General features: G+C 67.5%; 117 protein-coding genes, 2 tRNA genes, 3 pseudogenes and 1 riboswitch (2 of these 123 only partly in view). Of the genes and pseudogenes, 78 read left to right on the top strand and 44 right to left on the bottom strand.

Going from position 1 to position 108720, the window contains the following annotated elements:
- Both GON01_RS01580 and GON01_RS01575 read right to left on the bottom strand, forming a co-directional pair.
- On the bottom strand, positions 1-1365 hold the 5' portion of the coding sequence (locus tag GON01_RS01580) for an anthranilate synthase component I family protein (RefSeq protein WP_181600167.1). Its footprint begins 129 nt before the window's first position; the window shows 1365 of its 1494 coding nt (coding positions 1-1365); the start codon lies at positions 1363-1365; its stop codon lies beyond the left edge, outside the window.
- Positions 1362-3305: a peptidyl-prolyl cis-trans isomerase gene (locus tag GON01_RS01575; RefSeq protein ID WP_157025338.1), complete on the bottom strand. Its 1944-nt coding sequence runs from the start codon at positions 3303-3305 to the stop codon at positions 1362-1364. The genes GON01_RS01580 and GON01_RS01575 overlap by 4 nt, the downstream gene beginning before the upstream one ends.
- 118 nt (positions 3306-3423) lie before the next feature.
- Between GON01_RS01575 and tpiA the strand changes: the two genes are divergently transcribed.
- Positions 3424-4167: a triose-phosphate isomerase gene (tpiA, locus tag GON01_RS01570; RefSeq protein WP_157025336.1), complete on the top strand. Its 744-nt coding sequence runs from the start codon at positions 3424-3426 to the stop codon at positions 4165-4167.
- A gap of 152 nt (positions 4168-4319) precedes the next feature.
- Here tpiA and GON01_RS01565 read toward each other — a convergent pair whose 3' ends face one another.
- The gene (locus tag GON01_RS01565) at positions 4320-4775 is read right to left on the bottom strand and encodes a vgr related protein (RefSeq protein ID WP_157025333.1); all 456 of its coding nucleotides are present in this window, start codon (positions 4773-4775) and stop codon (positions 4320-4322) included.
- A gap of 18 nt (positions 4776-4793) precedes the next feature.
- Positions 4794-5246 carry a copper chaperone PCu(A)C gene (locus GON01_RS01560; protein WP_157025331.1) on the bottom strand — a complete coding sequence of 151 codons (453 nt, stop codon included), beginning with the start codon at positions 5244-5246 and terminating at the stop codon, positions 4794-4796.
- A 154-nt stretch (positions 5247-5400) separates the two neighbouring features.
- Between GON01_RS01560 and dnaK the strand changes: the two genes are divergently transcribed.
- On the top strand, positions 5401-7323 hold the full coding sequence (gene dnaK, locus GON01_RS01555; protein ID WP_157025329.1) for a molecular chaperone DnaK: 1923 nt from the start codon (positions 5401-5403) through the stop codon (positions 7321-7323).
- 143 nt (positions 7324-7466) lie between these two features.
- Positions 7467-8579 carry a molecular chaperone DnaJ gene (gene dnaJ / locus GON01_RS01550; protein WP_157025327.1) on the top strand — a complete coding sequence of 371 codons (1113 nt, stop codon included), beginning with the start codon at positions 7467-7469 and terminating at the stop codon, positions 8577-8579.
- Here the strand turns inward: dnaJ and GON01_RS01545 are convergent.
- Positions 8557-9228, bottom strand: coding sequence for a DUF2306 domain-containing protein (locus tag GON01_RS01545; RefSeq protein ID WP_157025325.1), 672 nt, complete (start codon positions 9226-9228; stop codon positions 8557-8559). The two genes, dnaJ and GON01_RS01545, sit on opposite strands and share 23 nt — an antisense overlap.
- Before the next feature lie 208 nt (positions 9229-9436).
- Between GON01_RS01545 and GON01_RS01540 the strand changes: the two genes are divergently transcribed.
- Entirely contained in the window at positions 9437-9862 is a 426-nt protein-coding gene (locus tag GON01_RS01540; RefSeq protein ID WP_157025323.1) for a globin family protein, read from the top strand.
- Between the two features lie 11 nt (positions 9863-9873).
- Here GON01_RS01540 and purB read toward each other — a convergent pair whose 3' ends face one another.
- The gene (gene purB, locus GON01_RS01535; protein ID WP_157025321.1) at positions 9874-11190 is read right to left on the bottom strand and encodes an adenylosuccinate lyase; all 1317 of its coding nucleotides are present in this window, start codon (positions 11188-11190) and stop codon (positions 9874-9876) included.
- 183 nt (positions 11191-11373) lie between these two features.
- On the opposite strand from purB, the gene GON01_RS01530 reads away from it, so the two are divergent.
- Positions 11374-11880 carry an EF-hand domain-containing protein gene (locus GON01_RS01530; RefSeq protein WP_157025319.1) on the top strand — a complete coding sequence of 169 codons (507 nt, stop codon included), beginning with the start codon at positions 11374-11376 and terminating at the stop codon, positions 11878-11880.
- 41 nt (positions 11881-11921) lie between these two features.
- On the opposite strand, the gene argC is transcribed toward GON01_RS01530, so the two are convergent.
- The 4 genes from argC to GON01_RS01510 form a co-directional block, all read right to left on the bottom strand.
- Positions 11922-12860, bottom strand: a complete 939-nt coding sequence (gene argC / locus GON01_RS01525; RefSeq protein ID WP_157025317.1) for an N-acetyl-gamma-glutamyl-phosphate reductase — start codon at positions 12858-12860, stop codon at positions 11922-11924.
- Entirely contained in the window at positions 12857-13795 is a 939-nt protein-coding gene (locus GON01_RS01520) for a C40 family peptidase (protein ID WP_181600200.1), read from the bottom strand. Before GON01_RS01520 ends, argC begins: the two co-directional genes overlap by 4 nt.
- Positions 13698-14051, bottom strand: coding sequence for a MarR family transcriptional regulator (locus GON01_RS01515; protein ID WP_157025715.1), 354 nt, complete (start codon positions 14049-14051; stop codon positions 13698-13700). The genes GON01_RS01520 and GON01_RS01515 overlap by 98 nt, the downstream gene beginning before the upstream one ends.
- 137 nt (positions 14052-14188) lie before the next feature.
- Positions 14189-15589 carry a leucyl aminopeptidase family protein gene (locus tag GON01_RS01510; RefSeq protein WP_181600166.1) on the bottom strand — a complete coding sequence of 467 codons (1401 nt, stop codon included), beginning with the start codon at positions 15587-15589 and terminating at the stop codon, positions 14189-14191.
- A gap of 84 nt (positions 15590-15673) precedes the next feature.
- Here GON01_RS01510 and GON01_RS01505 point away from each other — a divergent pair, with 84 nt between their 5' ends.
- On the top strand, positions 15674-16111 hold the full coding sequence (locus GON01_RS01505) for a hypothetical protein (protein ID WP_157025313.1): 438 nt from the start codon (positions 15674-15676) through the stop codon (positions 16109-16111).
- 151 nt (positions 16112-16262) lie between these two features.
- Here GON01_RS01505 and GON01_RS01500 read toward each other — a convergent pair whose 3' ends face one another.
- Positions 16263-16721, bottom strand: coding sequence for a PA2169 family four-helix-bundle protein (locus GON01_RS01500; protein WP_157025311.1), 459 nt, complete (start codon positions 16719-16721; stop codon positions 16263-16265).
- A 66-nt stretch (positions 16722-16787) separates the two neighbouring features.
- Between GON01_RS01500 and GON01_RS01495 the strand changes: the two genes are divergently transcribed.
- On the top strand, positions 16788-17306 hold the full coding sequence (locus GON01_RS01495) for a DUF1697 domain-containing protein (RefSeq protein WP_157025310.1): 519 nt from the start codon (positions 16788-16790) through the stop codon (positions 17304-17306).
- A gap of 37 nt (positions 17307-17343) precedes the next feature.
- Here the strand turns inward: GON01_RS01495 and GON01_RS01490 are convergent, their stop codons facing one another.
- From GON01_RS01490 to GON01_RS01480, 3 genes are all read right to left on the bottom strand, one after another.
- Positions 17344-17919: a PEPxxWA-CTERM sorting domain-containing protein gene (locus GON01_RS01490; protein WP_309503718.1), complete on the bottom strand. Its 576-nt coding sequence runs from the start codon at positions 17917-17919 to the stop codon at positions 17344-17346.
- A gap of 109 nt (positions 17920-18028) precedes the next feature.
- On the bottom strand, positions 18029-19366 hold the full coding sequence (gene rimO, locus GON01_RS01485; protein WP_157025308.1) for a 30S ribosomal protein S12 methylthiotransferase RimO: 1338 nt from the start codon (positions 19364-19366) through the stop codon (positions 18029-18031).
- A 53-nt stretch (positions 19367-19419) separates the two neighbouring features.
- Complete coding sequence (locus tag GON01_RS01480) at positions 19420-20460, bottom strand: proline racemase family protein (RefSeq protein ID WP_198159749.1); 1041 nt, start codon at positions 20458-20460, stop codon at positions 19420-19422.
- A 135-nt stretch (positions 20461-20595) separates the two neighbouring features.
- Between GON01_RS01480 and GON01_RS01475 the strand changes: the two genes are divergently transcribed.
- From GON01_RS01475 to GON01_RS01465, 3 genes are all read left to right on the top strand, one after another.
- Positions 20596-22455 carry a gamma-glutamyltransferase family protein gene (locus tag GON01_RS01475; protein ID WP_157025306.1) on the top strand — a complete coding sequence of 620 codons (1860 nt, stop codon included), beginning with the start codon at positions 20596-20598 and terminating at the stop codon, positions 22453-22455.
- Between the two features lie 197 nt (positions 22456-22652).
- Entirely contained in the window at positions 22653-25625 is a 2973-nt protein-coding gene (locus tag GON01_RS01470; protein ID WP_157025304.1) for a TonB-dependent receptor, read from the top strand.
- A 104-nt stretch (positions 25626-25729) separates the two neighbouring features.
- Positions 25730-26623: a LysR family transcriptional regulator gene (locus GON01_RS01465; protein WP_157025302.1), complete on the top strand. Its 894-nt coding sequence runs from the start codon at positions 25730-25732 to the stop codon at positions 26621-26623.
- Here GON01_RS01465 and GON01_RS01460 read toward each other — a convergent pair.
- A complete protein-coding gene (locus GON01_RS01460) occupies positions 26586-27479 on the bottom strand; it encodes a LysR family transcriptional regulator (RefSeq protein ID WP_157025300.1) in 894 nt (297 codons plus the stop codon). The genes GON01_RS01465 and GON01_RS01460 overlap by 38 nt on opposite strands.
- 94 nt (positions 27480-27573) lie before the next feature.
- Here GON01_RS01460 and GON01_RS01455 point away from each other — a divergent pair, with 94 nt between their 5' ends.
- Positions 27574-28623 carry an NAD(P)-dependent alcohol dehydrogenase gene (locus tag GON01_RS01455; protein ID WP_157025298.1) on the top strand — a complete coding sequence of 350 codons (1050 nt, stop codon included), beginning with the start codon at positions 27574-27576 and terminating at the stop codon, positions 28621-28623.
- 227 nt (positions 28624-28850) lie between these two features.
- Positions 28851-29234, top strand: coding sequence for a hypothetical protein (locus GON01_RS01450; RefSeq protein WP_157025296.1), 384 nt, complete (start codon positions 28851-28853; stop codon positions 29232-29234).
- 47 nt (positions 29235-29281) lie between these two features.
- Here GON01_RS01450 and GON01_RS01445 read toward each other — a convergent pair whose 3' ends face one another.
- The 5 genes and pseudogenes from GON01_RS01445 to serS all read right to left on the bottom strand — a co-directional run bounded on the left by GON01_RS01445 (position 29282) and on the right by serS (position 33110).
- Entirely contained in the window at positions 29282-29737 is a 456-nt protein-coding gene (locus GON01_RS01445) for a PilZ domain-containing protein (RefSeq protein ID WP_157025294.1), read from the bottom strand.
- A 70-nt stretch (positions 29738-29807) separates the two neighbouring features.
- Positions 29808-30581: a 5'/3'-nucleotidase SurE gene (gene surE, locus GON01_RS01440; RefSeq protein WP_157025292.1), complete on the bottom strand. Its 774-nt coding sequence runs from the start codon at positions 30579-30581 to the stop codon at positions 29808-29810.
- A gap of 54 nt (positions 30582-30635) precedes the next feature.
- Positions 30636-30752, bottom strand: a pseudogene (locus GON01_RS17385) (PEPxxWA-CTERM sorting domain-containing protein); the annotation flags it as partial.
- Positions 30753-31484: 732 nt separating this feature from the next.
- Positions 31485-31736 (bottom strand): annotated as a pseudogene (locus GON01_RS17380) (FG-GAP repeat domain-containing protein); the annotation flags it as partial.
- 105 nt (positions 31737-31841) lie between these two features.
- The gene (gene serS, locus GON01_RS01430) at positions 31842-33110 is read right to left on the bottom strand and encodes a serine--tRNA ligase (RefSeq protein ID WP_157025290.1); all 1269 of its coding nucleotides are present in this window, start codon (positions 33108-33110) and stop codon (positions 31842-31844) included.
- An 88-nt stretch (positions 33111-33198) separates the two neighbouring features.
- On the opposite strand from serS, the gene GON01_RS01425 reads away from it, so the two are divergent.
- The 3 genes from GON01_RS01425 (at position 33199) to GON01_RS01415 (ending at position 34774) form a co-directional block, all read left to right on the top strand.
- Positions 33199-33666 (top strand): host attachment family protein, encoded by a 468-nt coding sequence (locus tag GON01_RS01425; protein ID WP_157025288.1) that lies wholly within the window; start codon positions 33199-33201, stop codon positions 33664-33666.
- Between the two features lie 175 nt (positions 33667-33841).
- Complete coding sequence (gene dksA / locus GON01_RS01420) at positions 33842-34300, top strand: RNA polymerase-binding protein DksA (protein ID WP_157025286.1); 459 nt, start codon at positions 33842-33844, stop codon at positions 34298-34300.
- 63 nt (positions 34301-34363) lie between these two features.
- Positions 34364-34774 carry a PilZ domain-containing protein gene (locus tag GON01_RS01415; RefSeq protein ID WP_157025284.1) on the top strand — a complete coding sequence of 137 codons (411 nt, stop codon included), beginning with the start codon at positions 34364-34366 and terminating at the stop codon, positions 34772-34774.
- A 21-nt stretch (positions 34775-34795) separates the two neighbouring features.
- On the opposite strand, the gene GON01_RS01410 is transcribed toward GON01_RS01415, so the two are convergent.
- Complete coding sequence (locus tag GON01_RS01410) at positions 34796-34951, bottom strand: YdcH family protein (protein WP_157025282.1); 156 nt, start codon at positions 34949-34951, stop codon at positions 34796-34798.
- 172 nt (positions 34952-35123) lie between these two features.
- On the opposite strand from GON01_RS01410, the gene GON01_RS01405 reads away from it, so the two are divergent.
- Both GON01_RS01405 and GON01_RS01400 read left to right on the top strand, forming a co-directional pair.
- Positions 35124-35303: a YdcH family protein gene (locus tag GON01_RS01405; protein ID WP_232328571.1), complete on the top strand. Its 180-nt coding sequence runs from the start codon at positions 35124-35126 to the stop codon at positions 35301-35303.
- A 71-nt stretch (positions 35304-35374) separates the two neighbouring features.
- Complete coding sequence (locus GON01_RS01400) at positions 35375-35833, top strand: DUF1465 family protein (protein ID WP_181600165.1); 459 nt, start codon at positions 35375-35377, stop codon at positions 35831-35833.
- A 12-nt stretch (positions 35834-35845) separates the two neighbouring features.
- Here the strand turns inward: GON01_RS01400 and GON01_RS01395 are convergent, their stop codons facing one another.
- Together GON01_RS01395 and GON01_RS01390 are read right to left on the bottom strand one after the other, a co-directional pair.
- On the bottom strand, positions 35846-36814 hold the full coding sequence (locus GON01_RS01395) for an NAD(P)H-dependent flavin oxidoreductase (protein WP_157025277.1): 969 nt from the start codon (positions 36812-36814) through the stop codon (positions 35846-35848).
- A 78-nt stretch (positions 36815-36892) separates the two neighbouring features.
- The gene (locus GON01_RS01390; RefSeq protein ID WP_157025275.1) at positions 36893-37330 is read right to left on the bottom strand and encodes an RrF2 family transcriptional regulator; all 438 of its coding nucleotides are present in this window, start codon (positions 37328-37330) and stop codon (positions 36893-36895) included.
- 172 nt (positions 37331-37502) lie between these two features.
- Here GON01_RS01390 and GON01_RS01385 point away from each other — a divergent pair, with 172 nt between their 5' ends.
- From GON01_RS01385 to rpmD, 25 genes are all read left to right on the top strand, one after another.
- Positions 37503-37661 carry a hypothetical protein gene (locus GON01_RS01385; protein ID WP_157025274.1) on the top strand — a complete coding sequence of 53 codons (159 nt, stop codon included), beginning with the start codon at positions 37503-37505 and terminating at the stop codon, positions 37659-37661.
- 242 nt (positions 37662-37903) lie between these two features.
- Positions 37904-38275, top strand: coding sequence for a 30S ribosomal protein S12 (gene rpsL / locus GON01_RS01380; RefSeq protein WP_157025272.1), 372 nt, complete (start codon positions 37904-37906; stop codon positions 38273-38275).
- A gap of 59 nt (positions 38276-38334) precedes the next feature.
- Positions 38335-38805: a 30S ribosomal protein S7 gene (gene rpsG, locus GON01_RS01375; protein WP_157025270.1), complete on the top strand. Its 471-nt coding sequence runs from the start codon at positions 38335-38337 to the stop codon at positions 38803-38805.
- 69 nt (positions 38806-38874) lie between these two features.
- Positions 38875-40947 (top strand): elongation factor G, encoded by a 2073-nt coding sequence (gene fusA, locus GON01_RS01370; protein ID WP_157025268.1) that lies wholly within the window; start codon positions 38875-38877, stop codon positions 40945-40947.
- Between the two features lie 80 nt (positions 40948-41027).
- Complete coding sequence (gene tuf / locus GON01_RS01365; protein ID WP_157025266.1) at positions 41028-42218, top strand: elongation factor Tu; 1191 nt, start codon at positions 41028-41030, stop codon at positions 42216-42218.
- Positions 42219-42325: 107 nt separating this feature from the next.
- The gene (rpsJ, locus tag GON01_RS01360) at positions 42326-42637 is read left to right on the top strand and encodes a 30S ribosomal protein S10 (protein WP_046347132.1); all 312 of its coding nucleotides are present in this window, start codon (positions 42326-42328) and stop codon (positions 42635-42637) included.
- 287 nt (positions 42638-42924) lie between these two features.
- Positions 42925-43785, top strand: coding sequence for a 50S ribosomal protein L3 (gene rplC / locus GON01_RS01355; RefSeq protein WP_157025265.1), 861 nt, complete (start codon positions 42925-42927; stop codon positions 43783-43785).
- Positions 43786-43787: 2 nt separating this feature from the next.
- On the top strand, positions 43788-44414 hold the full coding sequence (gene rplD / locus GON01_RS01350) for a 50S ribosomal protein L4 (RefSeq protein WP_181600164.1): 627 nt from the start codon (positions 43788-43790) through the stop codon (positions 44412-44414).
- Entirely contained in the window at positions 44407-44724 is a 318-nt protein-coding gene (locus tag GON01_RS01345) for a 50S ribosomal protein L23 (RefSeq protein WP_157025260.1), read from the top strand. The genes rplD and GON01_RS01345 overlap by 8 nt, the downstream gene beginning before the upstream one ends.
- 4 nt (positions 44725-44728) lie before the next feature.
- Positions 44729-45565 (top strand): 50S ribosomal protein L2, encoded by an 837-nt coding sequence (gene rplB, locus GON01_RS01340; RefSeq protein ID WP_157025258.1) that lies wholly within the window; start codon positions 44729-44731, stop codon positions 45563-45565.
- A gap of 3 nt (positions 45566-45568) precedes the next feature.
- Positions 45569-45847 (top strand): 30S ribosomal protein S19, encoded by a 279-nt coding sequence (rpsS, locus tag GON01_RS01335; protein WP_046347137.1) that lies wholly within the window; start codon positions 45569-45571, stop codon positions 45845-45847.
- Positions 45847-46224: a 50S ribosomal protein L22 gene (rplV, locus tag GON01_RS01330; protein ID WP_157025256.1), complete on the top strand. Its 378-nt coding sequence runs from the start codon at positions 45847-45849 to the stop codon at positions 46222-46224. Before rpsS ends, rplV begins: the two co-directional genes overlap by 1 nt.
- Entirely contained in the window at positions 46224-46931 is a 708-nt protein-coding gene (gene rpsC / locus GON01_RS01325; protein ID WP_157025254.1) for a 30S ribosomal protein S3, read from the top strand. Before rplV ends, rpsC begins: the two co-directional genes overlap by 1 nt.
- Positions 46932-46943: 12 nt before the next feature.
- Positions 46944-47381, top strand: coding sequence for a 50S ribosomal protein L16 (gene rplP, locus GON01_RS01320; protein WP_157025253.1), 438 nt, complete (start codon positions 46944-46946; stop codon positions 47379-47381).
- A complete protein-coding gene (gene rpmC / locus GON01_RS01315; RefSeq protein WP_181600163.1) occupies positions 47378-47608 on the top strand; it encodes a 50S ribosomal protein L29 in 231 nt (76 codons plus the stop codon). Before rplP ends, rpmC begins: the two co-directional genes overlap by 4 nt.
- A gap of 12 nt (positions 47609-47620) precedes the next feature.
- Positions 47621-47893 carry a 30S ribosomal protein S17 gene (gene rpsQ, locus GON01_RS01310; RefSeq protein WP_157025250.1) on the top strand — a complete coding sequence of 91 codons (273 nt, stop codon included), beginning with the start codon at positions 47621-47623 and terminating at the stop codon, positions 47891-47893.
- Between the two features lie 12 nt (positions 47894-47905).
- On the top strand, positions 47906-48274 hold the full coding sequence (gene rplN / locus GON01_RS01305; protein ID WP_157025248.1) for a 50S ribosomal protein L14: 369 nt from the start codon (positions 47906-47908) through the stop codon (positions 48272-48274).
- 2 nt (positions 48275-48276) lie between these two features.
- The gene (rplX, locus tag GON01_RS01300; RefSeq protein WP_157025246.1) at positions 48277-48597 is read left to right on the top strand and encodes a 50S ribosomal protein L24; all 321 of its coding nucleotides are present in this window, start codon (positions 48277-48279) and stop codon (positions 48595-48597) included.
- Positions 48590-49171 (top strand): 50S ribosomal protein L5, encoded by a 582-nt coding sequence (rplE, locus tag GON01_RS01295; RefSeq protein WP_157025244.1) that lies wholly within the window; start codon positions 48590-48592, stop codon positions 49169-49171. Before rplX ends, rplE begins: the two co-directional genes overlap by 8 nt.
- Before the next feature lie 20 nt (positions 49172-49191).
- Positions 49192-49497 (top strand): 30S ribosomal protein S14, encoded by a 306-nt coding sequence (gene rpsN / locus GON01_RS01290; protein WP_157025242.1) that lies wholly within the window; start codon positions 49192-49194, stop codon positions 49495-49497.
- Positions 49498-49509: 12 nt separating this feature from the next.
- Entirely contained in the window at positions 49510-49905 is a 396-nt protein-coding gene (rpsH, locus tag GON01_RS01285) for a 30S ribosomal protein S8 (RefSeq protein WP_157025241.1), read from the top strand.
- Between the two features lie 2 nt (positions 49906-49907).
- The gene (gene rplF / locus GON01_RS01280) at positions 49908-50441 is read left to right on the top strand and encodes a 50S ribosomal protein L6 (RefSeq protein ID WP_157025240.1); all 534 of its coding nucleotides are present in this window, start codon (positions 49908-49910) and stop codon (positions 50439-50441) included.
- Positions 50441-50794 (top strand): 50S ribosomal protein L18, encoded by a 354-nt coding sequence (gene rplR / locus GON01_RS01275; protein ID WP_157025238.1) that lies wholly within the window; start codon positions 50441-50443, stop codon positions 50792-50794. Before rplF ends, rplR begins: the two co-directional genes overlap by 1 nt.
- Positions 50795-51511 (top strand): 30S ribosomal protein S5, encoded by a 717-nt coding sequence (gene rpsE / locus GON01_RS01270; RefSeq protein WP_157025236.1) that lies wholly within the window; start codon positions 50795-50797, stop codon positions 51509-51511.
- A 6-nt stretch (positions 51512-51517) separates the two neighbouring features.
- Positions 51518-51697 (top strand): 50S ribosomal protein L30, encoded by a 180-nt coding sequence (gene rpmD / locus GON01_RS01265; RefSeq protein WP_157025235.1) that lies wholly within the window; start codon positions 51518-51520, stop codon positions 51695-51697.
- Between the two features lie 324 nt (positions 51698-52021).
- On the opposite strand, the pseudogene GON01_RS01260 reads toward rpmD, so the two are convergent.
- A pseudogene (locus tag GON01_RS01260) lies at positions 52022-52246 on the bottom strand (type II toxin-antitoxin system ParD family antitoxin); the annotation flags it as partial.
- A 493-nt stretch (positions 52247-52739) separates the two neighbouring features.
- Here GON01_RS01260 and GON01_RS01255 point away from each other — a divergent pair.
- The 5 genes from GON01_RS01255 to GON01_RS01235 all read left to right on the top strand — a co-directional run bounded on the left by GON01_RS01255 (position 52740) and on the right by GON01_RS01235 (position 56667).
- Positions 52740-53039, top strand: a complete 300-nt coding sequence (locus tag GON01_RS01255; protein WP_157025233.1) for a GIY-YIG nuclease family protein — start codon at positions 52740-52742, stop codon at positions 53037-53039.
- Between the two features lie 395 nt (positions 53040-53434).
- Entirely contained in the window at positions 53435-53965 is a 531-nt protein-coding gene (gene rplO / locus GON01_RS01250; protein WP_157025231.1) for a 50S ribosomal protein L15, read from the top strand.
- 113 nt (positions 53966-54078) lie between these two features.
- The gene (gene secY, locus GON01_RS01245; RefSeq protein ID WP_157025229.1) at positions 54079-55446 is read left to right on the top strand and encodes a preprotein translocase subunit SecY; all 1368 of its coding nucleotides are present in this window, start codon (positions 54079-54081) and stop codon (positions 55444-55446) included.
- 23 nt (positions 55447-55469) lie between these two features.
- Positions 55470-56117: an adenylate kinase gene (locus GON01_RS01240; protein WP_157025227.1), complete on the top strand. Its 648-nt coding sequence runs from the start codon at positions 55470-55472 to the stop codon at positions 56115-56117.
- Between the two features lie 22 nt (positions 56118-56139).
- Positions 56140-56667, top strand: coding sequence for an SRPBCC family protein (locus GON01_RS01235; RefSeq protein ID WP_157025226.1), 528 nt, complete (start codon positions 56140-56142; stop codon positions 56665-56667).
- On the opposite strand, the gene GON01_RS01230 is transcribed toward GON01_RS01235, so the two are convergent.
- A complete protein-coding gene (locus tag GON01_RS01230) occupies positions 56664-57551 on the bottom strand; it encodes a hypothetical protein (protein WP_157025224.1) in 888 nt (295 codons plus the stop codon). The two genes, GON01_RS01235 and GON01_RS01230, sit on opposite strands and share 4 nt — an antisense overlap.
- Before the next feature lie 47 nt (positions 57552-57598).
- Between GON01_RS01230 and GON01_RS01225 the strand changes: the two genes are divergently transcribed.
- The 6 genes from GON01_RS01225 to GON01_RS01200 all read left to right on the top strand — a co-directional run bounded on the left by GON01_RS01225 (position 57599) and on the right by GON01_RS01200 (position 64196).
- Positions 57599-58903 (top strand): SLC13 family permease, encoded by a 1305-nt coding sequence (locus tag GON01_RS01225; RefSeq protein ID WP_181600161.1) that lies wholly within the window; start codon positions 57599-57601, stop codon positions 58901-58903.
- A 152-nt stretch (positions 58904-59055) separates the two neighbouring features.
- Positions 59056-60411, top strand: a complete 1356-nt coding sequence (gene gdhA / locus GON01_RS01220) for an NADP-specific glutamate dehydrogenase (RefSeq protein WP_157025222.1) — start codon at positions 59056-59058, stop codon at positions 60409-60411.
- A gap of 186 nt (positions 60412-60597) precedes the next feature.
- The gene (rpsM, locus tag GON01_RS01215; RefSeq protein ID WP_157025220.1) at positions 60598-60966 is read left to right on the top strand and encodes a 30S ribosomal protein S13; all 369 of its coding nucleotides are present in this window, start codon (positions 60598-60600) and stop codon (positions 60964-60966) included.
- A 63-nt stretch (positions 60967-61029) separates the two neighbouring features.
- Positions 61030-61419, top strand: coding sequence for a 30S ribosomal protein S11 (rpsK, locus tag GON01_RS01210; RefSeq protein WP_157025218.1), 390 nt, complete (start codon positions 61030-61032; stop codon positions 61417-61419).
- A gap of 89 nt (positions 61420-61508) precedes the next feature.
- Complete coding sequence (locus tag GON01_RS01205; RefSeq protein ID WP_181600160.1) at positions 61509-62576, top strand: DNA-directed RNA polymerase subunit alpha; 1068 nt, start codon at positions 61509-61511, stop codon at positions 62574-62576.
- A gap of 267 nt (positions 62577-62843) precedes the next feature.
- Positions 62844-64196, top strand: a complete 1353-nt coding sequence (locus GON01_RS01200; protein WP_198159748.1) for a patatin-like phospholipase family protein — start codon at positions 62844-62846, stop codon at positions 64194-64196.
- Between the two features lie 10 nt (positions 64197-64206).
- Here the strand turns inward: GON01_RS01200 and GON01_RS01195 are convergent, their stop codons facing one another.
- The 3 genes from GON01_RS01195 to GON01_RS01185 all read right to left on the bottom strand — a co-directional run bounded on the left by GON01_RS01195 (position 64207) and on the right by GON01_RS01185 (position 67483).
- Positions 64207-65478, bottom strand: a complete 1272-nt coding sequence (locus GON01_RS01195) for a M20/M25/M40 family metallo-hydrolase (protein ID WP_157025212.1) — start codon at positions 65476-65478, stop codon at positions 64207-64209.
- A gap of 81 nt (positions 65479-65559) precedes the next feature.
- Positions 65560-66465, bottom strand: coding sequence for an RNA polymerase sigma factor RpoH (gene rpoH / locus GON01_RS01190; protein ID WP_157025210.1), 906 nt, complete (start codon positions 66463-66465; stop codon positions 65560-65562).
- 64 nt (positions 66466-66529) lie between these two features.
- Positions 66530-67483 carry an RluA family pseudouridine synthase gene (locus GON01_RS01185; protein WP_157025209.1) on the bottom strand — a complete coding sequence of 318 codons (954 nt, stop codon included), beginning with the start codon at positions 67481-67483 and terminating at the stop codon, positions 66530-66532.
- Between the two features lie 18 nt (positions 67484-67501).
- Between GON01_RS01185 and GON01_RS01180 the strand changes: the two genes are divergently transcribed.
- The 9 genes from GON01_RS01180 to GON01_RS01140 all read left to right on the top strand — a co-directional run bounded on the left by GON01_RS01180 (position 67502) and on the right by GON01_RS01140 (position 75601).
- Positions 67502-67891, top strand: a complete 390-nt coding sequence (locus GON01_RS01180) for a Mov34/MPN/PAD-1 family protein (RefSeq protein ID WP_157025207.1) — start codon at positions 67502-67504, stop codon at positions 67889-67891.
- A 240-nt stretch (positions 67892-68131) separates the two neighbouring features.
- Positions 68132-68776: a histidine phosphotransferase family protein gene (locus GON01_RS01175; protein ID WP_157025205.1), complete on the top strand. Its 645-nt coding sequence runs from the start codon at positions 68132-68134 to the stop codon at positions 68774-68776.
- Positions 68777-68832: 56 nt separating this feature from the next.
- Positions 68833-71172, top strand: a complete 2340-nt coding sequence (locus tag GON01_RS01170) for a chemotaxis protein CheA (protein WP_157025203.1) — start codon at positions 68833-68835, stop codon at positions 71170-71172.
- Positions 71172-71606 carry a chemotaxis protein CheW gene (locus tag GON01_RS01165; protein WP_157025201.1) on the top strand — a complete coding sequence of 145 codons (435 nt, stop codon included), beginning with the start codon at positions 71172-71174 and terminating at the stop codon, positions 71604-71606. Before GON01_RS01170 ends, GON01_RS01165 begins: the two co-directional genes overlap by 1 nt.
- A 77-nt stretch (positions 71607-71683) precedes the next feature.
- Complete coding sequence (locus GON01_RS01160) at positions 71684-72049, top strand: response regulator (RefSeq protein WP_046347172.1); 366 nt, start codon at positions 71684-71686, stop codon at positions 72047-72049.
- 16 nt (positions 72050-72065) lie between these two features.
- Positions 72066-73160, top strand: coding sequence for a chemotaxis-specific protein-glutamate methyltransferase CheB (cheB, locus tag GON01_RS01155; RefSeq protein WP_157025199.1), 1095 nt, complete (start codon positions 72066-72068; stop codon positions 73158-73160).
- On the top strand, positions 73157-73990 hold the full coding sequence (locus GON01_RS01150) for a CheR family methyltransferase (protein ID WP_157025197.1): 834 nt from the start codon (positions 73157-73159) through the stop codon (positions 73988-73990). Before cheB ends, GON01_RS01150 begins: the two co-directional genes overlap by 4 nt.
- Before the next feature lie 31 nt (positions 73991-74021).
- Positions 74022-74912 (top strand): DMT family transporter, encoded by an 891-nt coding sequence (locus GON01_RS01145; RefSeq protein ID WP_157025195.1) that lies wholly within the window; start codon positions 74022-74024, stop codon positions 74910-74912.
- 56 nt (positions 74913-74968) lie between these two features.
- A complete protein-coding gene (locus tag GON01_RS01140) occupies positions 74969-75601 on the top strand; it encodes an N-acetylmuramoyl-L-alanine amidase (protein ID WP_157025701.1) in 633 nt (210 codons plus the stop codon).
- On the opposite strand, the gene GON01_RS01135 is transcribed toward GON01_RS01140, so the two are convergent.
- Positions 75598-75975 (bottom strand): group III truncated hemoglobin, encoded by a 378-nt coding sequence (locus GON01_RS01135; RefSeq protein WP_157025194.1) that lies wholly within the window; start codon positions 75973-75975, stop codon positions 75598-75600. The genes GON01_RS01140 and GON01_RS01135 overlap by 4 nt on opposite strands.
- A gap of 85 nt (positions 75976-76060) precedes the next feature.
- Positions 76061-77164: an alanine dehydrogenase gene (ald, locus tag GON01_RS01130; RefSeq protein ID WP_157025192.1), complete on the bottom strand. Its 1104-nt coding sequence runs from the start codon at positions 77162-77164 to the stop codon at positions 76061-76063.
- A 142-nt stretch (positions 77165-77306) separates the two neighbouring features.
- Here ald and GON01_RS01125 point away from each other — a divergent pair, with 142 nt between their 5' ends.
- Both GON01_RS01125 and GON01_RS01120 read left to right on the top strand, forming a co-directional pair.
- Positions 77307-77774, top strand: coding sequence for an Lrp/AsnC family transcriptional regulator (locus GON01_RS01125; protein WP_157025190.1), 468 nt, complete (start codon positions 77307-77309; stop codon positions 77772-77774).
- Between the two features lie 148 nt (positions 77775-77922).
- The gene (locus GON01_RS01120) at positions 77923-79860 is read left to right on the top strand and encodes a potassium transporter Kup (RefSeq protein WP_181600195.1); all 1938 of its coding nucleotides are present in this window, start codon (positions 77923-77925) and stop codon (positions 79858-79860) included.
- A 179-nt stretch (positions 79861-80039) separates the two neighbouring features.
- On the opposite strand, the gene GON01_RS01115 is transcribed toward GON01_RS01120, so the two are convergent.
- Positions 80040-80705: a glutathione S-transferase family protein gene (locus GON01_RS01115; RefSeq protein ID WP_157025188.1), complete on the bottom strand. Its 666-nt coding sequence runs from the start codon at positions 80703-80705 to the stop codon at positions 80040-80042.
- A gap of 20 nt (positions 80706-80725) precedes the next feature.
- On the opposite strand from GON01_RS01115, the gene GON01_RS01110 reads away from it, so the two are divergent.
- Positions 80726-81226 (top strand): 2'-5' RNA ligase family protein, encoded by a 501-nt coding sequence (locus GON01_RS01110; protein WP_157025698.1) that lies wholly within the window; start codon positions 80726-80728, stop codon positions 81224-81226.
- Here the strand turns inward: GON01_RS01110 and GON01_RS01105 are convergent.
- Positions 81223-82446: an NAD(P)/FAD-dependent oxidoreductase gene (locus GON01_RS01105; RefSeq protein ID WP_157025187.1), complete on the bottom strand. Its 1224-nt coding sequence runs from the start codon at positions 82444-82446 to the stop codon at positions 81223-81225. The two genes, GON01_RS01110 and GON01_RS01105, sit on opposite strands and share 4 nt — an antisense overlap.
- Before the next feature lie 155 nt (positions 82447-82601).
- Between GON01_RS01105 and GON01_RS01100 the strand changes: the two genes are divergently transcribed.
- A tRNA-Met gene (locus GON01_RS01100) sits at positions 82602-82678 on the top strand.
- A gap of 10 nt (positions 82679-82688) precedes the next feature.
- On the opposite strand, the gene GON01_RS01095 is transcribed toward GON01_RS01100, so the two are convergent.
- On the bottom strand, positions 82689-83093 hold the full coding sequence (locus tag GON01_RS01095; protein WP_157025185.1) for a hypothetical protein: 405 nt from the start codon (positions 83091-83093) through the stop codon (positions 82689-82691).
- A gap of 55 nt (positions 83094-83148) precedes the next feature.
- A complete protein-coding gene (locus tag GON01_RS01090) occupies positions 83149-84906 on the bottom strand; it encodes an AI-2E family transporter (RefSeq protein ID WP_181600159.1) in 1758 nt (585 codons plus the stop codon).
- A 131-nt stretch (positions 84907-85037) separates the two neighbouring features.
- Between GON01_RS01090 and GON01_RS01085 the strand changes: the two genes are divergently transcribed.
- From GON01_RS01085 to GON01_RS01070, 4 genes are read left to right on the top strand one after another with little or no spacing between them, the layout of a single operon-like run.
- On the top strand, positions 85038-86114 hold the full coding sequence (locus GON01_RS01085; RefSeq protein ID WP_157025182.1) for a YeiH family protein: 1077 nt from the start codon (positions 85038-85040) through the stop codon (positions 86112-86114).
- A gap of 13 nt (positions 86115-86127) precedes the next feature.
- Positions 86128-86592: a MaoC family dehydratase gene (locus GON01_RS01080; RefSeq protein WP_157025179.1), complete on the top strand. Its 465-nt coding sequence runs from the start codon at positions 86128-86130 to the stop codon at positions 86590-86592.
- Positions 86589-87428, top strand: a complete 840-nt coding sequence (locus GON01_RS01075; protein ID WP_157025178.1) for an HpcH/HpaI aldolase/citrate lyase family protein — start codon at positions 86589-86591, stop codon at positions 87426-87428. Before GON01_RS01080 ends, GON01_RS01075 begins: the two co-directional genes overlap by 4 nt.
- Positions 87425-88588: an isovaleryl-CoA dehydrogenase gene (locus GON01_RS01070; protein WP_157025176.1), complete on the top strand. Its 1164-nt coding sequence runs from the start codon at positions 87425-87427 to the stop codon at positions 88586-88588. Before GON01_RS01075 ends, GON01_RS01070 begins: the two co-directional genes overlap by 4 nt.
- A gap of 167 nt (positions 88589-88755) precedes the next feature.
- Here GON01_RS01070 and GON01_RS01065 read toward each other — a convergent pair whose 3' ends face one another.
- Positions 88756-90801, bottom strand: a complete 2046-nt coding sequence (locus GON01_RS01065) for a M13 family metallopeptidase (protein ID WP_309503700.1) — start codon at positions 90799-90801, stop codon at positions 88756-88758.
- A 103-nt stretch (positions 90802-90904) separates the two neighbouring features.
- Here GON01_RS01065 and GON01_RS01060 point away from each other — a divergent pair, with 103 nt between their 5' ends.
- Positions 90905-92503 (top strand): carboxyl transferase domain-containing protein, encoded by a 1599-nt coding sequence (locus GON01_RS01060; RefSeq protein ID WP_157025172.1) that lies wholly within the window; start codon positions 90905-90907, stop codon positions 92501-92503.
- 14 nt (positions 92504-92517) lie between these two features.
- On the opposite strand, the gene GON01_RS01055 is transcribed toward GON01_RS01060, so the two are convergent.
- Complete coding sequence (locus GON01_RS01055; RefSeq protein ID WP_181600158.1) at positions 92518-92931, bottom strand: endonuclease domain-containing protein; 414 nt, start codon at positions 92929-92931, stop codon at positions 92518-92520.
- Positions 92932-93026: 95 nt separating this feature from the next.
- Here GON01_RS01055 and GON01_RS01050 point away from each other — a divergent pair, with 95 nt between their 5' ends.
- On the top strand, positions 93027-94883 hold the full coding sequence (locus GON01_RS01050; RefSeq protein WP_157025171.1) for an acetyl/propionyl/methylcrotonyl-CoA carboxylase subunit alpha: 1857 nt from the start codon (positions 93027-93029) through the stop codon (positions 94881-94883).
- Between the two features lie 282 nt (positions 94884-95165).
- Here the strand turns inward: GON01_RS01050 and GON01_RS01045 are convergent, their stop codons facing one another.
- Complete coding sequence (locus tag GON01_RS01045) at positions 95166-96044, bottom strand: HpcH/HpaI aldolase/citrate lyase family protein (RefSeq protein ID WP_157025169.1); 879 nt, start codon at positions 96042-96044, stop codon at positions 95166-95168.
- A 25-nt stretch (positions 96045-96069) separates the two neighbouring features.
- Here GON01_RS01045 and GON01_RS01040 point away from each other — a divergent pair, with 25 nt between their 5' ends.
- Together GON01_RS01040 and GON01_RS01035 are read left to right on the top strand one after the other, a co-directional pair.
- Positions 96070-96672, top strand: coding sequence for an NADPH-dependent FMN reductase (locus GON01_RS01040; protein WP_157025167.1), 603 nt, complete (start codon positions 96070-96072; stop codon positions 96670-96672).
- Positions 96669-97391 carry a 3'(2'),5'-bisphosphate nucleotidase CysQ gene (locus GON01_RS01035; RefSeq protein ID WP_157025165.1) on the top strand — a complete coding sequence of 241 codons (723 nt, stop codon included), beginning with the start codon at positions 96669-96671 and terminating at the stop codon, positions 97389-97391. Before GON01_RS01040 ends, GON01_RS01035 begins: the two co-directional genes overlap by 4 nt.
- On the opposite strand, the gene GON01_RS01030 is transcribed toward GON01_RS01035, so the two are convergent.
- The 4 genes from GON01_RS01030 to GON01_RS01015 are packed head-to-tail and all read right to left on the bottom strand — an operon-like array spanning position 97342 to position 101779.
- Entirely contained in the window at positions 97342-98127 is a 786-nt protein-coding gene (locus tag GON01_RS01030; RefSeq protein ID WP_157025163.1) for an ABC transporter ATP-binding protein, read from the bottom strand. The genes GON01_RS01035 and GON01_RS01030 overlap by 50 nt on opposite strands.
- A complete protein-coding gene (locus GON01_RS01025) occupies positions 98118-99092 on the bottom strand; it encodes a FecCD family ABC transporter permease (protein WP_157025160.1) in 975 nt (324 codons plus the stop codon). Before GON01_RS01025 ends, GON01_RS01030 begins: the two co-directional genes overlap by 10 nt.
- Complete coding sequence (locus tag GON01_RS01020; protein WP_157025158.1) at positions 99089-99934, bottom strand: ABC transporter substrate-binding protein; 846 nt, start codon at positions 99932-99934, stop codon at positions 99089-99091. The genes GON01_RS01025 and GON01_RS01020 overlap by 4 nt, the downstream gene beginning before the upstream one ends.
- The gene (locus tag GON01_RS01015) at positions 99935-101779 is read right to left on the bottom strand and encodes a TonB-dependent receptor plug domain-containing protein (protein ID WP_157025156.1); all 1845 of its coding nucleotides are present in this window, start codon (positions 101777-101779) and stop codon (positions 99935-99937) included.
- Positions 101780-101868: 89 nt separating this feature from the next.
- A riboswitch (cobalamin riboswitch) is annotated at positions 101869-102058 on the bottom strand.
- 65 nt (positions 102059-102123) lie between these two features.
- On the opposite strand from GON01_RS01015, the gene GON01_RS01010 reads away from it, so the two are divergent.
- Both GON01_RS01010 and GON01_RS01005 read left to right on the top strand, forming a co-directional pair.
- Positions 102124-103200, top strand: coding sequence for a CaiB/BaiF CoA transferase family protein (locus tag GON01_RS01010; protein WP_157025154.1), 1077 nt, complete (start codon positions 102124-102126; stop codon positions 103198-103200).
- A 42-nt stretch (positions 103201-103242) separates the two neighbouring features.
- The gene (locus tag GON01_RS01005; protein WP_157025152.1) at positions 103243-104316 is read left to right on the top strand and encodes a PA0069 family radical SAM protein; all 1074 of its coding nucleotides are present in this window, start codon (positions 103243-103245) and stop codon (positions 104314-104316) included.
- Positions 104317-104355: 39 nt separating this feature from the next.
- Here the strand turns inward: GON01_RS01005 and GON01_RS01000 are convergent, their stop codons facing one another.
- Both GON01_RS01000 and GON01_RS00995 read right to left on the bottom strand, forming a co-directional pair.
- Positions 104356-104922 (bottom strand): hypothetical protein, encoded by a 567-nt coding sequence (locus tag GON01_RS01000; RefSeq protein WP_157025150.1) that lies wholly within the window; start codon positions 104920-104922, stop codon positions 104356-104358.
- Positions 104923-105283: 361 nt separating this feature from the next.
- Entirely contained in the window at positions 105284-106870 is a 1587-nt protein-coding gene (locus tag GON01_RS00995; protein ID WP_157025694.1) for a long-chain fatty acid--CoA ligase, read from the bottom strand.
- 130 nt (positions 106871-107000) lie between these two features.
- Between GON01_RS00995 and GON01_RS00990 the strand changes: the two genes are divergently transcribed.
- Positions 107001-107076, top strand: a tRNA-Lys gene (locus GON01_RS00990).
- Between the two features lie 60 nt (positions 107077-107136).
- Here the strand turns inward: GON01_RS00990 and GON01_RS00985 are convergent.
- Positions 107137-107775 carry a DsbA family protein gene (locus GON01_RS00985; RefSeq protein WP_157025149.1) on the bottom strand — a complete coding sequence of 213 codons (639 nt, stop codon included), beginning with the start codon at positions 107773-107775 and terminating at the stop codon, positions 107137-107139.
- Between the two features lie 443 nt (positions 107776-108218).
- On the opposite strand from GON01_RS00985, the gene GON01_RS00980 reads away from it, so the two are divergent.
- Positions 108219-108720: the 5' portion of a ShlB/FhaC/HecB family hemolysin secretion/activation protein gene (locus GON01_RS00980; protein ID WP_309503697.1), read on the top strand. Its footprint extends 1151 nt past the window's final position; 502 of the gene's 1653 nt are visible here — the first part of the coding sequence; the start codon lies at positions 108219-108221; its stop codon lies beyond the right edge, outside the window.

Below are 108720 nucleotides of genomic sequence, written 5' to 3'. Positions count from 1 at the left end.
GGCCTGCACGTGCATCGTGCCGTCCTTCACCACGGCCGTTCTGAGCACGATGCAGCTGTCCATCGATCCGTCGGGCGAGAAGTAGCCGACGCCGCCGGCATAGGCGCCGCGCGTCTCCGCCTCCAGCTCGGCGATGATCTCGCAGGCGCGGACCTTGGGCGCGCCGGATACGGTGCCGGCGGGGAAGCCGGCAAACAGGGCGTCCAGCGCGTCGCGGTCCTTCGGCAGGCGGCCGACCACGTTCGAGACGATGTGCATCACATGGCTGTAGAGCTCGACCGCGTAGCTGTCGGTGACGCGCACCGATCCCGCTTCCGCGACGCGGCCGACATCGTTGCGGCCGAGATCGAGCAGCATCAAATGCTCGGCCCGCTCCTTCGGGTCGGCGAGCAGGGAGTCGCGATTCTCCGCGTCCTCGGCCGCCGATCGCCCGCGCGGTCGCGTGCCGGCGATCGGGCGGATGGTCACTTCGCCGTCGCGCGCGCGGACCAGAATCTCCGGGCTGGACCCGATCAGCGCGAAGCCGGGCAGGTCAAGGAAATAGAGGAATGGGGATGGATTGATCCGCCGAAGCGCGCGGTAGAGATCGAACGGGGGCAGCGCGAAGGGTGCGGTGAAGCGCTGCGCCAGCACGACCTGGAAGATGTCGCCGGCGAGGATATAGTCCTTCGCGCGGGCGACCATCGTCTCGTACTGCCCCTCAGCAAGTGCAGGATTGTGCTCCGGCGACGGCCGGAGCGCTGCGTCCAGAGCTCCGGCCTTCGCCGGAGCACGTTGATGCAGCCGCGCCGCCGCGGCGTCGATCCGTTCCCACGCATCCGCGACACGCGTCGCCGGGTCACCGGCGCCGGGCCAGAGCGGCGCCACGAGGAACAGCTCGTCCGCCAGCCGGTCGAACACCAGGATCAGCGTCGGCCGCACGAACAGCATGTCGGGCAGGTCGATTGGATTGGCGGGCGGGCGGGGAAGGCGCTCGATCAGGCCGATCGTCTCATAACCGAAATAGCCGACCAGGCAGGCCAGCGCCGGCGGCAGCTCGGGCGGGACCTCGGCACGGCAACGCTCGACCAGCGCGCGCAGCGCGGCGATCGCGCCGCCCTCGACCGGCGCCCCGTTGATCTCGGCCGCGTCGCCGCGGGCGCGAAAGATCAGGTCGGGGGCAAGGCCGATCAGGCTGTGCCGGCCGCGCGTCTGGCCCCCTTCGACCGATTCGAGCAGGAAGTCGCCGCGCCCGCTTTCGATCAGCGCCAGCGCGGCCGAGACGGGCGTGTCGGTGTCCGCGATCTGGCGCCGCCAGGCGAAGGCGGCGCGGCCCGCGGCGAGCGCCCCGACCGTTTCGTCGTCGTCGCTGCGATCGCGCGTCACCGGCCGCCGGCGCCGCCGATCAGCTCGGCCTTCAGCCGCGCCACGGCCGCCGGATTGATCTCGACGCCCACCGCCTTGCGCGCCGCGGTCGCAAGCTGCTGGCCATATTCCTGCCCGAGCACCGGCGAGAATTGCACGCGCGTCGCTTCGATAAGCTGCGGCTGGCTGGCCGCATTGCCGGCGATCACATCGTCGAGCGTGACGACGTACCAGCCGCTCTTGTCCGGCGCCTCGACGACGCGCGCCTTGCCGCGCGTCAGCGCGAACAGCGCCTCCATCTGCGGCTGGGGCTGCGCGCCGTCGCGCAGCAGCTCGCCGCGGCGCCCGCCGAGCGCAGCGGCGGCCGGCAGCGAGGTGCCGGCCGCATTCACGGCCTGGGCAAGCGGGGTTCCGGCATTGAGCTTCGCGGCGATCGCGTCTGCCGTCTGGCGCGACGCGGCAAGGGCGCGCTCGGCTGCGAAGTCGGCGGCGACCTTGTCGCGGATGGAGGCCAGCGGCCTCGGCGTCGGCGGCACCACGCTGTCAGTCTTGACGACGGCGAACAGCTTGTCCGGCACCACCTGCTCGGTGACCGGATCGTCGCCGCTTTCCATGCCGAAAGCGGACTTCATCACGGCCGCCAATTCCGGTGCCACCGGCGCGTCCGGCGCATCGGGGTTGCGGCCGTCCTTCAGCAGCGCCGGCGTGGTGACGGGCTTCAGCTTCGCGGCGGCGACGACTTCGTCGAAGGTCGACCCGTCGGCGATCGAATCCTCGATCTTCGCGATCGCGTCGGCCAGCGTCTGGTCGGACTTTGCCTTTTTCAGCTGCTCGGTCAGTTCGCCGCGCACCTGGTCGAGGGTCTTGCCGGGGACGGCAGTGATGCTGTCGACGCGGACCACGTGCCAGCCGAGGCCGGACCGGGCCGGCGCCGCGACCTTGCCCTGCGGCGTCGAAAACACGGCGGCGGCGATCGCCGGCGAGCTGACCCCGGCATAGGCGTCGCGCGTCTGGTCGTTCAGCGTCACCGATTCGAGCCCGGCCGCGCGCGCCGCCTCGGCCATCGACGTGCCGGCGGACACCTTTGCGGCGAGATCGCGCGCCGCCGCCTCGCTCGGCAGGATCACCTGGGTGATCGTGCGGGTCTCCTTCGGCGCATAGTCAGCTTTCTTCGCTTCATAGGCCTGGGCGATCTCCGCCTCGCTCGGATGGGCGGCGGCCTCGAAGTCGGCGCGGTCGATCAGCGCATAGCGCGCGACGCGGCGCTCGGGCGTCGTGTAGCGGGCGATGTTCTTGCGGTAATAGGCCTGCAGCTCGGCATCGCTGGGCGGCGGCGCCTTCATCGCGGACACGGGCACCAACTGCGCGCGGCCGCTGCGCTGCTCCAGCAGCATCGACGCATAGGGCAGGGTCAGCGTCGCCGGCGCCAGCGACGCGCCGGTCACCGGCACCAGCAGCTGGGTGAGGTAGAGATCGCGGGCCAGGTCGGCGCGGACCTGCTTTTCGGATACGCGCTGGCGGTAGAGGAACGCCTCGAAGGCGCTCTGGTCGAATCGGCCGTTCAGGCCCCGGAACGCGGGCGCGGAGGCGATCTGCGCGTCCTCCATCTTGCGGCTGACGCCAAAGCCCTGCTGCTTCGCGAATTGCTCCAGCGCGGCCCCATCCGCGAGCTGCTGCAGGATCTGGTCGACGCTGCCCTGGCGCACGAAGTCAGCCATCGTCAGTTCGGGCTGCTGCTGCCGCGCCGCCTCGAACGCGCGGCGGACGCGGTCCTGCAGCTCGACATAGCCGATCCGCTGGCGACCGACCTTGGCGACGGTGTCGCCGGTCGTGCCACCCATGCCGCCGGTGATGTTCTGCATGTCCATCATGACGAACCCAAGGCCGATCATCGCGCCGACGATCGCCAGCGCGACCAGCCCGATCTTGGAGTTCGACAAGCGACGGAAGGAGTTGAGCATTGCGTATCCAGAACAGCCGGGAAAAGCGGTGCTTTAGAGAGCCGCCGGGAAACCGACAAGCTTGCGCGTTCAGCCGGGCTTCCTCTAACCGCTGCGCATCCGTTGGAAAGGGAGTGACATGACGCGACGCAAGCTGGTGGCCGGCAATTGGAAGATGCATGGCAGCCTGGCGCAGCTGGCCGAGCTGGACGGCATCGCCGCCGCCGCGCGGGCGAACCGTCGGGTCGACGTCGCGATCTGCCCGCCCTTCACCCTGATCGGCGCCGCCGCGATGCGCGGCGATCTCGCGATCGGCGCGCAGGACTGCCACCAGAATGCCAAGGGCGCGCACACCGGCTGCGTCTCGGCCGAGATGCTGAAGGAAGCGGGCGCGAGCCTCGCGATCGTCGGCCATAGCGAACGCCGGACCGACCAGCGGGAGAGCAACGAGGACGTGTGCGCCAAAGCGCGCGCGGCGATCGGCGCCGGGCTGATCGCGATCGTCTGCGTCGGCGAGACCGAGGCCGAGCGCGATGCCGGCCGCGCGGTCGCGGTCGTGGAAGCGCAGCTCCAGGGCTCGATCCCGGCCGGCGCGAAGGCAGCCGAGCTGGTCGTCGCCTATGAGCCGGTCTGGGCGATCGGCACCGGCCGCACGCCGACCACGGGCGACGTCGCCGCGATGCACGCCGCCATTCGCGCCAAGCTTGGCGCCTTACTGGGGGCCGAGGCGGACGCGGTGCGCATTCTCTACGGCGGCTCGGTCAAGCCGTCGAACGCCGCCGAGCTTATGACGGTCGCCAATGTCGACGGCGCGCTGGTCGGCGGCGCCAGCCTGACGGCCGCCGACTTCGTGCCGATCATCGAAGCGGCGGCACGAGCGTAAATCCTCCCCTGCTGTGCAGGGGAGGGGGACCGCGCGAAGCGCGGTGGAGGGGCCCGGAGCGTAGCGGAGGGTGTTTCCGCCCGCTCCGCGGCCGGCCCCTCCACCTCCGGCTTCGCCGGCGGTCCCTCACCCTCGCTGCGCGAGGGGAGGATTTAGAACGGCAAAACCGTTTCGTATTGCGCGAGCGGCGGGGCGCCGCGCACGGCTGCGCCCTGGCGCAGTAGGAAAGCGTGGCGGACGATCTCCGCCTGCTGCTCCAGCCCGTAGCGGACAAGCGGCCAGCCCGGCTTCAGCGCATAATCGTAGCGGCAAAAGGGGTGGCGGGCGAGCGGCAGGAAGATGCCGCGCTGATGCTGCCACACATGCGTCAGCTCGTGGATGAACAGGCTCTGGGTGCCGAGGTCATGGGCCGCGAAATCGTCGCAATAGAGCCCGCCTTGCGGATGGAACCAGATATGGCCGTCCGGCGCCATCGTGACCCGGCGCGGCTGGAACGGCCACCATTTGGCAGCGTGAACGCGGACGCGGTCATAGTCGATCGCGCCGCCGAACATGGATGCGGCGAGATTGCGCTCGGCGGCGGTCAGCGGGCGGCCCTTATCGCGCATGCCGCCCCGGCAGCTCCGTCACTTGCCTCCCGGGGCCGCGTCGCCCATCGCGAGCAGCGGCGCGTCGGCCTCGATCCGCTCGCCGTTGGAAAAGGCGAAGGTCAGCTTCACCGTCTTGGGCGGCGCAAGGCCCGGATTGATCTTCCACAGCATCACGTGGAGGCCGCCCGGCTCGAACTTGACGATGCTGCGCGCCGGGATCGGCACACTGGTCAGCCGCTTCATCGAGGCCATGTCGTGGGCCTTCATGCTCTCGTGCATTTCGGTGCGGATCGCGACTTCGGTCGAAACGTCGATCAGCTTCACGTCCTGCTCGCCGCCGTGCACGGTGAAATAGGCGGACGACGGATTGTCCGGCACCGGCGAGAAACGGATATACGCGTCGGTCACGTTCAGCTGCGGCTTCTGCCCGCAACCGGCAAGCGCGACGGCGGACAATGCGGTCAGTCCGAGCAGGGCGAAGCGGGTCATCAGCGGCAGCCTCCGTTTGGGAATGACGGTTTCTCTACGATTTGGCTCTCCTTGCGACAAGGACAAGCCGCCCTATATCGCCACCGTTACGCGGGCGGCTGCCGTTTGGGCGGCGGCCTGAACGATATCGAGCATAGGGGCACATAGAGGAACAATGGCCAAAGTCATCGGGATCGATCTCGGCACCACCAACAGCTGCGTGGCCGTGATGGAGGGCGGGAAGCCCAAGGTTATCGAAAATGCCGAAGGCGCGCGCACGACGCCGTCGGTCGTCGCCTTCACCAAGGACGGCGAGCGGCTGATCGGCCAGCCGGCCAAGCGCCAGGCGGTGACCAATCCTGACAACACGATCTTCGCGGTGAAGCGCCTGATCGGCCGCCGCTTCGACGATCCGGTCACCAAGAAGGACACCGAGCTGGTGCCCTATCACATCGTCAAGGGACCGAACGGCGACGCGTGGGTGCAGGCGGGCGGCCAGGACTACTCGCCTTCGCAGATCAGCGCCTTCACGCTGCAGAAGATGAAGGAAACGGCCGAGGCCTATCTGGGCGAGACCGTCACCCAGGCGGTGATCACCGTCCCGGCCTATTTCAACGACGCCCAGCGTCAGGCGACCAAGGATGCGGGCCAGATCGCGGGCCTCGAGGTGCTGCGCATCATCAACGAGCCGACCGCGGCAGCGCTCGCCTATGGCCTGGAGAAGCAGGACGGCAAGACGATCGCCGTCTATGACCTTGGCGGCGGCACCTTCGACATCTCGATCCTGGAGATCGGCGATGGCGTGTTCGAGGTGAAGTCGACCAACGGCGACACCTTCCTGGGCGGCGAGGACTTCGACGCCCGGCTGGTCGAATATCTGGCGGACAAGTTCAAGGCGAAGGAGGGCATGGACCTCAAGAGCGATCGCCTCGCGCTGCAGCGGCTGAAGGAAGCGGCCGAAAAGGCCAAGATCGAGCTGTCGTCGGCACAGACGACCGAGATCAACCTGCCTTTCATCACCGCGCGGATGGAAGGCGGCGCGACGACGCCGCTCCACCTGGTCGAGACGATCACCCGCGCCGACCTCGAAAAGCTGGTCGAGCCGCTGATCCAGCGCTCGATCGAGCCGGTCAAGAAGGCGCTGGCAGACGCCGGCATGAAGGCGTCCGACATCGCCGAAGTGGTGCTGGTCGGCGGCATGACCCGCATGCCGAAGGTCCGCGAAGTCGTGAAGAACTTCTTCGGCAAGGAGCCGCACACCGGCGTCAACCCCGACGAGGTCGTCGCGATGGGCGCGGCGATCCAGGCCGGCGTGCTGCAGGGCGACGTCAAGGACGTGCTGCTGCTCGACGTGACTCCGCTGTCCTTGGGCATCGAGACCCTAGGTGGCGTTTTCACCCGGATGATCGACCGCAACACGACGATCCCGACCAAGAAGACGCAGACCTATTCGACCGCCGACGACAACCAGCAGGCGGTGACGATCCGCGTGTTCCAGGGCGAGCGCGAGATGGCGGCGGACAACAAGCTGCTCGGCCAGTTCGACCTGGTCGGCATCCCGCCGGCGCCGCGCGGCGTGCCGCAGATCGAGGTCACGTTCGACATCGACGCGAACGGCATCGTCAACGTGTCGGCGCGCGACAAGGGCACCGGCAAGGAACAGCAGATCCGCATCCAAGCCTCGGGCGGGCTTTCGGACTCCGACATCGACCAGATGGTCAAGGACGCCGAGCGCTTCGCCGAGGAGGACAAGAAGCGTAGGGCGGCGGCCGAGGCGAAGAACAACGCCGAAAGCCTGATCCACACCACCGAGCGCCAGCTCGCCGAGCATGGCGACAAGGTCGACGCGTCGGTGAAGTCGGAGATCGAGACCGCGCTGGCGGACGCCAAGTCGGCGGTGGAAAGCGGCGACGCGGACCGGATGACCAGCGCGACCCAGACGCTTGCCCAGGCGGCGATGAAGCTTGGCCAGGCGATCTACGAGAAGGAACAGGCCGCGGCCGCTTCGCCTGGCGCGGAAGCCCCCGAGGGCGCCGCCGCGACGGACGACGACGTCGTCGACGCCGAATTTTCGGAAGTGGACGAGAACAAGGGCTAAGCCATGACCGTCAGCCGTCATCCCCGCGAAAGCGGGGACCCACCTTTTCTTCTTTGTCTTGAGGCGGATAAAAAGGTGGGCCCCGGCTTTCGCCGGAGTGACGGCTGGAAATCTGGCGACAGGCACTCTGCTCCGGGGTCAGCATGAGCACCGAAGTCGATTATTACGAGCTGCTGGGGGTCGATCGCAGCGCCGACGGGGCGACGATCAAGTCCGCGTACCGCAAGCTCGCGATGCAGCACCATCCCGACAAGAATGGGGGTTGCAAGGAAAACGAGGCCAAGTTCAAGGCGATCAGCGAAGCCTATGAATGCCTGAAGGACCCGCAGAAGCGCGCCGCCTATGACCGCTTCGGCAAGGCCGCGTTCCAGAACGGGGGCGGCGGCTTTCACCAGGCCGGCGCCGACTTCGAAGGTTTTGCCGACATCTTCGAGAGTATTTTCGGCATGGCCGGGCGCCAGGGCCCGCGCGGCCCGCAGCGCGGCGCCGACCTGCGCTACGATCTCGAAATCAGCCTCGAGAACGCGTTCCACGGCAAGTCGACCGAAGTCACGATCGACGTTTCCGCGCCCTGCGGCGCCTGTGCCGGCACCGGCGCCAAGTCCGGCGCCGGCGTGCGCGCCTGCAACACCTGCGGCGGCATGGGGAAGGTGCGCGCGCAGCAGGGCTTCTTCATGGTCGAACGAACCTGCCCGACCTGCCACGGCATGGGCGAAGTGATCGCCGATCCGTGCGGCGTCTGCTTCGGCGAAGGCCGGGTCGACAAGCAGAAGACGCTGTCGGTCACGATCCCGGCCGGAGTCGACGAAGGCACGCGCATCCGCCTCAGCGGCGAGGGCGAGTGCGGGCCGCGCGGCGCGCCATGCGGCGACCTCTACATTTTCCTGCACGTGGCGCGGCACCCGATCTTCGAGCGCGAAGGCACGACGCTCTACTGCCGCGCGCCGATCAGCTTCACGACGGCAGCGCTCGGCGGCTCGATCGAAGTCCCCGGCCTCGACAAGCAGCGCCATGAAATCCGCATCCCGGCCGGCATCCAGTCCGGCAAGCAGCTGCGCCAACGCGGCGCCGGCATGCCGGTGCTGAACGGCCGCGGCACGGGCGACCTGGTCATCCAGATCGAGGTCGAGACGCCGACCAAGCTGAGTTCGAAGCAGAAGGCGCTGCTTGAAGAGTTCCGCGCCACCGAAACCGGCGAGGAATGCCCCCAGAGCCGCGGCTTTTTCGAGAAGCTCAAAGGCATGTGGAGCGACTGAGGCGCCGCGCCTGCAGGCCGTCCGGAGATAGAGCGCGATCGGGGCGTGCCACGGGTGCGCCCTCTTTCCAGCGAAGCGCGATTTCGCAGGCGACCAGCGGTACGATCCAGTTCACCCAGATTGCCGCGGTCACGCCTTCGATCCCGAGCCAGGGATAAAAGTCGACGGTCGTCGCCAGGCGGCAGCCCACGAACGTCCAGCTTAGCACATAGCTGCGGATCATCCATTCCCGGTGCGATGCGAAGCGCCGGTTGCGGGCGGCGCGCCAGCCCATCGCGGCCACCGCGAGCCAGACGAGCGCGAGCGTTCCCGTCGCGACGTAGAGGCTCTGGGGCTCGTGCGGCACGGTTGCCGCCATCACGATCACCAGCAGCGCTGCGATCGAGCCGCTCAGCAGATAGGCGCGGCCGACCCATCGATGCCATCCAAGCGCGCGTCGATTCCAGCCGAGGAAAAGGGCACAGGCGCCGAGAGTGATCATCAGCACCCCGCCGGCAATGTGCGTCAGCAGGATCGGCAAGTGTTCGATATGCCTGGGCCAGCCGCGGCCGTCGACCATCGGCAGCACGGTCGTCCAGAGGACGAAAAGAGTCGACAGAATCGCGAAGCTAAAGACGGTGCCCGGCAAAGTGATCGACCGTGATTGCATGATTCCTCCCCGGAGAAATTCTGCCTTGGGCCGTCGCGATATTCAAGCGAGCAGGATTTCTTTCACGTCTGGACGCCGGGGGCGGTGTTTTTTCTGCTGGCGTCTTCTCGATTGTAACGAAGCGTCCACGTGGCCTATCTGGAGCGGGCCGCCGTCGCCGGCGGGTTGACTCCGGTGTCAGCAAGGCCATGCTGCGCCGGTGGGGAGCGTGGCGTCGCCTGACACGGAGCTGATGGAGGCGAGCCTGCTCGCCGCTGCCGAGGTGGGCACGCCGTTGCATGTGCCGCTGTTCGCGCGCTTCTTCGCCGCCTTCCCGGAGCGCCGGGCGAGCTTCCTGGTGCCCGAGGCCGCCGCGCCGCGGATGACCGACGAGACGCTGCAGATCATGTTCGGGCTCGCCGCGGGCGAGGCCTGGGTGTGGCCGTTCGTGTCCGAGATGGTGTCGATGCACCGCGCCTATGGCGACCTGCCTGTGGTCGAGTTCGACGCCTTCGTCGACATGGCCGTCGACGTGCTAGGCGAGGCCGCCGGACCCGCCTGGAGCGCGGACTGCGACGCGGCGTGGCGGCGGCAGGCGGATCGCCTCAAGCGCCTGATCATCGAGGCCCGCCAGGGCTGGGCCGCGCTCGCCTGAGGCGCTGTGCCTCAGGCGCTGCCGAACACCCGCTCGAAGATCGTGTCGACGTGCTTCAGGTGGTAGCCGAGATCGAATTTGTCGGCGATTTCGGCCGCTGACAGATAGCGCATCACGTCGGGATCGGCCTTGAGCAGCTCTTCCAGCGACAGGGCGCCGTCCGATTCCCAGACCTTCATCGCATTGCGCTGGACCAGCTTGTAGGCATCCTCGCGGCTTGCGCCGGCCTGGGTCAGCGCCAGCAGCACGCGCTGGGAGTGGATCAGGCCGCCCATCCGGTTCATGTTCTTCATCATCCGCTCGGGATAGACGAGCAGTTTGTCGACCACGCCGGTCAGGCGGGCGAGGGCGAAGTCCAGCGTCACCGTGGCGTCGGGGCCGATATAGCGCTCGACCGACGAATGGCTGATGTCGCGCTCGTGCCACAGCGCGACATTCTCCAGCGCCGGCGTCACATAGCCGCGGACCATCCGTGCGAGGCCGGTCAGGTTCTCGGTCAGCACCGGATTGCGCTTGTGCGGCATCGCCGACGAGCCTTTCTGCCCGGGCGAGAAATATTCCTCCGCCTCCAGCACTTCGGTGCGCTGCAGATGGCGGATTTCGGTCGCCAGCCGTTCGATCGAGGAAGCGATGACGCCCAAAGTCGCGAAGAACATCGCGTGGCGGTCGCGCGGGATGACCTGGGTGGAGACCGGCTCCGGCGTCAGCCCCATCTTGTCCGCCACATAGGCTTCGACGCGCGGATCGATATTGGCGAAGGTGCCGACCGCGCCGGAGATCGCGCAGGTGGCGACGTCGGCGCGGGCGGCGACCAGGCGCGCGCGGTTGCGCGTGAACTCGGCATAGGCCTCTGCCAGCTTAAGCCCGAACGTCACCGGCTCTGCATGGATGCCGTGGCTGCGGCCGATCGTCGGGGTGAGCTTGTGCTCGAAGGCGCGGCGCTTCAGCACCGCCAGCAGCGCGTCGATATCGGCGAGCAGGATTTCGGCGGCCCTGGACAGCTGCACCGCCAGGCAGGTGTCGAGCACGTCGGAGCTGGTCATGCCCTGGTGCAGGAAGCGCGCTTCCGGCCCGGTCCGCTCGGAAACATGAGTCAGGAAGGCGATCACGTCATGCCTGGTCTCCGCCTCGATCGCATCGATGCGGGCGATGTCGAAGTCCGGGCTGTTGCGGTGCGCCTCCCACACCTTCGCCGCCGCTTCCATGGGTACGGTCCCCAGCTCCGCCATCGCGTCGAGTGCGTGCGCCTCGATCTCGAACCAGATCCGGAAACGGCTCTCGGGTGCCCAGATGGCGACCATCTCGGGGCGCGAATAGCGGGAAATCATGCAGCTGCTCGTAGGGTGGGGTTTACGACGAGCCGGGCGATAGCAGGGACAGGAGACCCCCGCAAACGATCGCCATGCGGAACGAGAGGAACCATATGTAGGTTGACGTTCCGCTTCAACAGGGGAAGCGATTTCAACAACTTAACGTCAAATGAACAGACCGGGAAACACGAAGGAGTTCCGATGCTTAAGACATTGATGCTGGGTAGCGCGATCGCGATCGCTGCTCCGGCGCTCGCGCAGACCGCCGCGCCTGCTTCCACCAATGCCGCCCAGCCCGCAGCCGCGGCCCAGCCTGCGGCGGCAGCGACGCCGTCGACCACGGCGCAGCAGCCGACTGCGGCTGCCACCCCCGCGGCCACCGCGACGCCGGACGCGAGCGCGCAGAGCGCCGCACCGGCGGCAACGGCGGCGCCGGCTGCAGCCGCCGCCGAGCAGCCGGCCAATTCGGCCGATGCGGTCGCCGCCGTCGTCTCGGCCGACTGGTCGAAATATGATGCGGACAAGGACGGCAGCCTGTCCAAGGCGGAGTTCGGCGCCTGGATGACGGCGCTGCGCGAACAGAACCCGGCGCAAAAGGCTGCGGTCAAGGATCCGGAAGCCTGGACCACCGCCGCATTCGCGCTGGCCGACAAGGACAAGAGCGGCACCGTCAACAAGGACGAGCTCGCCGGCTTCCTGAAGGGCTGATCGCTGGCCACCTCCCCTCCCTTGCGGGGAGGGGAGTTACCTCACAGCTTCAACCCGCTCAGCTCGTCCAGGCCGAGCATCAGGTTGAGGTTCTGCACCGCCGCGCCCGCGGCGCCCTTGCCAAGATTGTCCAGCACCGCGACCAGCCGCGCCTGGCCGGCGCCGTGGTTGCCGAACGCGAACAGCTCCAGCGCGTCGGTGCCGGCCAGCCGTTCGATCGTGACCAGCCCCATCGCGTCCGCTTCCTCCGCGCTCGCGACGCGAACCAGCGGACGCCCGGCATAGGCGTTCGCAAGCGCGGTTCGGATTTCCGCCAGCGGCGGCGCGTCGGGCAGCGGCACCTCGACGATCATGCCGCGATAGGTCCGTGCGACCGCCGGCGCGAACAGCGGAGGCCGGTCGAGCCCGGCATGGCGCTGCATTTCCGACACATGCTTGTGCCCCAGGCCGAGCGCGTAAAGCCGGAAGGCGGTGTCGGTCGCGTCCGGCGCCTGCGCGTCCTCGAACGCGGCGATCATCGCCTTGCCGCCGCCCGAATAGCCGGACGTGGCATTGACAGTCAGCGGCGTCGCGGGATCGAGCAGCCCGGCGCGCACCAGCGGCCGGACGAGCGCCAGGAAACCGGTCGGGTAGCAGCCCGGGTTGGAAACGCGCGTCGCCGCCGCGACCCGCTCAGCTGCGTCGGGCTCGAGCTCGGGGAAGCCATAGGTCCAGCCGTCCGCGACCCGGTGCGCGGTCGACGCGTCGATGACACGGGTGCGCGGGTTGTCGATCAGCGCCACCGCCTCGCGCGCGGCGGCGTCCGGCAGGCAGAGAATCACCGCGTCGGCGTCGTTCAGCGCCTCTCGCCGCGCCGCCGGGTCCTTGCGCCGCGCCTCGTCCAGCCGGATCAGCCGCAGGTCGTTCCGGCCGGCGAGCCGCTCCGCGATCTCCAGCCCGGTCGTGCCGGCGCCGCCATCAATGAATACGCTTGCCGTCATGGCAGCACTCTCCGCCTGGCGACCGGCTCGCCCAGCCGCGCGATGATGACGTCCAGCGGCTCCTCGATGGTGCGCATCCAGTGGCCGTTGGCGTGGACCGCGCGATCGCCGCCGCTCGCGATAATGACATGATCGTCCCAGAACAGCAGGTCGCCGCGCCGGATCTCGCCGTCGGCGGCGCGGCCGGCCGTCCTCTGCTGGTCGCTGTCGCGCGGCAGCGCGATCCCGGCCAGGCCGAACACGACCTGGACCAGGCCCGAACAGTCGATCCCGCCAATGCCGCGCCCGCCCCACAGATAGGGTGTGTCGACCAGCCGCTCGGCCGCGGCGACGGGATCGGCGATCGCCTCCGCGACCGGCCGCAGCTGCTGGACCGCGACGAAGCCATCGCCGGTTTCAAGGAAATCGCCGTCGACGCGGCCCGCCAGCCGGCTGCCCATCGGCAGCACCGCGGCGACCGCCGAGCGGCTGGACGGTTCAGCGAACATCAGCGCGGTCCGGCTTTCGACGATGTGCGTCGCCTCTGCGGTTTCGGCCAGCGCCGCGGCGCGGACATAGCCGACATAGCGGTCATGCGCGCTATAGCCCCAGGCCCAGTCGCCGCTCCATTCCAGCACGGCAAAGCCCTCGCCCGGCAGCAGCTGGCTGATCCGCGTGCCCTTGCTGTCGGCGGACAGCATGTCCGCGCCGCCCGCTCGGCAGCGTCTCTCCTGTGGAACCGCGTAGTGCGGCGCGAACCACTGGCCGGCCAGCGCGATGTCGGCAAGGTCGCGGCGCGCCGCGTTCTGGCGATAATCGAGCGCCCGTGACGGACCGGTGAGCGCGAACGTCGGCCGGTCAGGCGTGCACCGGTTCGCGGGCTTCGCTGCGGTGGTTGCGCTTCTCGCCGCTTTGGCCGTTGCCGCCGCTGCCGATGAGCGCTTTGAAATGTTCAAGGAAATCCGCCCCTTCTCGCGTCGGCGCGACGAAGATGTTGCGGCGGTCCGCATCGTCGCGCTGGCGGCGCAGATAGCCGAGCGCGCCGAGGCGATTCAAGGCGCGGGTGACGACCGGCTTCGAAACATTGAGCGCCTTGGCCAGCCCGCGCACCGTATGGGGGCCTGGTTTCAGATAGACCAGCAACAGCAGGGCCATCTGCCGGTTGGTGAGATCGGGGTCGCCGGAGCGCACATAGGCGAGCAATGTGCGCATCCAGCTTTGTAGGCCGTTTTCCGCCACGGACACTCTCCTCCGCCATCCGCGCATCGGCCGGCGGCGATCCGGATGGCTCTACGTCTTGCCGTCCCGAACGCGTGGGCGGAGCGTCGGTTTCGCGAGAGTATCGAAAATTAGCTTGAGGAGACGGGAGCGTAGCGCTTGCGCAGCATTGCCCATGCAGCGCGCAGGCCCAGCGCTTCGCCTCCCTTCGGCCGCCCGGGCCGGGGCGCAGGGCGCCAGGCGAAGGTGTCGAGATGCGCCCAGGGCGTGCCCGGCTCCACGAAACGCTGCAGGAACAGCGCCGCCGTCACCGACCCGGCCATGCCGCCTTCGGGCGCATTGTCGATGTCCGCGATCTCGGAGCGAAGCATCTCGTCATAGCCGGCCCAGAGCGGCATCCGCCACAGCGGGTCGCCTTCGGCGGCGCCGGCCTCCAGCAGGTCGGCGGCGAGCATGTCGTCATTGGCGAAAGTGGCCGGGAGGTCCGGTCCGAGCGCAACGCGCGCGGCGCCGGTCAGCGTCGCGAAGTCGATGATCAGCGCCGGCTTCTCCTCGCCCGCCCGCGCGAGCGCATCGGCCAGGATCAGCCGGCCTTCGGCATCGGTGTTGCTGACCTCCACGGTCGGGCCCTTGCGGCTTCTCAGCACGTCGCCGGGCCGGATCGCGTTTCCGGAGATCGCGTTCTCCACGGCCGGGATCAGCAGGTGCAGCCGGACGGGCAGGCGCCCGCCCATCACGAGCCGCGCGAGAGCCAGCGCGTGCGCGGCCCCGCCCATGTCCTTCTTCATCAGCCGCATGCCGGCGGCCGGCTTGATGTCGAGCCCGCCGGTATCGAAGCACACGCCCTTGCCGACGACCGCGACCCGCGGATGGGCCGGATTGCCCCACTCCAGTTCCATCAGCCGCGGCGAGCGGTCGCGCGCGGCGGCGCGGCCGACCGCGTGGACCAGCGGATAGCCGTCCGCCAGCGCGTCGCCGGCGGTCGCCGCGACGGTGGCGCCGAAGCCGGCGGCGGCCTGCTCCACCGCCTGCTGCAGCTGGGCCGGCCCCATGTCCTCGGTCGGGGTGTTGACTAGGTCGCGGACCAGCGCGACCGCTTCGGCGACGCGCACCGTCTCCTCAATGCGCGCGGCATCCCCGGTCACCAGCACGCGCGGGCCGGCCGGCGCTTCGGGCTTCCGGTAGCGATCGAAGCGGTGCTGTGCGAGCAGCCAGCCGAGCAAAGCGCCGCCCGCTTGCCCCTCCAGCCGATAGCTGCCTTCGGGCAGGTTCTCGGCCGCCTTCGCCAGGCACCAGGGGCCGAGCGTACCGGCGCTCTCGACGCCGACCGCCACCGACCACTCCTCCGCGCCGTCGCCAGGCAGGATCGCCATCTCGCCCGGCTTTGCCGCGAAGCGCTGCGCCATGGCCGCGGCCTTGGCGCGCGGCGGCTGCGTCTTCAGCCAGTCGTCGAGACCGGCCTTGTCGACGGCGCGGATCGCGTGCGCGGCCTGGCCGCGATCGGGCTGAACGAGAGAGTCTAAAGCGCTCACTAACCAAGGTCCGAAAGGAGAAACTTAACGGCCCCTCGCACATTGGGGATGTGATCGCAAAGCGCGATCTGGGGAAGCGTTCGGATGCTCGTGCGGCTCGGCTTGGGGATGGTCATGGCGTGCACCGCCGCTACGGCTGCTCGCGCAACCGGTCCCGATCTCACCCTCGACGTTTCCAGCAACGATCGCGTCGGCCTGAACATCTCGGGCAAGGCCCGCACCCGGGTCTCGGCGGCGGTGGGTTTGTGGAGCGACGACGGCGCGGTGGAGTTCGGCGGCTTCCAGGACCGCATGGACCCGGCCATGGCGCGCGCGGCGGAACTGGTTTCCGGCCGGCCGATGCGGTCGCGCGGTCTGCGCCTGGGCGGCTCGCTGTACGAGGCCGGCCCCGAAGCGCGCGGCTGGTCGGTGGGAGTCGAGGCGCGGCAGCAATGGACCACCGACGTCGGCGCGGCGCTGGCCGGCTCGTGGCGAACCGCCAGCGACTCGCGCCTCTCGGTCAGCGGCAAGCTGAGATTCTGAGGCAAGATTGTCTCACGTCGACTGACCATCGCCATTGCGAGGAGCGAAGCGGCGAAGCAATCCAGCGGCTCGGCACGCGGACTGGATTGCTCCGCTTCGCTCGCAATGACTGGCTCGGGTCAACCCGAGCCGATCGCCCGCTGAAGGCCGTTCAGTGCGTGCCTTCCAGCGCGTGCTTCAGGTCGCGCACCCGGTCATGGCCGCGGCGCACCGATTCATAGCATTGCTGCACAACGCTGCGACATTCGGGCGACAGGTCGCCGCTGTTCATCGCGGTCTCGAACTTCTCCTTGATATAGTCCTCGCCGCGCTCGACTTCGTTGATGATCGCCTTGTCGTCGCGCCCGGTGATCGCCGATTTCAGGTCCACCCAGCCGCGATGCATCGCCGCAGCCGCGGAGCCGTCGTCCTCGGGATTGCCGCCGAGCCGCGACACTTCGGCCTGCAGCTTCGGCACGACCTGCTGCCGGTCCTGCGCCAGCTCGCGGAACATCGACCGGAAGCGCTCGCTTTCCACCGCCTCGGCCGATTCCTGATAGCCGTTGACGCTGTCGATCGTGGTCTTGATCAGAGAGTTGAGCGTCGAGATGTCCTTGTCCGATCCAATCATGATTGCCTCCGGTTGGTGTGCGCGGACAAGAACGCGCCGGGGCGACAATGGGTGCGGAGTTTTTCGATGATCGGTTACGTGGCGCTGCTGAGGGCGGTGAATGTCGGCGGGACCGGCAAGCTGCCGATGACGGAGCTGAAGGCCATATGCGAGGCGGCCGGCTTCGAAGGGGTGCGCACCTATATCGCCAGCGGCAATGTCGTGTTCGGCTCGGACCTTTCCGAAGCGGAAGTGAAGGCGGCGCTGGAGGACAGGCTCGGCGCCTATGCCGGCAAGCCGGTCGGCGTGCTGGTTCGAGCCGCGAGGGAAATGGCCGACGTGCTCGCCGACAATCCCTTTCCTGAGGCGCCGCCGAACAAGGTGCTGGTCCTGTTCCTCGACACCCCGCCGGAGGCCGATGCGATCGAGGCGGTGCGGCACCGTTCGAGCGAGGAGCTGAAGCGCGGCAAGCGCGAACTTTACGTGCACTATCCGGACGGCATGGGCACGTCGAAGCTGGCCATTCCGGCGGCGAGGACCGGCACCGGCCGCAACATCAACAGCGTCGCGAAGCTCGCCGAGATGGCGGCGGCGCTGGAGCAGTAAAGGGGCGCCCCGCGAGCCGCGGAGCGCCCGCGTTTGGTCAGGCGAAGGAGAGCTTGGCCGAGCGGCGGCGGAGGGTGGCACCCACCGCGCCGAAGCCGAGGATCATCATCGCCCACGTCCCTGCTTCCGGCACTGCCGAGATGGTGAAGGTGCCCGCGCCGCCGGTGAGCTGGAAGTTGATGCCGCCCAGCGCGAACGGCTGCGCGGCGACCAGCGCGCCCTGGATCGACACCCGGTCGATGCCGTTGGTGAGGACCGTGTTGGTGTCCAGCCCGAACAGCGCGATCGGCATGTTGTTGACGCTGGCGAAGATGCTGACGGTCGAGCCGGAGATACCGGCCAGGCCGAGCTGCAGGTCGGGCAGCGCGAAGTCGAACACGCCGAACGCGGGCGCGTCGACCTTGACGTCGGTCACGTCGATGGCGGGCACCGCCGGCAGCCCGTTGAGATCGACCAGCCCGTCGAGGACGATGCCGGTATCGAAATTATAGCCGTTCGCCTTGCCGGCGAGCGTGCCTTCATAGCTGACCTTGAGCACGACCGCCTGCGCGGCGGCGGGAACCATGGCCACGGCAAAGGCGGCGGCGACATATGCAACAAACTTTCTGAACACGGCTAACCCCTTATGTTTATGGATAAACGCCGGGTGCGTTCATATCGGCTCCGTTCCGGCCGATCTATCACGGGTTATGCTTACCGAGTCCCGAAACAGGACAAGGACGTCAGGCGCGGCCCGCCGGCACCCCGAACAGGTCGTGCTCGTCGGCATCCTCGATCAGCACGGGGACGATGTCGCCCGGCTTCAATCCGCCGGCATCGCGCAGCAGGACATTGCCGTCGATCTCGGGCGCGTCGGCCTGGGAGCGGGCGGTGGCGCCCCCATCCTCGTCAACCTCGTCTATGATGACGGGCAGGGTGCGGCCGACCTTCGCCTGGAGCCGGGCGGCGCTGATCGCCGCGGTCCGCTCCATGATCCGGGCGTAGCGTTCTTCCTTCACCTCGTCCGGCACCGGATCGGGCAGCGCGTTCGCGGCTGCGCCCTCGACCGGCTCGAACCGGAAGGCGCCGACGCGATCCAGCTGCGCCTCGTCGAGCCAGTCGAGCAGATACTGGAAATCCTCCTCGGTCTCGCCCGGGAAGCCGACGACGAAGCTCGACCGGATCGCGAGGTCCGGACAGACCTGCCGCCACGCCTTGATCCGCTCTAGCACCTTGGCGTCGTTGGCCGGGCGCTTCATCGCCTTCAGCACCTTCGGGCTCGCGTGCTGGAACGGGATGTCGAGATAGGGCGCAACCAGCCCCTCGGCCATCAGCGGCACCACCTGCTCGACGTGCGGATAGGGATAGACATAGTGGAGGCGCACCCACGCGCCCAATTTGCCCAGCTCGCGCGCCAGGTCGGTCATGTGGGCGCGGACCGGCGCGCCTTTCCAGTTCCACTCCGCGTGGCGCAGGTCGACGCCGTAAGCCGACGTGTCCTGGCTGATCACCAGCAGCTCGCGCGTGCCGGCGGCGATCAATTTCTCCGCCTCGCGCAGGATCGCGTCGGGCCGGCGGCTGACCAGGTCGCCGCGCAGCGACGGGATGATGCAGAAGGCGCAGCGGTGATTGCAGCCCTCGGAAATCTTCAAATAGCTGTAATGGCGCGGCGTCAGCTTCAGCCCGGCTTCCGGCACCAGGTCCATAAAAGGCGAGGGGATCGGCGGCGCCGCCTCGTGCACCGCCTCCACCACCTGCTCATACTGATGCGCGCCGGTGACGGCGAGCACGTCCGGGAAGCGGGCTCGGATCAATTCCGCTTCCTTGCCCATGCAGCCGGTCACGATGACGCGGCCGTTCTCCGCGATCGCCTCGCCGATCGCTTCGAGGCTCTCCTCTTTCGCCGAATCGAGGAAGCCGCAGGTGTTGACCAGCACCACGTCGGCGCCGGCATAGTCGGGCGACATCTGGTAGCCTTCGGCGCGCAGCTTGGTCAGGATCCGCTCGGAATCGACCAGGTTTTTCGGACAGCCGAGCGAGACCATGCCCACCTTGGGCGGCGTGGGGAGAGTGGTAGCCATAGGGAAGGCGCGCCACATAGTGCGAACGCGCCCGGTTTTCCAGTGGCGAAGCGTCAGCGGTCGAGGTCTGTGAACCGCGCCGGCAATTCGAAGCCGAAGCGGAACGGATCGCCGGCCTCGCAGACGAACTCGCTGCGGCCCGAATAATGGGCCGTGCCGCTCACTTTGACACGTGAGACGGTTCCCCGTTCGTCTGCCTGCGTCCGCGCCAGCGTGCCCGTGAAGCCCTGGCCCGAAACGCCGCGGATTTCGCATGACTGCCCGGTCTTCATCTCGCCCTTCGCGGCCGCCAGCGCGATGCGGGCGGTGACGCCGCTGCCGGTCGGCGACCGGTCGATCTGGCCTTCCGCGAAAATGCAGAGATTGTGGCTCGGCCGCCCGCCTGCGGCGCCGAGCGGGACGTCATCGGTGAGGATCGTGCCGTAGAGGAAACCGAGGTCGGGCTCGTCGGGATGGCGGATCGGGATCGCGGCCCGGACGGCGTTGGTGATCGCCACGCCGGCCTGCACGAGCTCGGTCAGCGGCGTCTCCATCAGCGGCAGACCGATCTGCGACGCCGGCAGGATCGCGTAGAAGGCGCCGCCGAACGCGATGTCGAGGCGCACGGCGCCGAATCCCGGCACCTCCACTTGTGCTTCGAGATGGCCGGCGAAGGAGTCGACGCTCTCGAAGCCGACCCGCGTCTCTCCGTCGCGGCGTAGGATCTCGACCTCGACCAGGCCGCACGGCACTTCCAACGTGAACGCGGCGCGGCCGTCCGTCAGCGCCACCTGCCCGCTGTCGACGGCCCAGCGGCCGATCGCGATCGTCGCGTGCCCGCACATCGTGCTGTAGCCCTCCTGATGGGTGAACAGCACGGCCAGGTCGGCGTCGGCGTGGCAGGGCTCCGTCGGAATCGCGCCGTACATGCCGGCATGGCCGCGCGGCTCGAGCATCAGTGCGCGGCGCAGATGGTCGTGGTGCGCCAGCGCGTCACGGCGCTTCTCCAGGATCGTCGCGCCCCGAAGCGCGGGATAGCCGCCCTCGACGATGCGCACCGGCTCGCCGGCGGTGTGCATATCCACGGTTCGAAGCGTGATCGGTTCTCGGGTCATGACGAGGCGCATGGCGAGGGACGTAGCGGCAGGCAAGGCTCATCGGGGCCATTGACCTGACGCGCCTTCTTCGCCCACGGCTGGGAGGAGAGCGCGGCGATCGATCGCGCCCGGTCATTCGAGGGGAGCCGAACCATGCGCCGCCGCACCTTTCTCGCCGCCTTGCCCGCGACCGCGCTCGCGTCGCCGCTGCTCGCCCAGACCGAAAGCCCGGCGCAGAAAAGCCCGGGGCAGGGCGGCGCCCCCGCGCCCGACCAGCCGCTGCCGAAGCGGTGGGACGCGGGCGAGCCGCGCTTCGTGCGCCCCGACGTGCAGGCCGGCGACCGGCCGTTCGGAGCGAGCTTCGCCTCGCGGACAGCCGCCTATGGCCTGTCCGGCGCGGCCGGCACCGCGCACCCGCTGGCGACGCAGGCGGGGATCGACATATTGAAGCGTGGCGGTTCGGCCGTCGACGCTGCCGTCGCGATCAATGCCTGTCTCGGCTTTCTCGAGCCGACCTCCTGCGGCATCGGCGGTGACTGCTATGCGATGTTGTGGGACCCGAAGGCCCGCAAGGTGGTGGGCCTTGCTGGCTCGGGCGCCTCGCCGCGCGCGCTGACGCTCGACATTGTCCGATCGCGTGCGAAAGGCGGGGCGCTGCCGCCGCGCGGCGCGGTGACGGTCTCCGTCCCCGGCACCGTCGATGCCTGGTGGGCGCTCCACCAGCGCTATGGTCGGCTGCCCTGGGCGGAGGTGCTCGCGCCCGCGATCGCGCTTGCCGAGAACGGCGCGCCGGTGCCCGACATCATCGCCTGGTACATCCGCAGCAATCTTGCCGCGTTCGTCAGCCCCGGCGCAGGCGTGGAGGAGACCGCGAACGCGATCCGCACCTATGGCCTGGCCGACGGAAAAGGGCCGAAGCCCGGCGCCGTGTTCCGCAACCCGGACCTCGCGCGCACCTACCGGATGATCGCCGAAGGCGGGCGCGACGCCTTTTACGACGGGCCGATCGCCGACACGATCGAGCGCTATTTCCGGCGCATCGGCGGCTGGCTGCGGCGGTCCGACCTGGCCGCGCACCACAGCGAATGGAGCGAGCCGCACAAGACCGACTATCGCGGCACCGATGTCTATGCGATCGGCGCCAACACCCAGGGCATCGCGACGCTGCAGATGCTGAACATGATCGAGCGTTTCGACATGGGCGAGGCCGGCTTCCAGTCGCCCGAAGCGCTGCATTGGTGCGTGGAGGCGAAGCGCCTGGCCTATGAGGACCGCGCCCGATACTATGCCGACCCGCACTTCGCCGACGTGCCGGTCGAATGGCTGATCTCCAAGGACTATGCCGCGAAGCGCGCGGCGCTGATCCGCCGCGACCGCATCCTTACCTCCGTCCATCCCGGCCAGGCGCCGAGCCAAGGCGACACCACCTATTTCTCCTGCGCGGACAGGGACGGGATGATGGTGTCGATGATCCAGTCGAACTTCCGCGGCATGGGATCCGGCCTTGTGGCCGACGGGCTCGGCTTCATGTTCCAGGACCGCGGCCAGCTGTTCAGCCTCAGCGACGGTCACCCCAACATCTATGCGCCCGGCAAGCGGCCGTTCCAGACGATCATTCCCGGCTTCGCCTGCAAGGACGGGGAGCCGTGGATGAGCTTCGGCGTGATGGGCGGCGACATGCAGCCGCAGGGCCAGGCGCAGATCATCGTCAACCGCGTCGACTACGGGCTGGAAGTTCAGTCGGCCGGCGACAGCCCGCGCTGGCATCATGAGGGCTCGTCCCAGTCGATGGGCGAGGATTCGCCCGGCCTGCCCGCGACGGGCCTGCTGCGGCTGGAAACCGGCGTGCCGGATCGCGCTAAAGCGGCGCTCGCCGATCTCGGCTGGACGATCGGCGAGCCGGACGGCGGCTTCGGCCGCTACGAATGCGTCGAGCACCGGGCGGAAGGTCGCGACCGGGTTTATGCCGCCGCCAGCGAGATGCGGGCGGACGGCTGCGCGCTCGCCTTCTGACGGGGGTGCCCGATGGCCAGGGGGTGACGCTACGGCATCCGTCGCGCCTGTGCCCGAAGCGTCACAATCCCCAGAAAACAGCCGTTTTTTAGGCAGTTGCGCCATTGACCTTATGGCCTCTCTTGGCCACGGCTGAAGATGAAGCGCGGCCGCAAGATCGCGCCTGTTGCGATGTAGCGAAAGGGATGATGCACGAAATGCGTAAGCTTGACCTGCTCGGCGCCACTGCCATTGCTTTGTTGTTCACTGCCCCTGCACTGGCCCAGGACGCCGGCAACTCCGCGCCGCAGGGCGCGCCTGAAGCCGGCGCCGCGCCGTCGGCGGCGGCGGACGAGGGCCTTGGCGACATCGTCGTCACTGCCCAGCGCAAGGGCGAGCGGCTGCAGGACGTGCCGATCTCCGTCTCCGCCTTCTCGGGCGAGGCGCTGAAGTCCCAGCAGATCAACAACGCCACCCAGCTGCAGCTGTCGCTGCCGAACATCACGTTCACCAAGACGAACTTCACCGCGTCGAGCTTCACCATTCGCGGCATCGGCGACCTCTGCGTCGGCTTCGCCTGCGACACCGCGACCGGCATCCACGTCAACGACATGCCGCTGCTGTCCACCCGGCTGTTCGAGACCGAATATTTCGATCTTGAGCGGGTCGAGGTGCTGCGCGGCCCGCAGGGTACGCTGTTCGGGCGCAACGCGACCTCGGGCGTCGTCAACTTCATCACCGCGCGCCCGAACCTCGCCCGCTTCGGCGCGTCGGGCTCGGTCGAATACGGCAATTTCAACTCGATCCGTGGCGAAGGCATGGTCAATGCCCCGATCACCGACACGATCGGCGTGCGCCTGGCCGGCTATTACCTGAACCGCGACGGCTTCACGAAGAACCTCAATCCCGCCGCCAAGAGCCGCGTCGACGACCGTGACCTCTACGCCCTGCGCGGCACGATCCGCTGGGAGCCGACCGAGAACACCACGCTCGACATCATCGGCTATTATTTCCACGAGAAGGACAATCGTTCGCGCGTCCAGAAGCAGCTCTGCCACCGCGACCCGACCGGCATCCTGGGCTGTCAGCCCGACCGGCTCGGCTTTGACATCGCCAACGGCAATTCGACACTGGCGGCAGTGCTGACCTCGACCGAGTTCTTCCGGATCAACTCGCCCGCGATCGCGCCGTTCGGCCTGGGCAGCATCTATGGGACGGACCTGAACTTCGGCGGCCTTTCCGTCCCGAGCGACCTGCGGACCGTGAACATCGATTTCACGCCGACCTATTACGCCCAGGAATACCACATCATGGGCCGGCTGGAGCAGCAGCTCGGCGATCAGTTCAAGCTGACGCTGACCGGCGGCTATGCCGACAACAAGGTCGATTCCAGGACCGACTACAATCTTGCGGCGAACAACCCGCTGGTGAACAACCCCGGCCTGTTCGCGCTCGCCGCGGCCGCGCAGCAGCCCGGCTCGCCGTTCGCGAACGTCGCCCAGGCGCTGATCCCGAACGGCCCGAACGGCGGCCTGTGCGTGTCGAACATCGACAGCAGCCTGACCGGCGTCTACGGCGGCAACACGATCAAATGCGCGCCGGGCAGCACCGATTACGACCGCTCGCAGAGTCATGCGCGGCAATATTCGATCGAAGGCCATGTCGACAGCAGCTTCGACGGCCCGTTCAACTTCCTGCTCGGCGGCATCTATGTCGATTCCAAGACCACGCAGGGCAATTACGGCGTCGCCTCGTTCGGGCTCGACTATGCCTCCGGCATTCTCGGCGCCGCGCAGACGCTCGGCCAGCGCGCGGCCGGCAACGCGGCCTTCCCGAACGTGTTCCTGGCGCCGCCCTTCTTCTTCAACAACACGGACCTGTTCACGATCAAGAGCTACGGCCTGTTCGGCGAAGCCTATTTCGAGGCAAGCGACCGGCTGAAGCTCACCGCCGGCCTGCGCTATTCGCACGACAAGAAGTTCGTTCGCGCGCGCAGCCCGATCCTGAGCTTCGCCGTACCCTATGGCGTGACCGACGGCACCCAGTCGCCGTTCATCGCTGCCTATGACGCCGATCCGGGCCGCACCGGCAACCAGCTGTTCGCCGAGCGGCAGGTGAGCTTCGGCCGCCTGACCGGCCGCGCCGTGATCGATTTCAAGGTGACGCCGGACAATCTGATCTACGCCAGCTATTCGCGCGGCTATAAGTCGGGCGGCATCAACCCGCCGATCCCGACCGAGTTCAACGTGTCCGAGACCTTCGCGCCCGAAGCGGTCAACGCGTTCGAGATCGGCACCAAGAACACCTTCGCGAACGGCACCATCCGGCTCAATGCCTCGGCCTTCTACTATCAGTACAAGAACCTGCAGCTCAGCCGGATCGTCGCCCGCACCTCGGTCAACGACAATACCGACGCGGACATCTGGGGCGTGGAAGTCGAGACCATCCTGAAGCCCGATCCGCGCTGGCTGATCAACCTGTCGGCGAGCTACCTGAGCACCTCGATCAAGTCGAAGCTGCTGGTCGACTCGCGCGACGTGTCGGGCGGCCGTTCGGACGCGGTCATCATCAAGGACCTGACGAACGCCTCCAACTGCGTAGTGACAGGCCCCAACGCGGCGCTCGCCAACGCCTATGTGAACGCGTTCAACTCCAGCCTGGGGCTTCGGCCGACCACGGCGGTGCCGGGCACCAACACGACCGGCGCGTACAGCATCTGCACGGTGCTGGCCTCGACGGCGGCGAACCCGCCGGCGGCGCTCCGTACCGCGTTCGGCATCCCGACGGGCCCGCTGCCCTTCACCGTGTCGGACGGCATCCCGGTCGATATCGGCGGCAACAAGCTGCCGAACGCGCCGGCGTTCAAGGCTTCGGCAGGCGCGCAGTACACGGCCGACCTGCCGGGCGGCCTCACGCTCGTCCCGCGTGCTGACCTGACCTTCACGGGCGAGCAGTACAGCCGCAGCTTCAACCGGGCGATCGACCGCATCCCCAGCTTCACCCAGGCCAATGCGCAGATCCAGCTCAACGGCCCGGACGATCGCTGGTTCGTCCGCGGGTTCATCTCGAACATCTTCGATTCGAACTCGATCACCGGCCAGTATGTGACGGACCAGAGCACCGGCCTGTTCACCAACATCTTCACGCTGGAACCGCGCCGCTACGGCATTGCCGCCGGCTTCAAGTTCTGACAGTGCGCGACGGGCGGCGGACCTTCCGCCGCCCGAAGCCCGTCGATCGTCAGCAAGGGGGAGTAGCGATCGGGTCTGTTGCGTATTGAGTTTGGACCGGTCGAATGAGACGCGATTATTTCGGCGACCTGGCCGCCTTCGCCGCGGTTGCCGACGAACGAAGCTTCACCCGTGCCGCGGCAAAGCTCCGCCTTTCGGTGTCGGCGCTGAGCCGGACCATCCAGGCGCTGGAGGAGCGGTTGGGCGTGCAATTGCTCGCCCGCACCACCCGCAGCGTCGCGCTGACTCCGGCCGGCGAGCGGCTGCGCGGCATCCAGCCGGACTTGGACGCGCTGGAGGCGCGCCTTTCCGGCCTGGCACAGGCGGATGAGGCGATCCGCGGCACCGTCCGCATTGCCGCGCCCCGCCACGCCTGGACGGCCCACTGGCCGGTGCTCGGCCGATTGCTGGCCGACCATCCCGGCGTTCGGATCGAGCTGGTCCCGCCGGATGCGGAGGCGGACGCCACGATCCGCTTGGGCGAGCGAACGGAAAGCGGCGTCGCGGCGGTGCGCATCGGCTCCGACCTGCGCATGGCGCTGGTCGCGTCGCCCGACTGGCTCGCCGGGCGCGCTATCCCCGCCACCCCGGCCGAGCTTTCCGAGCAGCCGGCCGTGGTTTGGGACGAGGCGCCGCTATGGGCGCTCGAACGGGTCACCGTGCCCCCGGCGGCCCGGCTGACCGTCGCCGATCCGGAGCTGGCGGTCCGGGCCGCGCTCGACGGCATCGGCCTGGCCTATGTGTTCGAGCATCTGGCAGCGCCGCATCTCGCCGCGGGACGGCTGATGCGCGTGCGGCGCGAATGGTGCGCGGTCGTGCCCGGCTATCACCTCCACTATCCGCGTGAGCCTGTCTCTGCGGCGCTGGCGCTGGTAGTGGAGGCGCTGCGCGACCGGTCCGGCCACGACAATGTCCGCCGGCTCAGCCTCGATAGCGGAGCGCGTCGACCAGCAGCGTGAAGGCCGGCGTCGGTTGCCGCCGGCTGGGATAATAGAGGTGATAGCCGGCGAACGGCGCACACCAGTCTTCCAGCACGCGCACCAGGCTGCCGTCGGCCAGGCTGGCCGCGACCTGGTCTTCCAGCACGCAGGCCAGGCCGAGGCCGCTCCGCGCCGCCTCCAGGATCAGCGGCACGTCGTTGGACGTGAACTGTCCGTCCACGCGGACCCGGAGCTCGCGCCCGTCCTTCTCGAATTCCCAGGCATAGAGCCCGCCGAAGCTTTCCAGCCGCAGGTTGATGCAGAGATGATCGGCTAGGTCCTGTGGCGTGCGCGGCACCGGATGCCGCTCGAAATAGCCGGGCGACCCGACCACGGCGAGCCGCAGGTCGGGACCGATCCGCACCGCGATCATGTCTTTCGCCAGATGCTCGCCCAGCCGCACGCCCGCATCGAACCGCTCAGCGACGATGTCCGTCAGCCCCGCGTCGACGCTGACTTCCACCTTCAGGTCCGGATAGCGTGGCAGCAGGCGCGCGAGGGCAGGGAAGATCAGCCCGCGCGCGGCATTCTCGGACGCGACCAGGCGAAGGTTGCCCGACGGCGTGTCGCGAAGCGCGCTGAGGCCCGCCAGCTCTGCATCGATCTGGTCGAACGCCGGGCGCAGCGTCCGCAGCAGCCGCTCGCCCGCGTCGGTGGGAGCCACCCGCCGGGTCGTGCGCATCAGCAGCCGCACGCCCAGCCGCTCCTCCAGCCGCCGCACAATATGGCTCAGCGCCGATTGCGACGTGCCCAGCCGCGCCGCCGCCCGCGTGAAGCTCTGCTCCTGGGCCACGGCGAGGAATGCACTCAGACCGCTCAGATCCTCGCGCCGCATTCATGCACTCCGAATATAAGTCCATGCCGATTGTAGCGGCTAATCGCACGCGCGGGCAGGCCTATATGGACGGCGCATGATAATGAGGGAAAGCATGACCACCCAAGCCTATGGCAACACCGCCGCCGACCGGCCGCTCGGCCCGCTCACGATCGAGCGCCGCGCGCCCGGCCCGCGCGACGTTGCGATCGACATCCTGTTCTGCGGCGTCTGCCATTCGGACCTGCACACGGCCCGCGGGGAATGGAGCGGGACCCTCTACCCCTGCGTGCCGGGTCACGAGATCGTCGGCCGGGTGGCCGCCGTCGGCGGCGAGGTCGACCGCTTCAAGGCCGGCGACGTGGTCGGCGTCGGCTGCATGGTCGACAGCTGCGGCACCTGCCCGTCGTGCCGGGACAGCGAGGAGCAATATTGCACCGGCTCGGGCTTCGTCGGCACCTATAATGGCGAGGATGCGCATTTGGGCGGCCACACCTTCGGCGGCTATTCGAAGCGCATCGTCGTCGATCAGGATTTCGTGCTCCGCATCGGCCATGACGAAAAGGACCTGGCCGCCGTCGCGCCGCTGCTGTGCGCCGGCATCACCACCTATTCGCCGCTCCGCCACTGGAAGGTCGGGCCGGGGCAGAAGGTCGGCGTCGTCGGGCTCGGCGGGCTCGGCCATATGGGCGTGAAGATCGCCGCCGCGATGGGCGCCGACGTGACCGTCTTCACCACCTCGCCCGACAAGCGCGAGGATGCGCTGAAGCTGGGCGCGAAGGACGTGATCGTCTCGCGCGATCCCGCGGCGATGAAGGCAGCCGAGGGGACGTTCGACTTCATCCTAAACACGGTCGCGGCCCCGCTGGACCTCGATCCCTATCTCGCCGCCTTGAAGCGGGACGGGACGATGGTGCTGGTCGGGGTCCCCGCCGATCCCCACAAGTCGCCGGACGTCGGCAAGCTGATCTTCCGCCGCCGCGCGCTCGCGGGCTCGCTGATCGGCGGCATCCGCGAGACGCAGGAAATGCTCGACTTCTGCCGCGACCACGGCCTGACCGCCGACATCGAGCTGATCCGGATGGACGAGATCAACACGGCCTACGACCGCATGGTCAAGAGTGACGTGAAATACCGCTTCGTCATCGACATGGCGTCGCTTTAGGAACAGCCCCTCTCCCCGTGGGGAGAGGGCGACTCGCGGCAAAGCCGCGAGCGGGGTGAGGGGATCGGCGGTTGAACATCCCGCTTTGGAACCCCTCACCCGGTCGGGCGCCGCCCGACTCGACCTCTCCCTGCGGGAGAGGTGGGCTGTCTCTGCGATCGGTGAACGAGCTACATTGACGGTAGCGCGTTCGTGACTCATCTTTGGGCATGCGCGTCAGGTGGCGAATGGCCGAGACTACGATTTTCGTTTGCGCTCTTAGTGCATGCGCGACCGTGCCGTTCCCGTCGCCCGAGACCCTGCTCAATGACGAGCAGGTCATCGACCTGATGGAGTCTCCGAAGAAGTGGGATAACCGCGTCGTCACGATCAAGGTTTACCCATACGACAACGGCTTCACAAAATCCTACGCGGTGTGTTTTGAAGTGTGCGACGCGGCTTACGCCGACAAAAGCCCGTTCTTGATCTACACAGAGGAAAATCGCTTCAAAGGATCAAGGGGTGATCAGCCGGCCATTGTGAAGGCCCGTTACTCATCGGCTTGCTTTTACAAATCGACGCTCTGCCCAGACACTCGGTTCGGCCAATTCACCGAACTGAATAGAAACTAGCTCAAAAGCTATATCCGAAATGGGCCGATCGCCCGCGCCCGCTCCCCTCAACTCCCCGAAATCACCGCCTGCCTTCCCCGCGCGTGGTCCTCGACGTTCATCCACCAGCTCGGCAGGTCGGAGCGGGCGCGCATGGCGGGGGACCAGAGGCGGCCGGCTTCGTGCGCTTCCCGCAGGCGGTTGAAGCGGCCGAGCGGCAGTTCCTGGGTCAGTTTGAAGCCGATCATCATCCGCCGGCACCAGATCACTTCGGCGGCGGGGATCAGCGTTTCCTCGAACTGGACGAACACCATGTCGCCCACTGTCAGCGGCGCGTCGATCAGTCCGGACAGGCCGGCGCGCGACGCGTCTTTCAGCCGCAGCGTGTAGCGTTCCGCCGGATGGGCCTCGGCGATCTGTTTCCAGCTGGGGAACAGGAACAGTTCGGCGCCCGCGAAAGCATGCCGCTCGTGGCGCCGCCTGTCTGTCCTTTGATCCGCGGAAAACCCGCCAAAATGCTGCATGTTCGAACGACCCGGCCCGCTTGCTCCCTGGTCAGGCGAGCATCACGACAAGTCTTTGCCGGGAAATGGTTTACGACCCGTAATCATAGGCCGAGCGGAGCGCGCCCATGCTCGCGCCATGGGTCAGGTCCAGCTGGAGCGGCGTGACCGAGATATAGCCGTCGGCCACCGCCTCGATGTCAGTGTCCTGCGCCGGCGTCTGGACCATCGGCCTCAGCCCGAACCAGAAATAGTCATAGCCGCGCGGATCGGTGCGCTTGTCGATCCGGGCCCGGCCGTAATCGTGAAAGCCTTGCCGCACGATCCGGATGCCCTTCACCTGATCGGCGGGAAGGGCGGGGAAGTTGACGTTCACCAGCGTGCGCGGCGCGAACTCGGCCTCGATCAGGGGGCGGAGCACCCGTTCGCCCCAGCCGATCGCCGCGTCGAACGGCACCGTGTCGCCCATGCCTTCGCGGGCATAGACCTGGCTCAGCGCGATTGCAGGCACCCCCGCCAGCGCGCCTTCCATCGCGGCGGAAACGGTGCCCGAATAGGTGACGTCGTCGGCCAGGTTCGCGCCGCGGTTGACGCCGGAGAGCACCAGGTCCGGCTTCAGCTCGCGCATCAGGTGGCCGACCGCCATCATCACGCTGTCCGTGGGCGTGCCGGTCACGCAGAAGCGCCGTTCGCCGAGCTTGCGCAGCCGGATCGGTCGGCTGAGCGTCAGCGAATGGCCGGCGCCGGACTGTTCCTCGGCCGGGGCCACGACCCACAGGTCGTCGGAGAAGCGGCGCGCCAGCTCCTCCAGCACCTTCAGCCCGCCCGCATTCACACCGTCGTCATTGGTCAACAGGATGCGCAAAACGCCGCTCCGCCGTGGCAGGGAACGCGCCGGCGGAGATCGCTCCGGTCGGCGCTAGGCGGCGTTAGCCTCGTGCCGCTCAGGCCGCAACCGGCGCCGACGCATGGCAAGCCCCGCGGCGCCGAAGCCGGTAAGCATCATCGCCCAGGTCGCCGGTTCGGGAACAGCCACTGCGCCGAGTCCCGCGACCGAGATGCCGCCATGATAGTCCGGGCCGAACGGCGTGAAGAAGATGTCGCTCATCGGCGGATTGGCGTCGAAAGCATCTGCAAGGCCGGCGGCGCGGCCGGTAAGGTCGATAAAGCCCGCGCGTCCGCCTTCGGCCTCGCCCACGATCAGCGTGTTGCTGGTGCCGTCGGTGGTGAAGCCCAGCGTCACGCCGCCCTTGTAGTCGGCGCCGAACGGATTGAACGAGATCTTCTGGTCGATATTGGCCAGATCGAACACGAACACCGAACCGTCGCCTTCCGTCGCCTTGCTGACGAACAGCGAGTCGCGGCCCTGATATTTGCCCGCGGTGAAGAACAGCCCGCCCTTGAAGTCGCTGCCGAACGGGTCGAAGGCGCCGATGTTGCGGCCGCTCGTTCCGTCGTAGAATTTGAGCTCGCCGCCGCCGGGGCCCGTACCCACGATCAGCTCCGCCACGCCGTCGCCCGTAACATCGCCGGCGGCGACGCGAACGCCGCCCTGGAACGCCGGGTCGAACGCGTTGAAATCGTGCGTGACCTTCAGCTGACCGTCGAACACGCGCACGTGCGGGCCGCCGCCGGGTCCTGCGCCGGTCACGATTTCCGCGCCGCCGTGACTGTCGGTGATGAACCCCGATGCCACGTTGATGCCGCCTTTGAAGTCGGCGCCGAAGGGCTCGAACGAAAGGAATTTCGTGTGCGAGGCGCCGTCATAGACATTCACCAGCGGCCCGCTTGCGTGGCCGGCGACGATGTCTGCCCGCCCATCGCCGTTGACGTCGCCGGCAGCGACCCAGACGCCGCCCTTCAGATCACCGAATGGCTGCAGGGCGCCATGGAAGCCGCCTTTGGCATCGTAGAGCTTGAGCTGCGCAGGCCCCGAGTCGGACAGCGTTCCGAACGCGGCTCCGGCGACCTTATGACCCTGCTCGGGATTGATTGCCGCCTGGGCGGGAATAGCTGCCATCGCGGCAGCGGCGAACGACACGACAAGCTGATTGCTCATGATCCACCCCCGTGGTTGTCGTGCGTTAACCATTAACACGAAGCGCGGGCGCGGACGAGGGGCGGATCAGGCGGGCGTCAGCGCCTCCAGTCCGCCCATATGGGGCCGCAGAGCATCCGGAATCCGCACCGAACCGTCGCTTTCCTGACAGTTCTCCAGCACCGCCACCAGGGTTCGCCCTACCGCCAGCGCCGAGCCGTTCAGCGTGTGCACGAGCTCGGGCTTGCCGCCGGCGGGGCGGAAGCGCGCGTTCATGCGACGAGCCTGGAAATCGCCGCAGTTCGAGCAGCTCGAAATCTCCCGGTAGCGGGCCTGACCCGGCAGCCACACTTCCAGGTCGTAGGTCTTGCGCGCGGCAAAGCCCATGTCGCCGGCGCACAGCAGCATGCGCCGGTAGGGCAGGCCGAGCGCCTCCAGGATCGACTCGGCGGCGCGCGTCATCCGCTCATGCTCGGCCTCGGACGCCTCGGGCGTGGTGATCGAGACCAATTCGACCTTCTCGAACTGGTGCTGGCGGATCAGCCCCTTGGTGTCGCGCCCCGCGGCCCCTGCCTCGGCGCGGAAACATTGGGTCAGCGCCGTGAAGCGCAGCGGCAACTCGCCTTCGTCGAGGATCTTCTCGCGCACCAGATTGGTCAGGCTGACCTCGGCGGTCGGGATCAGCCAGCGATCGTCGGTGGTGCGGAAGGAATCCTCGGCAAACTTCGGCAGCTGCGTGGTCCCGAACATCGCCGCATCGCGCACCAGCAGCGGCGGGATCACTTCGGTATAGCCCCAATCGGCGACGTTGCGGTCCAGCATGAACTGGCCGATCGCGCGGTGCAGGCGGGCGATGCCGCCCTTCAGCACCGCAAAGCGCGTTCCCGCGATCGCCGCCGCGCTTTCGAAGTCGAGCCCCAGCGGTCCTGCGAATTCGGGATGCTCGGGAAAGTCGCCCTCGCGCGGATCGCCCCAGATCGTCAGCTGGACATTGTCGCTTTCATCGGCGCCGGCAGGCACGTCAGGGGCCGGCAGGTTGGGGATCACCGCCAGGTTCGCCTCAAGCGCCGTATCCGCCTCGCGCGCCGCGTCCTCGAGCGCGGGTATGGTCTCCTTCAGCCCCGCCACTTCGGCCATCAGCGCGGCGGCTACCTCCTCGCGCTTCTGCGCCTTGGCGGCGCCGATCGCCTTCGACGCCTCATTGCGGCGGGCGAGCGCGGTCTGCAGCTCGGTCTGGGCGGCGCGGCGGCGCTCGTCGAGCGTGATCAGGGCGGCCGCGACCGGCTCGAGCCCGCGGCGGGCGAGCGCGGCGTCGAAGCCCTGCGGGTCGTCGCGGATCAGGCGGATGTCGTGCATGCGGCGCGGCTATGGCGGGGCGGCGAAGGCCGCGCAACCCTCACCCGGCGCGGCGCGTTCATGGGCGTAACGGACAAGGAGGGTTCCCATGCAAATCCCGCACGACGGCTATGTGCTGGTCGCCGATGGCCAGAAGATGCTTTTCTTCCGGAACGAAGGCGACGAAGCCTATCCGAATCTGGAGGTCGTCAGTGCGATGGAGCAGCAGAACGCCAAGACCGCCGAACAGGGCACGGACGAGCCGGGCCGCTCGGCCGCGGGCGTGGCCGCCGGCCATTCCGGCATGACGCCGAAGGCCGGACGCAGCGCCTATTCCGAAACCGATTTCCACAAGCTGGAGGAGCAGCGTTTCGCCGCCGACGCCGCCGACATGCTGAAGCGGCGCGCGCTCGCCAACGAGTTTGAGGCCCTGTTGATCGTCGCGCCCCCGACCACGCTGGGCGAGCTTCGCCGCCACTATCACGGCGAAGTGGAAAGCCGCCTCGTCGGCGAGATTCCGAAGGACCTGACCAACCATCCGGTCGACGAGATCGAACGGATCATCGCCGAAAGCTGACCCGCCGGCGCCGTCTCCGCAATTTGCGCCAAGCCGAAACCGGATGCGACGAAATGAAAGTCGCTTCCGATTCCGCAGCTTGTGAAGACTCTTGCGCCGGATTATAGGCGCCTCGGGGCAAAGGGGCGCGGACCCCGCAGCATAGTTGGGCCGCGACATTGGAGCGGAGACGATTATGGCGACGGCGTTGAGTAGCGTGGCGGCGACCGGCAAACTGCCGACACCCGTCAATGACGACGAATATCGGCCGAGTGCCGACGAATCTTTCATGAACGCGCGGCAGCTGGAATATTTCCGCCGCAAGCTCATCAACTGGAAAGAGCAGATCCTGCTGGAAGCGCAGGGCACGCTGGCGCAGCTGCAGAGCGAATCGCTGCGCGAACCGGACGTCACCGACCGGGCATCCAGCGAGACCGACTGGTCGATCGAGCTGCGCACACGCGACCGCCAGCGCAAGCTGATCGCCAAGATCGACGCGGCGCTGCGCCGGATCGAGGAGGGCGAATACGGCTATTGCGAAGTGACCGGCGAGCCGATCTCGCTCGCTCGCCTGGAGGCGCGGCCGATCGCGACGATGACGGTCGAGGCGCAGGAACGGCACGAGCGGAACGAAAAAGTCTCACGCGACGAATAGCCGCGGGGCAATCTTTACCGGTTGTCGACCATTATCGGGGTAACGGGCTGCAAGGATAAATACATGCAGCCCACACCCGACAACACGACCGAAACCGCAGAGTCGCACGAGCGCGCCTCGGAGCGTCTCAATTTCTTTCTCGGCACCAATCTCTCGTTCAAGGAACGGGGATCGATGAGCGCGCGCGTCCGCAACCTGTCGGGCGGCGGCATGATGGTCGAGCTTGCGCAGGAGCCTGTGGCGGAGCTTGTCCGCGGCGAGCGGGTGATCGCCGAGCTGCGCAACATCGGGCCGGTCAACGGCGAGGTCGCGTGGGTTGGCGGCCGGCGGTTCGGGATCAAATTCGATCGCGAGATCGATCCGGAAGCGGCGCGCAAGCCGATCGTTCCGGGAGAGGGCACGCCCGACTATGTGAAGCCGGTGCTCGTCCCCAGCCGGTCGCTGAAATATGTCGAAAGCCTGAAGGGGCGCTGAGCCCCTCCAGGCCGCCGCGCGTCAGGCGCGGGCCATTTCGTCCTTCAGTCTCAGCTTCTGCTTCTTCAGTGTGGCGATTGCCGATGCGTCTGGCGCAGGTCGTTGTAGTTCGCTGACAATTCGAGCTTCGAGCCCGGCGTGCTTGGCCTGCAGAGATGCCAGATGCACATTGTCCATTGCGGAACACTCCTCTCGTTCGCCGATGGGGGAGTGAGTTAAACACACAGGCCGCGAGTCTGTCTCCCTCTTTGTCGCGCTGTGCGACGAACCGAACCGCGCCGGGGGCGGCTTGAGCGCGGGCGCGATCGTGATACTCTGCCGCGCCATGGGGACCAGCGACGAAGAAATAATGCGCCGCCTGACGGCGCTTCGAGTCGAGCATCGCGACCTTGACGATTCGATCACTGCGTTGCTCGCCAGTCCGCACCTCGACCAGCTTCAGCTTGCGCGGCTGAAGCGCCGCAAGCTGAAGCTGAAGGACGAGATCGCGTTGCTCGAGGACCAGTTGATTCCCGACATCATCGCCTGATCCACAACGGGATTCGGTTTACCCTTTTTCGCCCGTTCCCGTGCGCGCGCGGCAGTGGCACTATGGCGCCGATGCCTTTGGACGACGCCCGTAAGAAGATGACCGCGCGGCTGGTCGACAGCCTCTATACCGAAGCGATGCTGCTCGCCGACGAGGCGCGGAGCTATTTCGACGAGGTCGGCCGCTCCGAACGCGAGTCCCTGGGGCCGATGGAGCGCGTCGCCTTTTCCTGCGAGTCGCTGAAAGTGACGACGCGGCTGATGCACGTGATCGCCTGGCTGCTGACGCGCAAGGGCATTGCCTCGGGCGAGATTGACGAGGAGGATGGCAATGGCCAGGCGCGGCGGCTCGGCGAGGCGGCCGACAGCGACCCGGCGGCAGTCGCCGACCTGCCGCCCGGCGCGCGCGCGATCGTCGAGGGGAGCATCGATCTTTACGGCCGGATTGCCCGCATCGACCGCGAGATGACCGAGCCGGAGCCGCTCAGCCCGGCGCTCGGGCTACTCAGAAGGATCGAGCGGGCGCTGTAGCGACGCCGGCGGTTATTTCACCTTCGCCGCGAGCTCCGCCTTGGCCGCGCGGTATTCCAGTTCCAGCCGGTCGACGCGTTCGGCGACGGTCTCGACCGCGCGCACCGCGCCGATGCCCTGACCGGAGCCCCAGATGTCCCGCCAGGCCTTTTTCGCCTGGTTGGTGCCGCCGCCGAAATTCATCGTCTTGTAGTCGCCCTGCGGCAGATTGTCGGGATCAAGGCCGGCCGCTTCGATCGACTGGCGCAGGTAATTGCCTTTCACCCCGGTGAAGAGATCCGAATAGACGATGTCCGCCGCGCGCCCCGCGACGATGCCCTGCTTGTAATCCTCGTCGGCATTGGCCTCGGCGGTCGCGATGAAGGGCGAGCCGATATAGGCGAGGTCTGCGCCCATCGCCTGCGCCGCCAGCACCGATCGGCCGGTCGCGATCGCGCCCGACAGCGCGACGGGGCCGTCGAACCATTCGCGGATTTCCGAGACGAGGGCGAAGGGTGAGATCGTGCCCGCATGGCCGCCGGCGCCGGCGGCGACCGGGATCAGCCCGTCGGCGCCTTTTTCGATCGCCTTGCGCGCGAAGCGATCGTTGATCACGTCGTGCAGCGTGATGCCGCCCCAGGCATGGACGGCGTGGTTCAGATCCTCGCGCGCGCCCAGCGAGGTGATGACGATCGGCACCTGCCATTTGGCGCAGGTCTCGACGTCCTGTTCCAGCCGGTCGTTGGACTTGTGGACGATCTGGTTGACCGCGAACGGCGCCGCCGGCCGGTCCGGATGCTTGCGGTTATGCTCGGCCAGGTCCTCGGTGATCCGGTGCAGCCATTCGTCGAGCAGCGACTGCGGCCGCGCGTTCAGCGCCGGGAACGCGCCGACGATGCCCGCCTTGCATTGGGCAATGACAAGGTCGGGACCGGAAACGATGAACAGCGGCGAGCCGATGATCGGCAGGCGCAGGCGGTCGAACAGCGGCGGCAGGCTCATGCAACCGGTTTCATAGCGAAACGAAAGGGGAGGGCAATCGCCGAACATGTGCCCATCCCGAAAAGGGAGGAGAAGCGGTCACTCCGCGGCGACGTTCTCCAGCGGCACCGGAACCGGATCGGACAGACGGATCGTGTCGAGCACCCGCGCCATTTCGTCGCGGACCTGCAGCATCACCCAGCGCAGGCGGCATTGTTCCTGCGTCACGCAATTCTTGCACGGTTCGTAGGCCAGCCGGCTGGCGCACGGCACCAGCGCGAGCGAGCCGCGGGTCAGGCGGATCACGTCGCCATAGCTGATCTCGCTCGGCCGGCGCCCGAGGCGGTAGCCGCCGTCCTTGCCGCGCTGCGTCTCGACCAGCCCGGCGCGCCCGAGCTCGGACAGAATGACGGTCAGGAACTTGGCCGGGATCTTCTGGGCGGCCGCGATGTCGGCCAGCGGGACCGGTCCCTTGCCGTAGCTGTCCGCGAGGTGCAGCAAGGCGCGGATGGCATAGCGGGTCCGTTGCGACAGCATCCCCCGCAGATGGCTGGAAACTGCCCTTTTTTCAAGCTTTGCAGCGGATTCGCCGCCGAGCCGCCGCGACGCCGCGATTGGGCCGAATTGGGGCGATTTTCCACAGCGGATTTGCTACCCTGTGGACAACCGACTCGCCGTCTTCCGACGGCTCAGCCGGGGGAGAAGAAAAATGCCTGAGTCGCAGGGCGAATACTGGGCCCGCAGGGCCAAGGAACATGCAAGGCTGGCGGCGGAATCGCCGCACCGGGCGGCAGTCGCGGCCCACACCGCGCTTGCCCGCGCCTACCAGCAGCGCGCCGAGGAAGGGAAGGCCGCCGCACGGGGGTGACGCGCTGCGTCGCGCCAGGCCGTTGACCGGGCGCCGTGCCGCCGCTATAGGCCCGCCACGCTCGCGAGGCTGGTGGTCGCTGCCTTTGGCACCGCGGGTAAGCTTGAACATTGTTGGCGCATCGAGGGCCAGGGGGCTGATGCCACCGGGCTCTTTTGTTTTGAATGATTCGTCATTCCAGCGATGTGGGCGCCAGCAAAGTAACCGCCGGGCATTCCGGTAACACAAGGTGAAGGGCTTCAATGCCGACGATCAACCAGTTGGTCCGCAAGGGCCGCGAGCCGCAGAAGGCCGCCTCCAAGGTCCCTGCGATGGAAAAGAACCCGCAGAAGCGGGGCGTGTGCACGCGCGTCTATACGACGACGCCGAAGAAGCCGAACTCGGCGCTTCGCAAGGTGGCCAAGGTGCGGCTCACCAACCAGCGCGAAGTCATCAGCTACATCCCGGGCGAAGGGCACAACCTTCAGGAGCACTCGGTGGTGCTGATCCGCGGCGGCCGCGTCCGCGACTTGCCGGGCGTGCGCTACCACATCCTGCGCGGCGTCCTCGACACCCAGGGCGTCAAGGACCGCAAGCAGAGCCGCTCGAAGTACGGCGCGAAGCGTCCGAAGTAACCAGGCCAAGTAAGCTCCGGACGTGTTCCGGGTTCAGCTGAAGAAGAAGGAAGAATCCAATGGCTCGTCGTCGTCGTCCCGAAAAGCGGGAAATCCTGCCCGATCCCGTCTATGGCGATCAGGTTCTGTCGAAATTCATGAATTCGGTGATGCTGGACGGCAAGAAGTCCGTCGCCGAAGCGATCGTATATGGCGCGCTCGAGACCGTCGAGCAGCGCGCCAAGCGCGAACCGATCGGCGTGTTTCATGACGCGCTGAACAATGTGAAGCCGGGCATCGAGGTCCGCAGCCGCCGCGTCGGTGGTGCGACCTACCAGGTTCCGGTCGAGGTCCGCGCGGAGCGTGCCCAGGCGCTCGCGATCCGCTGGCTGATCTCTGCCGCCCGCGCGCGCAGCGAGAAGACGATGGCGGCGCGGCTGTCGGGCGAATTGCTCGACGCGTCGCAGAATCGCGGCAATGCGGTGAAGAAGCGCGAGGACACGCACCGCATGGCCGAGGCGAACCGCGCCTTCAGCCACTACCGCTGGTAAGAACCGACCCTATATCGTGGGGAGCGGGCACCCGTGCCCGCTCCCCGCATCGCTAAGGAAGCAACGATCATGGCCCGCAGCCATCCGCTCGAGCGTTACCGCAATATCGGTATCATGGCGCACATCGACGCCGGCAAGACGACGACCACCGAGCGCATTCTCTATTACACCGGCAAGTCCTACAAGATCGGCGAGGTCCATGAGGGCACCGCCACGATGGACTGGATGGAGCAGGAGCAGGAGCGCGGCATCACGATCACGTCGGCTGCGACCACCTGTTTCTGGAACGACCACCGGATCAACATCATCGACACGCCGGGCCACGTCGATTTCACCATCGAGGTCGAGCGTTCGCTCCGCGTGCTGGACGGCGCGGTCGCCGCGTTCGACGGCGTCGCCGGCGTGGAGCCGCAGTCGGAGACGGTCTGGCGCCAGGCGGAAAAGTACAAGGTTCCGCGCATGTGCTACGTCAACAAGCTTGACCGCACCGGCGCGAACTTCCCGCGCTGCGTCGAGATGATCAAGGACCGCCTCGGCGCCCGCCCGGCGGTGCTGTACCTGCCGATCGGGATCGAGAGCCAGTTCAAGGGCCTGGTCGACCTGGTCGAAAACCGCGCGATCGTCTGGCTCGAAGAGTCGCTGGGCGCGAAGTTCGAATATCAGGACATTCCGGCCGACCTGGCCGACGCCGCCGCGGCCGCCCGCTCGGAGCTGATCGAGATGGCTGTCGAGCAGGACGACGACATCATGGAAGCGTATCTTGAGGGCACCGAGCCCGACGCGGCGACGCTGAAGGCGCTGATCCGCAAGGGCACGCTGAATTTCTCGTTCGTGCCGGTGCTGTGCGGCTCGTCGTTCAAGAACAAGGGCGTGCAGCCGCTGCTCGACGCGATCGTCGATTACCTGCCGTCGCCGCTCGACATTCCCGACGTCCAGGGCGTGAAGCTCGACGGCGAGACCGAGGACACGCGTCCGGCCGACGACAATGCGCCCTTCTCGGCGCTGGCGTTCAAGATCATGAACGATCCGTTCGTCGGCTCGCTCACCTTCGCGCGCATCTACTCGGGCAAGCTCGAGAAGGGCACGGTTCTGAACTCGGTGAAGGACAAGAAGGAAAAGATCGGCCGCATGCTGCTGATGCATGCCAACAGCCGTGAGGACATCGACGAGGCGTTCGCCGGCGACATCGTCGCGATCGCGGGCCTGAAGGAGACCACGACGGGCGACACGCTGTGCGCCCCGACTGCGCCGATCATCCTGGAGCGCATGGAGTTCCCGGAGCCGGTCATCGAACTGTCGGTGGAGCCGAAGACCAAGGCCGACCAGGAGAAGATGGGCATCGCCCTCAACCGCCTGGCCGCCGAGGATCCGTCCTTCCGCGTCTCGACCGATCACGAATCGGGCCAGACCATCATCAAGGGGATGGGCGAGCTCCACCTCGAGATCCTGGTCGACCGCATGAAGCGCGAGTTCAAGGTCGAGGCCAATGTCGGCGCGCCGCAGGTCGCCTATCGCGAATATCTCGCGAAGCCGGTCGAGCTCACCTACACCCACAAGAAGCAGTCGGGCGGTTCGGGCCAGTTCGGCGAGGTGAAGGTGAAGGTTGTGCCGGGCGAGCGCGGCTCGGGCTTCATCTTCCACGACGAGATCAAGGGCGGCAACATCCCGCGCGAGTACATCCCGTCGGTCGAGAAGGGCATGCGCGAGACCGCCGAGACCGGGTCGCTGATCGGTTTCCCGATCGTCGACTTCGAGGTGCACCTGATCGACGGCAAATATCACGACGTCGACTCTTCGGCGCTCGCCTTCGAGATCTGCGCCCGCGGCGCGATGCGCGAGGCGGCCCAGAAGGCCGGCATCAAGATCCTCGAGCCGATCATGGATGTCGAGGTGGTGACGCCGGAGGATTATCTCGGCGACGTGATCGGCGACATCAACAGCCGCCGCGGCCAGATCCAGGGCACCGACACGCGCGGTAACGCCCAGGCGGTCAAGGCGCTGGTCCCGCTCGCCAACATGTTCGGCTACGTCAATCAGCTGCGCTCGTTCACCCAGGGCCGGGCGCAGTACACGATGCAGTTCAGCCACTATGACGAAGTGCCGCAGAACGTGGCCGACGAAGTGAAGGCGAAGCTGGCGTAATCCGAAAACAGCCGCTATGGGGCCGCCTTCTCGCGCCCCCCATGACGGCCGGGGAAACTGATTCACAAGGTAGGAAGAAAATGGCCAAAGCGAAATTCGAGCGGAACAAGCCGCACGTGAACATCGGCACCATCGGTCACGTCGACCATGGCAAGACGTCGCTGACCGCGGCGATCACGAAGGTTCTGGCCGAGACGGGCGGCGCGACGTACACGGACTACGCCAACATCGACAAGGCGCCCGAAGAGCGCGAGCGCGGCATCACCATCTCGACCAGCCACGTCGAGTATGAGACCAATGACCGCCACTATGCGCACGTCGACTGCCCCGGCCACGCCGACTATGTGAAGAACATGATCACCGGCGCCGCGCAGATGGACGGTGCGATCCTGGTCGTGTCGGCCGCCGACGGCCCGATGCCGCAGACCAAGGAGCATATCCTGCTCGCCAAGCAGGTCGGCGTGCCGACCATGGTCGTGTTCCTGAACAAGGTCGACCAGGTCGACGATCCCGAGCTGCTGGAGCTGGTCGAGCTGGAAATCCGCGAGGAACTGTCCAAGCGCGACTTCGACGGCGACAATATTCCGATCATCGCCGGCTCGGCGCTCGCCGCGCTCGAGGACAGCAATGACGAGATCGGCAAGCAGGCGATCCTGAAGCTGATGGCCGCCGTCGACAGCTGGATCCCGACGCCGGAGCGTCCGCTCGACAAGCCGTTCCTGATGCCGATCGAGGACGTGTTCTCGATCTCGGGCCGCGGCACCGTCGTCACCGGCCGCGTCGAGACCGGCGTCGTCAAGGTCGGCGAGGAAGTCGAGATCGTCGGCATCAAGGACACCCGCAAGACCGTCGTCACCGGCGTCGAGATGTTCCGCAAGCTGCTCGACCAGGGCCAGGCGGGCGACAATATCGGCGCGCTGATCCGCGGCGTCGGCCGTGAGGAAGTCGAGCGTGGCCAGGTTCTGGCCAAGCCGGGCTCGATCACCCCGCACACCGAGTTCACCTCGGAAGTGTACGTGCTGTCGAAGGACGAGGGTGGCCGTCACACGCCGTTCTTCGCCAACTATCGTCCGCAGTTCTATTTCCGCACCACGGACGTGACCGGCGAAGTCGTTCTCCCCGAGGGCACCGAGATGGTGATGCCGGGCGACAACGTGCAGCTGTCGGTCAAGCTGATCGCGCCGATCGCGATGGACCAGGGTCTGCGCTTCGCGATCCGCGAAGGCGGCCGCACCGTCGGCGCCGGCGTCGTCGCGACGATCACCAAGTAAGCTTTAAGCTTGCACCGCCGCCCGGCTCCCTCTAGGGGGCCGGGCGGTTCGCAATTTATAGAAGCCCGGCGTTAATCGGGCATGGCTCTTTCGCATCGGTAGTGGACATGGAAACCCAGAATATCCGGATTCGCCTGAAGGCGTTCGATCATCGCGTGCTTGACCAGGCGACGGGAGATATCGCCGATACCGCTCGGCGGACCGGTGCGCTCATTCGGGGTCCGATTCCGCTCCCGACGCGCATCGAGAAATTCACCGTCAACCGCAGCCCGCACGTCGACAAGAAGTCGCGCGAGCAGTTCGAGGTGCGCACCTACAAACGCATGCTCGACATCGTCCAGCCGACCCCGCAGACCGTTGACGCGCTGATGAAGCTCGACCTCGCGGCGGGTGTTGATGTGGAGATCAAACTCGCGTAAGGGCGCGTCTCCCGACGGGGCAGGTGATTCACCGCCTCGTCATCCCGGCCGGAAATGGCCGGACTGTTTGGCCGGCGTGATCGGCAAGACGGAATAGCAAGGGATACCGCAGGGCGCCTTATCGGCGACCTGGCCTGCGTCCCCGCCATTCGCAGCGATGCGGATATCCGGCCCGGGCGGGGGCGCTTCGACATTGGGCTGGGGCCTCGGTCTGACCGGGGCCTTTTTCGTTGGCACGCTCCCGAGCTCTTGCGGCAACGGAGCCTCTGTTTGGAAGGAACCTGATCATGCGCACTGGCGTGATCGCGAAGAAAATGGGGATGACCCGCCTGTTCCAGGACGACGGCCGGCACGTGCCGGTCACGGTCCTGCAACTGGAAAATCTGCAGGTTATCGGGCGCCGCGAAGCGGATCGTGACGGCTATGTCGCGGTGCAGCTCGGCGCCGGCACGGCCAAGGCGAAGAATGTTGCGAAGCCGCAGCGTGGCGCCTTCGGCAAGGCTGAGGTGGAGCCGAAGGCCCGCGTCGCCGAGTTCCGCGTCGCCGAAGACGCGCTGCTCGATGTCGGCGCGGAAATCTCGGCCGACCATTTCGTCGCCGGCCAGCTGGTCGACGTTTCCGGCCACACCCAGGGCAAGGGCTTTGCCGGCGCGATGAAGCGCTGGGGCTTCGGCGGTCTGCGCGCGACGCACGGCGTGTCGGTCTCGCACCGCTCGCACGGCTCGACCGGCAACCGCCAGGATCCGGGTCGCGTATTCAAGAACAAGAAGATGGCCGGCCATATGGGCGACCGTCAGCGCACCCAGCAGAACCTGGAAGTCGTGTTCACCGACGCTGCGCGCGGCCTGATCTTCGTCAAGGGATCGGTGCCGGGCCACAAGGGCACCTGGCTGATCGTCAAGGACGCGATCAAGGTCGCGCGCCACAAGGACGCGCCGTATCCGGCCGGCCTGCGTGCTCCCGCGCATGACGAAGAGCCGAGCGTGCCGGTAGTCGACGAGGCCGCGGTTCACGAGATGGCGCCGCTGCCGGGTGCCGACGAGGTCGCGGCCGGCGTTGCTGCCGCGGACGCGGCGGGTGCCGGCTCGGTGGACGCGGGCGCCGGTGAAGCGGCGGCCGACACCAACAACACCGGCCAGGAGGGCTGAACGTGAAGGTCAAGGTTCAAACCCTCGACGCCAAGGGCAAGGGCGACATCGAGCTGAAGGACGAGATTTTCGGCCTTGAGCCCCGTGCTGACATCCTGCACCGCGTCGTCACCTGGCAGCTTGAGAAGCGCCGCGGCACCGCCCGCCCGACCCGCGAGCGGTCGGACGTCGCCCGCACCGGCAAGAAGTTCGGCCGGCAGAAAGGCGGCGGCACCGCCCGTCACGGCGATCGTCGCGCCCCGATCTTCATCGGCGGCGGTAAGGCGCACGGCGCCCGGCTCCGCGACTTCAATCCGTCGCTGAACAAGAAGATCCGCGCGCTCGGCCTGAAGATGGCGCTGTCGTCGAAGGCAAAGGACGGCAAGCTGATCGTGATGGAGACGCTGTCGCTGAAGGACGCGAAGACCAAGGCGCTGCAGGGCAACCTGGAGAAGCTGGGCTTCGGCAAGACCGCGCTGGTGATCGACGGCGACCAGGTGGAGACGAGCTTCGCGCTCGCCGCCGGCAACCTGCGCGAGATCAACATGCTCCCGGCGATCGGCGCGAACGTCTATGACATTCTGAAGCACGACACGCTGGTGCTCACCCGGGCCGCGGTCGAGAAGCTGGAGGCCCGGTTCAATGGCTAAAAAGCAAGCCGCGGCTGCCGTCGACACCCGTCATTACGACGTCGTCGTCGCGCCGCACATCACCGAGAAGTCGACCCTGCTCAGCGAGCACAACGCGGTCGTGTTCAAGGTCGCGAACGACGCCACCAAGCCGCAGATCAAGGCGGCCGTGGAGGCGCTGTTCAACGTGACCGTCACGGGCGTCAACACGCTGACCCAGAAGGGCAAGACCAAGCGCTGGAAGGGCAAGCCCTATCAGCGGTCGGACATGAAGAAGGCGATCGTGACGCTGAAGGACGGCGACTCGATCGACGTGACGACGGGGATCTGAGGCAATGGCGCTCAAGCATTACAACCCGACGAGCCCGGCCCGGCGTGGCCTGATCCTCGTCGACCGGTCGGGCCTCTACAAGGGCAAGCCGGTCAAGGCGCTGACCGAAGGCAAGCGCAAGACGGGCGGCCGCAACAACAAGGGCCATGTCACGTCGCGCGGCATCGCCGGCGGCCACAAGCAGCGCTATCGCTACATCGATTTCAAGCGCCGCAAGTGGGACCAGCCCGCGACGGTCGAGCGGATCGAATATGATCCGAACCGCACCGCCTTCATCGCGCTGGTGAAGTATCAGGACGGCGAGCTCGCCTACATCCTGGCACCGCAGCGCCTTGGCGCGGGTGACGTGGTGGTCGCGGGCAAGAAGACCGACGTGAAGCCGGGCAATGCGATGGAAGTCGGCCAGGTTCCGGTCGGCACGATCGTCCACAATGTCGAGATGAAGCCCGGCAAGGGCGGCCAGATCGCGCGTTCGGCGGGCACCTATGTGCAGGTCGTCGGCCGCGACCGCGGCATGGTGATTGTCCGCCTGAACTCGGGTGAGCAGCGCTACATCCGCGGCGAGTGCATGTGCACGGTGGGCGCGGTGTCGAACCCCGACAACGCCAACCAGAACCTGGCCAAGGCCGGCCGCAACCGCTGGCTCGGCAAGCGGCCGCTGACCCGCGGCGTCGCCAAGAACCCGGTCGACCACCCGCACGGCGGTGGTGAAGGCCGGACCTCGGGCGGCCGTCACCCGGTCACGCCGTGGGGCAAGCCGACCAAGGGTGCGCGCACCCGTCACAACAAGGCGACCGACAAGATGATCATCCGGTCGCGTCACGCGAAGAAGAAGGGTTAAGAGATGGCCCGTTCCGTCTGGAAAGGTCCGTTCGTCGAGCTCAGCCTTCTGAAGAAGGCCGAAGCGGCGCAGGAAGCCAGTGGCCGTTCGGCGCCGATCAAGACCTGGTCGCGCCGTTCGACGATCCTGCCGCAGTTCGTGGGACTGACGTTCAACGTCTATAACGGCCGCAAGTTCGTGCCGGTCTCGGTCAACGAGGACATGGTGGGCATGAAGCTCGGCGAGTTCGCGCCGACCCGCTTCTTCCCGGGCCATGCCGCCGACAAGAAGGGCAAGCGCTAATGGGCAAGCAGTCCGCTCCGCGTCGCGTCGACGACAAGGAAGCGCTGGCGGTGGGCACCACCATCCGCGGCAGCGCGCAGAAGCTCAACCTGGTCGCCGGCCTGATCCGCGGCAAGAAGGCGGGGGATGCGATGAACATCCTCCAATTCTCGCCCAAGGCTATGGCGGTCGAGGTGCGCAAGGTGCTCGCGTCCGCGATTGCGAACGCCGAGAACAATCACAATCTCGACGTCGACGCGCTGGTCGTGAAGGAAGCCAGCGTCGGCAAGTCGATCTCGATGAAGCGGTTCGCCACGCGCGCCCGCGGCCGTTCGGCCCGGATCGTGAAGCCGTTCAGCCGCCTTCGCATCGTCGTGCGCGAGCAGGAAGAAGCATAATGGGTCAGAAGAGCAATCCGATCGGCCTCCGTCTCCAGATCAACCGGACCTGGGACAGCCGCTGGTTCGCGGAAGGGGACGATTATGGTCGTCTGCTTCTCGAGGACCTGAAGATCCGCAAGTACATCATGAAGACGCTGCCGCAGGCGGCGATCTCCAAGGTGGTGATCGAGCGTCCGGCCAAGCTGTGCCGCGTCTCGGTCTATGCGGCCCGTCCCGGCGTGATCATCGGCAAGAAAGGCGCGGACATCGAGAAGCTTCGCAAGAAGCTCAATGAGATGACCTCGTCGGACGTGTCGCTGAACATCGTCGAGATCCGCAAGCCCGAGATCGACGCGAAGCTGGTCGCCCAGTCGGTCGCCGACCAGCTGGAGCGCCGCATCGCGTTCCGCCGTGCGATGAAGCGGGCGGTGCAGTCGGCGCTGCGCCTGGGCGCGGAAGGCATCCGTATCACCTGCTCGGGCCGCCTCGGCGGCGCCGAGATCGCGCGGACCGAATGGTATCGCGAGGGCCGGGTGCCGCTGCACACGCTGCGCGCGAACGTCGACTATGCCGAGGCCGAGGCCCACACCGCCTATGGCGTGTGCGGCGTCAAGGTCTGGATCTTCAAGGGCGAGATCCTGGGCCATGACCCGACGGCGACCGACCGCCTGATGATGGAGGCGCAGACCTCCGGCGTGCGCCCCGCGCGCGACGAACGCCGCTAAGGACAAGAGAACATGCTGCAACCGAAACGCACCAAGTTCCGCAAGGCGCACAAGGGCCGCATCCACGGCGACGCCAAGGGCGGCACGACGCTGAACCACGGCGCCTATGGCCTGAAGGCGATGGAGCCCGAGCGGATCACCGCGCGCCAGATCGAGGCGGCCCGCCGCGCGATCACGCGCCACATCAAGCGCCAGGGGCGCCTGTGGATCCGCGTGTTCCCGGACGTGCCGGTCTCGTCGAAGCCCGCCGAAGTCCGCATGGGCTCGGGTAAGGGCGCGCCCGAATTCTGGGTGGCGCGGGTGAAGCCGGGCCGCATCCTGTTCGAGCTGGACGGGGTTCCGGGCGACATTGCCGCGGTGGCGTTCAGCCGCGCGGCGATGAAGCTGCCGATCAAGACCAAGGTCGTCGCCCGCCTGGGTGACACCTCGCACCTGGGAGCCGGCAAGTGAAGCAGAGCGAACTCACGCCGCTGACCGACGATCAGCTCGCCGAGCAGCTGGGCAACCTGAAGCGCGAGGCCTTCAACCTGCGCTTCCAGGCGGCCACCAGCCAGCTGGAAAAGCCGTCGCGGGTCCGCGAAGTGCGCCGCACGATCGCGCGCATCAAGACGATCCAGTCCGCCCGCGCGCGTAGCGCGCAAGAAGAGGCTGGGCGCGTGCGCTCGGCTGCGAAGTAAGGAAACGGAAACATGCCGAAGCGCGTGCTGACGGGGACGATCGTCTCCGACAAGACCGACAAGACGGTGGTCGTCCGTGTGGAGCGCAAGGTGAAGCACCCGCTCTATGGAAAGATCATTCGCCGGTCGAAGAAGTATCACGCCCATGACGAGGGCAACGAGTTCAAGGCCGGCGAGATCGTGCGCATCGAAGAGACGGCGCCGATCTCCAAGCTGAAGACCTGGCGCGTGGTGGACCGCGTCGCAGCGAACGTCACGCCCGAACGGGCGTCGGCCGAAGGCTAAGGAGAGACTGACATGATCCAGATGCAGTCCAACCTGGACGTCGCCGACAATTCGGGCGCGAAGCGCGTCCAGTGCATCAAGGTGCTGGGCGGCTCCAAGCGCCGCACCGCCTCTGTGGGCGACATCATCGTCGTCTCTGTCAAGGAAGCGGTGCCGAGGGGCAAGGTGAAGAAGGGTGACGTGCACCGCGCCGTCATCGTCCGCACCGCCAAGGACATCCACCGCGCCGACGGGTCGACGATCCGCTTCGATTCGAACGCGGCGGTGCTGGTCAACAAGAACGAGGAGCCGATCGGCACTCGTATTTTCGGGCCGGTGGTTCGTGAGCTTCGCGCGAAGAAGCACATGAAGATCATCAGCCTGGCGCCGGAGGTTTTGTAATCATGGCTGCCGCCAAGATCAAAAAGGGTGACACGGTCGTCGTCCTGTCCGGCAAGGACAAGGGCAAGACCGGCGAAGTCACTCGCTCGATGCCGAAGGACGGCAAGGTCGTCGTCTCGGGCGTCAACATCGCGACGCGTCATAGGAAGCCGAGCCAGGCCAACCCGCAGGGCGGCCTGGAGCGGAGCGAAGCGCCGCTGCACGTGTCGAAGGTTGCGCTCGCCGATCCGAAGTCGGGCAAGGCGACGCGCGTCCGTTTCGACGTGCGCGACGGCAAGAAGGTCCGCGTGGCCGTCAAATCCGGGGAGGTCATCAATGGCTGACACCTACACCCCGCGGATGAAGCAGCGGTACGACGACGCCATCGTGAAGGCGATGACGGAGAAGTTCGGCTACAAGAACCGCATGGAAGTGCCCAAGATCGAGAAGATCGTCATCAACATGGGCGTGGGCGAAGCGACGCAGGACAAGAAGAAGGTCGAGCAGGCCGCTTCCGAGATGGAAGCGATCGCCGGCCAGAAGCCTGTCGTCACCAAGGCGAAGAAGTCGATCGCCCAGTTTAAGCTGCGTGAAGGCATGCCGATCGGCTGCAAGGTCACGCTGCGCCGTGAGCGGATGTACGAGTTCCTGGACCGGCTGATCACGATCGCGCTGCCGCGCGTTCGCGACTTCCGCGGGCTCAACCCGAAGTCGTTCGACGGCCGCGGCAACTACGCAATGGGTCTCAAGGAACAGATCGTGTTCCCCGAGATCAACTATGACCGCATCGAGAAGGTGCGCGGCATGGACGTGATCGTCACGACCACCGCCAAGACCGACGATGAAGCGCGCGAGCTGCTTCGCCTGTTCGGTTTCCCCTTCCCGCAGGATGCGGGCGAACAGAAGCAGGCGGCCTGAGGGCCTGGAGAACTTAAGTCATGGCGAAACTGAGTTCCGTGAACAAGAACGAGCGTCGCAAGAAGCTCGTGAAGCAGTACGCACCGAAGTACGCGAAGCTGAAGGCGATCGCGAACGACAAGTCGCTGGATGAGACCGAGCGTCTCATCGCGCGGCTGAAGATGGCGGAGCTGCCCCGCAACGCGAACCCGACGCGCATTCGCAACCGGTGCGAGATCACCGGCCGTCCGCGCGCCTATTATCGCAAGTTCCGTCTCGCTCGCGTGATGCTGCGCGATCTGGCCAACAAGGGCCTGATCCCCGGCGTGACCAAGTCGAGCTGGTAAGGACTTTACCCTATGGCAATGACCGATCCCCTGGGCGATCTGCTCACCCGCATCCGCAACGGCCAGCAGGCGCGTAAGGACAGCATCACGACGCCGGCATCGAAGCTGCGCGCCCGCGTGCTCGACGTGCTGCAGCGCGAAGGCTATATCCGCGGCTATCGCGAGGAAGAGCTCGCCGGCCATGCGGGCCTGCGCATCGAGCTGAAGTATTTCGAGGGCCAGCCCGCGATCAAGCATGTCGCGCGCGTCTCGAAGCCGGGCCGCCGCGTCTATTCCGGTTCCAAGGAGCTGCCGCGCGTGCGCAACGGCCTTGGCATCACCATCGTCTCGACGCCTCGTGGCGTTCTCTCCGACGCGGAAGCGCGCGAGCAGAATGTCGGCGGCGAGGTCCTCGCGGAGGTCTTCTGATCATGAGCCGCATCGGAAAGAAGCCGGTCGCGATTCCCGCCGGCGTCACGGCCACCATCGACGGCGGCGAGCTGTCGGTGAAGGGGCCGAAGGGCACGCTCACCATGCCGCTTGCCGACCTGATCACCTATGAGGTGCAGGACGGCGCGATCTCGGTGCAGCCGGCCAACGATTCGAAGCAGGCGCGGGCCTTCTGGGGCATGCAGCGCACGATGGTGCAGAACCTGGTCACCGGCGTGACCGAGGGCTTTACCAAGACGCTGGAGATCACCGGCGTCGGCTATCGCGCCAATGCCCAGGGCAAGAACCTGAAGCTGCAGCTCGGCTACAGCCACGACGTCGATTTCGCGGTGCCGGAAGGCATCACGATCCAGACGCCGGACCAGACGACGGTGAACATCACCGGGATCGACAAGCAGAAGGTCGGCCAGGTCGCCGCCGAGATCCGCCGCTGGCGCAAGCCCGAGCCGTACAAGGGCAAGGGCATCAAATATCGCGGCGAGTACATCTTCCGCAAGGAAGGGAAGAAGAAGTAATGGCCAAGCTCTCTCTCTTTGCAAAGCGGCGCCAGCGCGTCCGCACGTCGCTGCGGGCACGCGGCGGCCAGCGCCCCCGCCTGTCGATCCATCGTTCGGGCCGGCACATCTATGCGCAGGTGATCGACGACGAAGCGGGCCGCACGCTCGCTGCCGCCTCGACCCTCGACAAGGACGTGCGCGGCTCGACCGGCGCGACCGCGGAAGCGGCGGCTTCGGTCGGCAAGCGCGTCGCCGAGCGGGCGACGGCGGCCGGCGTCAAGGCCGTGGTGTTCGATCGCGGCGGCTTCCTGTTCCATGGGCGCGTGAAGGCGCTCGCCGATGCCGCCCGCGAAGGCGGATTGGAGTTCTAAATGGCTGAAGAAACCGAAATCCAGCCCGGCGCCGAAGGCGCGGGCGCGCCGGCTCCTGAAGGCGGCGAGCGCCATGGTCGTGGCCCGCGTGGCGGCCGCGGACGCGGCGGCGGCGATCGCGGCCGCGGCGGCCGCGACGGCAATCGCGGGCGTCGTGACGATCGTCGCGGCGGCGGCGAAGAAGGCGGCGAGGAGCTGATCGAAAAGCTCGTCCACATCAACCGCGTCTCGAAGACCGTGAAGGGCGGCAAGCGCTTCGGCTTTGCGGCGCTGGTCGTCGTGGGTGACGGCAAGGGCCGTGTCGGCTTCGGTCATGGCAAGGCGCGCGAAGTGCCGGAAGCCATCTCGAAGGCGACCGCGTCTGCCAAGAAGAAGATGATCCGCGTGCCACTCCGCGAGGGTCGGACGCTGCATCACGACGGCAACGGTCATTTCGGCGCGGGCCGGGTGACGCTCCGTTCGGCGCCGCAGGGCACCGGCATCATCGCCGGCGGTCCGATGCGCGCGATCTTCGAGAGCCTGGGCGTGGCCGACGTGGTGACCAAGTCGGTCGGCACCTCCAACCCCTACAACATGATCCGGGCGACGTTCGAAGCGCTAGGCGAGCAGACCTCGCCCAAGTCGGTCGCGCAGCGCCGGGGCAAGAAGATCGCCGACCTGCTCGGCCGCGGCGGCTCGCAGACCGCTGAGGCGGATGCGGCGATGGTCGTGGAGTAAGCGCAGATGGCGAAGATCAAGATCAAGCAGATCGGCTCGCCGATCCGCCGCACCAAGGATCAGCGCGCGACGCTGATCGGCCTGGGCCTCAACAAGATGCACAAGATCAGCGAGCTCGAGGACACCCCCGAGGTCCGCGGCATGATCCGCAAGCTGCCGCATATGGTCGAGGTGCTGGAGGGGTAATCCTCCACCTCCCGGCGCAAACGAAAAAGCCCGGACGGCATCGCCGCTCCGGGCTTTTTTGCGTGGTGTTCAAACCGAGCAAAGAGTTCCGCCAGAGCTGTTGGTGATCGGACAATCTCGCTCGTCCCGAGCGAAGTCGAGGGCGTTGCACCGCGCCCTTCGACTACGCGCTTCGCGCTCCGCTCAGGACCAGCGAGTTGGATCGTTAGGGTCGCGCTCGGCTCAAATCGAAGCGCAACCGGTCAGTCTACTGAGAACCGCAATGCCCGATATAGTCGCCGATGCGCCCCATGTCGTTCAGCGCGTCAGCCGTGATGACGACCTTCATTGCGGCTGACGATTGGCCGCCAATTTCGCGTATTTGGCGTCGAGCTTCGCCGCGACGCTATCAAGCTCGTGGACCCGCCCGGCATCGGCCGAGGCAATGCCGCGCATGATCGCGGCGTCAGGGGCGGCAAGCCTGGTCTCCCGCTCATGGATCAACCGCACCCCTTCGCGCAAAATCTCGCTGCGCGAATTGTAGCAACCCGCCTTCACAGGCTGGCCTACGAAAGCCTCAAGCTACTAGGGAAGCGGAACTTAGATCACGTCGCGTTTTCGCCTTCGGACCACATTACCCGCGATGTAGCCTATTGTCGCAAGCGTCATCGAACCAGGTAACCCAAGCCACAACCAGATATGCGACAGTGTGAGCAAACGACATCGCCTCGCCGGGAGAAGGGTTAGACGGCCGATTGAAAAAAAGCCAAAAACAGAGGCGCTACGGCGGATGCCAAATAGATCAGCACTCCGATCCACCTATTCCGTATACGCCCACCGACATAGCCACTTGCCAGAGTGGGCAAAAAGAACCCGGCGACCACGAGAGCCAAGCCCAGAACCTCAGGCATCGTCCGATTTTGATCAATGAACTGGATGTCCGCAAGAGATCGCTTTCGGGCGTAGCGTGCGGGCCGAGCCGGCAGGGGTGGTTAGCCGCCACTGACTCCTCCCTCGTCACCCCGGGCTTGACCCGGGGTCCCGCTTCTTTTCTTCTCTCCCCATGGACGGACGGCGGCGCGGCGGATGGGTGTACATCATGGCCGACCGTTATCGGGGTACGATGTATGTGGGCGCGACCTCGAATCTGGCTGCTCGCATCCATCAGCACCGCAACGGCAGCGGTTCGGATTTCTGCCGCCACTATGGACTCACCCGGCTCGTTTGGGCGGAACGCGGTGAAACAATCACCGACTGCATCGCCCATGAGAAGCGGCTGAAACGGTGGCACCGCGACTGGAAGATCGAGCTGATCGAGCGCGCCAATCCGGACTGGCGCGACTTGCATGATCAGATGCCTTGATCGTTTGGAAAAATGAAGAAGCGGGACCCCGGCTCAAGGCCGGGGTGACGACAAAGCTGGGTGTACCACGCCCCTTTGACGGAAGTTTATCTCAGCCAGGCCGGAGTGGATCGTTAGCGGACATTTCGGTGCCCCTTACAAATACGGGCTGTCCTACAGGCCGGCGGATGTGCCATGCAGCTTGGAGCTCTTTCGCATCGTAGCAGTTGCCTTCGCTCTGAGCGGGCAGATGGCGGCCGCCGTCAGCCGCGTTCCTGCAGTATGCCTTCGTCACTGCGAACATTCGGACCATTGGAACGGATTCCTGGGTGCTTTCCCACGTGACAAACCCCTCAACCCCCGCTAAGGCCCGCCGCTTCCATCCAATCTGCGCGAACACAGGGAAACCGAGTGCAATGAAACTGAATGAAATCCGCGACAATTCCGGCGCGCGTAAGTCGAAGATCCGCGTCGGTCGGGGCATCGGCTCCGGCAAGGGCAAGACCGGCGGGCGTGGCCAGAAGGGCCAGAAGAGCCGTGAGGGCGTGTCGATCGCCGGCTTCGAGGGCGGCCAGATGCCGCTCCACATGCGGCTGCCGAAGCGCGGCTTCAACAACATCTTCGCCAAGGATTATGCCGAGGTGAATTTGGGCGCGATCCAGAAGGCGGTCGACGCCAAGAAGCTCGACGCCAAGGGCACGATCGACCACGCCGCCCTGAAGGCCGCTGGCCTGGCCCGTGGCGGCAAGGACGGCGTGCGCCTGCTCGGCAAGGGCGAGTTCTCGGCCAAGCTGAGCTTCTCGGTCGCCGGCGTGTCGAAGGGCGCGCGCGAGGCGGTCGAGAAGGCCGGCGGCTCGGTCGAGGTGCTGACGGTGGTTCCGGCCGCCGAAAAGGCCGCTGCCAAGAAGAACAGCGTGCGCGACGCAAAGAAGGCGGCGCGGGCCTAAGCCCAGCCGCTCGATCCCGATCCCCTTAGACAAAGGGATCGGGGCCACTATATGGAGCGGCGGAGGGCGATTGAGCTCGCCGCCGCTTTGTTTTTCAGGACTGACGCAAGCCCATGGCATCTCGAGCCGACGCACTGGCGACCAATCTCAACCTGTCGAAATTCGGCGAGGCGACCGAGCTGAAGAAGCGGCTCTGGTTCACGTTCGGCGTGCTGATCGTGTTCCGGATGCTAAGCTTCATTCCGCTGCCCGGCATCGATCCGACCGCGCTGGGCCTGCTGGCCAACCAGACGCGCGGCGGCGTGCTCGACTTCTTCAACACCTTCTCTGGCGGCTCGCTGGCGCGCATGTCGATCATCGCGCTGGGCGTGATGCCGTACATCACCGCGTCGATCGTCGTGCAGCTGGCGACCTCGCTCAGCCCGACGCTGAACGCGATCAAGAAGGAAGGCGAGAGCGGCCGCAAGCGGCTGAACCAGTATACCCGCTACGGCACCGTCGGCCTGACCGCGGTCCAGGGCTGGTTCATTGCCGTCGGCCTTGAAAGCTTCGGCGCGCAGCAGGGCGTGCAGGCGGTGGTCGACCCCGGCATGCTGTTCCGCGTGACCGCGGTCGTGTCGCTGATCGGCGGCACCATGTTCCTGATGTGGCTGGGCGAGCAGATCACCAGCCGCGGCGTCGGCAACGGCGTGTCGCTGATCATCATGGCGGGCATCGTCGCCCAGCTGCCGACGACCTTGGTCAACCTGTTCGAAGGCGGCCGCACCGGCAGCCTGTCGCCGCTGCTGATCATCACGATCGTGGTCGCGGCTCTGGGTCTGGTCGCGTTCATCTGTTTCATGGAGCGCGCGCAGCGTCGGGTGCTGATCCAGTATCCGAAGCGCCAGACGCAACGGGGCATGATGCAGGCGGACCGCAGCCACCTGCCGCTGAAGATCAACACCGCCAACGTGATCCCGCCGATCTTCGCGTCGTCGCTGCTGCTGATGCCGCTGACGATCAGCCAGTTCGCCGGCCAGCAGGCGACGCAGGGCCAGGGCTGGTGGGGCGATTTCCTGATCACCCTCAACCAGTATCTGCAGCACGGCTCGCCGATCTACATGTCGCTGTACGGGGCGGGCATCATCTTCTTCACCTTCTTCTACACGGCCGTCGTGTTCAATCCGGAGGAGACCGCGGACAATCTGAAGCGCAACGGCGGCTTCATCCCCGGCATCCGCCCCGGCAAGAACACCGCCGACTATCTGGATTATGTGCTGACGCGCATCACCGTGGTGGGCGCGGCCTATCTGACGCTGATCTGCCTGTTGCCGGAATATCTGGTCGCGGCGGCGGGCATCCCGTTCTACCTGGGCGGCACCAGCCTGCTGATCGTCGTCAACGTGACGATGGACACGGTCACGCAGATCCAGAGCCATCTGCTCGCGCACCAATATGGCGACCTGATCAAGAAGGCGAAATTGAAGGGCCGCATCCGCTGAGGCGGGGGCGCTAGGGGAGGATCATGAACATCATCCTGCTGGGCCCGCCGGGGGCGGGGAAGGGGACCCAGGCCGAGCGGCTGGTGGCGACGCGCGGCATGGTCCAGCTGTCGACCGGCGACATGCTCCGCGCGGCGCGCAAGTCAGGCACCGCGCTCGGCCAGCGCGTGGCCGCGGTGATGGACGCGGGCGAGCTCGTCTCCGACGAGATCGTCTCCGACCTGATCGGCGAGGCGCTGGACATGATGGGCGCGGAGCAGGGTGCGATCTTCGATGGCTATCCGCGCACCGCCGCGCAGGCCGAATCGCTGGACGCGATCCTTGCCTCGCGCGGCCGCAAGCTGGATCATGTGATCGAGCTGGACGTGGACGAGGACGCGCTGGTCGAGCGCATCACCGGCCGCTTCACCTGCGCCAAGTGCGGCACCGGCTATCACGACCGCTTCAAGCTGCCCAGGATCGAAAACACCTGCGACGTCTGCGGCAGCCACGAGTTCAAGCGGCGCCCCGACGACAATGCCGAGACGGTGCGCACCCGCATGGCCGAATACCGCGCCAAGACCGCGCCGATCCTGCCGATCTACGAAGCGCGCGGAATCGTCGACCGGGTCGACGGCATGGCCGACATGGACGCGGTGACTCGTGCTATAGGAACCATTCTCGACGGCTGATCCGCCCGAGGGGGGAGGGCACATGAGACAGCTCGTCCTGGTCGCCGCATTGCTGGCCGCGCCGGCGAACGCGGCCGTCGTCGCCGACAATGCCGCCGGCTTCGCGATCGAGCATGAGGTGGTGATCGGCGCTTCGCCCGACCGCGTGTACGCCGCGCTCGGCCACCCGTCGGCCTGGTGGAGCAGCCGGCACAGCTGGTCGGGCAGCGCGTCCAATCTCAGTCTCGATCTCAGGCCCGGCGGCTGCTTCTGCGAGCGGCTTCCCGGCGGCGGCGGCGGTGTCGAGCATGCCCGCGTCGTGATGGCGTGGCCGGGCAAGCTGCTGCGCCTCAGCGGCGCGCTCGGTCCGCTCCAGGCCGAAGCGCTGACCGGCACGATGACATGGGAGCTGAAGCCCGCGGCCCCGGGCACCAGCGTCAAGCTGACTTACGTGGTCGCCGGCTTCATGCGCACCGGACGCACGGCGCTGCCCGCTGCGGTGGACGGCGTGCTTGGAGAGCAGTTGGCGGGACTGAAAAGGTTCGTCGAAGCGGGCGCAAAGGCCCGCTAGCTCTTCCACTCCGCCACGACATGCTCGCCGGTCGGGCCGGTGATCGCGATCCGGTCGAAGCGGACGCGGATCAGGCAGACCGGCCGCTGGTCGGGCGAGGCGCTCCAGCAGCCGATCGCCTGGTCCTTGTCGAACGCGACCAGTCGGCCCTCCACCACCAGCCGCAGCCCGCGATCGAGCGCGATCTCGCCCGGCGCGAGCTTCTGGACGGCCTGATAGGCGCGCCCGTTGCGCCGCTCCTCGCGCTTGGTGCCGGGCTCGAACAGCTCGACAAGGCCGAGCGTCTGCACGACCGGAAGCGGCGTCGCCGATGGCGAGGGAAGGGGGGCGGGTGAAGAAGCGGGGGCCTCACCCGGGGCCGGGCTCGGGCCGGGCGCGGGGCTTCGGGCGGGGCAGGTTTCGGAAAGCTGCCAAGGCCGTTCGACCCAGAAGCCCTCCGCCGCCTCGTAATCCACGCCGGCGGCGATCGCCTTCAGCCCCGGCGCGTCCGTCCAGACCTGCGGCGTTGCCTTGACGCGCAACGTGCCTTTGCCCGCATCGTAGCTCCAGCCGGTCGCGGCCTGCTTCAGCGCTTCGGTCGGACCGTCGCAGCCGAACGGGATGCTGAGCGCGAAGCGCCGCCCGGGCAGGTCGGACGCTGCACGCGCTTCGCCGGCCGCTACGCTGCTCGCCGCACGTCGCGCGGCCTCGATCAGGTCCGCGCGTGAGAGCGGCGGCAGCGGCGTCGGCATCGCCGGAAGGATCGGTTCCGCGGTCGCGGTCGCCGTGGGCGCGGGCGCCGGCTTCGGTGCGGGGCGAGTGATCAGCACGCCCGCGACCACCAGGCCCACGAAAATGCCTGCCGCTGCCCAGGCGCGCCAGCCGGATGTTCGGCGGTCGGTCATCCCGCCCCTTTTGACAAGACATTCCCGCCGCGCCAAGGCTTGGCCGCGTGACGCCTGACCAGCTCGTGACCGTCCTGGTGCTTGCGGCCGTGGTCGCGGCGCTGATCTGGGACAAGGTGCGCGCCGACGTGGTCGCGCTGTCGGGCGCCGCGGTGCTGCTGATGACCGGCGTCGTGCGGCCGAGCGAAGTGCAGGGCGCCTTCGCCAGCCCGGCCCTGATCGCGCTCGCCTCGTTGTTCGTGATCGTTTACGCGATCGAGCTGTCGGGCCTGCTCGACCGGCTGATCGAGCTGGCGGTCGTGCTGTGCCGCAAGATCGGCGTGCTGGGCCTGTGGATCACGATCGGCCTGTGCGGAGCCGCCTCGGGCTTCCTGAACAACACGCCGATCGTGGTGCTGTCGGCGCCGATCGTGCGCGATGCCGCGCGCAAGCTTGGCCTCGATCCCAAGCGTTTCCTGATCCCGGTCTCGTACATGGCCGTGCTCGGCGGCTGCACGACGCTGATCGGCACCTCGACCAACCTGCTGGTGGCCGACATGGCGCGGGTCGCGGGCCAGCCGACGTTCGGCCTGTTCGAGATCACTCCGGTCGGCCTCGCGATCGCAGGCGTGGGCGCGCTCTATCTGCTGCTGGTGAGCGGGCGGCTGATCCGGCTCGGGCCGTCGGAGGAGGGTAGCAGCAGGGACGTGGAGATCGAGCCGGACATGGCCGGCGCCCAGGTCGGCGCGCCCGAGGTGTTCGTGCCGCGCGCGACGCTCCAGCCGCGCCGCGCCGCGGTCGCGGTCGGCGTGTTCGTCGGCGTGATCGCGGTCGCGACGCTCAACATCGCGCCGATCGCGGCGGCGGCGCTGGCCGGCGCGGTGCTGCTGATCCTGCTCCGCGTGATCAGCGCCGACGAAGCCTATCACGGGCTGAGGCCCGAGATCCTGCTGCTGATAGCGGGGATGGTGGTGCTCGGCATCGCGCTGGAGGAAAGCGGGCTGGCTGCGACGGCGACGAATGCGCTGGTGGGGTTCATCCAGCCGCTCGGCCCGTTGATGGCGCTGGCATTGTTCTACGGCGCGACGCTGTTCCTGACCGAGCTGCTGTCGAACGCGACTGTGGCGGTGCTGTGCGCGCCGGTCGCGGTGGCGCTCGCCGAGAGCCTGGGGGTCAGTCCCCGGCCCTTCCTGGTCGCGGTGATGATGGCTGCCAGCGCCGCCTTTGCCACCCCGTTCGGATACCAGACCAACGTGCTCGTCTATCAGATGGGCCGCTACAGCTACATGGATTTCGTGCGCGTCGGGCTGCCGCTGAACTTCATCACCTGGGCGACGGGCGTGTTCGCGATCACGCACGTGTTTCCCTTCTAGCGGGCAGGGTGAAGCGAAGGGAGGCAGCCCGGTCGAGCGTCGCGGAACGCTGCTGGCAAAACCCTAAACTGTGCTAACTCTCGCCCCATAATGGCCTCGACTCAGAAGGCTGCGGGTCACGCGCAAACCGATCCGACCAGAAGGGGGGATAGATGGCAGTTTCCGACCACGTCGATCTTGCGACGTTCATCGAGGGCGTGAAGAAGCGGAACCCTGGCCAGCCGGAGTTCGTGCAGGCCGTCCAGGAAGTCGCCGAGGACATTTTCGATTTCATCCAGGACAAGGAAGCCTATCACAGCGAGCAGATCCTGCGCCGCATCGCCGAGCCCGATCGCGTGGTCTCGTTCCGCGTCTGCTGGGAAGACGATAAGGGCAATATCCGCGTCCAGCGCGGCTGGCGCGTGCAGAACAACAACTCGATCGGGCCGTATAAGGGCGGCATCCGCTTTCACCCGAGCGTGACCGAGGGCACGCTGAAATTCCTCGCCTTCGAGCAGACGTTCAAGAACGCGCTGACCGGCCTGCCGATGGGCGGCGGCAAGGGCGGCTCCAACTTCAATCCGAAGGGCAAGAGCGACCGCGAGGTGATGCGCTTCTGCCAGAGCTTCATGAACGAGCTCTATCGCTACATCGGCGCGGACATCGACGTGCCGGCCGGCGATATCGGCGTCGGCGCGCGCGAGATCGGCTATATGTTCGGCCAGTACAAGCGCCTGACCAACGAGTTCACCGGCGTGCTGACCGGCAAGGGACTCGAATATGGCGGCTCGCTGATCCGCACCGAGGCGACCGGCTATGGTGCGACCTATTTCCTGCTCAACATGCTGAAGACCAGGGGAGAGGACATGGTCGGCAAGGTGGCCGTCATCTCCGGCTCCGGCAACGTCGCGACGCACGCCGCGGAAAAGGTGACGCAGCTGGGCGGCAAGGTGGTGACGCTGTCGGATTCCGAGGGTTTCGTCCACGATCCTGCCGGCATGGACCAGGAAAAGATCAACTGGGTGAAGCAGCTGAAGACGGTGAAGCGCGGCCGCATCAGGGAATATGTCGACCAGTTCCCCGGCTCGACCTTCACGCCCGGCGAGACCCTCTGGGGGGTGCCCTGCGACGTGGCGCTGCCTTGTGCGACCCAGAACGAACTGACCGGCGAGGATGCGAAGACGTTGGTCGCCAACGGCTGCATCGCCGTTTCCGAAGGCGCCAACATGCCGACCGACCTGGAAGGCGTGCACTATTTCAAGGCCGCGAAGATCCTTTACGCACCGGGCAAGGCGGCGAATGCCGGCGGCGTTGCGGTGTCCGGCCTGGAAATGAGCCAGAACTCGGCCCGCATCTCTTGGAAGGAAGAGCAACTGCAGCAGCTGCTCGTCGACATCATGGACGGCATCCATTCGCGCTGCCTGGAATATGGGCAGCAGGGCGGCGGCTATTGCGACTATGTGAAGGGCGCCAACATCGCCGGCTTCAAGAAGGTCGCCGACGCGATGCTCGCCTACGGGGTCGTCTAACGAAGCCAGGGCCAGGGGTGGCGCTGTGCTTGACAGGCGCGCCGCCGCATCCTAGATCGCCCGTCTTCCGAGATACCGCACGTTCCGGCGGCGCCATGCGCGCGCGCCGGTGTTGCGCGTTTCGGGAATCAAGCGCTGAGATAGGCCGGACTGCCACCCGGTCTGTGGAGCAGGAGAAAGAGTAGAATGGCACGTATTGCGGGTGTCAACATCCCGACCAACAAGCGCGTGGAAATCGCGCTGACCTACATTCACGGCATCGGCCCGACCACGGCCAAGAAGCTGACCGCCCAGCTCGGCATCGCGCCGGAGCGCCGGGTGCAGGACCTGACGGACCAGGAAGTCCTGCAGATCCGCGAAGCGATCGACGCCAACCACACCGTCGAGGGTGACCTTCGCCGCGAAACGGCGATGAACATCAAGCGGCTGATGGACCTGGCCTGCTATCGCGGGCTGCGCCACCGCAAGGGCCTTCCGGTCCGCGGCCAGCGCACGCACACCAACGCCCGCACCCGCAAGGGCAAGGCGAAGCCGATCGCCGGTAAGAAGAAGTAATCAGGCCGGTCGAGCGGCCCGTCCGGCGCCGCTCCTGGTCCTTGAAGAAAAGGTCAGAACGAAATGGCACGTGAACCGCAGCGCCTTCGCCGCCGCGAACGCAAGAATATCACCGCCGGCGTCGCGCATGTGAACGCCAGCTTCAACAACACGATGATCACCATCACCGACGCGCAGGGCAATGCGATCAGCTGGTCGTCTGCCGGCATGATGGGCTTCAAGGGCAGCCGCAAGTCGACGCCCTATGCCGCCCAGGTCGCCGCCGAGGACGCGGGCCGCAAGGCCGCCGAGCACGGCGTGCGCACGCTCGAGGTCGAGGTGAAGGGGCCGGGTTCGGGCCGCGAGAGCGCGCTCCGCGCCCTGCAGGCGGTCGGCTTCCAGATCACCTCGATCCGCGACGTGACGCCGATCCCGCACAACGGCGTCCGTCCGTCGAAGCGCCGCCGCGTCTGATTGAACTTTTGCGTGGGTGGAGCGCTTCTGCCCACGCCGCTTTACCCGGCGGAAGCGTGCACCTTCCGCCCTACCCCGAGGGGAACACAGTGGCTGTCAACGCAAAGAACTGGCAGGAACTCAAGAAGCCGACGGCACTCGAAAAGAAGCCGGGCGGCGATACCAGGCGGAAGGGCACGTTCGTTGCCGAGCCGCTGGAGCGTGGCTTCGGGCTGACGCTCGGCAACGCGCTGAGGCGCGTTTTGCTGTCTTCGCTGCAGGGCGCGGCGGTGACGTCGATCAAGATCGAGAACGTGCTGCACGAATTCTCGTCGCTCGCCGGGGTGCGCGAGGACGTGACCGACATCGTGCTGAACGTGAAGCAGATCGCGCTGAAGATGCAGGGCGAAGGCTCGAAGCGGCTGCAGCTGTCGGCGACCGGCCCAACCGAAGTCACCGCGGGTATGATCAACGTGTCGGGCGACATCGAGGTGATGAATCCGGAGCTGGTGATCTGCCACCTGGACGAAGGCGGCACGCTCAACATGGAGCTGACCGCGGAGGCGGGGAAGGGCTATGTGCCGTCGGCCAACAACCGCCCGGCCGATGCGCCGATCGGCCTGATCCCGGTCGACGCGCTCTACTCGCCGGTCCGCCAGGTCGCCTACAAGGTGGAAAACACCCGCGTCGGCCAGGAACTGGACTATGACAAGCTGACGATCACTGTCGAGACCGACGGCACGATCACCCCGGACGACGCGCTCGCCTATGCCGCGCGCATCCTCCAGGACCAGCTGCAGCTGTTCGTCCACTTCGACGAAGGCATGCCGGTCGCCCAGCCGGGTGCGGGCATGATCGGCGGCGCGATGGCGCCGATGGAGGCTGAGACCGATTCGAACCAGCTCAACCGCTACCTGCTGAAGAAGGTCGACGAGCTGGAGCTGTCGGTGCGCAGTGCCAACTGCCTGAAGAACGACAACATCATCTATATCGGCGACCTCGTGCAGAAGACCGAGGCCGAGATGCTCCGCACGCCGAACTTCGGCCGCAAGAGCCTCAACGAGATCAAGGAAGTGCTGTCGTCGATGGGCCTGCGCCTGGGCATGGAAATCCCCGGCTGGCCGCCCGAGAACATCGAGGAAATGGCCAAGAAGCTGGAACAGGATATTATGGGGTGATCGCGACAAGCGGGCAGTCCGGGGGACTGCCTGCCGCGATCACGGCGCACCGGGTTAGCGCCAGCTAACCCGGAGACGCCGCAGCCCGGCCGGCGACGAGGCCCAACCGAGGGCGCGGCTTTGCCGCGCGTGCCGACGATCAGGAAGGCCGCCTTCGGGCGGCCTTTTTGTTGGCGCACGCAATGCTTGTCCGCTTTCCGCAACAGGCGTAATTTGCGCGCGGGTCGCATTCGTACGGACTTTGCCAGCGGGGCTGTCATGCCGGGATTGCGCGTCTTGCTTGCGGGGCTGGTGACGATCGCGCTGGGCGCTTGCGCGCATGTGCGGCCGCAGGCGACCACGGGCTGCACGATCCACGCCTATCCGCTGCTGGTCAGCCGCAACCATCCGAAATTCGAGGCGCAGCTGCAGCCGCAGCTTCCCGCCCCGCCGAACGGCAAGCCCGACACCTTCCAGGAGAAGGTGGCGGCGGTCGCCGGTAACGCGCGCGCGCAGGGACGCGGCGCGCTCGACGTCCTGGTGCTGAGCGGCGGCAGCCAGCACGGCCTGTTCGGCACCGGCTTCCTGATCGGCGCGGGCGACAAAGTGCCGGACTACAGCATCGTCACTGGCATCAGCACCGGCGCGCTGCAGAGCACGTTCGCTTTCCTGGCGCATCATCCGGTCCATGCGCGCGCCTATCCGGCCGATACTGGCGCGTTCGTGACCGGCCTCAGCAAGGATACGTCCTACCTCCAGGACCTGGGTCTCGCGAGCTCGATCACGCGCGAGCGGACGATCCTGGACAAGCGCCCCGGCGGGCTCGTGGGCGGCATCATCAGCGGCTCGCAGGGATCTCTGGCGCCGCTGCACGACCGCCTGGTCCAGTTCATCGACGACGCGACGCTGGACGCGATCGTGGAGGAGGGGAACAAGGGCCGTTCGCTGTTCGTCGGCGTGACCGATCTGGACGACGGCCAGGGCTATGCGCTCGACATGGTCCAGCTGGCGCGCGACTCGGTTCGCGACCGCGCCACCTACCGGCGATGCTATGCCGACGCATTGATCGCTTCCTCTTCGGTCCCGCTCGCGGCCGAACCCGTGACGCTCACGATCCTGGACGAGAGCACCGGTGACCTGCTGGAGCACCTCTTCATCGATGGCGGTGCCCGCTACAGCGTGTTCGCGCGCCAGATCGTGGATGCGGTCAGCGCCTCGTCGATGCCGGTCAATTTCGACGTGATCGTGAACGGCTTTCTCTATTCCGAGGACTGGACGGACCGCGCCGGCAACCGTGTCGACAAATGGAATGCGATCAACCTGGCGCTCCGGGCCGTCGACATCCTCGAAAACCAGGTCAGCCGCTTTTCGCTCGACGCGATCGAGCGGCTGGCGAGCACCGGCAGCCCCTATCGCTACCGTCTGGCCTTCATCGACCATGACCGGTCGGACGCTTTCACCTACCGCATTCCCGGCTATGCGGCGCCGGACGAACGCACCTGCTTCGACTGGACCGAGGAGGACCGCCGCAAGGACAACCCCCTCGAATTCCATGCGCGCTACATGGCCTGCCTGCTCGCTTACGGGCGCGAGCGGGGCGCGGCGCAGGACTGGAACCTGGAGCTGCCCGCCAGGCCCTGAGACTCCGCCGCTATTGAAGTTCCGCCATCGCGAGCAGCATCGTCAGGCCCGGGAGCATGCCCTTGAGGCTCGCGCCCTTTTCCACGTCGATCCACTCGTCGAGCGAGTGGGCGCGGCCGCCGCTGCCGCCCGAGCCGATCGTGATGCCGGGGATGCCGAGGTGCATCGGCACGTTGGCGTCGGTGGAGGAAGTGTTGAGCTCGGGCTTCAGGCCCTGCGCCGAGATTGCCGCCTGCGCGGTCCGGACCAGCTCGGAATCCGCCGGCGTGGTGCCCGCCGGGCGGTCGCCGATCAGCTTGAACTCGGCCGTGACCGCGCCTTCGCGCGTCGAGCGCGCCTTGTTCTCGCCTGCGACCGCGGCCTCGACGATCGTCTTGAACCGCTGTTCGAGCTTGGCGAGCTCCTCGGCGCTGGCGGAGCGCATGTCGAACTCCATGAACACGTCGTTCGGGATCGAGTTGACCGACGTGCCGCCGCCGGTGACGCTCGCGGAATAGGTGGTCTTCGGTGTCTTGGGGACTTCGACCTTGTAGAGGTCGACCACCGTCTGGCTCATTGCCGCCATCGGATTGACCAGCCCGAACGCGCCATAGCTGTGGCCGCCCGGCCCCTTGAACGTGATGCGGTAGCGCCGCGACCCGACGCCCCCGTTGACGATGCGGCTGCCGTCGGTGCCGTCCATCGAGAAGAAGGTCTTGATCCGGTCCTTGTACTTGCCCTTGTGGAACAGATAGCGGGTGCCGCGCAGGTCGCCCGGCCCTTCCTCGCCGACATTGCCGACGAACAGGATATCGCGCCTGGTCTTCACGCCGGCTTCGTTCATCGCCCGCACATAGCCGAGCAGCACCGCCAGGCTGCGCGTGTCGTCGCCGATGCCCGGCGCGAACAGCTTTGTGCCTTCGCGGCGGACCTTCACCGGCGTGCCCTCGGGGAAGACGGTGTCGAGGTGCGCTTCGATCACCACCAGCGGGCCGCCGGCCGGGCCGGTGCCGCGGCGCAGACCCATCACATTGCCTTCCGGGTCCATCTCCACGTCGGTCAGACCCGCCGCGCGCAGCATCTCCAGATAGGCCTCTGCGCGCGCCTTCTCCTTGAACGGAGGAGCGGGGATCTCGGTCAGCGTGACGATATCCTGCACGATCCTGTCGTGCTGGCTGTCGAGGACCGACACCGCCTTCTTGTACGCCGGGCTGGCGATCACTTTGCCGACATCCGTGGCGGCGGACGCCTGGGCGGCGCAGCCGGCAAGCAGAAGGGCGGCGAAACTGAAGGCTTTGAACATGAAGGGACCGCTCCGGAAAGGGGAAGCCTTTCCTAGCTGCGCGACGCGGCCGGTTTCAAGCAGAGGGTTTGAAAAGCCTTGCTATGCCATCGCGAGCAGGCGGCGATCGCCGGCCAGCCGCAGCATCGCGCGCTGCAGCTTTTCGAACGCGCGCACCTCGATCTGGCGGACGCGCTCGCGGCTGACGCCATAGACCTGGCTCAGCTCCTCCAGCGTCTTCGGCTCCTCGGCCAGGCGGCGCTCGGTCAGGATATGCTTCTCGCGGTCATTGAGGTCGCCCATCGCTTCCAGCAGCAGCTCGTGGCGGACTTCCTTTTCCTCGCTCTCGGCCAGGATTTCGTCCTGCAGCGGATCGGTGTCGGCCAGCATGTCCTGCCACTGGCTTTCGCTGTCGTCGCGCATCGTGACGTTCAGCGAGGTGTCGCCGCCCATCGCCATCCGCCTGTTCATGCTGATGACGTCGGCCTCGGTGACGCCCAGATCGGTCGCGATCTTGGTCACGTCTTCGGGCTTGAGATCGCCGTCCTCGAACGCGTCGATCCGGTTCTTCATCCGGCGGAGGTTGAAGAACAATTTCTTCTGCGCCGCCGTGGTGCCCATCTTCACGAGCGACCAGGAGCGCAGGATGAATTCCTGGATCGAAGCCCTGATCCACCACATTGCATAGGTGGCGAGGCGGAAGCCGCGATCGGGCTCGAATTTCTTCACGCCCTGCATCAGGCCGATATTGCCCTCGGAAATCAGCTCCGACACCGGCAGGCCATAGCCGCGATAGCCCATGGCGATCTTGGCGACGAGGCGCAGGTGCGAGGTGACGAGCTGCGCCGCCGCTTCAGGGTCCTGGTGTTCCTGATAGCGCTTGGCGAGCATGAATTCCTGCTCCGGCGTCAGGATCGGGAATTTCCTGATTTCCGCCAGATAGCGGTTGAGGCTGGCCTCGCCGCCCAACGCGGGGATCGTCGCGGGGACGTTGTTGCCGTTGGCCATGATCTATTCTTCTCCCTGCGAACCGCCGCCTCCATAGCCGGAGTGCGGCAAAAGCTTAACGAAACTATACGGACAGTGCGCTTAACAGTTCCTGCATGTCAGCCGGCATCGGACTGTCAAACGCTAAAGCCTGGCTTGTGACCGGATGGACAAAGCCGAGCCGTGCCGCATGCAAGGCCTGCCGTTCGAAACCCAGCCGTTTCAACAGCTCGCGCGTGGCGGGCCGGCTGCGGCCATAGACCGGATCGCCCAGCAGCGGGTGGCCGATCGAGGCCATGTGCACGCGCACCTGGTGCGTGCGCCCGGTTTCCAGCCGGCATTCGACCAGCGCCGAATCGCGAAGCGCGCGCTCCAGCCGCCAGTGCGTCACGGCGCGCTTGCCCCGGCCTTCACCGACGATCGCGACCTTCTTCCGGTTCGCGTCGGAGCGGGCAAGGTTCGCGTCGACTGTGCCGGAGCCCTTGGGCAGCCCGGCGACGATCGCCTGGTAGCGGCGGTCGATCGTGTGCGCGGCGAACTGCTTCGCCAGCCCCTCATGCGCGCGGTCGGTCTTGGCGGCGACCAGCAGCCCCGACGTGTCCTTGTCGATCCGGTGGACGATCCCCGGCCGCGCCACGCCGCCGATGCCCGACAAGTTGCCCGCGCAATGATGCAGCAGCGCGTTGACCAGCGTTCCGTCCGGATTGCCGGCGGCGGGATGGACGACCATGCCGGCGGGCTTGTCGATCACGATCAGGTGATCGTCTTCGAAAACGACCTGCAGCCCCAGGTCCTGCGCTTCGTTGTGCGCGGGCCGGGGCGCCGGCACTTCGACGGCGAAGCTTTCGCCGGCCCGGGCCTTCAGCGCGGGATCGCGGGGCAGGGCGCCGTCCGAGCGGCGGACCTGGCCGGCGGAGATCAGCGCCTTGATCCGTTCGCGCGACAGCGTCGGCAGCGCCGCGGCGAGCGCGCGGTCGAGCCGCCAGCCTTCCGCTTCGGCTCCGATCGTCGCGTCGAGAATGGAAACCCCCCGGTTCATTCGCTACCCGATGTGGCGATGAGGGTCGGGATTTCAAGGACCGTTCTGGACGCGATCCGGTCCCACGCCGCCGCCGAAGCGCCGCGCGAGGCCTGCGGCCTGCTGCTCGGAAGCGTGGACCTGATCGATGGCGTCATGGCGGCGGTCAACGTGGCCGATGACCCGGTGCGGCATTTCGAGATCGACCCCGCCGCGCTGTTCGCCGCGATCCGCGCCGAGCGGACGGGCGGACCGAAGCTCGCCGGCTATTATCATTCGCACCCCGGCGGGCGCGCCGCGCCATCGGACACCGACGAGGCCATGGCTGCGAGGGACGGCAAATTGTGGCTGATCGTCGCGGGCGATGCGGTGACGGCGTGGATCGCGGGGGAGGGCGGATTTGAGCGGGTGGCGCTGAGCGCCTCTTAGTCGTCCCCTGCATTTGCAGGGGAGGGGGACCGCTCGCCCAAAGGCGAGTGGTGGAGGGGCCCGGAGCGAAGCGGAGGGTTTTTACTTCGCGCTGCGCGCTCAGCCCCTCGACCACGCGCTGGCGCGCGCGGTCCCCCTCCCCGAGCAAGCTCGGGGAGGAGCTTGGCCGACTCATTCCCCCGACGAACCGCGCGTCCGGCCCCTTGCTCCGCGTCGCGTGCTCCGCCACTAGAGACCCCCATGACCACAGCCGCCATCGACTTCGCCAGCCTGCTCTGCTCCCGCCTCTGCCACGACCTGTTGAGCCCGGTCGGGGCGTTGAATAACGGCCTGGAATTGCTTGCCGACGAGCATGATCCGGAGATGCGGGCGCGCTGCCTCGATCTGTTGAACGAAAGCGCGCGCGCTTCGGCCAACAAGCTCAAATTCTTCCGCCTCGCATTCGGCGCCGCCGGCGGCTTCGGCGACAGTGTCGACTCGCGCGAAGCGAAGGCCGCGATCGAGGGCATGTTCGGGGAAGGCGGGCGGATCGAGATCGGCTGGATGGTCGAGCCGGCGACGCTCTCCAAACCCGCGATCAAGGTGCTGTTGAACCTGGCGCTGATCGCCGGCGACGCGCTGGTGCGCGGCGGCCGGCTCGACATCGGGGCCGAGCAGACCGCGAACGGCACCGAGATGGTGGTCCGCGCCGAAGGACCGCGGCTGGTGCTCGATCCGGAGCTGCGCCAGGCGCTCGAAGGCCGCACCGGTGCCGACGAAGTGACGCCCCGCGCCGCGGCCGCCTGGCTTGCCAGCGAGCTGACGCGGCAGGCGGGCGGGTCGATCCAGGTCTCCGCTCCGGAAGACCCGTTCGTGATGTTCGGGGCGACCCTCAGGGCGGGGTAAACCCCCTCTTAACTGTCGGCGCGCCATAGGACCCTCCAATAGGGTTAGTGGGGCCGATGGACGATCTTCTGGCGGAATTCCTGGCGGAGACGCGCGAGACGCTCGATGCGCTCTCGGGCGAGATCATCGCGTGGGAGGCGGATCCGAGTGATCGCGGCCGGCTCGATGCCATTTTCCGTTTCGTGCACACCGTGAAGGGGAGCTGCGGCTTCCTCGACCTGCCGCGCTTCGAGACGCTGAGCCATGCCGCCGAGGACGTGCTGGCCGAGCTCCGCTCCGGAACGCGCACCGCCGACGCGGCACTGGTCAGCGCGGTGCTGGCGATCATCGACCGGATCGGCGAGCTGACCGAAGCGCTCGAAAGCGGCGCCGAGCTGCCGAGCGGCGATGACGGGCTGCTGATCGCCGCGCTGTCGGCCGAAGCCAATGTCTGCCCGATCACCGGCGCGGCCCCGCACGTCGTCCAGACCGCCAACAAGGCCCCCGCGCGCAGCATCCGCGTGCCGCTGGAGCTGCTCGACCGGATGATGAGTGGCGTCTCCGACATGGTGCTTGCCCGCAACGAGCTGGCGCGGCGCCTACGCGAAGTCGGTGCCGAGCAGGAAGTGGGAGGCGCCTTCGAGCGCCTGTCGACCTGCCTGGCAGATATGCGCGATTCGATCACGCGCACCCGCATGCAGCGGATCGAGAAGCTCTTCTCCGCGCTGCCGCGGATGGTGCGCGATACGTCGGCAGAGCTCGGCAAGACGGTCGATCTCGACATCGACGGCAGCGATGTCGAGCTCGATCGCGAGATGATCGAGCTGATGCGCGATCCGCTGACGCACATGGTCCGCAACTCGATCGATCACGGCATCGAAAACGCCGAGGTCCGGCGGAAGCGCGGCAAGCCCGAGGCCGGGCGGCTGTCGATCAGCGCGCGCCAGTCGGGCAACCAGATCGTCATCGAGATTGCCGATGACGGCAACGGCATCGATGAGGGGCGGCTGGTCGCAAAGGCGATCGCGAACGGCGTCATCACGCAAGAGCTTGCCAACGCGCTGCCGCCGGCTGCGCGCGCGGCGCTGATCTTTTCCCCCGGCGTCTCGACCGCCGAGCAGGTGACGGCGATCTCCGGCCGCGGCGTCGGCATGGACGTGGTGAAGTCGAACATCGAGCGGATCGGCGGCTCGATCGAGCTCGACAACCGGCCCGGCTTCGGGCTGCGCACGACCATACGCGTGCCGCTGACGCTGACCATCATCGCGTCGCTGACCGTGTCGGCGGGCAGCCAGAGCTTCGCGATCCCGCGCTCCGCGATCGAGGAGATCGTGCACGTATCGAGCGCGTCGATCCGGATCGATACGCTGGGTGACGCCACCGTCGCCACCATTCGCGGCCGCGCCCTGCCGCTGCTGCACCTGGAGCATGTGCTCGGCACCGGGCATGTCGACGAAGTGACCGGCCGCACGATCGTCGTCGTCAGCGCCGGCGCCGGCCTGTCCTACGCGCTTTGCGTCCAGGCCGTGCACGACCATGAGGAATTGGTGATCAAGCCGGCATCGCCGGCGGTGATGGGTGCCGGCGTCTATGGCGGCATGTCGCTGCCCGACAGCGGCGTGCCGATGCTGATGCTCGACGCCGTCGGCATTGCCGCGCGCGCCGGCATCGAGCCCGAGGAAGCGAACCCGATTGCGGCGCTCACTCAAGACGCGGCGGCGGAAACGGGGCCGGAGCTGACGTCGACGCTGTTGTTCCACGATCTCGCCGGCCGCCGCCGCGGCATCCGCCTGGGCGTGGTCGAGCGGCTCGAGGACGTGGCCGCGGACCGCATCGCCGAAACCGCGGGCCGGCTGCGCGTCGCCATCGACGGCCGGCTGCTCCCCCTGCTGGGCTGTGAGGAAGGCCTGCCCGCCGGCGCCATGGTCAAGCTGCTGCGGCTGAGCGACGGCGCGTCCGAACTGGCATTCGCGATCGACGACGTGATCGACATCGTCCAGCTGCCGCCGGCCATGCATCATGCGACCTCGGAAGGGCCGATCGCCGGCGTGGCGCTGGTCCAGGGCGAGCAGGTCGAGTTGATCGACGTGTTCTGGCTGTTCGCGCAGGCGGATGCCGCGCCGGTCCGGGAGGAACGGCCGCTGTGCCTGCTGGCCGATGCCGAGGACCGCTGGTCGCGCGAGATCCTGCGCCCGCTTCTCGAAGCCGCGGGCTACCGCGTCGGCTTTGCCGGCGAGTCGGTCGAAGCGCAGGCCGATGTCGTGATCGCGGGCGGCGAGCCGGTTGCGGCCGGCGCGGCGCCGGTGATCCGGCTGAGGCCCGACATGGCCGGCGCCAATGACGGCAGCGTCTATCGCTACGACCGGATGGGCCTGCTCGCCGCGATCGAAAGCCAGGTCGCGAAGCGGAGAGCGTGATGGATAAACTGTACCTGATCGCGACGATTGCCGGCCAGCCGGTCGCGATCCATGCCTCGCTGGTGGAATCGGTGGTGGACCTGGGCGCGGTCGCGCCGGTGCCGTTGGCGCCGCCGCATGTCGCGGGCCTCGCGGCGCTGCGCAGCAAGGTGCTGACCGTGATCTGCTGCGAGTGTTCGCTGGGGTTCGCGCCGACCGGCCGCGGCACCCGCCGCGCAGTCGTCATTCAGCTCGACGGCCATCATTACGGTCTGGTGGTCGGATCGATCGAAGATGCCCGCGTGATCGACGAGCCGCCGCAGCCGATCCGCGCGCGGTTGGAGCCCGGCTGGGCCCGGATCGCGATCGGAATGCTGGAATATGACGGCGAGGCGCTGTTGCTGATCGATCCGGAGCGGCTGATCGCCGGCCCCGACGAAGCGCTGGCCGCCTGAGCCATGCCGTCTTTAACCTCGTCCTTACTCTCTGCGGGTTAGGGCAGGGCAATAGAACAAAGGTCGAGTGAGATTTTATGAAAACCTGTCTCGTGGTCGACGATTCCAAGGTCATCCGGAAAGTCGCGCGCCATATCCTCGAAACGCTCGACTTCGAGGTGGCGGAGGCCGGTGACGGCCGTGACGCGCTCACCCATTGCGAGGCGACGCCGCCCGACGTGGTGCTGCTCGACTGGAACATGCCGGTGATGAGCGGGATGGAGTTCCTGAAGGCGCTGTCGGCCACCGACCTGCCGAAGCGCCCGAAGGTTGTGTTCTGCACCACCGAGAACGGCATCGGCCATATCAAGGCGGCGATCGAGGCCGGCGCCGACGAATATGTGATGAAGCCGTTCGATCGCGATACGATCGCGAGCAAGCTGCAGATCGTCGGGCTCGCCTGAGCGGAGCCAGCCGGCGATGCCGCCCCGCGCCCTGACGAGCGCTCGTAGCGCGGCTGCCCCGGACCGGCCCATCCGGCTGCTGATCGTCGACGATTCGGCGGTCGCGCGCGCCGTCTTCACGCGCATGGTCGGCGAACGCCCCGAATTCCAGCTGGCCGGAACCGTGCCGAGCGCGCGGGCGGCATTGTCCTTCCTGGCTCGCGAGCGGGTCGACATCATCATCCTCGACATCGAGATGCCCGGCCAGGACGGGCTGAGCGCTATGCCCGCGCTGATCGCGGCGAGTCGCGGCGCGCGCGTGCTGATCGTTTCCTCGTCGGCAGAGCAGGGCGCCGCCGCATCGATCCGGGCGATGACGCTGGGCGCCGCCGACACGCTCGCCAAGCCGGGCGCCGGCGCGTTCGGGGGCCGCTTCGCCGAGGTGCTCGCCGAAAAGCTGGTGCGGATCGGCCACGCGCCCGACGCGGACGCCGGCGACAGCCGGCCGCAGGAGCCGATGCCGCAGCTCCGGCTGCGGGCGATGAACGAAGGTCGCGTGTCCTGCGTCGCCATCGGTGCTTCGACCGGCGGTCTTCATGCCCTCTCGGACCTCCTGCGCGCCCTCCCGCCGGCATTCGGCGCACCGATCCTGATCACCCAGCATCTTCCGCCCTCATTCATGAGCATCTTTGCGACGCAGGTGCAGGAAATGTCGGGCCGCCCGACCAGCGTCGCGCGCGCCGGCATGCCGCTCGCGCGCGGGCGTATCCTGATCGCGCCGGGCGAAGGCCATTTGTCGGTCGAGATGACCGGCGGCATGCCGCGCGTACGCATCACTGCGGAGCGGGTCGAAAGCGGCTGTCTGCCCTCGGTCGACCCGATGCTGGCCAGCGTCGCGGAAGCCTTCGGCGCGACCGCGGTCGGCATCGTGCTGAGCGGCATGGGCCGCGATGGCCTGCGCGGGGCCGAACGCATGGCGCATGCCGGCAGCGACGTCTTCGTTCAGGATCGCGCGAGCTCGGTCGTCTGGGGCATGCCGGGATCGGTGGCGCAGGCCGGGTTGGCCAGCGCGATGCTGCCGCCGTTCCAGATCGCCGACCTGCTCGCCCGCCGCGAGAGGCTCGCGGCATGACGATAGACAGGACCGCGCTGCGTCATCTCGCCAGTCTCCTGGAGCAGCGCACCGGCCAGCAGATCGGGCCGAACCGGCTGTGGCGGATCGAGACCGTGCTGAAGTCGCTAATGCGCGAGCGCGGCATTCCGAACCTCGATGCGCTGGTGGGGCAGCTGAACCTCGGCCGCGACGTGATGCTCGCCAGCGAGGTCGTCGAGGCACTGCTGAACAACGAGACCTTCTTCTTCCGCGACGCGCAGGCGTTCGACCTGGTGCGCAACGGCGCGCTCGAGGCGCTCCGCCAGGCCCGCGCGGCGTCGCGCCGGATCAGCATCTGGTGCGCCGGCTGCTCGACCGGGCAGGAGGCCTATTCGCTGGCGATGATCTTCGCCGATGCCCGCGCCAAATGGGACGGCTGGTCGATCGACATCACCGCGACCGACGTGTCGGAAGCCGCGATCGAGAAGGCGCGCGGCGGCTATTACAGCCAGTTCGAGATTCAGCGCGGGCTGCCGGTCAGCTCGATGCTCAAATGGTTTGACCAGGTAGGTGACGAATGGCGGGTCAAGCGGGACCTTGCCCGCTATCTCCGCTTCCGCCGGCACAATGTGCTGATGGCGCAGACCGGCAGCTTCGATCTGATCCTGTGCCGCAACGTGCTGCTCTATTTCAGCCCGGAGCGGCGGCGCGAGGCGTTCGACCGGCTTGCCGCCAGCCTTGCGCCCGACGGCTATCTGATGCTCGGCGCCGGCGAGACGGTGATCGGCCAGACCGACGCCTTCGCGTCCGCACCCGAACTGCGCGGGCTCTACCGAAAGACTGCGGCGGTCAGGACAAAGGCCGCTTGATGCCGTCGCGGCTGGCGCTACAGCCGCGGCGATGACCCAGCTTCAGCCCCGGCTCGGCGCGCGCGACATCGCGGTCGCGGGGCTGATGAATCTTCTGTGGGGCATGAACATCATCGCGGTGAAGATGGCGGTGAACGAGATTCCGCCGCTGACCGCCGCGCTGCTCCGCCAGGCGATCGTGCTGATGGTCTGCCTGTCCTGGCTGCGCATCGTGCCTGGCCGGATGCGCGAGCTACTCGCTTTCGGCGTGATGACCGGCGGCCTCTATTTCCTGGTCATCAACCTGTCCATGGCGGTGGCGACCAATGTCGGTGCGCTCGCGATCGCGGGGCAGCTGGGCGTGCCGTTCGCGATGCTGCTGGCAGTCGTGATTCTGAAGGAACGGATTCACAAATACCGGATCGCCGGCGTCGCCATGTCGCTGCTGGGCGTCGGCATCCTGGTGTTCGATCCCGAAGTGGCACGGGAGATCCCGGGCATCGCGCTCACCGCGCTCGCAAGCCTGATCTGGGCCGGATCGTCGCTGATCCAGCGCAACCTCCGCGGGGTGCCGGTGCTTTCCATGTACGCCTGGGTCGGGCTGCTCGGCGTCGCGATTCTCGCGCCGGTGGCACTGGTCTTCGAGCCGGAGGGCATCCGTTCCATCCCGCACCTGCCGCTGCACAGCCTCGGCTGGGTCGCCTTCTCCGCGATCGGGTCGACGATCATCGGCCACGGCTCCATGTCGTGGTTGCTGCAGCGCCACCCGGTCGCGTCGGTGACGCCGCTCACGCTCGCCGCGCCGGTGCTGTCGGTGGTGTTCGCATCGCTGTTTTTCCACACGCCCTTGACGCCGCTGATGATTTTGGGCGGGATCGTCGCGCTGGCCGGCGTCGCGATCGTGACCATCCGTTCGGCCCGGGTTGGGGAAAACCGCGCTTGAAACAGATCATCGACAGGCCCTCGCCGAACTTCGACGAGCGCTGCAGCCCGGTTTCGATGATCGTGCTCCATTACACCGGGATGCAGGACGCCGACTCGGCGATCCGGCGGCTCTGCGATCCGGACGCGAAGGTCTCGTCCCATTACCTGGTGACGGAGGAGGGGCAGGTCCTGCGCCTGGTCGACGAAGCGAACCGCGCCTGGCACGCCGGCCGCTCGCACTGGCGCGGCATCACCGACGTGAACTCGGCAAGCATCGGCATCGAGATCGTCAATCCCGGCCACGAATTCGGCTATCGCCCCTTCCCGGAGGAGCAGATCGACGCGCTGGTCCCGCTCGTCCATGCGATCAAGGAGCGGTATGGCATTACCCGCGGCAATGTCGTCGGCCATTCCGACGTCGCGCCGGCCCGCAAGCAGGACCCGGGCGAGCTGTTTCCGTGGTATCGGCTGGCGAAGCTCCGCCTCGCGCTGCCCAGGCCCACGAAAAACCTGATGGACCCGGGCTGGACCGATGCCGGATTCCTGCTCGCGCTGGAACGCTTCGGTTATGACGTGACCGACACGCTGGCGGCGACGGTGGCGTTTCAGCGCCGCTTCCGCCCCGAGTTGATCGACGGCACGATCGACGCCGAATGCCGCGCGATCCTGCTCGCGCTACTGCTGCCCAAGCCGCAGGGCGACGATTAGGCGACTCGCTGGGCGTGGAAGCTGAGCCCGAGCTGCAGGCTCTCGCCGATCCGCGCAGCCTTCGCCTGCAGCGCGGCGGCGGCTTCGGGCGGCATCAGCTCGGCGGTGGTCTCGGCCCAGATTTCGAGCCAGCGCTGGAACATCGCCGGCTTGATCGACTCGATATGGCGCAGATGCGCCACCATCGGGCTGCCCTTGTAGCGCCCGCTGGTCAGCATCACCGACGACCAGAAGGCGGTGAGCTTGCCCAGATGCTCCGGCCAGTCATGGATCGCCTCGTTGAACAGCGGCCCGATCAGGGCGTCCTGCCGCACCCGCGCGTAGAAGGCGGGGATCAGCTCGGCGAGCGATTCTTCGGTGATGAATTCGTCCATCCCTGTCATGTGGGATGCCTCGTCGTCCTGTAAAAGCTAGGAATTTCCCGGAGCCGGGCGCAGCGACCGGCTCCGGGACAGCGGCTTAGCTGAACGGCACGAACTCCAGGCCCAGCGCGTCGGCGACGGCCTGGTGGCGGATCTTGCCGCCCATCACGTTCAGGCCGTTGGCCAAGTGCGGATCGGCGCGCATCGCCGCTTCCGCGCCCATATTGGCGAGCTTCAGCGCGAACGGCAGCGTCGCGTTGTTGAGCGCGAAGGCGGAGGTGCGGGCGACCGCGCCCGGCATGTTGGCGACGCAATAGTGGATCACGCCGTCCACTTCGAACACCGGATCCTGGTGGGTGGTCGGGTGCGAGGTCTCGAAGCAGCCGCCCTGGTCGATAGCGATATCGACCAGCACCGATCCTCGCTTCATCGTCTTCAGCATCTCTCGGGTAACGAGCTTGGGCGCCGCCGCGCCCGGCACCAGCACCGCGCCGATCACCAGCGACGCGCTCTGCACCGCCGACGCGATCGCCGCCTTGGACGCATAGACGGTCTTGATCTGCGAGCTGAAGAACATGTCCAGCTCGGCCAGGCGGGTGTTGGAGATGTCGTAGATGGTCACGTCGGCGCGCATGCCGACCGCCATCTGCGCCGCGTTCACGCCGGAGACGCCACCGCCCAGGATCGCGACCTTTGCCGGAGCAACGCCGGGCACGCCGCCCAGCAGCACGCCGCGGCCGCCCTGTTCCTTTTCAAGATAGTGCGCGCCGACCTGCACCGACATCCGGCCGGCCACTTCGGACATCGGCTTTAAGAGCGGCAGCGAGCCGTCACGCGCGGTCACGGTCTCATAGGCGATGCAGGTGGCGCCGGACTTAATCAGGCCTTCGGTCTGCTTCGGATCGGGCGCGAGGTGCAGGTAGGTGAACAGCAGGTGCCGCGGCTCCAGCATCGCGATTTCTTGGCGCTGCGGCTCCTTCACCTTCACGATCATGTCGGACTGGGCGAACACCTCCGCCGCGGTGGCGACGATGCGGGCGCCGGCCGCGATATAGTCCTGGTCGCTCAGGTCGATGCCGGCGCCGGCATTGGTCTCGACGACCACCTCGTGGCCAGCCGCGACCAGCTCCGCCACCGACGGCGGGGTCAGGCCGACGCGATATTCGTTGTTCTTGATTTCCTTGGGCACACCGACGCGCATGATCGCTCTCCTTAAGCGAAAAAATGGTGGCGCGTATTACTGCGAATCGGGATCGCGAATCCCTGCAAACAGGGCTGGTGCCACGGCTGCTCGGCGCATAAGTGTGCGAGTGACTGATCGCTCCGCAATGGATTCATGCGCAATGGACAAGATCGACCGTGCAATCCTGAAAAGTCTCGCCGCCGATGCGCGCGCCAGCGTCAGCCAGATCGCGGAGCGCGTCGGCCTGTCGCAATCCGCCTGCACCCGGCGCATCCAGGCGCTCGAAGTCTCGGGCCAGATCACGGGCTACGGCGCCCGCCTTGGCCACAAGACGCTCGGCTTTCACGTCACCGCCCTGGTCGACATCACCCTGTCGACGCAGGTCGAGGAGGATCTGGCCCGGTTCGAACGCGCGGTGTCGGAGATCGACGGTATCGTCGAATGCGCGCTGATCTCCGGCGCGCACGATTACCGGCTGAAGATCGTCGCCAAGGACCTTGACGATTACGAGCGCCTGCACCGCGAGCATCTCGGCCGCCTGCCGGGCGTGACGACGATCAGCAGCAGCTTCGTGTTGCGATCGGTCCCCACGCGGAGCGAGGCGGACGCGCTGTTCGGGGCAGCTTAGCCCCTGCTCGACTGGAAGGGGGCTGGCATTGCACCCCCCACCGGCCCATGCTAACGGCCCGCGCCGCGTCCGTGGGGCTAGGACCGCTTTCAATCGTTATGCGCATGATGCCGCTTTCAGCAGAACATTCCCGCCGGTGAGCACCGGAATTTCAGACACGGCGACCATCAGCGGCGCCGTACCGGCGGAATCGTCGGTCCAGCACCATGGTCATGGCGACCAGGGGCTGCTGAAGCTCGCCATCGGCGCGGTCGGCATCGTCTTCGGCGATATCGGCACCAGCCCGATCTACGCGTTTCGCGAGACCTTCACCGGCCATCACGAGCTGACGCCGGACCGGCTGCACATCTTCGGCGTGCTGAGCCTCGTCTTCTGGTCGATGATGCTGATGGTGACGCTGAAATACGTCATGGTCATCATGCGCGCCGACAATAAGGGCGAGGGCGGCAGCCTGGCGCTGCTGGCGCTGATCAACCGCTCCACGCCGGGCAAGCGCTGGACCGCGCCGATCGTGCTGCTGGGGGTGTTCGCGACCGCGCTGTTCTACGGCGATTCGATGATCACGCCCGCCATGTCGGTGCTCTCCGCGGTCGAGGGCCTGACGGTCGTCGAGGCGCGGTTCGAGCCGCTGGTCGTGCCGCTCGCGATCGGCATCCTGGTTTTCCTGTTCTTCATCCAATCGCGCGGGACGGCTGCGGTCGGGCGGATGTTCGGGCCGGTGATGGTGCTCTATTTCGCGACCATCGCGGTGCTCGGCACGATGCACATCGTCCGGGACCCGTCGATCGTCGCCGCGCTCAACCCCTGGCACGCGATCCATTTCTTCCTGACCGATCATGTCCGCGCCTTCCTGGCGCTCGGCTCGGTCGTGCTGGCGGTGACGGGCGCCGAGGCGCTGTATGCGGACATGGGCCATTTCGGGCGCAAGCCGATCGGCGGATCGTGGCTGGTGTTCGTGCTGCCCGCGCTGATGCTCAATTATCTGGGGCAGGGCGCGATGGTGCTGTCCCTGAGCCCGGCCGAAGCGGCGGAGACGATCAAGAACCCGTTCTTCCTGCTCGCGCCCGAGGCGTTCCGCCTGCCGCTGGTGATCCTCGCGACGCTCGCGACGATCATCGCCAGCCAGGCGGTGATTTCCGGCGCCTTCTCGGTCACGCAGCAGGCGATCCAGCTGGGCTTCATCCCGCGCCTGCGCATCACGCACACCAGCGCCAGCACCGTCGGCCAGATCTACATTCCGGTTATCAACTGGACGCTGATGACGATGGTCATCCTGCTCGTTCTGACCTTCCAGTCCTCGTCCAACCTGGCCGCCGCCTACGGCATCGCGGTGACCGGCGCGATGACGATCGATTCCTGCCTGATCGCGGTCGTGCTGTTCTCGCTGTGGAAGTGGAATCGGATCGCGGCAGTCGCGCTGCTCGCCGTCTTCTTCACCGTCGACCTCGCCTATTTCGCGTCCAACCTCACCAAGGTGCCGGACGGCGGCTGGTTCCCGCTGCTGGTCGGCCTGTTCGCCTTCACCCTGCTGACCACCTGGGCGAAGGGGCGCAAGCTGATGATCGACCGGCTGCGCGAGGCGGCGATGCCGATCTCCATCTTCATCGAATCGGCCGCGACCTCGGCGACGCGTGTGCCCGGCACCGCCGTGTTCATGACGTCGACGCCGGACGGCGTGCCACACGCGCTGCTGCACAACCTGAAGCACAACAAAGTGCTGCACGAACGCGTGGTCCTGCTGACGGTCAAGATCGCCGACGTGCCCTATGTCGAGCAGGACATGCGCTGCCAGCTGGAGCCGCTCGGCCACGGCTTCCACCGGCTGGTGGTCAAATACGGCTTCATGCAGGAGCCGGACGTGCCGACCGCGTTGAAGCAGATCACCGGCTGCGGGCCGGAGTTCAAGATGATGGACACCAGCTTCTTCCTCGCCCGCCAGACCCTGCTCGCCTCGTCGCGGCCGGGCATGGCGATCTGGCGCGAAAAGCTGTTCGCCTGGATGCTGCGCAACGCCGAGTCGGCGATGGAGTTCTTCAAGCTCCCGACCAACCGGGTCGTCGAGCTAGGAAGCCAGGTGGAGATTTAAATTCCTCCCCTCGCAAAGCGAGGGGAGGGGGACCGCCGGCGCAGCCGGTGGTGGAGGGGCCGCACCCCGGCCTTGGGCCGGGGGAGGACGGCCGAACCCTCCGCTTCGCTCCGGGCCCCTCCACCACGACGCTTCGCGTCGCAGTCCCCCTCCCCAAGCAAGCTTGGGGAGGAGCTGAATCACGCCAGAATCTTCCGCGCCCGTTCCACGAACTCGCGCTTGGCTTCCTCGGTCATTTCCGCGCGCGGCGGCACCTGCAGTCCGCGCTTGACCGCGTCGCGCTCGCCGACCTTGTCAGCCCAGGCCTTCAGGTGCGGGTGATTGTCGAGCGTCAGCCCGGGCCATTCATAGGCCCGCACCCAGGGCCAGCAGGCGATGTCGGCGATCGAATAGTCGCCTCCGCCCAGCCAGGGCGACTCCGCCAGCCGCCCGTCCATCACGCCGAACAGGCGGTAGCTTTCGCGCTCGTAGCGGTCGATCGCGGCCGGGATGTGCTCGGGGAAATAGCGCTTGAACACATTGAGCTGCCCCATCATCGGGCCCAGCCCGCCCATCTGCCACATCAGCCATTGGATTACGGTGCTGCGGCCTTTCGGGTCGGCCGGGAGGAAGCGGCCCGTCTTCTCGGCCAGCCATATCAGGATCGCGCCCGATTCGAACACCGGAAAGCCGTCGTCGACGATCGCCGGGATGCGGCCGTTCGGGTTGATCTTCAGGAACTCCGGCGACTTCTGCTCCTGCGCGGCCATGTCGATGAAATGCGGCGTATATTCGAGCCCGCATTCCTCAAGCATGATCGCGGCCTTATAGCCGTTCGGCGTCGCGGCGGTGTAGAAGTCGATCATCCGGGGGTCCTTCCATGAACATGCCCGCGCCGATCATCGTCACCGCCCTGCTCGGCGCAAGCGATTTCGCCTGGGCCGACGGCCTGCGCCGTGCCCATTTCCCGCCCGACCGGAATCTCGTGCCGGCCCACATCACCTTGTTCCACCATCTGCCGCCGAGCGTGGCGCCGGAGCTGCGCGACCGGCTGAAGGCGGAGACGCGCGCGCCGGCGCCGCCCGCGCGCCTGTCCGGCCTGCGCCATCTGGGGGAAGGCGTCGCCTATCAGGTCGACAGTCCGGAGCTGAAAGCGATCCGCGACCGCCTCGCCGACCATTTCGCCGGCCTGCTGATCCCGCAGGACCTTGCCGCCTGGCGCCCGCATATCACCGTCCAGAACAAGGTGACGGCAAAGGCCGCCAAGGCGCTGTTGGGCGAGCTGGAAGCCAGCTTCGCCCCGCGCCCGCTGAAGATCGCCGGCCTGGCAAGCTGGTGGTATCGCGGCGGCCCGTGGGAAGCGCTCAGCGAGCATCGGTTCCGCTAGAGCAGCTCCTTCAGCTGCCGCCCCACATCCGCCAGCGCCAGCGGGTCGATTTCCGCGCCAGCCTCGACCAGCTTGCGGCCCTGTACATAATCCTTCGTCGCGTTGACGCAGTCGAGCGCGATCACGCGGCCGCCCTTCAGGTATATGACCGAAAAGCTCCGCTCGTCGGGCCTGCCGCGCAGCACCACCTCGTCATGCCCGATCGACAGCCCGACCGTCTGCAGCCTCAGGTCATACTGGTTCGACCAGAACCACGGCGTCGCTTCGTACGCCACTTCCTCGCCGATGATCGTCTTCGCCGCCACCGTCGCCTGGTCGTTCGCGTTCTGCACCGATTCCAGCCGCACCCGCGCGCCGCCGGCGAAGCGGTTCGCATGCGCCGCGCAGTCGCCGACCGCGAAAATATCCGGCAGGCTGGTCCGGCATTGCGCGTCGACATCGATGCCGTTGGCGCCCGCCGCCCCGGCGGCGATCAGCGGCTCGACCTCGGGAATGATGCCGATGCCGACGATCGCCAGGTCCGCCGCCACCGTCTCGCCGTCCGCCAGCCGCACGCCCGTCAGGCCGCCGCTATCAGTCTCGAACGCCTCGACTTGCGCGTTCAGCCGCAGGTCGACTCCGCGTGCGCGGTGCTCGGCTTCGTAGAAGCGCGACAGCACGTCGCCCGCGACCCGCGCCAGCACGCGCGGCAGCGCCTCGAACAGGCTGACGCGCTTGCCGAGTTTGGTCAGCACTGCCGCCGCTTCCAGGCCGATATAGCCGCCGCCGATCACCGCGACCCGCTCGAGGCTCGCCAGCTTCGCCATCATCGCGTCCACGTCAGCGCGGTTGCGGACGAAATGCACGGCCGCGCAGTCGGCGCCGGGGCAGGGCAGAGGCCGCGGTCGGCCGCCTGCCGCCCAGATCAGCGTGCCATAGCCGATCCGCTCGCCGGCATCGGTCGCGACTTCGTGCAGCGCCGGATCGACGCTCAGCACCCGCTGCCCCTGCAGCAGCGCCACGTTCCGCTCGCTCCAGAAGCGCTCGGGCCGGATCAGCAGCCGCTCGAATCCCTTCTCGCCGGCCAGATAGTCCTTGGAAAGCGGCGGACGTTCATAGGGCAGTTCCGGTTCCTCGCCGACGATCGCGAGGGAGCCTCCGAACCCCGATTGCCGCAGCATGATCGCCGCCTGCGCGCCGCCATGCCCGGACCCCACGATCAGCACGTTGAAAAAATGCAACCCGATCTCCTTCGTCACCCCGGACTTGATCCGGAGCCTACCTGTCTTGGATGAGAAGGTGGGTCCCGGGTCAAGCCCGGGATGACGGATTACTACGGCGTCACTGACCTTGTTGACCCCCGCCAAGCCCTTACCTATAGGGCCGCACGCCTTGGGGCGGAGTAGCTCAGTTGGTTAGAGCAGCGGAATCATAATCCGCGTGTCGGGGGTTCAAGTCCCTCCTCCGCTACCACCCTTTCAGTTCAGCAATGGCCCGCCGCGCGCGCCAGTTTGGGGGCGCGGCGGATGCTGGCGTGCAGGCGCGAATAGTCGAATGGGTCGGGCGCGGGATCTTGCTCCGGCGCCGCCTCGGCCGGTTCGGCGGGGCGGGGGAAGGTGCCGGGCGCCATGCCCGGCTTGGGGAACAGCGCCTTGGACAGCTGGGTCAGCGCCGCGGCCGGGCTGGCGGCGTAGAGCTGGGCCAGCATCTGCAGCCCGCGGCCGAGATCGCCCGCGAAATGCCATGAAAATCCCTCGAACCGGCATCCGCTCAGATAGACGGGGCCGCCCGCATAGTCGAACAGCACGTTGGTGAAGCGGCACCCCTCGAACTCGTTGCCGTCGAGCTGCACGCGCTGATCGCGGAAATGCTCGTCTTCGTAGCGCACGTCCCACACTCCTGGTCGGTTATGGACGTGGTAAATGGAAATGGCTGCGAAACGATTAACCTCTGGCGCAGGTCTCGACCATGTCGCGCAGGCTGGCGCGCGTGTCCTCGGTGTCGGTGCGGCTGTCGCGCAGCAGCCCCCGCACGATGCGCGCGTCCGGCCAGCGGCGGCGGGCGCTGGCTTCGATCGACCGCCAGCGCGGCGAGGAACCGCGGAAGGCGGCGCCCGCCAGGCACACGACGACCGGATCGCACTCGGTCGCCAGCGTCGCATCGCACAGGACCGGCCGCTGACCATGCTTGGCGAGCAATTGCGCGAGCATGGCCGCAATGACCGGATCGGCCATGCCCGCACCTGCGACGCACAGGATCGTGAGGCCGGTCCGCGCTGGCGGCTCGGGCGGCGGCTCGCTCGGCAGCCGGCGCTGGTCGAGCGGAGGGTCGGCCGGCCCGGTCTCGTCCTCGTCGGGCTCGACGTCCTCGTGATCGGCCAGGCTGTCGACCAGGTCGCGAGTCGACTCGACGATCGCGTCGAGCGCGCCGCGGGTCAGCGCGCCCCGGCGGCGGTCGGCGAGCGCCAGCCGCAATCCGCCCACCACCACCTCGTCATAATAAGAGGAGAGCGGGCGCTCCTTCAGCAATTGCTCGGCCTGGTCATGGACCTCATGCTCGTCGCCCGCCAGCATGCGCTGGTAGAAGCTCTCGACCGGGGTCAGCGCGGGCCGGTCCCCGAACAGCACGTCGATGAACTCCAGCTGCGGCACGTGCCGGCCGAGCACGACCAGGCAGAGCGTCATCGGCGTCGACATTAGCAGGCCGATCGGCCCCCAGAGCCAGGTCCAGAAGATCGCGGCGACGATCACGGCCAGCGGCGACAGGCCGGTCGAATGGCCATAGACCAAAGGCTCGACGACATAGCCCATGATCGGCTCGGCGGCGAGGAACAGGCCGGCGGTCATGATCGCATAGCTCCACCCCGGCTCAGCGGCGATGGCGAGCAGCAGTGGCGGCAGCGCCGCCAGGAACGCACCGACATAGGGGACGAAACGCAGGATAGCCGCCAGCAATCCCCAGAGCAGAGGCGAGGGGATGCCGATCCAGTAGAGGCCGAGCGCGATCACCGCGCCGAACAGCGAATTCAGCAGCAATTGCGTCAGGAAATAGCGGGACAGCCGCGCCGCCGCCTCGTCGATCGCGACGGTGGTTCGGTGCAGGTCCGACGATCCGAACAGCCGGATGATGCGGTCGCGCAGGTCCTCGCGCTGCAGCAGGATGAAGACGGCGACGACCAGGACGATGATGAACGTCTCGAGCGGGCCGACCACAGGGCCGAGCAGCCGGCGCGCGGTGACCCAGCCGGTTTCCGGCGGCTGGTGGACCTCGACGGGGATCGGCTGCGCGGCGCGGCGGGAGAGGCGCGGCGTTGGGCGGGTCGGCGGCGGCGTCTCGAACCGGCTGGCGAGGCGATTGACCGCTTCCGGCAGCTCGGCGACGCTCGAATGGCCGAGCGCGATCCATTTGCCGCGGATCGTCTCGGCATAGCGCGGCACGTCGGGCGCCAGGCTCGCGACCTGCTGGCCGATCACCGCGCCGGTCAGCCCCAGCGTCCCCAGCGCCAGCAGCACCGCGATCACGACTGACAAGGTCCGCCCCAGCCGCAACCGCCGGAACAGCCCGACCAGCGGCGCCAGCACGAAGGCGAGCAGCACCGCCAGGACGATCGGCACCAGCACGTCGCGGGCAAGGTAGAGCGCGCCGACGCCGACCACGCCCGCTGCCAGCGGCACCAGGCTTGCCGCCCGGGGCGTGTGCACGGGCGGCACCGCCGCGTGCCCATTTTGTGGCGGTGAATGCTCCAACCCAGCCTCGCCGTTCGTAACGATCGCAGAACGAGGGCAGGGCGGGGGTGTTCCACGGCCGCAATTCTGCCGCTACAGCCGCGCCCATGGCCGATGCCGAACCGACCCAGCGACCCTTGCCCGCCGCGGCCGATCTGTTCGGCGACCTGCTGGAATATGACGCCGCACCCGCCGCGAAGGGACCGCGGGCGAAGCTGCTCGCCTACGTCCCCGGCCTCGCCATCACGACGCTCGCGGCCCTGGCGGCGGCCTGGCTCGGCGATCATTATCACGCGCCGCTGATGCTGATGGGGCTGTTGATCGGCCTCGCCTTCAATTTCCTCAACGCGGACGCGCGGCTGCACGCCGGGCTCGGCTTCGCGTCCAAAACGCTGTTGCGGTGGGGGATCGTGCTGGTCGGGCTGCAAGTGACGATCTGGGAGATCGCGGCGCTCGGCTGGCCCAGTTTCGTCGCGATCGGCGTGATGATCCTGGTGGTGATGTCGGTCGGCACGCTGGTCTCGCGCGCGCTCGGCATGGGCGCCGCGTTCGGGACGCTCGCCGGCGGATCGGTCGCGATCTGCGGCGCGTCGGCGGCGCTCGCGCTGTCCAGCGCGCTCGGCGAAAAGCGCGTCAACCAGGCGCAGCTGACTCTGGTGCTGGTCGCGGTCTCGGCCGCCAGCGCGCTCGCCATGTCGACCTATCCGGCGCTGTCGATGCTGCTGGGCCTCAGCCCGCACGCGGCCGGCTTCCTTTTGGGCGCGTCGATCCACGACGTCGCCCAGGCATTGGGCGCCGGCTATTCGCTGGGCGAGGTGCAGGGCCAGACGGCCGCGATCGTGAAGCTCACGCGCGTCGCCCTGCTCGCGCCAACGTTGCTGCTGGTCACGCTGACCCTGCCGAAGGACGGCACGGAGCGGCCTGGCGCGCCGCCGGTGCCGTGGTTCATCGTCGCTTTCCTGGTGCTGACCGTGCTGAACTCGGTCGTGACGCTGCCCACCGAGGTCGCGCGCGTCGCCAAGATCGGCACCACCGCGCTGCTGCTGCTCGCCGTGGTCGCGACCGGCATCCGCTCGCCGATGAACCTGCTCCTGAAACAGGGCTGGCGCGCCTCGATGCCGGTGGTCGCCGCGACCGTCACGAGCTTCCTGCTGGCGCTAGGCGCGGCGAAACTCTTATTCTAGGGCCGAGGGGATTATGGCCGGACGATATTTCGAAGACTGGGCGGTGGGGGACCGGATCGAGCATGAGATCCGGCGCACGGTGACCGTGACCGACAATCTGCTGATCTCCACGCTCACCCACAACCCGCAGCCGCTGCACATCGACCTGGAGGCGGCGCGGGCGAGCGAGTTCGGCCAGATCCTCGTCAATGGCACTTTCACCTTCGCGCTGATGGTGGGCGTCTCCGTCGGCGACACCACGCTCGGCACGCTGGTCGCGAACCTCGGCTACGACAAGGTGACGATGCCGGCGCCGGTGTTCATCGGCGACACGCTCCGCGCGGAGACCGAAATCCTGGAGCTGCGCGAGAGCCTGTCGCGCCCGAACGCCGGCATCGTGACGTTCGAGCACACGATGTACAACCAGCGCAACCAGCTGGTCTGCCGCTGCCTGCGCACCGCGCTGATCCGCCGCCGCCACCCGAAGAAGGACAAATGAGGCTCCGCTCGCTGCTGTTCGTGCCCGGCGACCGGCCGGAGCGGATGGAAAAGGCGCTCGACCTCGGCGCCGACGCACTGATCCTCGACCTGGAGGATTCGGTCGCGCCCGCCAACAAGGCCGCGGCGCGTGGAATGGTCGCGGACTTTCTCGGGCGCGCGGACCGCCGCTGCGCTCTGTTCGTCCGCATCAATCCCGCCGGCAGCGCCGACTCGGACGAGGACCTGGACGCGGTGCTGTCGGCCGCGCCCGATGGCATCGTCCTGCCCAAGGCAGAGGGGGCACGCTCTATCGCCGATCTGCGGCACCGGCTGCGCGGCCGCCATGTCCCGATCCTGCCGATCGCCACCGAGACGCCCGCCGCCGTGTTCCGGCTCGGCGATTATGCCCCGGTCGCGGAACATCTGGCCGGCATCACCTGGGGTGCGGAGGACCTGCCGGCGGCGATCGGCGCGGCCGCCTCGCGCGACGATGCAGGCGCTTACCTGCCACCCTACCAGGTCGCCCGCGCGCTGACCCTGTTCGGCGCGGCGGCGGCGGGCGTGCAGCCGATCGAGACGGTCTATCCGAACTTCCGCGATCTCGACGGGCTGAAGCGGGTCGCGGAGGCGGCGGCGCGCGACGGCTTCACCGGCATGATGGCGATCCATCCGATGCAGATTCCCGTCATCAACGCCGCCTTCACGCCCTCGGCCGAGGCCGTCGCCCATGCCCGCGCCGTCGTCGCGGCGTTCGACGCCAATCCCCATGCCGGCGCGTTGCAGCTGGACGGCCGCATGATCGACGCGCCCCACCTGAAACAGGCCCGCCGCATTCTCGAAAGAGCGAACCCATGACCAGCATTGCCACGCCCGATTTCGACTTCCAGCTCGGCGAGCATGCCGAGATGATCCGCGACACCACGCGCCGCTTCGCCGAGGAGCGGATCGAGCCGATCGCCGCGAAGATCGACGCCGACGACTGGTTCCCGAAAGAGCTGTGGCCCGACATGGGCGCGCTCGGCCTGCACGGCATCACCGTCGACGAGGCGGATGGCGGCCTTGGCCTCGGCTATCTGGAGCATGTGATCGCGGTCGAGGAAGTGAGCCGCGCTTCAGCTTCGATCGGCCTTTCCTACGGCGCGCACTCGAACCTCTGCGTCAACCAGATTCGCCGTTGGGCCAACGAGGACCAGAAGGCGAAGTATCTCCCCAAGCTCATCTCCGGCGAGCATGTCGGCAGCCTCGCCATGTCCGAGGCGGGCGCCGGCTCGGACGTGGTCGGCATGAAGCTGCGCGCCGACGCGGTGCAGGGCGGCTATGTCCTGAACGGCACCAAATTCTGGATCACCAACGCCGCCTATGCCGATACGCTCGTCGTCTATGCGAAGACGGGCGAGGGCAGCCGCGGCATCACCGCCTTCCTGATCGAGAAGGACATGCCCGGCTTCTCGATCGGCCAGAAGATCGACAAGATGGGCATGCGCGGCTCGCCCACGGCGGAGCTGGTCTTCAACGACTGCGAAGTGCCCGAAGAGAATGTGATGGGTCCGCTGAACGGCGGCGTCGGCGTGCTGATGTCGGGCCTCGACTATGAGCGCGCGGTGCTCGCAGGCGTCCAGCTCGGCATCATGCAGGCCTGCCTGGACGTGACCATCCCGTACGTCCGTGAGCGCAAGCAGTTCGGCAAGCCGATCGGTGCTTTCCAACTGATGCAGGCCAAGGTCGCGGACATGTACGTCGCGCTGCAATCGGCCCGCGCCTATGTCTATGCGGTCGCGAAAAGCTGCGACGCCGGCCGCACCACTCGCTTCGACGCGGCGGGTGCGATCCTGCTGGCGAGCGAGAACGCGGTCCGCGTGTCGCTGGAGGCGATCCAGGCATTGGGCGGCGCCGGCTACACCAAGGACTGGCCCGTCGAACGCTACGCCCGCGACGCCAAGCTGCTCGACATCGGCGCCGGCACCAACGAAGTCCGCCGCATGCTGATCGGCCGGGAGCTGATCGGGGCTGCGTAACTTCAGATCCTCCCCTCAGCTCGGCTGAGGGGAGGGGGACCATGCGAAGCATGGTGGAGGGGCCGGCGGCGCAGCCGACGGAAAGACCCTTCGCTTCGCTCCGGCCCCTCCACAGCGCCGCTTCGCGCCGCGGTCCCCCTCCCCGAGCAAGCTCGGGGAGGACCCAACTACCACACCTTCACCCGCTCGCCCGGCGCCAGGTACAGCGTCTGCCCCGGCGTCACCTTGTACGCCGGATACCACGCGTCGAGGTTCCGCACCGTCTGCACCCGCCACCGCGCCGGCGCGTGGACGTCGGTCGCCACGCGCGCGCGCAGCGCCTGGTCGCGCATCTTGGTGCGCCAGCTCTGCGCGAAGGCGAGGAAGAAGCGCTGGTCGCCGGTCAGCCCGTCGATCACAGGCGCCGGCTTCCCGCTCAGCGACTTGTGATAGGCCTCGTACGCCGCCGTCAGCCCGGCCACGTCGGCGATGTTCTCGCCGAGCTCCTGGCTCCCTTTCAGGTGCAGGCCCGGCAGCGCCTGATAGGCGTCATATTGCGCTGCCAGCGCCGCGCCCGCCTGCTGGAAGCGCTTCAGGTCCTCCGGCGTCCACCAATTATGCAGCCGACCGGTGGAATCGAAATCGGCGCCCAGATTGTCGAAGCTGTGGCTGACTTCGTGACCGATCGTCGCGCCGATCGCTCCGTAGTTCGCCGCCGCGTCGAACCGCGCGTCGAAATAGGGCGATTCCAGGATCGCCGCCGGGAAGTTCAGCGCGTTCTGCAGCGGCAGGTTGACCGCATTCACCGTCTGCGGCGTCATCCACCATTCGCCGCGATCGACGGACTTGCCGATCTTCGCCAGCTGGTGACGATATTCGAACAGCTCCGCGCGCTGCAGATTGCCGAACGCGTCGTCCGCGCGCACCGCCAGCGTCGAATAGTCGCGCCAGGTCGACGGATAGCCCACGCCGACTTTCAGCACCTGCAGCTTCCGGCGCGCTTCCGCCTTGGTCGTCGGCGCGAGCCAGGCGATCTTGACCAGCCGCGCATCGAAAGCGGCGACGATGTTTTTCACCATCCCCTCGATCTCGGCCTTGGACGAAGCGGGGAAATAACGCTTTGCATAGATTTTCCCGACCGCATCGCCGAGCGCGCCGTTGACGGCGGCGATCGCGCGCCGCGCCCGGCTCAACTGCGCGGGCGTGCCGGTCAGCGTCTTGCCGTAGAAGTCGAAATGCGCGTCGTCGATCGCCTTGGGCAGCACCGACGCGTTCTGGTTGATCGTGTGGAACACCAGCCAGTCCTGCCAGCTCTCCAGCGGCTCGTTCGCGACCAGCGCCGACAGCTTGACGATCGCGTCCGGCTGCCAGGCGGAAAAATCCTGCTGGTTCGGCAGCCCTGCCGCGCGCCAATAGGCATCCCAGTCGATGCCCGGCGCCTTGCCCGCGAAGTCGCCGCGCTTCCACGCCTGGACGCGATGCGCGTCCTGGCTTTCCTCGATCGTGGCATGCGCCTGGGCGATCTTCGTCTCCAGCGCCATGATCCGGTCCGCGCGCGCGGCGGCGTCGCTGATGCCCGCCAGCGTCAGCAGCTTCTCGACATAGGCACGATAGGCGGTGCGGATCTCCGCCATCGCCGGCTTGGCTGACAGGTAATAGTCGCGGTCGGGCAGCCCGAGCCCGCCCTGCATCAGGTACGGCACGGTCACGGCCGGGCGCTGCAGGTCCTGCGTGACGAACAGGCCGAACAGATTCTCGGTGGCGAAATGCGTCGCGTTGATCGGGTCGGTGTCGGCGCGCATGTTCGCACCCAGCTTTGCCGACAATGCGCTCTTGTCGCTGATCGCCGCGATCGCCGTCAGCTCCGGCTGCACCGGCGCGAGGCCTTTGCGGTCGATCGCTGCCGTGTCCAGATAGGCCGCATAATAATCGGCGATCTTGCGCGCTTCGGTGCCCGCGGCCGGCTTCGATGCGCCGGCGCCCTGGATGATGTCGGCGGTGCGCTTCTCGGCCTTCAGCTGGACGTCGTAGCTCACGCCGATCGAGGCGCGGTCGGCCGGCATCTCGGCGCTCTTGCGCCAGGCGCCGTTCGCATATTCCTCGAAATCGTCGCCCGGCGCGACGCTCCTGTCGACATAGCTCATGTTCACGCCCGACAGCGCCGCCGCGATCGCGGGCGCGGTCGATGCCGCATAGCCGAGCAGAAGCGCTTGGGAAATCAGGAATTTACGCACGGAGCATCCTCTCGATCCTTGATTGCCGTCAGGGTTAGCGCCGCAGGCGCAACGCGGCCAGCCCTTCCCAAGCGCAAAGCGGCTGGCTAGGTGCTGAACGCGCATGTCCGCTCCCGTCCTTTCGACCGCGATCCAATCCGATTCCGAGCAATTCCGCGCCCGCGCCGCGCACAATCGCGCGCTGGCGGAGGATTTGCGCGCCCGCGTCGCGACCGCCGCGCTGGGAGGAAGCGAGAAAGCGCGCACCCGCCACACAGAGCGCGGCAAATTGCTGCCCCGCGCCCGCGTCGAGCGCCTGCTCGATCCCGGCTCGCCGTTCCTCGAGATCGGCCAGCTCGCCGCCTGCGACATGTATGAGGGAGAGGTCCCCGGCGCCGGCATGATCGCCGGTATCGGCCGCGTCTCCGGCCGCCAGGTCATGATCGTCTGCAACGACGCGACGGTGAAGGGCGGCACCTATTATCCGATGACGGTCAAGAAGCATCTCCGCGCGCAGGAGATTGCCGAGCAGAACCGTCTCCCCTGCGTCTATCTGGTCGACAGCGGCGGCGCCAACCTGCCGCACCAGGCCGAGGTGTTCCCCGATCGCGACCATTTCGGCCGCATCTTCTTCAATCAGGCGAACATGTCGGCGCAGGGCATCCCCCAGATCGCCTGCGTGATGGGCAGCTGCACCGCCGGCGGCGCGTACGTTCCCGCCATGTCGGACGAGACGGTGATCGTCCGCAACCAGGGCACCATCTTCCTCGCCGGCCCGCCGCTGGTGAAAGCCGCGACCGGCGAAATTATCTCCGCCGAAGACCTTGGCGGCGGCGACCTGCACGCGCGCAAATCGGGCGTCGTCGACCACCTCGCCGAAAATGACGAGCACGCGCTGACGATCGTCCGCGATATCGTTTCCCACCTGGGTGCTCCGGCGCAGGCCGGAGCCCTGCGGGGTCCGCGCCCCCCCAAATACGACCCGGAAGACCTCTACGGCATCATCCCCGAAGACGTCCGCGCGACTTACGACGTGCACGAAATTATCGCGCGGCTGGTCGACGGCTCGGAGTTCCACGAGTTCAAGGCTCTCTACGGCAGCACCCTCGTCTGCGGCTTCGCGCACATCTGGGGCATGCCGGTCGCGATCCTCGCCAACAACGGCATCCTTTTCTCCGAAAGCGCGCAAAAGGGCGCCCATTTCATCGAGCTCGCCTGCCAGCGCCGCATTCCCTTGCTGTTCCTCCAGAACATCTCCGGCTTCATGGTCGGCGGGAAATATGAGGCGGAAGGCATTGCGAAACATGGCGCAAAGCTCGTCACCGCCGTCGCCACCGCGAGCGTGCCCAAGATCACCGTCCTGATCGGCGGCAGCTTCGGCGCCGGCAATTACGGCATGTGCGGCAGGGCCTACAGCCCCCGCTTCCTCTTCACCTGGCCCAACAGCCGCATCAGCGTGATGGGCGGCGAACAGGCGGCGAGCGTGCTCGCGACCGTCCACCGCGACGCGGGCTCCTGGACGCCGGAACAGGCCGAAGCCTTCAAGGCCCCGATCCGCCAGCGTTACGAAGACGAAGGCAACCCCTACCACGCCACCGCCCGCCTCTGGGACGACGGCGTCATCGACCCCGCGCAAACCCGCGACGTATTGGGCCTGGCCTTCGCCGCCACCCTCAACGCCCCCATCCCCGAACGCCCCCAGTTCGGCGTGTTCCGGATGTGATGGGAAAGGGTGGTCTAACAATCCTCCCCCAGCTTGTCTGGGGGAGGGGGACCGTCCGAAGGACGGTGGAGGGGCGCGCGCTTGCGCGCGATGGCGCCGATCAAGGCAAGCACGCCATCAAGATTGGTCAAAATTTCTTGCGCAGGAACTCGCAAAGTCCGAATTCCCCGGGTCAGAAGCCAGCGATCCCGCCGAGCATCCTTTCGCGGCCGATCACCGCGCTCATGCGCCTCGCCATCGACCTCCACGCAAAGCTTTGCGCGGTCGCAGTAGAAGTCGAGTTCATACTCTCCGGCCGGATGTTGCTTGCGCCAATGAAATCCCGTCTGCTTCCTGCGAAGCTGCCGCCAAAGCAGGATTTCGGGCAGGCTCATATCGCGGCGCAGCTCTTTCGCGCGCCGATATGCCCGTCCGGAGCCTTTGATCACCTGACAGCCCCCGTTTCGCGCTTCGCGCGCCCCTCCACCATGCTTCGCATGGTCCCCCTCCCCCAGCAAGCTGGGGGAGGACTTGAGGTCTCACCATGCTGAAATCCCTCCTCATCGCCAATCGCGGCGAGATCGCCTGCCGGATCATCCGCACCGCGCGCCGGCTCGGCATCCGCACGGTCGCCGTCTATTCCGACGCCGACGCCAGGGCGCTTCACGTCCGCCAGGCTGACGAGGCCGTGCACATCGGCCCCAGCCCCGCGCGCGAATCCTATCTCGTCGGCGACAAGATCATCGCCGCCGCTAAACAAACCGGCGCGGAGGCGATCCACCCCGGCTACGGCTTCCTCTCCGAGAATGCCGACTTCGCCCAGGCCGTCATCGACGCCGGCCTGATCTGGGTCGGGCCGAAACCGCATTCCATCCGTGCGATGGGCCTGAAGGATGCGGCCAAGAAGCTGATGCAGGAAGCGGGCGTGCCCACCACGCCCGGCTATCTGGGCGAGGATCAATCGCCCGAACACCTGAAGGCCGAGGCCGATGCGATCGGCTATCCGGTGCTGATCAAGGCGGTCGCCGGCGGCGGCGGCAAGGGCATGCGCCGTGTCGACGCGCCCGAGGACTTCGCCGATGCGCTCACCTCGTGCAAACGCGAGGCCGCCAGCAGTTTCGGCGACGACCGGGTGCTGATCGAGAAATACATCCTCTCGCCCCGTCACATCGAAGTGCAGGTGTTCGGCGACAGCTTGGGGCAGGTCGTCCACCTGTTCGAACGCGACTGCTCGCTCCAGCGCCGCCACCAGAAAGTGATGGAGGAAGCCCCCGCGCCCGGCATGGACGCGGCCACGCGCGAAGCCGTCTGCGCCGCTGCCGTGAAGGCAGCCAAGGCCGTTGACTATGAAGGCGCCGGCACGATCGAGTTCATCGCCGACGCCTCCGAAGGCCTGCGCGCCGACCGCATCTGGTTCATGGAAATGAACACCCGCCTCCAGGTCGAGCACCCGGTGACCGAGGAAATCACCGGCCAGGACCTGGTCGAATGGCAACTCCGCGTCGCCAGCGGCGAGCCGCTCCCCAAGCGCCAGGACGAGCTCAGCATCAACGGCTGGGCAATCGAGGCGCGGCTGTATGCGGAAGACCCGGCCAAGGGTTTCCTGCCGAGCATCGGCAAGCTCGAAGCCTTCATGCTCGGCGAGGGCGTCCGGATCGACACCGGCGTGACCGAAGGCGCCGAAGTCTCGCCCTTCTACGATCCCATGATCGCCAAGGTGATCGCGCATGGTGCCGCGCGGGAAGAAGCCAGGCTCGATCTGGCGGAAGCGCTGGACGAAAGCATCGTCTGGCCCGTTCGCAGCAACGCCGGCTTCCTGGTTCGTGCGCTGGAGCATCCCGACTTCGTTGCCGGCACCGTCGATACCGGCCTGATCGGACGCGACGGCGAAGCGCTGATCCCGCCCGCGATGCCGTCGGACGAGGCCCTGGCCGATGTCGCTGCGGCGCTGGCGGAGCAGCCGCTGGCCGGCTTCCGGCTGAATGCAGCCCCGCGGCGGATGGTGCTCCTGGCGGTCAATGATCAAAAAATGGCCGTCGCGTTTCCGGGCTCGGACAGTGACGATCCGCTGGTCGCCGATGAACATGCTGTGCCGGAGCCGGTCCTGCTGAGCGAGGAAGGCCAGACCTGGCTGGTGCAGCCTTACCGCGCGTCCGGGACGCATGCCGGCGCCGCCGGCGACGGTGCGATCACCTCGCCGATGCCGGGCCGCATCATCGCGGTCGAGGTCACTTCGGGCGCATCGGTCACCAAAGGCCAGAAGCTGGTCACGCTGGAAGCGATGAAAATGGAGCACACGCTGACCGCGCCGTTCGACGGCACGATCACCGAACTGAACGCCACCCCCGGCGCCCAGGTCAGCGAAGGCACGCTGCTGGTGCGGGTCGAGGCGGCCGAATAGATCCTCCCCTCGCGAAGCGAGGGGAGGGGGACCGCGCCCGATAGGGCGTGGTGGAGGGGCTCGGAGCGAAGCGGAGAGTCAGCAGTCCTCGCTTCGCTGCGGCCCCTCCACCTCTCGCCTGCGGCGAGCGGTCCTCCTCCCCGAGCAGAGCTCGGGGAGGATTTTGTCTGTCCTACACGCCAATCTCTCTGGCATGGTCCCAGGATGCGGCGCTTGCCTGGATCTTCATCTGATCGATCCGCTCGATCAATCGTCCGCCTGTGCAAGCCGCAAGCGCGTACGTCAGTGCGACCTTTCGTGACCTTTCGCGTCGTGGCCCGCGATCTGATGGGCCAGATCGATCAGCCGCTGCGCCTCGTCGACGTGCAATTGCTCGACCATCGCACCGCCGATCCGCGCCACGCCCTTGCCTTCGGCGCGCGCGGCGGCCCAGGCGGCGACGATCTCCCGCGCCTTCGCGACGGCTTCCGGCGAGGGACCGAAGATGCGGTTCGCCGCCTCGATCGTGCTCGGGTGCACGACCGTCTTGCCGTCGAAGCCCAGCTCCACGCCCTGCCGGCACGCGGCCTCGAAGCCGTCCGGATCGTCCAGCCCCAGATGCACGCCGTCGATCGCTGCCAGCCCGTGCGCCCGCGCCGCCAGCAGGATCAGCGACAGGCTGGTAAGCAGCGGCGCCCGGTCCGGCACGTGCCGCGCGCGCAGTTCCTTGGTCAGGTCGTTCGTGCCGGCGACGAACCCCGTCAGCCGCTCGCTCGCGCCGCCGATCTCGGGCGCGCAGAGCACGCCGCGCGGCGTCTCGATCATGCACCACAGCGCCGTGTCCGGCACCAGCGCCTCGACATGCCGCACCGCGCCTTCGTCCTCGACCTTCGGGATCAGGACCCCGTCGACGGGCAGCTCCGACGCAAGCTTCAGGTCCGCTTCCGCCCAGTCGGACGCGACGCCGTTGACCCTGAGGATCAGCTCGCGCGATCCATAGCCGCCCGCGCGCACCGCCTCTGCGATCGTGCGGCGCGCGGTCTCCTTCGCTTCCGGCGCGACCGCGTCTTCCAGGTCCAGCAGGATCGCGTCGCAGGGCAGGGTGCGCGCTTTCTCAAGCGCGCGCGGCTTGTCGCCGGGCACGTAGAGCATCGACCGGCGCGGGCGGATATGCTTTGGCATGCCGCTGCTCTAGCGGGGAGACTGCATGCCTGAAAAGCTGTCCATCGTCGGAATCGGCGGCACGACCACGCCCTGCTCCTCGACCGAACAGGCGCTGACGATCGCGCTCCGCGCCGCCGCCGCCGAAGGGGCCGACGTAGCGTTGTTCGACGGCCCGTTCCTCGCTTCGCTTCCGCATTATGCGCATGGAGCAGCCGATCAATCGGCCGAGGTGCGCAAGCTGGTCGCCGCAATCCGCGGCGCGCACGGGCTGATCATCGCCAGCCCCGGCTATCACGGCTCGATCTCCGGCCTGGTCAAGAACGCGATCGACTATATCGAGGAGACGTCGAAGGATTCGCGCGTCTATCTCGACGGCCTGCCGGTCGGCCTGATCGTGACCGCCTATGGCTGGCAGGCGACGGGCTCGACGCTGGCGACGATGCGATCGATCGTCCATGCGCTCCGCGGCTGGCCGACGCCGCTCGGCGCCGCGATCCGCAGCACCGCCGGCATGTTCCGCGACAGCCAATGCTCCGATCCCGGCGCCTCGGCGCAGTTGGAGCTGGTCGGCAGGCAAGTCGCGGAGTTCGCCCGCCTGCGCCGCGCCGCGCCCGCGATCCTCAGCACAGGGCCCGTCGAGGAATGACCGACGAGGATCTCGCGGCGAAGCTGGCGGAAACCGCCGGCCGGCTGCTGCTGGCCCTGCGCCAAAGCGGCACGGTCGAAGGCAAGGCGCTCGGCGATGCCGGCGACGTGACCGCCAACGCCTGGCTGATGTCGGCTCTGTCGGCGCTGCGCCCGGCGGACGCGATCCTGTCCGAGGAGCGGATCGACGACCTCTCCCGCCTCGACAGCCGCCGCGTCTGGATCGTCGATCCGCTGGACGGCACCCGCGAATATTCCGAAGGCCGCGACGACTGGGCCGTGCACGTCGCGCTTTCGATCGACGGCCATGCCGCGGTCGGTGCCGTCGCGCTTCCCGCGCAGGGCAGGCTGCTCCGCTCCGACCAGCCGCCACCGCCGGTCGGGCGGCCGGATCGCCCCCGCCTGCTCGTCAGCCGCACGCGCCCGCCGGCCGAATGCACGCAACTGGCCGATCGGCTCGGCGGCGAGCTGGTGCCGATGGGGTCGGCCGGCGCCAAGGCGATGGCGGTGCTATTGGGGCAGGGGGACATCTACCTCCACACCGGCGGCCAGCACCAATGGGACAATGCCGCGCCCGTCGCCGTGGCGCTCGGCGCCGGCATGGTCGCGACGCGCGTCGACGGCTCCCCCTGCACCTACAACGCCCGCGAGACGCTGCTGCCCGACCTCCTCATCTGCCCGCCGGACTATGAGGCACGCGTGCGGGAGGCGTTGGGATGAGGTGCACGCCGATCCGCTCGAAGCCGATGCCATAGACCTGTTCCAGCAGCTCCGGCCGCAGCACCTCCTCGGCAGCGCCGAACGCGACCAGCCGGCCTTCGCTCAGCAGCATGACGTCGTCGGCGATGCGCGCGGCATGGCTCAGGTCGTGGAGCACCACGACCACGCCATGCCCCTCGGCCGCATAACCGTGCAGGCGGCCGAGCATGTCCAGCTGGTGCGCAGGATCGAGGCTGGCGAGCGGTTCGTCGGCGAGCAGCCAGTCCGGCTCTCCGGCCAGCACGCGCGCCAGCAGCACCCGCGCCCGCTCGCCGCCCGACAGCTCGTGCGTCAGCCGCTCGGCGAAGCGGACCGTGTCGGTCAGCGCCATCGCCCGGCCGATCGCGGCGCGGTCGGCCTCGCCGAGCCCGGCAAAGGGCGAACGGTGCGGCGCCCGGCCGAGCTCGACCAGCGAGCGCGCGGGAATGTTCCACGCCAGCTCCGCCGATTGCGGCAGATAGCCGAGCCGCCGCGCACGTGTCCTGGCGTCGAGCGCGGCCATGTCGCTCCCGTCGAGCAGCACGCGCCCGCTTTCCACCGGGATCAGCGCCAGCATGGCCCGGAGCAGGCTCGACTTGCCCGCGCCGTTCGGCCCGAGCAACGCCGTCACCCGGCCGGGCAGCAGCTCCGCCGCGACATCGTGCAGCACCGTCCGCTGGCCCAAGCGCACCGTCAGCCTCTCGATGCTCAGGCCCATGCGTGGCTCCTGCGAAAGCGCAGCAGCAGCGCGAAGAAGAACGGCGTCCCCAGCAGTGCCATCGCGATGCCCAGCCGCACTTCCTCCGCGCCCGGCGCGAGCCGGACCAGGCTGTCCGCGAACAGCACCAGCGCCGCGCCGCCCAGCGCGGAGGGCAGCAGCACGTCCGACGGCCGCTGCCCGACCAGCGGGCGCACCAGATGCGGCACGATCAGTCCGACGAACCCGACCACGCCGGACACCGCCACCGCGCTGCCGACCGCGAGGCCCGTGCCGAGCGCAATCACCGCCTGCAGCCGTCCGGTCCTGACGCCAAGGCTGCGCGCCGTCTCTTCGCCCAGGCTCAGCAGGTCGAGGCTGCGGCCGGTCAGCGCCAGCACCGCGCACCCCGCCGCCATGAAAGGAAGGGCGCGCACCACGTCCTCCAGGCTGCGGTCGGTCAGCGCGCCCATCATCCAGCCCAGGATCTCGGCGGTCGCGAACGGGTTGGGCGCGATGCTGATCAGGAACGCGGTGATCGATCCGGCGAGGCTCTGCAGCACCGTGCCCGCCAGGATGAAGGCGAGCGCGCTTCCCGATCGCCCGACCAGCAGCGCCAGCAGCATCACGGCCGCCGCCGCGCCTGCCATCGCGCTGCCGAACAGCACCAGCGGCGCCGCACCCAGCCCCATCAGGATCGCGGCGACGGCGCCCAGTCCCGCGGTCGAGGACACGCCGATCAGCGCCGGATCAGCGAGCGGATTGCGCAGATATCCTTGCAGCACTGCGCCCGACAGGCCGAGCACCGCGCCGATCGCCAGTCCCAGCAGCGCGCGCGGCAGCCTGAGCTCCACGATGATCCACCAGCGCGGGTCGCCGCTACCCCAGGCAGAGAGCGGCACCCACACCTTGCCGGCGGTCAGCGAGAAGACAAAGCCGATGAGCACAATCAGGCCGAGGACCAGCAGGACAGGCAGCCGCCTCATGACGCCACCTGCTGCCGGAGCGCCGCAAGTCGCTGCATCGCCGGCACGATCGTCGGCCCGCCGCAATAGAAGAGCTGCTCGGGGAAATGGCCGATCGTCACTTTCGTATGGGAGGAGGACAGCGCTTCGGTGCGCAGCGCGACGCGTCGCGACTCCTCGTCCGCCCCGGCGCGGCGCTCGGGCGTCAGCACCACCTCCGGCGGGTGCGCGACGACATATTCCAACGGCAGCACGCCGGTCTGCGTCACGCCATAATCGGCGCTCGCATTCCGAAATCCGGCATGGGCCAGCATGTCGTCGATCAGCGTGCCGTGCCCGTTCACCAGGTTGCTGCCGCCGATCCACAGCAGCGCGGACGGGCGCCTTGCATCAGGCGGCGCGGCGTCGGCGACGGCGTGATCGATCCGCGCCACCAACGCCTCGCCGCGCTCCGGCGCTCCGACCGCCCGCGCGATCTCTCGTATCTGCGCGCGGTTCTCCGCGATCGTCGCCGCCGTCCCGAATGTCGCGACCGTGAGGCCGAGCCGCCGATAGGCGGCCAGCGTCGCCGGCGCGGTGAAGCTGCTCGCCAGCACCAGTCCCGGCTTCAGCGCGATCACTTCCTCCGCCGTCCCGCTGGTCGCGCGGAACCTGCGCGCTACGCCAGGCGGCATCGAACTCGATCGCGGGTCCTGCGAGAAATGGCTGATCGCCGCGATCCGCGCCGCCGGCACCAGCTCGACCAGGATCGCGTCCAGGCAGGGATTGGTGGAGACGATGCGGTTGCCGTCCGCGACAGGCGCAGGGGCGGGGGCGGCGCAGGCGCTTGCGAGCGCACACAGCGCCAGCGCCGCCCGCTTCATCTAGAGCCGCACCCGCACGCCCGCATAGGCCGCGCGGCCGGGCGTGTTGTAGTCCAGCACGGTCTCGTACCGGGCGTCGAACAGGTTCTCGATCCGGCCATAGAGCTCCAGCCGCTCCGAAACCGGAACCGCCGCGCGCACATCCGCCAGCACATAGCTGTCCAGGCGCACGCGCTTGCCGAATGCGTCACGGTCGGCGCTGTCCGAAACCTGCCGCAGCGTGCCGCCCAACGCCAGCCCGAACGGCGCGCGCCAGTCAACGTTCAGCGCGATGCTGCTCTTCGGCCGGCGCAGCAGCGGCTTGGCGAAATCGGGATTGCCGGGCGTCCGGTTTTCGGCATCCAGCCAGCTATAGGCCGCATTGATCCGCAGCCGCGCGCTCGGTCGCACATCGACCGCCGCTTCCACCCCGCTCGCCCGTGCCTGCGCGATGTTGTCGTAGGTGTTGAACGGCCGCGCCCCGTCCGCGCAGACGGGGATGTCCGCGCGGCAAGCCGTGAAGTCGATCTGGTTGCGCGTGCGGCGATGGAACCAGGTCAGGCTGCCGCTTAGCACGTCGCCGGCCAGCCGCTGCTCGACGCCGAAATCGATGCTCCGCGCCGTCTCGGGCCGCAGCGACGGATTGCCGAAGTCGGAGCGGAGCTGGAACAGAGTCGGCGCCTTGAACCCTTCCGCATAGCTCGCCCGGACGATCGTCGCGCCGAGGTCCAGCGCCGCGTTCGCGCCGAACGTCGTATGTCCGCCGAAATCGCGGTGATCGTCATGGCGGACGCCCCCGGTCAGGGTCAGCGGCGCGACCGGCTTCACGATCAGCTCGCCCCAGAGACTGTCGATGCCGGTGCGGAAGACCGAGGTTCCGTCGCCGAAGCGCGACCGCTCGCTTTCCGCGCCGAACACCAGTCGGGCCCAATCCGCTGCCTTCAAGTCGCCCTGATACTCGAACCGCTCCACCCGCCCGCGCGCGATGAAGCTTGGCGAAGAGCCCGGAGCGTCAAAATTGTCGCGGTTCACGTCGGCGATAGTGAACGCTGCCCTGTTGGCCAGCGATCCGAAGGCGGCCCGAATCCCGGCATAGCCGAACAGTTCCTGAATCGTGGAGAATTCGGGCGTGTCCGCAAAGGTGAAGCTCGGCGCCGGAAACCCGTCCAGCTCGGTGCGGCCATGGTCGAAATAGCCGCGCAGGTCGATCGCGATGCTGTCGGTCAGCGACACCTCGACTCGCCCGTTCGCGGCATAGCGTTCATAGCCGTCGCGCTCCGTGCCCGTACGTGCCGCGGAGATGCCGTCGGTCGTGAAATAGCCGCCGCCCAGCGACGCCGTGACCGGGCCGGCGGTGAAGCTTCCGTTCGCGACCGCCTGCGCGGTGCCGAACGAACCGCCTTCGGCGCGGGCGGTAAAGGTCGGGTCGGAGCTTGGCGGGGCAGTGACGATGTTCACCACGCCGCCGATCGCCTGGCTGCCCCAGGGCACGGAGTTCGGCCCGCGCAGCACTTCGATCCGCTCGATATTGTCGGCGAGCAGATTGGCGAAGTCGAAGCCGCCGCCCGGCGACGACGGGTCGTTCACTTTCACCCCGTCGATCAGCACCAAAGTCTGCTCCGCCTCGGCGCCGCGCAGGCGCAGGCCCGTGAACCCGCCCGCGCCGCCGTTGCGGCTGACCGCCACGCCCGGCGTCTGCGCGAGAAGGTCGGATACGACCACCGCTTGGCGCTGCACGATCAGCTCGCGGTCCAGCACCGTGACCGCCTGGCCGGTCTCGGCGGCGGACTGCGGGGCGCGGGCCGAAGTCACGACGATCTCGTCCGCGGCTGCGGCGGCGAGGAGGACGAAAAGGGGAAATGGCATGACTGGTTCCTTCACAAGTTACGGTCGTTGCCGTTCTTGCGAAGGAGAGCGCCGCTCTCTTCGTCCGCCCGGTGCACCCCGCCCGGCCAGATGAACAGCGGCGGCGGGCAGGTCTCCTGGCTCCCGGGTCAGTGCTGGTCGCGCCGCCTTCCCGGAGCGTGACTCCAGTGGCTTCAGTGGCGCGCCGGCTCGCCGGTCACAGTTGCGGGGGCAGCCGCGGCATCACACCGCGTTCCCTTTTGCTTCCCCTCTCGGGGAACCCGTCACGCGCGCCGTTTAGGCCCGGGCCAGCCGCTGGACAAGCCCCGGTCGTTCGGGCGAACAAGGAAGCAAAGGGAGAGACTATGGCGAGAGGGCAGGGGCCGTTGGCGGGGGTGCGGATCGTCGAGATGGAGGCGATCGGCCCGGTGCCGCTCGCTGCGATGATCCTGGCCGACATGGGCGCTGACGTGGTGCGGCTGGTGCGGCCAGGCATCGCGATGATGGGCGGTTCCGTCCTGAACCGCAGCCGCGCGACGGTCGAGGCCGACCTGAAGACCGACGCCGGCCGGAGCATCGCGCTCGCGCTGATCGACAAGGCCGATGCGCTGGTCGAGGGCTATCGGCCGGGTGTTATGGAACGCCTCGGCCTCGCACCCGAGACGCTGCACGCGCGCAATCCGCGCCTCGCCTTCGGCCGGATGACCGGCTGGGGCCAGACCGGGCCGTTCGCGCCGATGGCCGGGCACGACATTAATTATATCTCGCTGACCGGCGCGCTGCACGCGATCGGCCGCGCCGGGGAGCCGCCGGTGCCGCCGCTGAATCTGGTCGGCGATTATGGCGGCGGCGCCATGTTCCTGGTTTCAGGCCTCCTCGCCGGCATCATCCGCGCGCGCGGAACGGGGCAGGGGGATGTGATCGACGTCGCGATGACGGAGGGCACGATCAACCTGCTGTCGATGTTCCACGCCTTCCTCGCAGGCGGGCGCTGGCAAGACCGCCCCGAAGCCAACCTGCTGGACGGCGGCGCCCATTTCTACCGCTGCTACGAATGCGCGGACGGCCGGTATGTCGCGGTCGGCTGTCTGGAGCCGCAATTCTACGCAGCGTGCCTGCAGGGCCTGGAGCTCGACCCCGCCGATCATCCGCAATATCCGCCCAGCCGCTGGCCCGAGCTGGCCGAAGGGTTCGCCGCGCGCTTCCTGCAGAAATCCCGCGACGAATGGGCCCAAATCTTCGCCGGCACCGATGCCTGCGTCACGCCGGTGCTAAGCTTTGCCGAGGCGCCCCACCATCCGCACAATATGGGGCGGGGCAGCTATGTTGATGCGGAGGGGGTGAAGCAGGCGGCCCCGGCGCCGCGCTTCGCCGACGCACGGACGGGGATCCGCGCGCCGGAAATGCTGACCGCGGAGCAGGCAATCGCGCGCTGGGCGTGAAGCTCCGTTGCCAATGTTCTATATATGTTCTAATCTCCCACCATGGACCCGAGTCTCCGCCCCGCGCGCGGCGCGACGATCAACCGGGAGAGCACGCGCTTCAATCTGCCCGAGCGACTGGCGGACGGCGACTGGCTGGACGAGCGCGAATCGGTGGACGATGGCGTGCCGCCGCTGCGCACCACCGTCACGGTCGAGCATCCGAAGACGATCATCACCCGCAACGCCTCGCCCGACGTGCCGTTCGATCGCTCGATCAACGCCTATCGCGGCTGCGAGCATGGCTGCATCTACTGCTTCGCCAGGCCCAGCCACGCCTATCATGACCTCTCGCCGGGCCTCGATTTTGAGACGAGGCTGTTCGCCAAGCCCGACGCGGCCGCGCTGCTCCGCGCGGAGCTGATGAAGCCCGGCTATTCCCCGCGCCCGATCGCGATGGGCACCAACACCGATCCCTATCAGCCGATCGAGGGCAAGTGGCGGATCACCCGCGCGCTGCTGGGGGTGCTGAGCGAATGCGACCACCCCGCCTCGATCACGACCAAGTCCGACCGCGTCACGCGCGACATCGACCTTCTGGCGCCGATGGCGGCGAAGGGCCTGACCGGCGTCGCCTTGTCGATCACCTCACTCGACCCGAAGATCGCCCGCACGCTGGAGCCGCGCGCCCCGCACCCTGAAAAAAGGCTGGCGGCGCTCAAGAAGCTCGCCGACGCCGGCATCCCCGCGTTCGTGTCGCTGGCCCCGGTCGTCCCCGGCATCACCGATCACGAGATGGAGCACATCCTGGAGCGTGCCGCGGAAGCCGGCGCCCGCGCCGCCTTCTTCTTGCCGGTCCGCCTGCCATGGGAAGTCGCGCCCCTGTTCCGCGCCTGGCTGGACGAGCATTTCCCCGACCGCGCCGCCAAGGTCATGTCGATCATCCACTCGATCCGCGGCGGCCGCGACAACGACCCGAACTTCTACACCCGCATGCAAGGCCAGGGCCCCTGGGCCGACCTGCTCCGCACCCGCTTTCATAAGGCATGCAAGAAGCTGGGCTTGAACAACGAGCGCTTCCAGCTCCGCACCGACCTGTTCCGGCCACCGGAAGGGGCGCAGATGCGATTGTTTTGAGTTGGGGAACGGACAATGATCTGAAGCGGACGAGCCGCGCTACAATGCTGCAGCCTGAGCAGTGCAACCTGCTGCGGCAAGCCGGGCCTTCAGTCTGGCGATTGACTCGCGTCTCACTTTTGTGGCGATAATTGGAACAACTGTCTGTCCGGAGCCGCTACGGAACGTGACTTCTCCGACTTTCTTGAATTTTCGGCGGGGCCCTGGCCAATTCACGAATTCGAGCATTTGTCTCAGGTTGAGTTCGCGTTGCGTCCGGCGCGGCCCCGATATGATGACGGTCTGTCCGATGCTGTCGTAGAAAGCGAGGCGGAACGGTCGGAAGCCCAGGTCGCAAACGGGTCCAGTACCCACTAAAGCAATCGACATGTCGCTGATGCTTGGCGGGGCGACGATTGGACCACCTCCTCTATTCGGCTCGGAGGAGGCAGAGCCGATGTTCGCCAGCGAAAATTTCTTTTCAGCTTCAACGCTACAATTACCAGTAATGAAACAACGTGCCTCCTCCGCTGACAGCTGAGCGAGGTCTGCGCCGGGCTCCTCCGACTGAGTCACGCCCGCTCGCACGCGTTGGCCGCCCTTCGACTGATCGATCGTCTTTTTCAAGATTTTGGTCAGGGTCAGTTGTGTTGAAGGATCGGAGACACGGAACCGGCGTGGTCCCTTGAATTCCCTCGTGCCTGTGTTTGTCAGAAGGGTAAGACGATCCTGGGCGGTGAGTGTTATGACTTGGGTATCGGGAAGAGCCGTGCCTGTTCGGATGTACGAAGCGACGGGCTCTGAAACGCGAACGACCAACGCGGAGGCAGAGACGGGCTCAGACGACAAGAGGACGAGCGAAAGAGTACTTTTCGCGAATCTGCCTCTGCCCATCCGCTCAAACTACCATCGTCACAATGTTTCACAACTGCTCAACCGATTTGAGACCAGCTCGCCCGTCCGCGCTCCACTCTTTGCAGACGTCAGCTCACGCGGCAGTCTTTAGCCGATAATCCCGATACTGTTCCCTGAGCGCAGTCTTCAGCAGCTTGCCGGTGGCGGTGTGGGGCAGGCTGTCGACGAACAGTACTTCGTCGGGCAGCCACCATTTGGCGACTTTGTCCGCCAGGTGCGCGATCACGTCCGACGCGCTGACCTCCGCGCCCGGCTTCTTCACGACCAGCAGCAGCGGGCGTTCGTCCCATTTCGGGTGGTAGACGCCGATCGCCGCTGCTTCCGCCACGCCCGGGCAGCCGACCGCGGCATTCTCCAGCTCGACCGAGCTGATCCACTCGCCGCCCGACTTGATCACGTCCTTCGACCGGTCGGTGATCTGCATCGTGCCGTCCGGGTGGAGGACCGCGACGTCGCCGGTGTCGAACCACTGGTCGGCCTCGGCGGCGTCAGTGTCGGCCTTGAAGTAGCGCTTGATCACCCACGGTCCGCGCACCTGCAGCCGGCCGGAGCTCTGGCCGTCGCGGGGCTGCACCCGGCCTTCGTCGTCGACCACGCGCAGCTCGACGCCGAACGGCACGCGGCCCTGCTTGCAGACCACGTCGACCTGCTCCTCGAAGGAAAGCTCGTCCCAGTCATGCGGCGGCGCCCCCATCGTGCCGATCGGCGAGGTCTCGGTCATGCCCCAGGCATGGCCGACGCGAATGCCCATCCGCATCAGCCGCTCGACCATCGCGCGCGGCGCCGCCGACCCGCCGATCGTGACCAGCTTCAGATGCTCCGGCTTCTGCCCGGTCTCGTCCATGTGCTGGAACATGGCGAGCCACACCGTCGGCACCCCGGCCGAATGCGTCACTTTCTCCTCGTTCATCAGCCGGCACAGCACTTTCGGGTCGTTCACGGCGGAGAAGACGAACTTGGCCCCCGCGAGCGGCCCCGCGAACGGCAGGCCCCAAGCCGCGGCGTGGAACATCGGCACCACCGGCAGCGCGACGGCCTGGCAGGAGAGATTGAAGACCGACGGCGCGACCTCCGCCATCGCGTGCAGCATGGTGGAGCGATGCTCGTACAGCACGCCTTTCGGGTTTCCGGTGGTGCCACTGGTATAGCAGAGCATGCAGGGATCGCGCTCGTCCCCGTCATGCCATTGATAGTCGCCGTCGTACGGCGCCAGCAGCGCATCCCATTCGGGGCTGTCGAACGCGACATAATGCTCGATCGACGTGAACTGGGGCTTCAGCCGCTCGACCAAAGGCGCGAACGCGTTGTCGTAGAACAGCACGCGGTCTTCGGCGTGGTTGGCGATATAGACGATCTGCTCGTCGAACAGCCGCGGATTGATCGTGTGGATCACGCCGCCCATGCCGATCGCGCCGTACCAGGCGGTCAGGTGCCGGGCATGGTTCATCGCCAGCGTCGCGACGCGGTCGCTGGGCTTCAGCCCAAGCCCCTCCAGCGCCTGCGCCAGCCGCCGTGCCTCATCGGCGATGCCGGCCCAGTCGGTGCGCGTCTCCCGGCCGTCCGCCCAGTGCGTGACGATCTCGCGACTGCCATGCTCGCGCTCGGCATGGTCGAGCAGATGCATCACCCTCAGCCTGTGATCCTGCATCCCGCCCAGCATCGCACTCTCCTTGTTGATCTCGGTCTGCATGATGCGGGGGCGTTGCACCCCTTGCAAGAGCCGAAACCGGATGCTAGCGGGCGCGCCTCTTGACGGGGCGGATGCGATCCACCATCTGGCCCGCTCTCGTGGACGCATAGCTCAGTTGGTAGAGCAGCTGACTCTTAATCAGCGGGTCCTAGGTTCGAGCCCTAGTGCGTCCACCATTTTCTTCCAGTTGATCGTCCCCCGCGTGAGGGACGATCTTCCACTCCAGCACAGCAAGGCTAGCCCTGCTCGCGGGCTTCCCTGAAAGCGCGCCTGAACTCCCTTTCGTTCAGCGCGCCGCGCACCAGGATCGGGCCGATCAGATATCCCGGCGTTCCTCCCAGGCCCAGCGTGAAGGCCTGCCAGCTGTTCCGCGCGAGCTGCGCCGCGATACGCGAGCGATCCCGCGCCAGATCGGCTTGCAGGCGGTTCCAGTCGCCGCTCGCCCCCTCGACCGCGGCTCGCAGCGCGTCGTCGTCGTTGGCGCGTTCGGTCATTAGGCGGTCGTGGACGAGCGGGTAGATGTGCTGGAGGTCCGACGCGATCGCGACCTGCGCCGCGCGCTCGGAAAGGGGGCCGAAGATCGGCCAGTCCTTGTAGATGATGCGCACCCTGCCGTCCTTCGCGACGGCGCGTTCCATCGCCGGATGGGCGGCGCGGCAGGCAGGGCAACGGTAATCGGTGAACACGATCAGGGAGAGGTCCGCCGCCGGGTTGTTGCGAAGGGGCGACGAGCGGTCGCTCCGCACGGCGTCCGCCGACGGCACGCCGCTGACGTTCACGCCGATCGGCCTGTTCATCCGGAGGAGGGTCGTGACCAGCGTGCCGCCGGTCACCAGCGCGGCCAGCTGAACCACATCGCGCCTCGTCAGTGTCATGTCAGCCTTTATGGGGCGGGATCAAGTTTCCGCTCGCGCACCGTAGCCCGGCTTCCGACATTTGCCAGCGTCGCAAGGGCCGTGGCGCATGACGTCTCATCGCCGCCCTTGGCCTTCCGACGGATGGACGCACAATTCTCGTCGCGGGTTGCTAGGCGCTGGCAGGTCGCCAGGTCCCCGCAGAAGCGTCCGCCTTTACCGCCCGGCTGAAAAATTGAGTTAAGTCAAAAACGTCGCGAAACTTTGGGATTGCGTATCCACCCTGATCAGCCGAAACACGTGGAGCGAGCGTCAAAAGGCGCCGCTGATTCCGGGACGGGCGCCCCGGGACCGGGAACGGAACCAGGGGGAACTCGGTGGGCGCTTTGCTCAAACCCGCGCGCGCGGGATGTATCGGACTATCTCTATTCGCCGCGACGTCTGTCTTCGCCCAGACGGCGCCCGTGCCGCCCGTCGCGCCGCCGACCCGCGAGGAAATCACGCCGCCCACGCCGAACGCGCCGCCGGCCACCCGCGTGAAGGTCGAAGGCGGCATCGAGCGGGCGCCGTGCCCGCTCGACGATCCCGCTTACAAGGACGTGAAGGTCACCGTCACCTCGGCGGTGTTCAACAACCTGAAGGGCGTCACGCCCGATCAACTGGCGCCTGCCTACCAGTCCTATCTGGGCCAGGAGCGGCCGATCAGCGTCGTCTGCGACATTCGCGACGCCGCCGCGACCGTGCTCAGGGACAAGGGCTATCTGGCCGCGGTCCAGGTGCCGACCCAGAAGATCGAAGGCGGCCAGGTCCGTTTCGAAGTGCTCTATGCGCGATTGGTGGCCGTGCGCGTGCGCGGCGAGGCGGGGCGCGCGGAGGGCCTGATCGGTTCCTATCTCGAGCCGCTGACGAAGCAGGAGGTGTTCAACCGCAACGAGGCAGAACGCTATTTGCTGCTGGTCCGCGACC

It is taken from the genome of Sphingomonas horti, from assembly GCF_009753715.1.
GTDB lineage: Bacteria > Pseudomonadota > Alphaproteobacteria > Sphingomonadales > Sphingomonadaceae > Sphingomonas_B > Sphingomonas_B horti.
This window is presented reverse-complemented; position numbering and strand designations above follow the sequence as displayed.

Excerpts from the sequence above, each read along its gene's own strand:
- rplP (WP_157025253.1), top strand. The coding sequence starts at position 46,944 with ATGCTGCAACCGAAACGCACCAAGTTCCGCAAGGCGCACAAGGGCCGC.
- rplF (WP_157025240.1), top strand. The coding sequence starts at position 49,908 with ATGAGCCGCATCGGAAAGAAGCCGGTCGCGATTCCCGCCGGCGTCACG.
- GON01_RS01080 (WP_157025179.1), top strand. The coding sequence starts at position 86,128 with ATGGCCGGACGATATTTCGAAGACTGGGCGGTGGGGGACCGGATCGAG.
- GON01_RS01460 (WP_157025300.1), bottom strand. The coding sequence starts at position 27,479 with ATGCGGCGCGAGGATCTGAGCGGTCTGAGTGCATTCCTCGCCGTGGCC.
- rpsS (WP_046347137.1), top strand. The coding sequence starts at position 45,569 with ATGGCCCGTTCCGTCTGGAAAGGTCCGTTCGTCGAGCTCAGCCTTCTG.
- rpsJ (WP_046347132.1), top strand. The coding sequence starts at position 42,326 with ATGGAAACCCAGAATATCCGGATTCGCCTGAAGGCGTTCGATCATCGC.
- rplN (WP_157025248.1), top strand. The coding sequence starts at position 47,906 with ATGATCCAGATGCAGTCCAACCTGGACGTCGCCGACAATTCGGGCGCG.
- GON01_RS01160 (WP_046347172.1), top strand. The coding sequence starts at position 71,684 with ATGAAAACCTGTCTCGTGGTCGACGATTCCAAGGTCATCCGGAAAGTC.
- GON01_RS01050 (WP_157025171.1), top strand. The coding sequence starts at position 93,027 with ATGCTGAAATCCCTCCTCATCGCCAATCGCGGCGAGATCGCCTGCCGG.
- GON01_RS01115 (WP_157025188.1), bottom strand. The coding sequence starts at position 80,705 with ATGATCGACTTCTACACCGCCGCGACGCCGAACGGCTATAAGGCCGCG.
- GON01_RS01165 (WP_157025201.1), top strand. The coding sequence starts at position 71,172 with ATGGATAAACTGTACCTGATCGCGACGATTGCCGGCCAGCCGGTCGCG.
- GON01_RS01140 (WP_157025701.1), top strand. The coding sequence starts at position 74,969 with ATGATCGTGCTCCATTACACCGGGATGCAGGACGCCGACTCGGCGATC.
- GON01_RS01545 (WP_157025325.1), bottom strand. The coding sequence starts at position 9,228 with ATGCAATCACGGTCGATCACTTTGCCGGGCACCGTCTTTAGCTTCGCG.
- GON01_RS01185 (WP_157025209.1), bottom strand. The coding sequence starts at position 67,483 with ATGAACCGGGGGGTTTCCATTCTCGACGCGACGATCGGAGCCGAAGCG.
- GON01_RS01530 (WP_157025319.1), top strand. The coding sequence starts at position 11,374 with ATGCTTAAGACATTGATGCTGGGTAGCGCGATCGCGATCGCTGCTCCG.
- GON01_RS01175 (WP_157025205.1), top strand. The coding sequence starts at position 68,132 with ATGACCACAGCCGCCATCGACTTCGCCAGCCTGCTCTGCTCCCGCCTC.
- GON01_RS01410 (WP_157025282.1), bottom strand. The coding sequence starts at position 34,951 with ATGGACAATGTGCATCTGGCATCTCTGCAGGCCAAGCACGCCGGGCTC.
- GON01_RS01480 (WP_198159749.1), bottom strand. The coding sequence starts at position 20,460 with ATGACCCGAGAACCGATCACGCTTCGAACCGTGGATATGCACACCGCC.
- GON01_RS01195 (WP_157025212.1), bottom strand. The coding sequence starts at position 65,478 with ATGTTCAAAGCCTTCAGTTTCGCCGCCCTTCTGCTTGCCGGCTGCGCC.
- GON01_RS01145 (WP_157025195.1), top strand. The coding sequence starts at position 74,022 with ATGACCCAGCTTCAGCCCCGGCTCGGCGCGCGCGACATCGCGGTCGCG.
- dksA (WP_157025286.1), top strand. The coding sequence starts at position 33,842 with ATGGCGACGGCGTTGAGTAGCGTGGCGGCGACCGGCAAACTGCCGACA.
- rplO (WP_157025231.1), top strand. The coding sequence starts at position 53,435 with ATGAAACTGAATGAAATCCGCGACAATTCCGGCGCGCGTAAGTCGAAG.
- serS (WP_157025290.1), bottom strand. The coding sequence starts at position 33,110 with ATGCACGACATCCGCCTGATCCGCGACGACCCGCAGGGCTTCGACGCC.
- rpsK (WP_157025218.1), top strand. The coding sequence starts at position 61,030 with ATGGCACGTGAACCGCAGCGCCTTCGCCGCCGCGAACGCAAGAATATC.
- GON01_RS01025 (WP_157025160.1), bottom strand. The coding sequence starts at position 99,092 with ATGAGGCGGCTGCCTGTCCTGCTGGTCCTCGGCCTGATTGTGCTCATC.
- GON01_RS01450 (WP_157025296.1), top strand. The coding sequence starts at position 28,851 with ATGGCCGAGACTACGATTTTCGTTTGCGCTCTTAGTGCATGCGCGACC.
- ald (WP_157025192.1), bottom strand. The coding sequence starts at position 77,164 with ATGCGCGTCGGTGTGCCCAAGGAAATCAAGAACAACGAATATCGCGTC.
- rplC (WP_157025265.1), top strand. The coding sequence starts at position 42,925 with ATGCGCACTGGCGTGATCGCGAAGAAAATGGGGATGACCCGCCTGTTC.
- GON01_RS01125 (WP_157025190.1), top strand. The coding sequence starts at position 77,307 with ATGGACAAGATCGACCGTGCAATCCTGAAAAGTCTCGCCGCCGATGCG.
- rpsC (WP_157025254.1), top strand. The coding sequence starts at position 46,224 with ATGGGTCAGAAGAGCAATCCGATCGGCCTCCGTCTCCAGATCAACCGG.
- GON01_RS01085 (WP_157025182.1), top strand. The coding sequence starts at position 85,038 with ATGGCCGATGCCGAACCGACCCAGCGACCCTTGCCCGCCGCGGCCGAT.
- GON01_RS01415 (WP_157025284.1), top strand. The coding sequence starts at position 34,364 with ATGCAGCCCACACCCGACAACACGACCGAAACCGCAGAGTCGCACGAG.
- GON01_RS01180 (WP_157025207.1), top strand. The coding sequence starts at position 67,502 with ATGAGGGTCGGGATTTCAAGGACCGTTCTGGACGCGATCCGGTCCCAC.
- GON01_RS01045 (WP_157025169.1), bottom strand. The coding sequence starts at position 96,044 with ATGCCAAAGCATATCCGCCCGCGCCGGTCGATGCTCTACGTGCCCGGC.
- tuf (WP_157025266.1), top strand. The coding sequence starts at position 41,028 with ATGGCCAAAGCGAAATTCGAGCGGAACAAGCCGCACGTGAACATCGGC.
- rpoH (WP_157025210.1), bottom strand. The coding sequence starts at position 66,465 with ATGGCCAACGGCAACAACGTCCCCGCGACGATCCCCGCGTTGGGCGGC.
- GON01_RS01385 (WP_157025274.1), top strand. The coding sequence starts at position 37,503 with ATGCCTGAGTCGCAGGGCGAATACTGGGCCCGCAGGGCCAAGGAACAT.
- GON01_RS01405 (WP_232328571.1), top strand. The coding sequence starts at position 35,124 with ATGCGCCGCCTGACGGCGCTTCGAGTCGAGCATCGCGACCTTGACGAT.
- rpsM (WP_157025220.1), top strand. The coding sequence starts at position 60,598 with ATGGCACGTATTGCGGGTGTCAACATCCCGACCAACAAGCGCGTGGAA.
- dnaK (WP_157025329.1), top strand. The coding sequence starts at position 5,401 with ATGGCCAAAGTCATCGGGATCGATCTCGGCACCACCAACAGCTGCGTG.
- rpsQ (WP_157025250.1), top strand. The coding sequence starts at position 47,621 with ATGCCGAAGCGCGTGCTGACGGGGACGATCGTCTCCGACAAGACCGAC.
- rpmD (WP_157025235.1), top strand. The coding sequence starts at position 51,518 with ATGGCGAAGATCAAGATCAAGCAGATCGGCTCGCCGATCCGCCGCACC.
- GON01_RS01030 (WP_157025163.1), bottom strand. The coding sequence starts at position 98,127 with ATGGGCCTGAGCATCGAGAGGCTGACGGTGCGCTTGGGCCAGCGGACG.
- tpiA (WP_157025336.1), top strand. The coding sequence starts at position 3,424 with ATGACGCGACGCAAGCTGGTGGCCGGCAATTGGAAGATGCATGGCAGC.
- GON01_RS01445 (WP_157025294.1), bottom strand. The coding sequence starts at position 29,737 with ATGCAGCATTTTGGCGGGTTTTCCGCGGATCAAAGGACAGACAGGCGG.
- GON01_RS01475 (WP_157025306.1), top strand. The coding sequence starts at position 20,596 with ATGCGCCGCCGCACCTTTCTCGCCGCCTTGCCCGCGACCGCGCTCGCG.
- GON01_RS01565 (WP_157025333.1), bottom strand. The coding sequence starts at position 4,775 with ATGCGCGATAAGGGCCGCCCGCTGACCGCCGCCGAGCGCAATCTCGCC.
- GON01_RS01500 (WP_157025311.1), bottom strand. The coding sequence starts at position 16,721 with ATGATTGGATCGGACAAGGACATCTCGACGCTCAACTCTCTGATCAAG.
- cheB (WP_157025199.1), top strand. The coding sequence starts at position 72,066 with ATGCCGCCCCGCGCCCTGACGAGCGCTCGTAGCGCGGCTGCCCCGGAC.
- GON01_RS01505 (WP_157025313.1), top strand. The coding sequence starts at position 15,674 with ATGCTCGTGCGGCTCGGCTTGGGGATGGTCATGGCGTGCACCGCCGCT.
- rplB (WP_157025258.1), top strand. The coding sequence starts at position 44,729 with ATGGCGCTCAAGCATTACAACCCGACGAGCCCGGCCCGGCGTGGCCTG.
- secY (WP_157025229.1), top strand. The coding sequence starts at position 54,079 with ATGGCATCTCGAGCCGACGCACTGGCGACCAATCTCAACCTGTCGAAA.
- GON01_RS01470 (WP_157025304.1), top strand. The coding sequence starts at position 22,653 with ATGCGTAAGCTTGACCTGCTCGGCGCCACTGCCATTGCTTTGTTGTTC.
- argC (WP_157025317.1), bottom strand. The coding sequence starts at position 12,860 with ATGACGGCAAGCGTATTCATTGATGGCGGCGCCGGCACGACCGGGCTG.
- gdhA (WP_157025222.1), top strand. The coding sequence starts at position 59,056 with ATGGCAGTTTCCGACCACGTCGATCTTGCGACGTTCATCGAGGGCGTG.
- GON01_RS01560 (WP_157025331.1), bottom strand. The coding sequence starts at position 5,246 with ATGACCCGCTTCGCCCTGCTCGGACTGACCGCATTGTCCGCCGTCGCG.
- GON01_RS01425 (WP_157025288.1), top strand. The coding sequence starts at position 33,199 with ATGCAAATCCCGCACGACGGCTATGTGCTGGTCGCCGATGGCCAGAAG.
- GON01_RS01110 (WP_157025698.1), top strand. The coding sequence starts at position 80,726 with ATGCCCGCGCCGATCATCGTCACCGCCCTGCTCGGCGCAAGCGATTTC.
- rplR (WP_157025238.1), top strand. The coding sequence starts at position 50,441 with ATGGCCAAGCTCTCTCTCTTTGCAAAGCGGCGCCAGCGCGTCCGCACG.
- GON01_RS01495 (WP_157025310.1), top strand. The coding sequence starts at position 16,788 with ATGATCGGTTACGTGGCGCTGCTGAGGGCGGTGAATGTCGGCGGGACC.
- GON01_RS01040 (WP_157025167.1), top strand. The coding sequence starts at position 96,070 with ATGCCTGAAAAGCTGTCCATCGTCGGAATCGGCGGCACGACCACGCCC.
- rpsH (WP_157025241.1), top strand. The coding sequence starts at position 49,510 with ATGGCAATGACCGATCCCCTGGGCGATCTGCTCACCCGCATCCGCAAC.
- GON01_RS01010 (WP_157025154.1), top strand. The coding sequence starts at position 102,124 with ATGGCGAGAGGGCAGGGGCCGTTGGCGGGGGTGCGGATCGTCGAGATG.
- rplE (WP_157025244.1), top strand. The coding sequence starts at position 48,590 with ATGGCTGACACCTACACCCCGCGGATGAAGCAGCGGTACGACGACGCC.
- rplV (WP_157025256.1), top strand. The coding sequence starts at position 45,847 with ATGGGCAAGCAGTCCGCTCCGCGTCGCGTCGACGACAAGGAAGCGCTG.
- GON01_RS01465 (WP_157025302.1), top strand. The coding sequence starts at position 25,730 with ATGAGACGCGATTATTTCGGCGACCTGGCCGCCTTCGCCGCGGTTGCC.
- GON01_RS01255 (WP_157025233.1), top strand. The coding sequence starts at position 52,740 with ATGGACGGACGGCGGCGCGGCGGATGGGTGTACATCATGGCCGACCGT.
- GON01_RS01230 (WP_157025224.1), bottom strand. The coding sequence starts at position 57,551 with ATGACCGACCGCCGAACATCCGGCTGGCGCGCCTGGGCAGCGGCAGGC.
- GON01_RS01060 (WP_157025172.1), top strand. The coding sequence starts at position 90,905 with ATGTCCGCTCCCGTCCTTTCGACCGCGATCCAATCCGATTCCGAGCAA.
- rpsL (WP_157025272.1), top strand. The coding sequence starts at position 37,904 with ATGCCGACGATCAACCAGTTGGTCCGCAAGGGCCGCGAGCCGCAGAAG.
- rimO (WP_157025308.1), bottom strand. The coding sequence starts at position 19,366 with ATGGCTACCACTCTCCCCACGCCGCCCAAGGTGGGCATGGTCTCGCTC.
- GON01_RS01070 (WP_157025176.1), top strand. The coding sequence starts at position 87,425 with ATGACCAGCATTGCCACGCCCGATTTCGACTTCCAGCTCGGCGAGCAT.
- fusA (WP_157025268.1), top strand. The coding sequence starts at position 38,875 with ATGGCCCGCAGCCATCCGCTCGAGCGTTACCGCAATATCGGTATCATG.
- GON01_RS01020 (WP_157025158.1), bottom strand. The coding sequence starts at position 99,934 with ATGAAGCGGGCGGCGCTGGCGCTGTGTGCGCTCGCAAGCGCCTGCGCC.
- GON01_RS01170 (WP_157025203.1), top strand. The coding sequence starts at position 68,833 with ATGGACGATCTTCTGGCGGAATTCCTGGCGGAGACGCGCGAGACGCTC.
- GON01_RS01035 (WP_157025165.1), top strand. The coding sequence starts at position 96,669 with ATGACCGACGAGGATCTCGCGGCGAAGCTGGCGGAAACCGCCGGCCGG.
- dnaJ (WP_157025327.1), top strand. The coding sequence starts at position 7,467 with ATGAGCACCGAAGTCGATTATTACGAGCTGCTGGGGGTCGATCGCAGC.
- rpsG (WP_157025270.1), top strand. The coding sequence starts at position 38,335 with ATGGCTCGTCGTCGTCGTCCCGAAAAGCGGGAAATCCTGCCCGATCCC.
- GON01_RS01575 (WP_157025338.1), bottom strand. The coding sequence starts at position 3,305 with ATGCTCAACTCCTTCCGTCGCTTGTCGAACTCCAAGATCGGGCTGGTC.
- purB (WP_157025321.1), bottom strand. The coding sequence starts at position 11,190 with ATGATTTCCCGCTATTCGCGCCCCGAGATGGTCGCCATCTGGGCACCC.
- GON01_RS01345 (WP_157025260.1), top strand. The coding sequence starts at position 44,407 with ATGGCTAAAAAGCAAGCCGCGGCTGCCGTCGACACCCGTCATTACGAC.
- GON01_RS01075 (WP_157025178.1), top strand. The coding sequence starts at position 86,589 with ATGAGGCTCCGCTCGCTGCTGTTCGTGCCCGGCGACCGGCCGGAGCGG.
- GON01_RS00995 (WP_157025694.1), bottom strand. The coding sequence starts at position 106,870 with ATGCTGGGCGGGATGCAGGATCACAGGCTGAGGGTGATGCATCTGCTC.
- GON01_RS01235 (WP_157025226.1), top strand. The coding sequence starts at position 56,140 with ATGAGACAGCTCGTCCTGGTCGCCGCATTGCTGGCCGCGCCGGCGAAC.
- GON01_RS01240 (WP_157025227.1), top strand. The coding sequence starts at position 55,470 with ATGAACATCATCCTGCTGGGCCCGCCGGGGGCGGGGAAGGGGACCCAG.
- GON01_RS01015 (WP_157025156.1), bottom strand. The coding sequence starts at position 101,779 with ATGCCATTTCCCCTTTTCGTCCTCCTCGCCGCCGCAGCCGCGGACGAG.
- GON01_RS01395 (WP_157025277.1), bottom strand. The coding sequence starts at position 36,814 with ATGAGCCTGCCGCCGCTGTTCGACCGCCTGCGCCTGCCGATCATCGGC.
- GON01_RS01390 (WP_157025275.1), bottom strand. The coding sequence starts at position 37,330 with ATGCTGTCGCAACGGACCCGCTATGCCATCCGCGCCTTGCTGCACCTC.
- GON01_RS01400 (WP_181600165.1), top strand. The coding sequence starts at position 35,375 with ATGCCTTTGGACGACGCCCGTAAGAAGATGACCGCGCGGCTGGTCGAC.
- GON01_RS01455 (WP_157025298.1), top strand. The coding sequence starts at position 27,574 with ATGACCACCCAAGCCTATGGCAACACCGCCGCCGACCGGCCGCTCGGC.
- GON01_RS01150 (WP_157025197.1), top strand. The coding sequence starts at position 73,157 with ATGACGATAGACAGGACCGCGCTGCGTCATCTCGCCAGTCTCCTGGAG.
- GON01_RS01005 (WP_157025152.1), top strand. The coding sequence starts at position 103,243 with ATGGACCCGAGTCTCCGCCCCGCGCGCGGCGCGACGATCAACCGGGAG.
- GON01_RS01135 (WP_157025194.1), bottom strand. The coding sequence starts at position 75,975 with ATGGACGAATTCATCACCGAAGAATCGCTCGCCGAGCTGATCCCCGCC.
- rpsE (WP_157025236.1), top strand. The coding sequence starts at position 50,795 with ATGGCTGAAGAAACCGAAATCCAGCCCGGCGCCGAAGGCGCGGGCGCG.
- rpsN (WP_157025242.1), top strand. The coding sequence starts at position 49,192 with ATGGCGAAACTGAGTTCCGTGAACAAGAACGAGCGTCGCAAGAAGCTC.
- GON01_RS01515 (WP_157025715.1), bottom strand. The coding sequence starts at position 14,051 with ATGCGCACATTGCTCGCCTATGTGCGCTCCGGCGACCCCGATCTCACC.
- GON01_RS00985 (WP_157025149.1), bottom strand. The coding sequence starts at position 107,775 with ATGACACTGACGAGGCGCGATGTGGTTCAGCTGGCCGCGCTGGTGACC.
- rplX (WP_157025246.1), top strand. The coding sequence starts at position 48,277 with ATGGCTGCCGCCAAGATCAAAAAGGGTGACACGGTCGTCGTCCTGTCC.